General features: G+C 36.5%; 106 protein-coding genes and 2 tRNA genes (2 of these 108 running past the window's edge). 61 read left to right on the top strand and 47 right to left on the bottom strand.

All coding sequences use genetic code 11. The annotated features are described in order from the left end of the window. Positions 1-1,300 carry the 5' portion of an Lnb N-terminal periplasmic domain-containing protein gene (locus EHQ43_RS07170; protein ID WP_135770495.1) on the bottom strand. The gene continues 641 nt to the left of window position 1, outside the view, so the window shows 1,300 of its 1,941 coding nt (coding positions 1-1,300); the start codon lies at positions 1,298-1,300; its stop codon lies beyond the left edge, outside the window. A gap of 191 nt (positions 1,301-1,491) precedes the next feature. Here EHQ43_RS07170 and EHQ43_RS07175 point away from each other — a divergent pair, with 191 nt between their 5' ends. Genes EHQ43_RS07175 through EHQ43_RS07185 form a run of 3 tightly spaced genes read left to right on the top strand, consistent with a single transcriptional unit; the run spans position 1,492 to position 3,179 of the window. Continuing rightward, positions 1,492-2,253 (top strand): hypothetical protein, encoded by a 762-nt coding sequence (locus EHQ43_RS07175; protein WP_135770497.1) that lies wholly within the window; start codon positions 1,492-1,494, stop codon positions 2,251-2,253. A 59-nt stretch (positions 2,254-2,312) separates the two neighbouring features. Continuing rightward, positions 2,313-2,708 (top strand): hypothetical protein, encoded by a 396-nt coding sequence (locus tag EHQ43_RS07180; protein ID WP_135770499.1) that lies wholly within the window; start codon positions 2,313-2,315, stop codon positions 2,706-2,708. 12 nt (positions 2,709-2,720) lie between these two features. Continuing rightward, positions 2,721-3,179: an LEPBI_I0682 family protein gene (locus EHQ43_RS07185; protein WP_135770502.1), complete on the top strand. Its 459-nt coding sequence runs from the start codon at positions 2,721-2,723 to the stop codon at positions 3,177-3,179. A gap of 96 nt (positions 3,180-3,275) precedes the next feature. On the opposite strand, the gene EHQ43_RS07190 is transcribed toward EHQ43_RS07185, so the two are convergent. From EHQ43_RS07190 to EHQ43_RS07200, 3 genes are all read right to left on the bottom strand, one after another. After that, the gene (locus EHQ43_RS07190; RefSeq protein ID WP_135770504.1) at positions 3,276-5,174 is read right to left on the bottom strand and encodes a serine hydrolase domain-containing protein; all 1,899 of its coding nucleotides are present in this window, start codon (positions 5,172-5,174) and stop codon (positions 3,276-3,278) included. A gap of 167 nt (positions 5,175-5,341) precedes the next feature. Next, positions 5,342-7,468 (bottom strand): toprim domain-containing protein, encoded by a 2,127-nt coding sequence (locus tag EHQ43_RS07195; RefSeq protein WP_135754535.1) that lies wholly within the window; start codon positions 7,466-7,468, stop codon positions 5,342-5,344. Between the two features lie 6 nt (positions 7,469-7,474). Beyond that, positions 7,475-8,845 carry a DNA gyrase subunit A gene (locus tag EHQ43_RS07200; RefSeq protein ID WP_135754534.1) on the bottom strand — a complete coding sequence of 457 codons (1,371 nt, stop codon included), beginning with the start codon at positions 8,843-8,845 and terminating at the stop codon, positions 7,475-7,477. A gap of 80 nt (positions 8,846-8,925) precedes the next feature. On the opposite strand from EHQ43_RS07200, the gene EHQ43_RS07205 reads away from it, so the two are divergent. From EHQ43_RS07205 to EHQ43_RS07255, 11 genes are all read left to right on the top strand, one after another. Continuing rightward, positions 8,926-9,798, top strand: coding sequence for a hypothetical protein (locus EHQ43_RS07205; protein ID WP_135770506.1), 873 nt, complete (start codon positions 8,926-8,928; stop codon positions 9,796-9,798). Then, positions 9,795-11,348: a glutamate--tRNA ligase gene (gene gltX / locus EHQ43_RS07210; protein ID WP_135770508.1), complete on the top strand. Its 1,554-nt coding sequence runs from the start codon at positions 9,795-9,797 to the stop codon at positions 11,346-11,348. The genes EHQ43_RS07205 and gltX overlap by 4 nt, the downstream gene beginning before the upstream one ends. Positions 11,349-11,441: 93 nt before the next feature. Beyond that, positions 11,442-12,044 carry an ATP-binding protein gene (locus EHQ43_RS07215; protein ID WP_244242690.1) on the top strand — a complete coding sequence of 201 codons (603 nt, stop codon included), beginning with the start codon at positions 11,442-11,444 and terminating at the stop codon, positions 12,042-12,044. A 1-nt stretch (position 12,045) separates the two neighbouring features. Further along, the gene (locus tag EHQ43_RS07220; protein WP_135741089.1) at positions 12,046-13,152 is read left to right on the top strand and encodes a glycosyltransferase; all 1,107 of its coding nucleotides are present in this window, start codon (positions 12,046-12,048) and stop codon (positions 13,150-13,152) included. Next, positions 13,149-15,980, top strand: coding sequence for a DNA polymerase I (gene polA, locus EHQ43_RS07225; RefSeq protein ID WP_135770510.1), 2,832 nt, complete (start codon positions 13,149-13,151; stop codon positions 15,978-15,980). The genes EHQ43_RS07220 and polA overlap by 4 nt, the downstream gene beginning before the upstream one ends. Next, positions 15,967-17,664: a glycosyltransferase family protein gene (locus EHQ43_RS07230; protein WP_135770512.1), complete on the top strand. Its 1,698-nt coding sequence runs from the start codon at positions 15,967-15,969 to the stop codon at positions 17,662-17,664. Before polA ends, EHQ43_RS07230 begins: the two co-directional genes overlap by 14 nt. Before the next feature lie 134 nt (positions 17,665-17,798). After that, entirely contained in the window at positions 17,799-18,575 is a 777-nt protein-coding gene (locus tag EHQ43_RS07235) for a GNAT family N-acetyltransferase (RefSeq protein WP_135754530.1), read from the top strand. Then, a complete protein-coding gene (locus EHQ43_RS07240; RefSeq protein ID WP_135770514.1) occupies positions 18,572-19,702 on the top strand; it encodes a hypothetical protein in 1,131 nt (376 codons plus the stop codon). Before EHQ43_RS07235 ends, EHQ43_RS07240 begins: the two co-directional genes overlap by 4 nt. A gap of 80 nt (positions 19,703-19,782) precedes the next feature. After that, on the top strand, positions 19,783-20,463 hold the full coding sequence (locus EHQ43_RS07245; protein WP_135741084.1) for a biliverdin-producing heme oxygenase: 681 nt from the start codon (positions 19,783-19,785) through the stop codon (positions 20,461-20,463). A gap of 3 nt (positions 20,464-20,466) precedes the next feature. Beyond that, positions 20,467-21,720, top strand: a complete 1,254-nt coding sequence (locus EHQ43_RS07250; protein ID WP_135770515.1) for an MFS transporter — start codon at positions 20,467-20,469, stop codon at positions 21,718-21,720. Positions 21,721-21,751: 31 nt separating this feature from the next. Continuing rightward, a complete protein-coding gene (locus EHQ43_RS07255; RefSeq protein ID WP_135770517.1) occupies positions 21,752-22,114 on the top strand; it encodes an LIC13410 family lipoprotein in 363 nt (120 codons plus the stop codon). A gap of 2 nt (positions 22,115-22,116) precedes the next feature. Here EHQ43_RS07255 and EHQ43_RS07260 read toward each other — a convergent pair whose 3' ends face one another. Further along, a complete protein-coding gene (locus tag EHQ43_RS07260; RefSeq protein WP_135754526.1) occupies positions 22,117-22,893 on the bottom strand; it encodes an LIC13411 family adhesin in 777 nt (258 codons plus the stop codon). 63 nt (positions 22,894-22,956) lie between these two features. On the opposite strand from EHQ43_RS07260, the gene EHQ43_RS07265 reads away from it, so the two are divergent. The 4 genes from EHQ43_RS07265 to EHQ43_RS07280 all read left to right on the top strand — a co-directional run bounded on the left by EHQ43_RS07265 (position 22,957) and on the right by EHQ43_RS07280 (position 27,371). Further along, positions 22,957-23,949 carry a helix-turn-helix transcriptional regulator gene (locus tag EHQ43_RS07265; protein WP_135754525.1) on the top strand — a complete coding sequence of 331 codons (993 nt, stop codon included), beginning with the start codon at positions 22,957-22,959 and terminating at the stop codon, positions 23,947-23,949. A 7-nt stretch (positions 23,950-23,956) separates the two neighbouring features. Then, positions 23,957-25,447 (top strand): DUF2779 domain-containing protein, encoded by a 1,491-nt coding sequence (locus tag EHQ43_RS07270; protein ID WP_135770519.1) that lies wholly within the window; start codon positions 23,957-23,959, stop codon positions 25,445-25,447. Continuing rightward, entirely contained in the window at positions 25,447-26,493 is a 1,047-nt protein-coding gene (locus EHQ43_RS07275) for an alpha/beta hydrolase (protein WP_135754523.1), read from the top strand. The genes EHQ43_RS07270 and EHQ43_RS07275 overlap by 1 nt, the downstream gene beginning before the upstream one ends. A gap of 68 nt (positions 26,494-26,561) precedes the next feature. After that, positions 26,562-27,371 carry an LIC13212 family protein gene (locus EHQ43_RS07280; protein WP_135741077.1) on the top strand — a complete coding sequence of 270 codons (810 nt, stop codon included), beginning with the start codon at positions 26,562-26,564 and terminating at the stop codon, positions 27,369-27,371. Positions 27,372-27,381: 10 nt separating this feature from the next. Here EHQ43_RS07280 and EHQ43_RS07285 read toward each other — a convergent pair whose 3' ends face one another. Next, on the bottom strand, positions 27,382-27,609 hold the full coding sequence (locus EHQ43_RS07285; RefSeq protein WP_012387681.1) for a hypothetical protein: 228 nt from the start codon (positions 27,607-27,609) through the stop codon (positions 27,382-27,384). Then, complete coding sequence (locus EHQ43_RS07290; RefSeq protein WP_135754522.1) at positions 27,606-28,961, bottom strand: MFS transporter; 1,356 nt, start codon at positions 28,959-28,961, stop codon at positions 27,606-27,608. Before EHQ43_RS07290 ends, EHQ43_RS07285 begins: the two co-directional genes overlap by 4 nt. A 111-nt stretch (positions 28,962-29,072) precedes the next feature. Between EHQ43_RS07290 and EHQ43_RS07295 the strand changes: the two genes are divergently transcribed. The 4 genes from EHQ43_RS07295 (at position 29,073) to lpxD (ending at position 31,579) form a co-directional block, all read left to right on the top strand. After that, complete coding sequence (locus EHQ43_RS07295) at positions 29,073-29,270, top strand: (2Fe-2S)-binding protein (RefSeq protein WP_279631077.1); 198 nt, start codon at positions 29,073-29,075, stop codon at positions 29,268-29,270. Then, entirely contained in the window at positions 29,267-29,908 is a 642-nt protein-coding gene (locus EHQ43_RS07300; protein ID WP_135741074.1) for a RibD family protein, read from the top strand. Before EHQ43_RS07295 ends, EHQ43_RS07300 begins: the two co-directional genes overlap by 4 nt. A gap of 81 nt (positions 29,909-29,989) precedes the next feature. After that, entirely contained in the window at positions 29,990-30,427 is a 438-nt protein-coding gene (locus EHQ43_RS07305; protein WP_135741073.1) for a DoxX family protein, read from the top strand. Positions 30,428-30,520: 93 nt separating this feature from the next. Further along, the gene (gene lpxD / locus EHQ43_RS07310; protein WP_135770521.1) at positions 30,521-31,579 is read left to right on the top strand and encodes a UDP-3-O-(3-hydroxymyristoyl)glucosamine N-acyltransferase; all 1,059 of its coding nucleotides are present in this window, start codon (positions 30,521-30,523) and stop codon (positions 31,577-31,579) included. A gap of 34 nt (positions 31,580-31,613) precedes the next feature. Here the strand turns inward: lpxD and EHQ43_RS07315 are convergent, their stop codons facing one another. Next, positions 31,614-32,012: an LIC_13241 domain-containing protein gene (locus tag EHQ43_RS07315; RefSeq protein ID WP_135770522.1), complete on the bottom strand. Its 399-nt coding sequence runs from the start codon at positions 32,010-32,012 to the stop codon at positions 31,614-31,616. Between the two features lie 98 nt (positions 32,013-32,110). Next, on the bottom strand, positions 32,111-32,956 hold the full coding sequence (gene mazG, locus EHQ43_RS07320) for a nucleoside triphosphate pyrophosphohydrolase (protein WP_135754519.1): 846 nt from the start codon (positions 32,954-32,956) through the stop codon (positions 32,111-32,113). An 83-nt stretch (positions 32,957-33,039) separates the two neighbouring features. Here mazG and EHQ43_RS07325 point away from each other — a divergent pair, with 83 nt between their 5' ends. Continuing rightward, entirely contained in the window at positions 33,040-33,552 is a 513-nt protein-coding gene (locus tag EHQ43_RS07325) for a DUF6580 family putative transport protein (protein WP_135770524.1), read from the top strand. Positions 33,553-33,560: 8 nt separating this feature from the next. Here EHQ43_RS07325 and EHQ43_RS07330 read toward each other — a convergent pair whose 3' ends face one another. From EHQ43_RS07330 to EHQ43_RS07345, 4 genes are read right to left on the bottom strand one after another with little or no spacing between them, the layout of a single operon-like run. Then, positions 33,561-34,511: an alpha-L-glutamate ligase-like protein gene (locus tag EHQ43_RS07330; protein ID WP_135770526.1), complete on the bottom strand. Its 951-nt coding sequence runs from the start codon at positions 34,509-34,511 to the stop codon at positions 33,561-33,563. Beyond that, a complete protein-coding gene (locus EHQ43_RS07335) occupies positions 34,511-36,094 on the bottom strand; it encodes a 7TM domain-containing protein (RefSeq protein ID WP_135770528.1) in 1,584 nt (527 codons plus the stop codon). The genes EHQ43_RS07330 and EHQ43_RS07335 overlap by 1 nt, the downstream gene beginning before the upstream one ends. Position 36,095: 1 nt before the next feature. Beyond that, complete coding sequence (locus tag EHQ43_RS07340) at positions 36,096-36,677, bottom strand: ATP-dependent zinc protease family protein (RefSeq protein WP_135741066.1); 582 nt, start codon at positions 36,675-36,677, stop codon at positions 36,096-36,098. Next, the gene (locus EHQ43_RS07345; protein WP_135770531.1) at positions 36,674-38,488 is read right to left on the bottom strand and encodes a chloride channel protein; all 1,815 of its coding nucleotides are present in this window, start codon (positions 38,486-38,488) and stop codon (positions 36,674-36,676) included. Before EHQ43_RS07345 ends, EHQ43_RS07340 begins: the two co-directional genes overlap by 4 nt. Before the next feature lie 88 nt (positions 38,489-38,576). On the opposite strand from EHQ43_RS07345, the gene EHQ43_RS07350 reads away from it, so the two are divergent. Both EHQ43_RS07350 and EHQ43_RS07355 read left to right on the top strand, forming a co-directional pair. After that, positions 38,577-39,290 (top strand): LIC10920 family plasminogen-binding lipoprotein, encoded by a 714-nt coding sequence (locus EHQ43_RS07350; RefSeq protein WP_135754514.1) that lies wholly within the window; start codon positions 38,577-38,579, stop codon positions 39,288-39,290. A 22-nt stretch (positions 39,291-39,312) separates the two neighbouring features. Beyond that, the gene (locus EHQ43_RS07355) at positions 39,313-41,499 is read left to right on the top strand and encodes an ATP-binding protein (protein ID WP_135770533.1); all 2,187 of its coding nucleotides are present in this window, start codon (positions 39,313-39,315) and stop codon (positions 41,497-41,499) included. A gap of 13 nt (positions 41,500-41,512) precedes the next feature. Here EHQ43_RS07355 and EHQ43_RS07360 read toward each other — a convergent pair whose 3' ends face one another. From EHQ43_RS07360 to EHQ43_RS07375, 4 genes are read right to left on the bottom strand one after another with little or no spacing between them, the layout of a single operon-like run. Beyond that, complete coding sequence (locus tag EHQ43_RS07360; RefSeq protein WP_135741062.1) at positions 41,513-42,466, bottom strand: polyprenyl synthetase family protein; 954 nt, start codon at positions 42,464-42,466, stop codon at positions 41,513-41,515. Between the two features lie 3 nt (positions 42,467-42,469). Continuing rightward, positions 42,470-43,363 (bottom strand): transglutaminase-like domain-containing protein, encoded by an 894-nt coding sequence (locus tag EHQ43_RS07365; RefSeq protein ID WP_135754512.1) that lies wholly within the window; start codon positions 43,361-43,363, stop codon positions 42,470-42,472. A gap of 48 nt (positions 43,364-43,411) precedes the next feature. Then, positions 43,412-44,224, bottom strand: a complete 813-nt coding sequence (locus EHQ43_RS07370) for a transketolase (RefSeq protein WP_135741060.1) — start codon at positions 44,222-44,224, stop codon at positions 43,412-43,414. A 9-nt stretch (positions 44,225-44,233) separates the two neighbouring features. Then, positions 44,234-44,623 (bottom strand): hypothetical protein, encoded by a 390-nt coding sequence (locus EHQ43_RS07375; protein WP_135770534.1) that lies wholly within the window; start codon positions 44,621-44,623, stop codon positions 44,234-44,236. Between the two features lie 84 nt (positions 44,624-44,707). Here EHQ43_RS07375 and EHQ43_RS07380 point away from each other — a divergent pair. Together EHQ43_RS07380 and EHQ43_RS07385 are read left to right on the top strand one after the other, a co-directional pair. Continuing rightward, positions 44,708-44,782 (top strand) — tRNA-Thr (locus tag EHQ43_RS07380). Positions 44,783-44,794: 12 nt separating this feature from the next. Further along, positions 44,795-44,876, top strand: a tRNA-Tyr gene (locus tag EHQ43_RS07385). A 262-nt stretch (positions 44,877-45,138) separates the two neighbouring features. On the opposite strand, the gene rsgA is transcribed toward EHQ43_RS07385, so the two are convergent. The 6 genes from rsgA to EHQ43_RS07415 all read right to left on the bottom strand — a co-directional run bounded on the left by rsgA (position 45,139) and on the right by EHQ43_RS07415 (position 51,832). Beyond that, positions 45,139-46,221, bottom strand: coding sequence for a ribosome small subunit-dependent GTPase A (rsgA, locus tag EHQ43_RS07390; protein ID WP_244242691.1), 1,083 nt, complete (start codon positions 46,219-46,221; stop codon positions 45,139-45,141). A gap of 136 nt (positions 46,222-46,357) precedes the next feature. Then, positions 46,358-46,825: a hypothetical protein gene (locus EHQ43_RS07395; RefSeq protein ID WP_135770536.1), complete on the bottom strand. Its 468-nt coding sequence runs from the start codon at positions 46,823-46,825 to the stop codon at positions 46,358-46,360. Further along, positions 46,825-47,754, bottom strand: a complete 930-nt coding sequence (locus tag EHQ43_RS07400; protein WP_135770538.1) for a hypothetical protein — start codon at positions 47,752-47,754, stop codon at positions 46,825-46,827. The genes EHQ43_RS07395 and EHQ43_RS07400 overlap by 1 nt, the downstream gene beginning before the upstream one ends. A 57-nt stretch (positions 47,755-47,811) precedes the next feature. Then, positions 47,812-50,415, bottom strand: a complete 2,604-nt coding sequence (locus EHQ43_RS07405; protein ID WP_135770540.1) for a transglycosylase domain-containing protein — start codon at positions 50,413-50,415, stop codon at positions 47,812-47,814. 15 nt (positions 50,416-50,430) lie between these two features. Next, a complete protein-coding gene (locus tag EHQ43_RS07410; RefSeq protein WP_135770542.1) occupies positions 50,431-51,306 on the bottom strand; it encodes a ChaN family lipoprotein in 876 nt (291 codons plus the stop codon). Next, positions 51,290-51,832, bottom strand: coding sequence for a glutathione peroxidase (locus EHQ43_RS07415; RefSeq protein WP_135741054.1), 543 nt, complete (start codon positions 51,830-51,832; stop codon positions 51,290-51,292). The genes EHQ43_RS07410 and EHQ43_RS07415 overlap by 17 nt, the downstream gene beginning before the upstream one ends. A gap of 27 nt (positions 51,833-51,859) precedes the next feature. On the opposite strand from EHQ43_RS07415, the gene EHQ43_RS07420 reads away from it, so the two are divergent. The 4 genes from EHQ43_RS07420 to EHQ43_RS07435 are packed head-to-tail and all read left to right on the top strand — an operon-like array spanning position 51,860 to position 59,589. Next, positions 51,860-52,726, top strand: coding sequence for a phosphorylase family protein (locus EHQ43_RS07420; RefSeq protein ID WP_135770544.1), 867 nt, complete (start codon positions 51,860-51,862; stop codon positions 52,724-52,726). Next, complete coding sequence (locus EHQ43_RS07425; protein WP_135770546.1) at positions 52,719-53,717, top strand: SPL family radical SAM protein; 999 nt, start codon at positions 52,719-52,721, stop codon at positions 53,715-53,717. Before EHQ43_RS07420 ends, EHQ43_RS07425 begins: the two co-directional genes overlap by 8 nt. A gap of 50 nt (positions 53,718-53,767) precedes the next feature. Further along, positions 53,768-57,505 carry an adenylate/guanylate cyclase domain-containing protein gene (locus EHQ43_RS07430; protein ID WP_135770548.1) on the top strand — a complete coding sequence of 1,246 codons (3,738 nt, stop codon included), beginning with the start codon at positions 53,768-53,770 and terminating at the stop codon, positions 57,503-57,505. Further along, positions 57,502-59,589 (top strand): adenylate/guanylate cyclase domain-containing protein, encoded by a 2,088-nt coding sequence (locus EHQ43_RS07435; protein ID WP_135770549.1) that lies wholly within the window; start codon positions 57,502-57,504, stop codon positions 59,587-59,589. Before EHQ43_RS07430 ends, EHQ43_RS07435 begins: the two co-directional genes overlap by 4 nt. Before the next feature lie 16 nt (positions 59,590-59,605). Here EHQ43_RS07435 and EHQ43_RS07440 read toward each other — a convergent pair whose 3' ends face one another. Next, on the bottom strand, positions 59,606-59,950 hold the full coding sequence (locus EHQ43_RS07440) for a hypothetical protein (RefSeq protein ID WP_244242692.1): 345 nt from the start codon (positions 59,948-59,950) through the stop codon (positions 59,606-59,608). Positions 59,951-60,066: 116 nt separating this feature from the next. Between EHQ43_RS07440 and EHQ43_RS07445 the strand changes: the two genes are divergently transcribed. From EHQ43_RS07445 to EHQ43_RS07465, 5 genes are read left to right on the top strand one after another with little or no spacing between them, the layout of a single operon-like run. Then, complete coding sequence (locus EHQ43_RS07445) at positions 60,067-60,585, top strand: helix-turn-helix transcriptional regulator (RefSeq protein WP_135741048.1); 519 nt, start codon at positions 60,067-60,069, stop codon at positions 60,583-60,585. 51 nt (positions 60,586-60,636) lie between these two features. Continuing rightward, a complete protein-coding gene (locus EHQ43_RS07450) occupies positions 60,637-62,202 on the top strand; it encodes a peptidoglycan DD-metalloendopeptidase family protein (RefSeq protein WP_135754503.1) in 1,566 nt (521 codons plus the stop codon). After that, a complete protein-coding gene (locus tag EHQ43_RS07455; RefSeq protein WP_135770553.1) occupies positions 62,199-64,133 on the top strand; it encodes an ankyrin repeat domain-containing protein in 1,935 nt (644 codons plus the stop codon). Before EHQ43_RS07450 ends, EHQ43_RS07455 begins: the two co-directional genes overlap by 4 nt. Then, the gene (locus tag EHQ43_RS07460; RefSeq protein WP_012387646.1) at positions 64,133-64,567 is read left to right on the top strand and encodes a Crp/Fnr family transcriptional regulator; all 435 of its coding nucleotides are present in this window, start codon (positions 64,133-64,135) and stop codon (positions 64,565-64,567) included. The genes EHQ43_RS07455 and EHQ43_RS07460 overlap by 1 nt, the downstream gene beginning before the upstream one ends. Then, positions 64,557-65,078 (top strand): Crp/Fnr family transcriptional regulator, encoded by a 522-nt coding sequence (locus EHQ43_RS07465; RefSeq protein ID WP_135770555.1) that lies wholly within the window; start codon positions 64,557-64,559, stop codon positions 65,076-65,078. The genes EHQ43_RS07460 and EHQ43_RS07465 overlap by 11 nt, the downstream gene beginning before the upstream one ends. Before the next feature lies 1 nt (position 65,079). Here EHQ43_RS07465 and EHQ43_RS07470 read toward each other — a convergent pair whose 3' ends face one another. From EHQ43_RS07470 to EHQ43_RS07530, 13 genes are all read right to left on the bottom strand, one after another. Next, positions 65,080-65,811 carry an SDR family oxidoreductase gene (locus tag EHQ43_RS07470; protein ID WP_244242693.1) on the bottom strand — a complete coding sequence of 244 codons (732 nt, stop codon included), beginning with the start codon at positions 65,809-65,811 and terminating at the stop codon, positions 65,080-65,082. Further along, positions 65,784-66,707, bottom strand: a complete 924-nt coding sequence (locus EHQ43_RS07475) for a CE1 family esterase (RefSeq protein WP_135754500.1) — start codon at positions 66,705-66,707, stop codon at positions 65,784-65,786. Before EHQ43_RS07475 ends, EHQ43_RS07470 begins: the two co-directional genes overlap by 28 nt. Next, entirely contained in the window at positions 66,704-67,228 is a 525-nt protein-coding gene (locus EHQ43_RS07480; RefSeq protein ID WP_135770557.1) for a hypothetical protein, read from the bottom strand. Before EHQ43_RS07480 ends, EHQ43_RS07475 begins: the two co-directional genes overlap by 4 nt. Beyond that, a complete protein-coding gene (locus EHQ43_RS07485) occupies positions 67,218-67,832 on the bottom strand; it encodes a hypothetical protein (RefSeq protein WP_135770559.1) in 615 nt (204 codons plus the stop codon). The genes EHQ43_RS07480 and EHQ43_RS07485 overlap by 11 nt, the downstream gene beginning before the upstream one ends. Before the next feature lie 3 nt (positions 67,833-67,835). Then, on the bottom strand, positions 67,836-68,948 hold the full coding sequence (locus tag EHQ43_RS07490) for a DNA alkylation repair protein (protein ID WP_135741041.1): 1,113 nt from the start codon (positions 68,946-68,948) through the stop codon (positions 67,836-67,838). 51 nt (positions 68,949-68,999) lie between these two features. Then, positions 69,000-71,150 carry an ABC transporter substrate-binding protein gene (locus tag EHQ43_RS07495; protein WP_135770561.1) on the bottom strand — a complete coding sequence of 717 codons (2,151 nt, stop codon included), beginning with the start codon at positions 71,148-71,150 and terminating at the stop codon, positions 69,000-69,002. 63 nt (positions 71,151-71,213) lie between these two features. Further along, positions 71,214-71,762, bottom strand: a complete 549-nt coding sequence (locus EHQ43_RS07500) for a PadR family transcriptional regulator (RefSeq protein WP_135741039.1) — start codon at positions 71,760-71,762, stop codon at positions 71,214-71,216. Between the two features lies 1 nt (position 71,763). Continuing rightward, positions 71,764-72,660: an alpha/beta fold hydrolase gene (locus EHQ43_RS07505; protein WP_135770563.1), complete on the bottom strand. Its 897-nt coding sequence runs from the start codon at positions 72,658-72,660 to the stop codon at positions 71,764-71,766. Position 72,661: 1 nt separating this feature from the next. Beyond that, complete coding sequence (locus EHQ43_RS07510; protein WP_135741037.1) at positions 72,662-73,249, bottom strand: NAD(P)H-dependent oxidoreductase; 588 nt, start codon at positions 73,247-73,249, stop codon at positions 72,662-72,664. A 101-nt stretch (positions 73,250-73,350) separates the two neighbouring features. Next, positions 73,351-74,388 carry a DUF1554 domain-containing protein gene (locus EHQ43_RS07515; RefSeq protein ID WP_135770565.1) on the bottom strand — a complete coding sequence of 346 codons (1,038 nt, stop codon included), beginning with the start codon at positions 74,386-74,388 and terminating at the stop codon, positions 73,351-73,353. Positions 74,389-74,819: 431 nt separating this feature from the next. Then, entirely contained in the window at positions 74,820-75,380 is a 561-nt protein-coding gene (locus EHQ43_RS07520) for an NADPH-dependent FMN reductase (protein WP_135770567.1), read from the bottom strand. A gap of 3 nt (positions 75,381-75,383) precedes the next feature. Further along, entirely contained in the window at positions 75,384-77,801 is a 2,418-nt protein-coding gene (locus EHQ43_RS07525; RefSeq protein ID WP_135770569.1) for an LA_1737 family protein, read from the bottom strand. 15 nt (positions 77,802-77,816) lie between these two features. After that, entirely contained in the window at positions 77,817-78,560 is a 744-nt protein-coding gene (locus tag EHQ43_RS07530) for a hypothetical protein (RefSeq protein ID WP_244242694.1), read from the bottom strand. Between the two features lie 740 nt (positions 78,561-79,300). On the opposite strand from EHQ43_RS07530, the gene EHQ43_RS07535 reads away from it, so the two are divergent. From EHQ43_RS07535 to EHQ43_RS07545, 4 genes are all read left to right on the top strand, one after another. Then, positions 79,301-80,215 carry a tRNA dihydrouridine synthase gene (locus EHQ43_RS07535; RefSeq protein WP_135742402.1) on the top strand — a complete coding sequence of 305 codons (915 nt, stop codon included), beginning with the start codon at positions 79,301-79,303 and terminating at the stop codon, positions 80,213-80,215. A 74-nt stretch (positions 80,216-80,289) separates the two neighbouring features. Then, the gene (locus tag EHQ43_RS19710; protein WP_244242695.1) at positions 80,290-80,613 is read left to right on the top strand and encodes a response regulator; all 324 of its coding nucleotides are present in this window, start codon (positions 80,290-80,292) and stop codon (positions 80,611-80,613) included. Beyond that, a complete protein-coding gene (locus tag EHQ43_RS19715) occupies positions 80,550-80,942 on the top strand; it encodes a response regulator transcription factor (RefSeq protein WP_244242696.1) in 393 nt (130 codons plus the stop codon). The genes EHQ43_RS19710 and EHQ43_RS19715 overlap by 64 nt, the downstream gene beginning before the upstream one ends. 224 nt (positions 80,943-81,166) lie before the next feature. Further along, positions 81,167-81,613: a hypothetical protein gene (locus EHQ43_RS07545; protein WP_135770573.1), complete on the top strand. Its 447-nt coding sequence runs from the start codon at positions 81,167-81,169 to the stop codon at positions 81,611-81,613. Between the two features lie 99 nt (positions 81,614-81,712). Here the strand turns inward: EHQ43_RS07545 and EHQ43_RS07550 are convergent, their stop codons facing one another. The 3 genes from EHQ43_RS07550 to EHQ43_RS07560 all read right to left on the bottom strand — a co-directional run bounded on the left by EHQ43_RS07550 (position 81,713) and on the right by EHQ43_RS07560 (position 83,540). Continuing rightward, the gene (locus EHQ43_RS07550) at positions 81,713-82,171 is read right to left on the bottom strand and encodes an ATP-binding protein (protein WP_135770575.1); all 459 of its coding nucleotides are present in this window, start codon (positions 82,169-82,171) and stop codon (positions 81,713-81,715) included. Positions 82,172-82,284: 113 nt separating this feature from the next. Further along, complete coding sequence (locus EHQ43_RS07555; protein ID WP_135770577.1) at positions 82,285-82,524, bottom strand: hypothetical protein; 240 nt, start codon at positions 82,522-82,524, stop codon at positions 82,285-82,287. After that, positions 82,524-83,540: a 7TM-DISM domain-containing protein gene (locus EHQ43_RS07560; protein ID WP_135770579.1), complete on the bottom strand. Its 1,017-nt coding sequence runs from the start codon at positions 83,538-83,540 to the stop codon at positions 82,524-82,526. Before EHQ43_RS07560 ends, EHQ43_RS07555 begins: the two co-directional genes overlap by 1 nt. A gap of 488 nt (positions 83,541-84,028) precedes the next feature. On the opposite strand from EHQ43_RS07560, the gene EHQ43_RS07565 reads away from it, so the two are divergent. The 4 genes from EHQ43_RS07565 (at position 84,029) to EHQ43_RS07580 (ending at position 88,008) form a co-directional block, all read left to right on the top strand. Beyond that, positions 84,029-84,517, top strand: coding sequence for a DUF2721 domain-containing protein (locus EHQ43_RS07565; RefSeq protein WP_135741029.1), 489 nt, complete (start codon positions 84,029-84,031; stop codon positions 84,515-84,517). Between the two features lie 456 nt (positions 84,518-84,973). Next, positions 84,974-86,284: a 3-hydroxyacyl-CoA dehydrogenase NAD-binding domain-containing protein gene (locus EHQ43_RS07570; RefSeq protein WP_135634062.1), complete on the top strand. Its 1,311-nt coding sequence runs from the start codon at positions 84,974-84,976 to the stop codon at positions 86,282-86,284. A gap of 13 nt (positions 86,285-86,297) precedes the next feature. Beyond that, positions 86,298-87,563 (top strand): acetyl-CoA acetyltransferase, encoded by a 1,266-nt coding sequence (locus EHQ43_RS07575; RefSeq protein ID WP_015676506.1) that lies wholly within the window; start codon positions 86,298-86,300, stop codon positions 87,561-87,563. A gap of 4 nt (positions 87,564-87,567) precedes the next feature. Beyond that, on the top strand, positions 87,568-88,008 hold the full coding sequence (locus EHQ43_RS07580; RefSeq protein WP_135770581.1) for a hypothetical protein: 441 nt from the start codon (positions 87,568-87,570) through the stop codon (positions 88,006-88,008). Between the two features lie 136 nt (positions 88,009-88,144). Here EHQ43_RS07580 and EHQ43_RS07585 read toward each other — a convergent pair whose 3' ends face one another. Further along, a complete protein-coding gene (locus EHQ43_RS07585) occupies positions 88,145-88,570 on the bottom strand; it encodes an OsmC family protein (protein ID WP_135770583.1) in 426 nt (141 codons plus the stop codon). A gap of 30 nt (positions 88,571-88,600) precedes the next feature. After that, complete coding sequence (locus EHQ43_RS07590; protein ID WP_135770585.1) at positions 88,601-90,292, bottom strand: methyl-accepting chemotaxis protein; 1,692 nt, start codon at positions 90,290-90,292, stop codon at positions 88,601-88,603. A 156-nt stretch (positions 90,293-90,448) separates the two neighbouring features. On the opposite strand from EHQ43_RS07590, the gene EHQ43_RS07595 reads away from it, so the two are divergent. From EHQ43_RS07595 to EHQ43_RS07615, 5 genes are all read left to right on the top strand, one after another. After that, positions 90,449-92,740, top strand: a complete 2,292-nt coding sequence (locus tag EHQ43_RS07595; protein ID WP_135770587.1) for a SpoIIE family protein phosphatase — start codon at positions 90,449-90,451, stop codon at positions 92,738-92,740. Positions 92,741-92,789: 49 nt separating this feature from the next. Next, positions 92,790-94,580 carry a SpoIIE family protein phosphatase gene (locus EHQ43_RS07600; protein WP_135741023.1) on the top strand — a complete coding sequence of 597 codons (1,791 nt, stop codon included), beginning with the start codon at positions 92,790-92,792 and terminating at the stop codon, positions 94,578-94,580. A gap of 100 nt (positions 94,581-94,680) precedes the next feature. Further along, positions 94,681-96,066 carry an MFS transporter gene (locus EHQ43_RS07605; protein WP_135770589.1) on the top strand — a complete coding sequence of 462 codons (1,386 nt, stop codon included), beginning with the start codon at positions 94,681-94,683 and terminating at the stop codon, positions 96,064-96,066. A 16-nt stretch (positions 96,067-96,082) separates the two neighbouring features. Then, on the top strand, positions 96,083-97,648 hold the full coding sequence (locus EHQ43_RS07610) for an adenylate/guanylate cyclase domain-containing protein (protein ID WP_167481758.1): 1,566 nt from the start codon (positions 96,083-96,085) through the stop codon (positions 97,646-97,648). 26 nt (positions 97,649-97,674) lie between these two features. Further along, positions 97,675-97,989 (top strand): hypothetical protein, encoded by a 315-nt coding sequence (locus EHQ43_RS07615; RefSeq protein ID WP_135770593.1) that lies wholly within the window; start codon positions 97,675-97,677, stop codon positions 97,987-97,989. Between the two features lie 10 nt (positions 97,990-97,999). Here EHQ43_RS07615 and EHQ43_RS07620 read toward each other — a convergent pair whose 3' ends face one another. Next, positions 98,000-98,482, bottom strand: a complete 483-nt coding sequence (locus EHQ43_RS07620; protein WP_208730970.1) for a DUF4468 domain-containing protein — start codon at positions 98,480-98,482, stop codon at positions 98,000-98,002. Between the two features lie 264 nt (positions 98,483-98,746). On the opposite strand from EHQ43_RS07620, the gene EHQ43_RS07630 reads away from it, so the two are divergent. Together EHQ43_RS07630 and EHQ43_RS07635 are read left to right on the top strand one after the other, a co-directional pair. Further along, positions 98,747-99,037, top strand: a complete 291-nt coding sequence (locus EHQ43_RS07630) for a hypothetical protein (RefSeq protein ID WP_135742400.1) — start codon at positions 98,747-98,749, stop codon at positions 99,035-99,037. Position 99,038: 1 nt separating this feature from the next. Beyond that, positions 99,039-99,761, top strand: coding sequence for a lysophospholipid acyltransferase family protein (locus tag EHQ43_RS07635; RefSeq protein ID WP_135770595.1), 723 nt, complete (start codon positions 99,039-99,041; stop codon positions 99,759-99,761). Between the two features lie 36 nt (positions 99,762-99,797). On the opposite strand, the gene dapF is transcribed toward EHQ43_RS07635, so the two are convergent. Next, on the bottom strand, positions 99,798-100,640 hold the full coding sequence (gene dapF / locus EHQ43_RS07640) for a diaminopimelate epimerase (RefSeq protein WP_135754484.1): 843 nt from the start codon (positions 100,638-100,640) through the stop codon (positions 99,798-99,800). 109 nt (positions 100,641-100,749) lie between these two features. Here dapF and EHQ43_RS07645 point away from each other — a divergent pair, with 109 nt between their 5' ends. Continuing rightward, entirely contained in the window at positions 100,750-101,601 is an 852-nt protein-coding gene (locus EHQ43_RS07645; RefSeq protein ID WP_135770597.1) for a class I SAM-dependent methyltransferase, read from the top strand. Here the strand turns inward: EHQ43_RS07645 and EHQ43_RS07650 are convergent. Next, positions 101,575-102,438, bottom strand: coding sequence for an HAD family hydrolase (locus EHQ43_RS07650; RefSeq protein ID WP_135770599.1), 864 nt, complete (start codon positions 102,436-102,438; stop codon positions 101,575-101,577). The genes EHQ43_RS07645 and EHQ43_RS07650 overlap by 27 nt on opposite strands. A 19-nt stretch (positions 102,439-102,457) precedes the next feature. Here EHQ43_RS07650 and EHQ43_RS07655 point away from each other — a divergent pair, with 19 nt between their 5' ends. Then, entirely contained in the window at positions 102,458-102,748 is a 291-nt protein-coding gene (locus EHQ43_RS07655) for a hypothetical protein (RefSeq protein ID WP_244242697.1), read from the top strand. On the opposite strand, the gene EHQ43_RS07660 is transcribed toward EHQ43_RS07655, so the two are convergent. Together EHQ43_RS07660 and fliD are read right to left on the bottom strand one after the other, a co-directional pair. Then, positions 102,745-103,707, bottom strand: coding sequence for a hypothetical protein (locus tag EHQ43_RS07660; RefSeq protein WP_135754481.1), 963 nt, complete (start codon positions 103,705-103,707; stop codon positions 102,745-102,747). The two genes, EHQ43_RS07655 and EHQ43_RS07660, sit on opposite strands and share 4 nt — an antisense overlap. Further along, positions 103,704-105,626, bottom strand: coding sequence for a flagellar filament capping protein FliD (fliD, locus tag EHQ43_RS07665; RefSeq protein ID WP_135770601.1), 1,923 nt, complete (start codon positions 105,624-105,626; stop codon positions 103,704-103,706). The genes EHQ43_RS07660 and fliD overlap by 4 nt, the downstream gene beginning before the upstream one ends. A 25-nt stretch (positions 105,627-105,651) precedes the next feature. On the opposite strand from fliD, the gene ppk1 reads away from it, so the two are divergent. From ppk1 to EHQ43_RS07705, 8 genes are all read left to right on the top strand, one after another. Further along, positions 105,652-107,796 (top strand): polyphosphate kinase 1, encoded by a 2,145-nt coding sequence (gene ppk1 / locus EHQ43_RS07670; RefSeq protein WP_135741012.1) that lies wholly within the window; start codon positions 105,652-105,654, stop codon positions 107,794-107,796. Between the two features lie 10 nt (positions 107,797-107,806). Next, the gene (locus EHQ43_RS07675; protein WP_135770603.1) at positions 107,807-109,237 is read left to right on the top strand and encodes an FAD-binding oxidoreductase; all 1,431 of its coding nucleotides are present in this window, start codon (positions 107,807-107,809) and stop codon (positions 109,235-109,237) included. Between the two features lie 103 nt (positions 109,238-109,340). Beyond that, on the top strand, positions 109,341-109,670 hold the full coding sequence (locus EHQ43_RS07680) for a hypothetical protein (RefSeq protein ID WP_244242699.1): 330 nt from the start codon (positions 109,341-109,343) through the stop codon (positions 109,668-109,670). 260 nt (positions 109,671-109,930) lie between these two features. Further along, the gene (locus EHQ43_RS07685) at positions 109,931-110,317 is read left to right on the top strand and encodes a hypothetical protein (RefSeq protein ID WP_135770607.1); all 387 of its coding nucleotides are present in this window, start codon (positions 109,931-109,933) and stop codon (positions 110,315-110,317) included. A gap of 103 nt (positions 110,318-110,420) precedes the next feature. After that, positions 110,421-111,839: a TolC family protein gene (locus EHQ43_RS07690; RefSeq protein ID WP_135741008.1), complete on the top strand. Its 1,419-nt coding sequence runs from the start codon at positions 110,421-110,423 to the stop codon at positions 111,837-111,839. A 1-nt stretch (position 111,840) separates the two neighbouring features. Continuing rightward, entirely contained in the window at positions 111,841-112,848 is a 1,008-nt protein-coding gene (locus EHQ43_RS07695) for an efflux RND transporter periplasmic adaptor subunit (RefSeq protein ID WP_135770609.1), read from the top strand. 1 nt (position 112,849) lies between these two features. Then, positions 112,850-113,599 carry a hypothetical protein gene (locus tag EHQ43_RS07700; RefSeq protein WP_135770611.1) on the top strand — a complete coding sequence of 250 codons (750 nt, stop codon included), beginning with the start codon at positions 112,850-112,852 and terminating at the stop codon, positions 113,597-113,599. Then, on the top strand, positions 113,592-115,343 hold the 5' portion of the coding sequence (locus tag EHQ43_RS07705) for an efflux RND transporter permease subunit (RefSeq protein WP_135754478.1). The gene runs 1,560 nt beyond the window's last position; 1,752 of the gene's 3,312 nt are visible here — the first part of the coding sequence; it begins with the start codon at positions 113,592-113,594; its stop codon lies beyond the right edge, outside the window. Before EHQ43_RS07700 ends, EHQ43_RS07705 begins: the two co-directional genes overlap by 8 nt.

Consider the following 115,343-nt stretch of genomic DNA (forward strand, 5'->3'; position numbering starts at 1 on the left):
ACTTCCATTCCAAAAAATTACCAAAATTAGAACTGCCTCCACCGAGTGAAACCCTTGACTTTGGATGGGATAACTCTGGTGGTGTTTGATTATCCTTGATGAGAATTGGTTCAATGAGATTTGGAAATTGTGACCTAATTTCCAAGGCTTTTTTATAATTATTTGTATGAATTTCAGTTATGTTAGGTGATTTTGAACGTTGGTAACGGTATGTGAAAGTATATGCATCCAAAATAAGATGGCTTCTTAAGTTATTTCCGCCCTTCTCCAAAAAGGTAAAATTGAGCAATTGGTTTGGACTATCGTTTATGATTTTCCAAAAAATCTTTTTTTCTTCTGGTTCCATTTCTTGTATTAAAAGTTTTATTTCTGAATATAAGGACGGTCTATACTTTCTACTTTCAACGAGACCACCTGAATTTGAATAAATTTTGATGGTATCAACAGGACTTACTACACCACCTAACTTTGATTTTAATCCCAATTCTGGTTTTACAACATCCATCCATTCCACAAGGAATGTTCCGCAATTTGCGTTTAAAAAATAATAATCAAATTCAGCACGTGACAATTCCCATAAATGAGATACCAAAAGTTCAATTTCAATTTCTGAAAGTGCCAAACGGTATTCCCACAAGTCCCGACTTTCTAGATCATTGTATTCATTCACTTTGAGATAATAGGGAAATAAGGTAAACCTAGCTTTGTATCCTCCCAAAAGTCCATGGTAAGCGTACCGAAAGGGATCTGTTTCAGGCACATCAGCAGCGACATTCACAGTATAATCTAAAATTTCAGAATCATTTTCTGAATTGGATTTTTGATTGAATTTCACCATTGTATGACCAAACACAGAAGCAGGTGCCATTAAATAATAGGAAGCAAAAACAATGGATACAGAATCTACATCTAAAGACTTTTTCCACTGTTCAAAACGTTCACACCGAATCACATTATTCTCCAAGAAATTAACACCAAACATACGTTTCATGAAATTATATCTTGCAGGGAAGGAACAAATTGGATGCATTTGGCCTTCAGGGATTGTGTCTTTTAGAAAAAAACTACGTAAGGTTGCTTCCAGTTCCTTTGTAGGATTGTTTGCTCCTTCCTTAGAGAAAAAAAACAAAGAACCTTTCACCTGGCTTTGGTATGTATTGTTTTTTTTGTGTTTGTAATGGAGTAACTTAAGCCATTCTGGATGAAACGACAACTGCCTAATATTTGCTTCTTTAAGGTATGACTGTAATAAAATTTGGTCTGATTCATGACTCGGTTGCAGCTCGCCCCAAACTTTCATAGACTCCTTTTCCCATTCTACCGCAGAGTGTGGGTTTGCGATTATGGGAAAATAGGGAAGAATGAAAGATAATCCGAGAAAACCGATTCCTACGAATCTTATTTTTAACCAAGGCACAAGCCAGAATTCCCCTCCCGTTCAAAATGAAAAAATGCTTTTTGATTCCGTCTATTGGCTTAGAAATAGCAGAAATGCAAACTCTAAGACCCGTTTTTCTCATTATTTTTCTCTCGTTTTTTGGGACATGTAGTTCAGGGAGTACTGCCCTGTCTCGATTACCGGCACTCGGCGATAAAGAACTCTATATTTCCGAAGAAATATTCCTACTAAAAGACCTCATCCCGACCACAAACAAAAAGGAAATCTTCAACAAAAACCTGTTTGTGGGTGACTTGAATTTTTCAGGTGGCATCTCCCGAGAAAAGACCATTTGGGGAGAACAAGTAGTCACCAAACAAATCGAGTTCCTCAATGAAACAGGGGTTAAGGATGAGTCCGTAAACTATGTCCAATCCATCGTGACAAACAAGTTCAAGTCCTATCAGAAATTTAATATATTCCAACCTACCAAACTTTTCCAAGTCCAGTTCCAGAGGGACCTTACAAAAGTTGCTGACGAAGGAGTCGACAATATCAATATCCCAAACGAAATCCCACAACTGACAGTCTCTTCGAATGCTGATTTTAAAGGGAAAAAAGGGGTTTTACTGGTTCCGATCATCCAATATGCTTACTCGCATAATGCCGGTTGGTTCAATGGGCAAGACTGGGGTTGTATGGCAGGGGTCAGAGCAAAACTTTTGCTAGTGTGGGTCCAATTGGAAACAAAGACCGTTTTACACGTGGAAGGTTTAGAATCAAAACAAAAAGAACCTCAGAATAACCGCTACAATTACCTAGACCGCACAAGAAATTTCCAAAAAATTTGGAAAGAAATTGAAGCTCAAATCTAGATTTTGTTTGACTGATCTTCAATCGTATATCTAATCTTAGTCTCTCGGAGGAACATAACTTGAAAAAAAGTTTACTTTTTTTAATCGCCGCAGTAGCGTTCGTTGCTAACTGCTCATCAACAGTAAAAACTATCCCTGGCTTGACTACAGAAACAGTAGCTCTCGCTCCTGCAGACTACACAATCAGTGGTGACACTACTGGTAAATCCTGTGGTGGAAGATTCTTAATTTTCCCTACTGGCGTCACAAACAAAAATGGTTTTGTTTCCAATGCATTTACAACAGATTACATTGAAGCTCAAGCGATCTTTGATGCAATCTCGAAAGTAGAAGGTGCAAACTACCTTGTAAACCCAAGATTTGAGTACGAATCAACTAACTATTTCATTGGTTCTAGCACTTGTGTAACCGTTAAGGCAAAAGCAGTCACTTTAAAAACTGGCCCTGTGAAATAAGGGAGAGCGCACATGAAAAAAATCATTGTTGTTCTACTTTCAGTTACATTCATCATGATGAACTGTAAAACTTCTAGTTCCACTGGTTATATGGCTGGGGTGGCAAATTTGCCATTAGCTGCTGCTGCTTATGATGTTGGACAAGAAACATCTGCAAAAGCGTGTAACTATGAGTTAGGTTGGTTTAGTAACGAAGGACTCAGTTCCAATAGTCGTCCTCAACTAAATACACTTGAGTGGATTGTGACTGTTTATACAGCAGGTATTTACTACATCTATAAGGAAAATTCTGTTGATTATTCAGTCAAGGCTGCAGCAATTCACCGTGCTTTGAAGAAAACTGATGGGGATGTTTTGTTTGAAATGAAATCAACGACTCAAACTGACGGATTTTTCTTTCCAGATGTTTGTGTGACGGTTTCAGGAAAATCAGCAAACCTTACTGGACCTTCTGTTACAGCAAAAAAATAACGAATTGTATTCGTTAGTTGAAATAAAACTTAAGGTTATCACTTAGATTTTGGATCAATGAAAAAGCGGAGATCAAACTCTCCGCTTTTTTTATCTTTAATCTTTCTCATACTCTCCACCAGAATAAAGTAAAACTGGTTTTCCATCTTTTTCACCAAACAGTAAACGCTCTCCCAAATTCCTACCATACCCTAAAATACGAAGGGCATTGTTCGATTCCCATTGGCAAGGGACTTGGAATGTGTTTTCCATACCACCTAACATATAGTATATCGTAAGTAGAGGGAATCCTCTTTTGTCTTTTTCCAATTTGAGTTTGGGAACAATGGCATAGGTTTCCTTTGTGAGAAAGGTTCCAAAATATTTTTCATCTGGGAAACGATTGTCTGGTGTAAATTTGACTCCAATCCCTGCGGTTCCTTTTGGTAAACCTTTAGAATACATTGTAAAGATGGGATTTCCTTCCCAGGATTCAAATTCAATTCGAACTTCATTCAATTTAGGATCATTAATTTTGATGAGACCAAATAACATACGGATTTCAATACCAAATCGTTTCTCTTTTTCGACTAGATCCAAATCAAATCCCATGAGACTGAGTGTCGGTGGGTTTCCTTCTTTGTATTCATGGATTCCAAAGGGGGAAACATAAAAACCGTTCTCCCCTTTCACCAAATTTTTGTTTTGTGGACTTGGGATAGGGCTCGGTTCTGGACGAATGCCCATTTTTTCTTCCCATAACATTTCCATGATCTTAGTATTGATTTCTTTCAAACTTCTTGTTTGCAAACCAAGTGTGTTCCCAGCGACAAAGGATACTATTTCTGTTTGGGGATCATACATTAGGTCTGCAAAAAAAGGAGGTAATGATCCGGAATGCCCGTAAAACCAAATCGTTTTTCCATCTGCTTCGTAATCTGTTTTGAGAACGGGTAACCCAAGTTTCATTTCAAAATTAGTTAATGGTCCAGATTGTGTCCGATGAAATTCTTCAAAACTCTCAGGGGTTAACAGGCCTTTGTTTTCTTTGCTCCGAAAAAAAACCTTCATAAAACGACCCATATCATCAGCAGTCGTGGAAATGGAACCAGCAGTGAGATCTCGAATCACAGGCCGGATGGTCCTGGTTTTCCAAAAGATTCCGGAATACCCAACAATGAGTTCCGAATTGGGTAAAAATTCGAGTAAGGTGGTATGTTTCATCCCTGCCCTTTCAAAAATATGTTTTTGAAAGAAAACTTCGATAGATTCACCTGACACACGTTCAATGATATTACCAAGTAATCCAAAACTCAAATTAGAATAGGAATGAATTTTCCCTGGTTCATTTCGTTCCATCCCTTCCAGAGCTTTTGGCAATGAACGAAAGGAAGTTAAGATGGTTTCATCGTTTGCCTCTGGAGAAAGGAAAAAACCTTTTGTTAGATCAGAAGGAAGGCCTGATTGGTGGGTCAAAAGGTCTCGGATTGTGATCTCACGATAACCTTTCTGTTTTGGTTTAACCAATTTAATTTCTGGAAGATACATTGAAACTGGATCATCTAATTTCAATTTACCAGAATCTTGTAATTGTAAAATCGATATCCCAGTGAATAGTTTTGTGATACTTCCAATTTTGAATCGGTCCACTTTATCTTTGGAAACATCTCCCAATAGTCCCGAATGGACTTCACCATCACCTGTCATGTAAAGATAAGAAAGCGATTTGATTGAAGAAGGGGCTAGAGATTCCCACTTTGAAAGTATTTCCTTTTGGGTTTGGTTTTTCTTTTGTGTTGCGAGTGGAAGTGTGGAATCTCCGCTTGATTGGCACTGAACAAACAATGTGAAGAAAAAAACAAAGATAAGACGGAATGGAAATATAGGATCGATGTTTGCCTGTTTAGATTTACCTCTTCCCATCGAAGGTTCAATTTGAGGTGAGAAATTTTTTGGAAACGATTTGTTTTCCTGATACTTATGCGAATGAATCTTTTTATCTTTCTTCGATTTCATACCATAAGGAAAAAATTTTGGGCTTTCGCAACAAGTCTATAAAATACAAAACTCCCCAAACCTACGGATTGGGGAGTGATCGCTATGCCAAAGGGAAAGAACACCGAACAAGTTCTTTCGACTGGACTCTGTTTGATGTCATTTTCCTAAAAAATTGAAATCATTCTTTAGTCTTGGATCACACTCATTGAGTATTCGGAGATTGCTTCTCTACGTTTTTCTGCGAAATCTTTATGAAACCATAAGTCTTGTGTGGTTTTTGCCGTTTTTTTGTTACCAATCGTAATGGTTGTCATACAATGATCAACCGCATACTTCATGGCTTCTTTTCCTGTTTCCCCAAGACCTTTGTTCCGTTTTTTACGAGTGATTTCAGCACCTTGTTTATTGACTTTTGCAACTAACTTATCATAGTCGGCATCATCAATACAGAAAACAGTTTCCTTTTTTGCATCTTTCCATTTCACATCCACTTCATATAAAGGTGCAGCAGAGATATTGATAAACCCTAAATCAAAAAGTTCAGGCCAATACTCATAAAAGAAAGACAACATTAAGGACCGAATTGCATACCCATCAAAATCCGCATCTGTGATGATACTGATTTTGTCATAGTTGAGTTCGTCGATCGACTTTACCTTTTGGTCAAGAGGAAGGCCTACAATGGCTACAATGTTTTTCATCTCTTCGTTTTGTAATGCCTTTGCAAGTGACATTCCCTTACAGTTGAGTGGTTTCCCACGAAGAGGGAAAAGCCCATGTAATTTCGGGTTCCTTGCGGGGCGGAGTCCTGCAATTGCCGAGTCCCCTTCTGCCACGAATAAAATTCGGCCTGGATCGTTCGGTTTGCCAGTTGGAGGCATCAGCTTAGGGATGTTGTTCCGAGACGCCTTACGGAGGCCTTTCTGAGCATCCTCAAGCTGTTTCATCTGGGTTCTACGTTCCATCACCATCTTAATTTCTTCGATGAGGCCTGTTTTTTTCAAAAGTTTGTCCAAATGTTTGTCCACAGACTTTCGAATGTCCTCATTCAAATCATTGATAAGATAGGATTTATCTTGGGATTTAAAACGTGGGTTGAGGATGCGAAGGTTTACATACATGTGAAAACAACTTCTCACATCATTCCGTGTACATTGAGTGTTCAGTTTTTTCTCTAAGCTCACAATTTGAGATTTTTTACGGATCTCATCACAAAGCCTGTTTTCCAAATACTCAATTGCCGATCCACCTTGTGGGCAAAAGATCGAGTTCACCCATGTGAGAGTTTTATTTTGTCCCACAACAACATAGGTATCCATATGGATTTGTGATGCAGATGTTTTATCTGAATAATCTAATTTGTAGTAAACCATATCGGAGTTACTAAAAATTTCATCAAAACCTTTTTTAAATTTGTATTTTTCTTTTCCGGTTTTGTGGATAAACACAACTTCAAGTCCTGGATTCGACATTGCAATGTCTTGCAGGTATTGCTTCACCAAATTGATGTTAAAGGAAGTATCCAAGTTATTAAAATAAGTTGGATTGAGTTCAAACTCGACAGTTGTTCCGTGGTCTTCTTTTTTAGCAGTTTCTGTAACAGCAGTCATCCCTGTTTTGTCACAAGGTGCTTTTAATTGTTTGATTTGGTCAGCTGAGAGTAATGGGCAATCAACGAAAGTTCCATGTTCATCATAATATAAATGAACTCGCTCCGTATCTTCTTTTGAAAGTTTGAAACTACGAATGACTTTTTTTACATCATCGTGGATACTAAACATCTTTTTGTAAGCCTTACCACTGTTAATGGTTTTGACTCGAAAAAAAGATGACACCATCCGAACCAGTGAAATCCCCACACCATTTTGCCCTGCGACATGGTCTTCTTTCACTTTATCATCAAAGTTTTCTCCATACATCAAATGAAGGTAAACACCTTCTGCATTTTCTGCAGGAATCCCGCGTCCATTATCTTGGATCGTCACTCGTTTACGATCTGTAGACAATTGGATGATGAGTTTGTTCATCTTATCTTTTTCGGGAATGGATTTATCGTTTAAGTTCTTTCTATATTCATCCACACAGTTCATACATGCTTCGTCCAAACATTTTAGTTTGGCGGGGATGTCAGAAAGTTCTTCGTGGACAATATCATACTTACCAGCGTTATCTTTTGTAAAAAAATGTTGTTCAAATGTGGAAAGGGAGTTTTGCCCAAGCCACATCCCCGTCCGCATCCGAACGTGTTCTACGTTTGATAATTTCTTAAAATTTCGCGAATTTCCTGAGGTTTTTTCAGTTTTTTGAGCCATAATACTTTATTTCGGATCCCATTTTTTCTTCAGTTCATCTAACTCATCAGTCATAAAACCTGTGAGTTTTTTATCATCTTTTTGGAGAGCTGTATACTCTGTGTATTTGGTTTTTGCTTCTACAATGGCATCTTCACATTTACGAACTTCTTCCAAAGTCATACGGTAAACGGGAATGGAAGACAACCACTCAAAGTAAACGAACTTCGCTGCTTTTAGTTTGTCCTCAAAATCCTTTTTGGATTTAATGCCCGTTACTTTTTCATTCCATTTTTCTTTGATGAAACGAATGAGTTCTGAGTTACGATCAATTTTTTCTTTTTCTAAACCCGCAAGTCGTTTGAAACGACGGATGAGGTGGGTTTTGCGGAAGTCACAAAATCGTTTGATGATCTCTTCTGGAACAAAGTTACGAAGTTTCCCTTCATGAGTGATCACATTGATGGTAAGTACTTCGTTATTTTCTTTGGAAAAAAGTTCTTTGATTTCTTTCTCAGAAGGTTCTTCCCCTTTTTTGGCAACGAGTTCAATTTTAAACGTTTGGCTTGAATGGTCAATGTAGTCTTTTAACCAGTTGTCTTTTCGTTCAATCAAATCATCTAAGTAGTTTACTACTTTTTCGCGGTTCCAGTTCATCGGAGAATCTACTAAATACAATTTTCCGTCTTCTTTTTTGAACCCGAATGTTGTGGACATCACAGTGTTTCCATTGTCATTTTTAGACAATTTCACTTCACCACCGTACCCTTTGTACCATGGGGTGATTTTTTTTGGTTTCCCAGTTTTTAAATACGTTACTTGTGATTCGATGACATCACTTAATTTATGTGCAGGGATAAAACAACGAAATCCTGTTGCGATCCCTTGGATATTATTGAGAAGGACTACTGGAACTTTTCCAACAAAATGAATGGGTTCGTCTTCTGTTTCATCGTAGTTTTTAACATAATCAATGTCAGGTAAACTTTCAAAAAATCCTAAGTCTTTTGCGAAGTCGGAAAGTTTGACTTCTGTATAACGTGGCGAAGCAATCGCATTAGGATCCAGTACATCCCCAAATGTTCCTTCTCCATGCACTAAAGGATAATTATTAGCAAATGCAAAGTCTTGTGCCATTTGCGAAAGGGCATCTTGGATGGATCTATCTCCGTGTGGATGGTATCCCATCGCAAGTCCCGCGACTTTTACCGTTTTTGTATGACGGTTTCTCGCATCAGAGTTCCACATAGCCCAAAGAATTCGTCGTTGAACAGGCTTTAGGCCATCAATTTCTTGTGGAATCGCTCGCGAATCGCATACATAGCGGGAGTATTTCCTTTGGTCGTCGTTTACTTGGTCTTCAAAGGGGCGTTTCGGATACTGTTCTTCGTTCTTCATGGTTCCAAATGACACAGGGGTGCGATGAATTGACTTGTCAAGCGGTTTTCCCTTTTTAGACTGGCGATACGCACCTATCTATGTCCCCACAAACGCAAGAACACTCCCGTTTTCATTGGCTAATCTGGTTCTTGATTTTTTTTTCTGGATGGAGTTGCCAAAACCTAAATTCACTACTTTCAAGAGACCCAAAATCTGAAATCCCTGCATCAGTTCTCTTTCTCAAATCACCTAGAAAACTGAATGCAACTTTCTTTAGAGATGGCTCTTCACACTACCGTTGTATCCAATGGGAACCAGGAAAATCCACAGGGTTTGCCGAAAAAATCGAGTTTAGTTTCTTAGCTTATGACTCAAGTTTTATCTCAAAAATCAATTCTGAGTTTGGGAATGAATTAATCGATTCATACAAACTGATATGGAATCGAAAAGTTGGAAAATTCCAAAAAGATAAGTCTGATAAAAAAATAGTCTTCGTATACAAAGAATCTTTCTTTAAAGAAACAAAGGGAAATACACTCGAATCTCTTCTTGAAAATCAAATTGCTTACAAAGAAAACAAATCATCGATTGATGAATTTGAAATTTTTGAATTGAGTGGTGACACAGGTGTCCTTTTGGAAGAAGGGAATCGTTCTGAATTTGGTGGAGACAATCGTTGGTCACATAATCTTGGATCAAATCAATTTTTTACTTCCTCCAGTACATTTACAAAACTAAACAACCAAACAGTCATTACAGAACATACATCAACACATTACGATTATCACCAATTGAGTTATGAATGGAACGAAACAGAACCAGACAAACTCTATTTCAAACCGATCTTTAAAGAAAACAATCTACAATTATACTTTGTTCCTCCCTACACCAATGGCCTTACAACCAAAACCAAAGAACCATTCGGTTACAAAAGAATGGGAGATTTTTTACTCAAAGAGGAAATAAAATGACAGAAGTTCGTACCCGTTTTGCCCCATCCCCATCTGGTTTCCTTCACGTTGGTGGAGCAAGAACTGCCTTATTTAATTATTTATATGCGAAGGCAAAAAAAGGTAAATTTTTACTACGGATTGAAGACACAGACCAAGACAGATCCACAGAAGCATCATTCAAAATCATTTTAGAATCTCTTAAGTGGCTCGGAATGGAATGGGATGAGGGACCAGGTGTTGGTGGACCTAACGGACCCTATACACAATCAGAAAGAATTCATATTTATAAAGAATACACAGACAAACTACTAAAAGAAAAAAAGGCATACAGATGTTTTTGTACTGCAGAGGAATTGGATGGCAAAAAGAAACAAGCCGATGCCATGGGAATTCCTTATATCTATGATGGAAAATGTTCAGATTTATCCGATGAGGAAATAAATTCCCAATTAGAGAAAAAAACTCCTTTTACCGTAAGGTTTAAAACTCCTCACAAAATTGTTATCGTAGATGATATGATCCAAGGCAAAGTAAAATTTGAATCCAAACTCATTGGTGATTTTATCATTGTTAAATCAGATGGATTCCCTTCGTATAACTATGCTGTGGTGATTGACGATGCTCTGATGAACATCACCCATGTTATCCGTGGTGTTGGCCATCTCTCTAACACTCCTAGACAAATTTTAATCTTTGAAGCATTTGGATTCCCACTCCCAAGGTTTGCCCATGCGAGTGAAATTGTCGGAACGGATGGAAAAAAACTTTCGAAACGTGCTGGTGCTACCTCAGTACTTGCGTTCCGTGATTTAGGTTACTCCAGCGAAACCATGCGAAACTATATGGCACTCCTTGGATGGACTTCCCCCGATGGAAAAGAATATATGAGTGATGAAGAGTTGTGTTCTGTGTTTGATGTAGAACGATGCTCTAAGTCCCCTGCTACATTTGATGTCTTTAAAAAATTAAAAGAAGAAGAAAAGGAATCCGTTGATTTTAATAAACTAACAATTCTTGGTCTTGCAGAATATTTAAATCCGAAATCGAAACTCAATTGGATGTCGAACAAATACATCCGTGACACAAAGATCGAAACGCTTGGCAAAGCATTGGAACCATTTCTAGTAGACTGCCAAATCCCAGATGCCTATAAATCAGGAGAAAACGCCCAACTCCTCTCCATCTTAGATTCTGTTCGTGTGTATCTCGACCGGCTCATCCAAGCCCCGCCTTATATTGAAGAATTCTTCTTGGAAAACGTTACTTTTGAGAACGAGGAAGCAAAACAATTGGTACTCGAAGGCAAAGGGAAGGAAGTGGTCACAGAGTTTTACAAAATTGTAAAGGCTAGTTCTCTCACCACTCCTGATGCCTACAAAGAAACAATGGCAAAAGTAGGAGAAATCACGGGAGAGAAAGGAAGGACACTGTTTATGCCAATTCGATCCATTACCACGGGGAAATCCCATGGTTTGGAACTCCCAATCCTTTTTAGTCTCCTCGGACAAGAGAAGATGGTGAAGCGAATGGAACAGCTGGCAGGTCTTTTAGGCATTTCACTTAGGTAAATTTTTTACTGGTTCGTTCGGTTTTCCGGTATTTTTGACTTTTTTTCTCACTTCGCATCGTGTAATATGATGAGAGAGAGGAAAAGGCGGCCATTGACAGCACCATCAGAAGTGATTCCCTATCTGTTAAGCCCATCACCTGGGTCATACGCCATGTTTTTACCTCCCGATATGTCTTCTGTGAAACAATTCCGCCAGGAATTAAAACGGACGCTGGAAGACAATGGTTTCAGTAACGATAACATCATGCAAATCGAACTGGCTGCGGATGAAGCTCTCACCAATGCAGTGGCCGCAAATGTTTCTTGTGAATGTGATGAAACCATCATTTGCCGTTGGCGGATTGATTCCGCAAAGTTCACTTTGTACATTTTAGATTACGGATCAGGACTCTCAGGTGAATCTCCTGTCCCTGACAATGACAAAGAATTATTACGCGCAAACCAATCCCAATGTTTTTCCACCTTCCTTGACCATATCAAAAATCACCAAAGTAAAAAACCTGATACCCTTCCTTATAATGGTTCTGGCCAAAAACATAAGAACATGGGAAAAGGATTGAAAATAATCAATGCCATGATGGACTCCGTTAAAGTAATGTTTCACGGAGAAGGAATGGTAGACGAAGCTCCGGCGGGGTTCAAAGTAATGGGCTCCATCATCGCACTCGAATACGACCGTTCCAAACACTTATAATTTGATCCTACATATCAATACATCTCGCGAATGGCGTGGTGGAGAACAACAGCTTTATTATCTCGTTCAAGGTTTGGCCAATTATAAAATCCCACAAATGGTTGTGGGCCAACCAGGTTCCCCTTTGGAAATCAAGTGCAAGGAAAATGGATATACATTTTATCCAATTGAAATGAGAGGTGAGTGGGATAGAAAAGCATATAAGAATATTCGATCTCTCTGTTTATCAAAAAATATCAAACTTATCCATACACATACTGCCCATGCGCATACTTTGGCTCTTCTTGCAAAAAGAAAACACTTAAACATCCCTCTCATTGTATCCAGAAGGGTAGATTTTAAACCAAAAACTAGTTTTTTCTCAAAGTGGAAATACCAACATCCAGCAAACGACTATTATCTGCCAGTTTCTCAAAAAATCAAAGAAGTGATGATCAGTAGTAAAATTGATCCCGAAAGGATTATTACTGTATATTCTGGTATTGATTTGAAACGTTTTACAAAAATAACACCACACGAATATTTACGCGAAGAATTCCAAATTCCAAAAAAAGCTGTTGTGATTGGAAATGTGGCAGCCCTCGTTGATCATAAAGACCAAGAAACTTTAATCCATGCCATCTCAAAAATGAAAACCAATATCGATTTTCGTGTTTTGATTGTTGGCGAAGGGAAATTAGAAAAAAAACTAAAAAGCCAAGCAGACAGTTTAAATCTTAACGATAAAATTATTTTTACTGGATATAGAAAAGATATCCCCGCCTTACTTTCGCTATTTGATATATTTACCCTCACTTCCAAAGAAGAAGGACTTGGCACAGCTATACTCGATGCAATGGCATGTAGTTTACCCATAGTCGCAACAAATGGTGGTGGGATTGGAGAAATGTTAAACCATAACGAAGGTGCTTTTGTATGTCCAGTGGGTGATTCAGAATCCATAGCTCTAGGACTCGATAAACTTGTTTCTTCAGATGAACTTCGTATTCAATTTGGAAATTTCAACAAAACGTCCGTTAAACGTTTTTCGGTTACTAAAACAATCGACAAAACAAAACTAATCTATTATTCATTCTTGGGTGATTCTTTGTACGGAGAAGGGAAATGAGTGGAAGACTATTAATCATTGATGGACATGCACTTGCATTTCGAGCTTATTTTGCCTTTGCTGCTTCCAATTTAACAAATTCCAAAACAGGACTTCCAAGTGGTGCGATATTTGGATTTTGGAGGATGCTCTTCAAACTTTTACAAGATGAACATGTAACACATATTGCCTTCACTTTTGACCCAGGCACTCGGTTAGAAAGAAATGATCTTTATGAAGAATATAAAGCCCATCGAAAACCCATGCCTGAGGATTTAAAACCTCAAATCCAAAAGCTCTACGAAATGTTACAAGCCCTTGAGTTTCCAATGTATAAAATCAATGGTATCGAAGCAGATGATATCATTGGTTCCTTATGTAAAAAATTTGGAAAAGATTTTGAAGAAATTGTAATCCTTTCAAGTGACAAGGATTTATACCAAGTCCTAGACAAAAACATACACATGTTACGTGGCAAACGCGGAGTTTCCGAATTTGAGAAAATTGATCCCAAGTGGGTAAAAACAAATATTGGCATCACAAAAGAACAAGTGCCAGATTATATGGGACTTCTCGGTGATGCTTCAGATAATATTCCTGGTGTTAGAGGGATTGGTGAAAAAGGCGCAGCCAAACTTATCCAAGAATTCGGAGATTTGGAAACCATTTACAAAAAAATCGATAAGGTAAAAAATAAATCTCTGATTGATAAACTCATTGCCGAAAAGGAAAATGCATTTTTATCGAGGAAACTAGCAACCATTGTCACCAATTTAAAACTCGATATCAAAAAATCTGACTTAAAACTTCCAAACTACTATGATCCCAAAAAAGTACAATACTTCAAAGACGAAGGTTTTAATGTACTCCATCGTGATCTAGCAAAACAAGCTGGAATTCCTATTGTGAACGATGGAGAGACAAAAGAAGATACTCCTTCCGCCAAAAAATCATCAAAAGGAAAAAAAGAAACGAACACGGAAGGTTCTGTTGAAGTTTCCAAAAAAGGAAAAAATTCAGTTACGACTACTTCAGTTGTTGCGAAAAAATCTTATAAACGAATTCAATCCATCGATGAATTAAAAAAAATCGTATCTAAACTCGACTCCAAAAAACCAATCTCGATCGATACAGAAACAACCTCACAAGACCCAATGATGGCAGAGTTACTTGGGATTTCCTTTTCTGAAGAACCTGGAGTTGCCTATTATATCGCATTCTCACATTCCGAATCCATTTATAGCCACCTACTCCCATCCTGTGAAGAAACACTTGCCATCCTAAAACCAATGTTAGAAGACCCTAAATGGAAAAAATTAGGACAGAACATTAAATACGATTTACTCGTGTTTCGCAATCATGGAATCGAACTCAAAGGAATTTACTTTGATACGATGCTTGCCTCCTATCTTTTAAATCCTGGTGAAAGACGTCATAATATGGATGATATGGCGGTTGATTATCTTAACTATAAAACAATCACCTATGATGAGTTAGTAGGGACAGGAAAAAAGAAACAAAATCTTTATGATATAGATCCTGATAAAGTTTCAGAATATGCTTGTGAGGATGCTGACATCACCTTACAATTACACAATACATTGGCTCCAAAAATGGAGGAAAACATTCATAAAAAATTGTTTTATGAAATGGAAATGCCTGTATTACTCACTTTGGCAGATATGGAGTATGAAGGTATTGCTGTTGATAAAAAGTATTTTGAAGAATTATCTGTCACCTTTGAAACTAAAATCAAAGAACATGAGAAAAATATCCATTTTTATGCAGGAAGACAGTTCAATGTCAATTCTACAAAAGAATTACAAACTGTTTTATTTGAAGACTTACGACTCCCTGCGGAGAAAAAAACACAAACTGGATATTCCACAGACCATTCTGTTTTGGAATCCTTACAAGGCACTCATCCGATTATTGATGACTTGTTATCGATTCGAAAATTCTCAAAATTAAAATCTACATATACTGACACTTTGCCAACTCTTGTGAATCCAAAAACCAATCGGATCCATACAAGTTATAACCAAACTATTGCCGCAACGGGTCGACTTTCTTCTACCAATCCAAACTTACAAAACATACCCATCAAAGATGAGGAAGGAAGGTTACTCCGAAAAGGATTTATTGCTAAAAAGGGAACAGAAATTCTATCACTCGATTATAGCCAGATCGAACTTCGTATCATGGCCCATTTTTCCAATGACCCCAACATGATTGATGCGTATAAGTCTGGTGCAGATATTCACAAACGGACTGCAGCTGGGATTTTCGGAGTTCCCGAAGACCAAGTAACACCAGATATGCGCAACAAAGCAAAAGTTGTAAATTTTTCTGTGATTTATGGAGTTACTTCGTTTGGTCTTTCCAACAATTTAAGAATCAGCCGCAAAGAAGCAAAAGAGTTTATCGAAAAATACTTTGCCGCATACAAAGGTGTCGCCACCTATATGGAAGAAATTGTCGAATTCTGCAAACAGAATGGTTATGTTGAAACCTTACTTGGTCGCAGGCGTTACCTTCCTGATATCCATTCTTCACATAAAATGGTGAGCGAAGGTGCCAAACGTGTTGCCATCAATTCCCCGATCCAAGGTACTTCTGCCGATATGATCAAAATTGCAATGATTCGGATCCATGATAAAATCAAAAAGGAATCTTTTCGATCTAAACTTTTATTACAAGTTCACGATGAACTAGTATTTGAAGTGGAACCAAAAGAAAAAAAAGAATTTTACCAAATGGCAAAAGAGGAAATGGAAAAAGCCATGGAACTCAAGGTCCCAATTGTCGCACAAGGGAAGTTTGGTGGAAATTGGGATGAAGCACATTAGGCCAGTTATTGGTCTACTTTTCTTTTTTGTCCTTTATCTTTGGAACTTTCCAGTTGTATTTGAATCAAACTTACTACTTGGAAAATTTGATTGGGACTTATACACTTTCCATATCGAATTTTTACGAAAATCGTATTTAGAGTTTGGAAGTTTCCCGTTATGGAATCCATATTATGGTGCTGGTTTTCCCGTATGGGAAAACCCATCCAGTAAATTTGGAAGTTTTACCCATTTATTTGCACTTTTTGTTCCGAGCATCACAGCTCTTAAAATCAGTTTTGTTTTTTACTTTGTACTCGCTGGGTTATTAAATCTTCACTCATATCAAATTTACAACAAATCATCAAACCTAACATCCATTCTATTCGTTTGTTTGTTCCAATTCTCAGGGTATTTTTTTCAAAAATTTTATGCAGGCCATATGAACCAAATCCATGGTTTGTTTTTACCTGCTCTTATTTTTTATTTTCTCTACTCGATTCAAAATCAAAAAAAATTAATTGTGGGACTTATTATTTTTATCACCTATATATTGTTATCTGAAGGAGCAATTTATACCATCACACAGGCGACCTTTCTTATATTCTTTTTGAGTGGTCGGGAAATTTTCCTTTCGAATCAAAAAAAGAAATCGATCTTTCAATTTTTGCTCATCAGTTGTTTGGTCTTAGTGGTTCTTTCCTTCAAATGGTTGCCTATGGTGTTGTTTATATTCCAGGTTGGGAGGTATTTTGTACCAGATCAATTCCCCTTACAACTTTCCGATTTCTACCCAATCTTTTTTGGTTCCTCCCAACACCCACTACTTTCCCAATCTATTTCACAAATGCAATATCGCTATTGGGAATACGGAAACTACTTAGGGCAACTTCCCCTATACCTACTTCCAATACTTGTATTCACAAAACGTAAACTTTGGTTTGTACTGATTCTTTTCATTTTCACAATTTGGATCATGATCGGCAAAGGAAATTGGATAAACCCAGTGACTTTCTTAGAACAAATTCCTATCTATTCTTTAGAACGAGTGTATCCAAGATGGAGTTTGAGTGTTGTTTTTTTGTATGTTTGGTGTTTGGCGGAAGTGATACAAAAATTTTCAGAAGCATTTAAGGAAAAATACAAAATCTATTTTTTCGGTATGGTTCTCATTTTGCTTACTTATCATACGCTCGATGTGAGAAAAATGAACACAAAATTCTTACATGAAATATTTGTTTTAAAACCTCCTACGCTCGATATCCAAAACAAAGAAACTTATCCCATCACTGTGAATTCAGTTCCTGATTACGGTTCCGACTCACGAATGTTCCCTGCCATCACAGCAAACCTCTCCATCAACGACATATACGAAAATCTAACATTTTATTTTTCAAATCAACCTTTTGATTCGAAGGATTACCATGGTGAATTTTATTTATACCCTTCTTACCAAAGCATCCAACCAATCGAATGGAAACCAGACCAATTTACTTTTGGTCCTTTGCCAAAAAGTAAAATCCTTGTTTTCAACCAAAAATTTCACCCTGGATTTGTCACAAACCTTCCAGATGTCACGCTATGTTCGTGGAATGGGTATTTGGCGGTGGAACTAAAAAAAGAAACCAGCTCACTAGTGGTTGAATATTCAGTGATAAAGGCTGCTCGTTCGAATATAAAAAAGGAGAGTCGTTGCCTGTTTTGATTTTTTAGTTGTGTCACAGATTTGTAATGATACAAATTAGTCATTCTTTCTCGGAATTTCATTGGAATGTCACATAATCGTAACCGAGATCTTTTAGCTTACTTGAGTAGATAAAAACGAGGAAACAAAATCCTATGAAACCAAATACTATTAATAAAACAGAACGAATTTTAGAAGTTCGTTTAGCAGAAAATCAACTCGAAATTGAAAGAGCACTTGCATTACGTTATGAAGTGTTTAACTTAGAAATGGGAGAAGGCCTGCCACAATCTTCTGCAACTAGGAAAGATCGTGATGAGTACGATTTGTACTGCCATCATTTGATTGTAATCGATAAATCCACTGACGATAAAAAAATCGTTGGTACATACAGAATTCTCACTCGTCAAAATGCAAAGAACGGAATTGGTTTTTATAGTGAAAACGAATTTGATATCACTTCCATTTATAATCTACCAGATGAAATTGCTGAGGTAGGACGTTCTTGTGTTCACCCAGACTACAGAGATGGTTCAGTGATTTCTTTGTTATGGCAAGGCCTTGCAGAATTCATGAACAAACATAATGTTCGTTACCTTATGGGTTGTGGTTCAATCCACTCTACTGATGCATCCGTTGCTTCTCAATCTTATGGATTCTTAAAAGCAAAAGATGCGATTGCCCCTGAAGAATTCCGCGTGTATCCAAACCCAGATTATGTTCTCCCAGGATTTGATGCAAATTTCCATGTTGAAGATCCTAAGGTGATCTCCAAAAATATCCCACCACTTTTGAAAGGTTACCTTCGAGTGGGTGCTAAAATCTGTGGAATTCCTGCACTGGATTCTGTTTTTGGTACTACAGACGTGTTTATTCTTTTCGACCGCAAGGAAATTACGGAGAGATATGCGAAACACTATATGAATGCATGAGCCAAAACCAGGAAATTGATTACCAGCACCCCACAAAACAGGATCAAATTCGATTTTTCGCTTTTACCTTAGTTTTGGTGATCTTTATCACTGCTGGTTATTTCCTGGGCATTCCTCGGTATTATCTCGGATGGTTTTCATTTGCAATTGCATCATTTTCTGTGGCTGGAAATGATGCAGTTCAAACCATCGGAACTTTTATCGAAAGTAAAAAGTCAGTCCATTGGTTACAAAAGATCCTCGTATTTGGAGGTCTTTTATTTTTAGTCCACTTACTTGCCTGGTTTATCCACGGTGGTGAAATCCATTTTCATCGATTAGATTCCATTCCAGAAACTAAAGAATTCAATTTACTACAATTACTCGCACCTGTCTTACTCGTTGTCATCACAAGGTTACGCGCACCCGTATCCACAACATTTCTCGTCTTAGGTTTGTTTGGTGGGAAAAGCATCGACCAAATGTTAACCAAATCCTTTTTCGGGTATGGACTTGCTTTCCTTGTTGCCATCATTGTTTGGGCAGTACTTGTCAAAGTGGATCCACACGAATACCATGAAGTCCATACTCCTGATCCCGTATCGGAAAGGCGTTGGTCTCGCCTCCAATGGTTCTCAACAATGTATTTGTGGGTGGCATGGTTATTCCAAGACACAGCCAACATCGCAGTATTCCTTCCAAGGCAGCTAGGTTTATTTGAATTCCTTATGGCGGTCTTCATTCTTATCTTTGCCCTACTCATCATCATCCGCACAAACGGAGGTACGATCCAACAGGTAGTCTCTGAAAAATCGGACATCCAATGGGCAAAGGCTGCAACGATTGTTGATTTGGTGTATGGAAGTTTGTTATTTTTTTTCCAAGCCATCAGTAACATCCCGATGTCCACAACCTGGGCCTTCCTTGGTCTCCTTGCAGGTCGTGAGATCATTCTGAATGTGATCACTTACAAAGACCTTCCCTATTTGGACACCTTTCGTAAGGTCGGAAAGGATGTGGTCCTTGCCACACTGGGGATCGTTGTTTCGATCCTAATTTTTTTCCTTTCGTATTTCTTATATCCTGACCAAAGGCAATCCACCCCATTGGAATTCTGGAATCATTCAAATCAGGAAGACTCCTTATAATTCTCTTTGACAGTTCTCCCAATTGTCAGGGTAGTGTCATATATGAGATTGATTCTCACATACAGAGACAAGGAGCCATTATGTCAGTCGCAATGATGTTACGAGAGGGGACGGCACAAAAACACGAGGAAACTGAAAAAGTTCCTTATATCCGTGCTATTTTCCGTGGGGGACTCGATGCCCAAACTTATACTTACCAATTAGAAAGTTTACATGCCGTCTATAAGGTGATGGAAGACCTTTACCGCCAAAATAAAGATAATCCAATCCTTTCTAAATTATACTTTCCAAGTTTATTCCGTGAAAAGGCATTACAGGAAGACATTGTTACCTTCCAAAAAAAGTTTGGCACCAAACTGAGAGGGGAAGTTTCCAAAGCTACTCAAAACTATATCAATCATATCCAAACGACTGCAAAAACAAAACCGGAACTTTTGGTTGCACAAGCTTACGTGCGTTACTTGGGGGATTTATCAGGTGGCCAAGCAATCAAAAAAGTAGTGGCAAAAACCTTTGGACTAGAAGGAAATGATGGAACTGCATTTTATGAATTCCCTGAGATCGAAGATCTTATGGCATTTAAAGGGATATACCGTCAAAATTTGGACACATTACCTTTGGATGATTCACAAAAAGCAGAACTACTAGAAGAAGCCAAAACAACGTTTGATCTAAACAAATTTTTGTTCATCGAACTCGATTCCGATTTAAAAGAAAATATCGGAATGGAACGTTACCAAACTCTTCTACCAGCAGGTTAATTTTTGGGATTCCCGTATACACTAGTAACTTTAGTATTTTTATCGATGTTGCCGGTCACAATGATAGTGCCGGTAGTTAAGGACATCGTAAAGGATCGATTGCTCGGATCAAACTGGGAAGTAGCTTATTTTACAAGTATTCCCATGTTAGGATCTTTTTTATTCGCTCCTGTTGCGGGAATCATATCTGATCGTTTTAAAAACAGAAAATACTTCATCAGTTTTTTCTGTTTTTTGGACGCTGGACTTTTTTATCTCTTAACAATCGTTAGGGATATGGATTTATTTTTATTCATTCGTTTTTTAGAAGGTGCCGCTCATATTTTTATCATCGGTTTACTTTTAAGTTCTGCGGCCGACCAAGAAAATGATCCAAAAAACAAACGATATTATGGTAAAGGGATTCTTATGGGGATCACCGGGATGTTTTTATCACTTGGTGGTGCTTTTGGTATGCCACTCGGAATCCTTGGAAGGAGTAATCCATTATTACCTTTTTATGTTGGATCATGTATTCTAATCTTTGTTGGTCTCATGAGTTTTCTCATGTTAAAAGACAAGGGAATTCACAAGGTGAAAGATTTTAAATTGAGTGATTTAAAATTAGCAATTTTTGAAAATCCATTTCTATTTGTGCCATTTCTATTTAATTTTATCGATCGTTTTACTGTTGGTTTTATTATTTCATCCTTTAACATTCACTTAAGAGAAACCTTAGCATTCCATCCTGGAATGCTCGGAGTTTTTTTAGGCCTTGTTCTCTTTCCGATGAGTTTGTTATCGTACCCATCAGCCTTACTATCTCGCAAAACAGGCGTTCTTCCTTTAGTCCTTATTGGATCCACAATTTATGGAATCTTTTTGGGATTATCAGGCACAACGAATAACTATTGGTATTTATTTGTATTTTTGCTGATTTGTGGTATTGGTGCAGGAGTGATGTTTGTTCCATCCATGATGCTTGCAAGCAAGATGTCAAAACCTGGACTCACGGCTACCACTATGTCCGCATTTACGGGAGTGGGATCGCTTGGGTTTATGTTAGGTCCCATAGTTTCTGTGCAAATGCAGTCGGTTTTTAATTCCTTCTTACCCCAAGAATACAGTTTTTCTGCCCTTTCCTTCTTTTTTGGATTTTTAGAGATTGGACTTGTTTTTATGACAATTCCATTTTTTAAAAAGATTTTGAGTAAAATCAACCGAATCGATGAAGAAAGAGAAAAGATTACACTTGCCAATCCAGATCCAATCCTGTAGAATTTTTCCGAATCCATTTTAGGAAAGGTTTATGTTCAAAAGATTATTAATTCTTAGCACACTCGCTTCGGTTCTATTCCTTGTGTCTTGTTCTTCTGGGAACAAAGTACAAGCAGGTAGCACAAAGGTTCACCCACACACAGCACTCCGCAAACTTGAAATTGATATGATCAAGGTAGGAGATGGTTTGGTAAAAACAGAAGCGGTACTTGGCAAACCTACTGAAAAAACAATCGATCCAAGTGGAACCGTCATGACATGGTATTTTGCTGAAGATCGCGATGTTCCCGAGCAGTATTACACTCTCAAAGAAAAACCAGATGTTGTTGAAAAGTTTCTAAAACTTACGTTTGACCCAAAAAACAAAATCACCGCAAAAGATTTTAAACTATAATATCACGGCGTAACATCTGTCTCGGAATCTGATTCAGTTTCGAGATCAGTAGGCGCAGGGAATGGAAAACCAGGGAAACTTGGTTTTTCCTTTCCTTCTACATCATCATCTAACAAATCGATGGTGGTAAAACCTAACAAAAAGTCAAAGGCTTCTGCAATATTAAATCCAACTCTCGCTCCACCGTAGACTCCTCCCACAACTTCAACATTCCAAGAATATCCTGGTGGGTAACCAAATGGTTTTAAATCTTCTTTGGGTAGATAAATTAAGAATTCTTTTTGGCCCGTGCTTGCAACGATGTCTTTTGTGAGCTCCCTGCGAAAATATTCTTTTTTGCGAGCTTTTCTTTCTTTTACGGGATCATAAAAATAAGAATAATATCTCATTTTATAACTTTTAAGGTTAGCCCGTTCATCGTTTGTGAGAGGAATTCCTTTTTTGTCCACAAGCCAATTGCCTTTCGCATCGAGGACAGGAGAACCTGAATGAAAACTCTCACCACCTAAGATACCAAAGACGAGTTGTTGCGAATGATACCCACCAATCTCACCACCTCGGATTCCAACTCCACGACCCAAATCACGTTTCCCCATGGCCGATTCTCCACCTTGGAAAACAAATCCAATAGGAAGTGGTCCTACTTTAACAGCCGCTCCATACATGGGGGTTTCTGCTCCCACAGTTACGATATCTTTCAAATCATTTTTACGATTTTTCCAATAGGTGGCACAATTCAAAAAAAATAAAAGGCAAAGGATAAGACCGATAGAGCGCATTCTTTTCCAATTTTTTTCATTTTCTACTTTTCGGAATCAAAAAAACAAACTTTTTGGGAAGATATGGCTTCTTTTGAAGATTTTCCCATGATCGAAGTGAAAAAAATGAACGAAACGGAAGTTCGACTCTTCAGTTTATTGTTTAATCTTTTGAGAGAACCTAAAGGAATTAGTTTCCAAAAATTCAGAAACATCATGCCGAGGTTTTACAAAAACGAAGACATTGAATCTGATAGAAAAAAACTCTACCGCGATTTGAACCAATTAAAAAGCCTTGGGTTCAACATTAAAGTAGCTCAATATGGATACCAATCCGAAGATTTTTTTCCTTATTATATCCAAAGAGAATCTATCGATCGTTCACTAAAATTTACAAAAGAAGAATTGGAACATTTATCCAAAACTCTTTTTTCTTCTGAATTAACGAAAGAACTAATAAGTCTGTCTCAAAAACTATTCTCATTTCATTTGGATTTAATTCCAGATTTATCAAAACGTTCTGTAAATCTTGAAACTGAAGAAAACACAATCGACACAACCAATACGGAAAAAATTTTACAAGCCATTAAAGACAAACGCGCCATCACTATTGTTTATGGTTACGAAGAAAAAGAAAGGACCATCGAACCATACCGATTGATTCGAAAAAATACCACTGATTTTTATGTGTTAGCTTACGATCGAAATAAAAAATCATTACGTAGGTTCATCCTTCCCAAAATCGCTGTAAAAAAAGAAACCAAAGAAGAATTTTTTTCGAATTTAAAAATTTCAGATGATGATTTAAATTTTCATCCACTTTCTTTAAAGACCCATCCTGAAATTGAAATTTCTTTCCAAATCCACCCTGAATATGATGATCGTTGGAAATCTTTTTTAGAAGGTGCAAAATTTGAAAAAACAGGTTATGAATACAAAGTGTATACAACCAATCAAAATGCATTGTTTCAATTTTTTGTCATCCTACCTGAAGCTCTGGTGGAAAGTATTCCAACATGGAAAGAATCATTTGTCCGTTATGTAAAAGAATGGGAAAATTGTTACCAACTCATTTGATATCCCATTGACCCCAATCACCAAATCCTTATACTTACAATTTCTAAGATGCCAAAATGCATTCCATTTGATAAGAGATGGAGTCGTACAAAAACCTTCCACAGCATCCTTCGGCGGGTATTTGGAATGGGGTGATTTCCTTACTTTATGTAAGAGCCAATTCCCGAATACACCTACAGTTGAAAAATCACAAAACAGAGATGAAAGTTTTGAAGAATCGGCTTCTTATCTAAATCAAAACATTTCCCACTTTGGTGCTCAACTTCGTTACCAAAACTTTGTTTGTAGTGTAGAACTTTTAGAGTATGAGAAAGAACGAGATGGATGGATCCTTTGGGATTTTCGGCCCATTGGTTCGATCAAACAAGATATACTTCGATCTTTTTTCTTTTACAAAAAAATAGCCGAGGGCATGGGCCTTCGTGTGATTGGATTCAAACTCATTCGGATCCAGACAAAATTTGTCTACACGGGTGGTCCCATCCTTCCCGAAGAATACCTGCTAATCGAGGATATCACATCTCGGATGGAATCAGAATTTGGCACGAGAGAAGAAGAATGGAATTCATTTTTAGAAAATGAGAAAGAGACAAAAGACAAACCTGTTCCTTTTTCCTTTTTGGATCGGAAACCAAGTTGTCGTTCCCTAAAGTCTTGTTTGTCACCATCTCATTGTGCACCAGGCAGAGAAAATGCCAAAGAAATTTTTGAATATAGAGATAGTTCAGAACTTGCCAAACAATGGTTCGCATCTGGGTACAATTCGTACGAATCGGTACCGGATACGGAACTCACCCCCATCCAAAAAATTCAAAAGGAGGCACACCTCACTGGCAGGGTTCACTTCGACAATCTAAAGCTGAGTGAATACTTAGCTAATGTGACAAAATCTGTCGCATTTTTGGATTTTGAATCAATCAACCCATACCTTCCGATTTATCCCGAAACAAAACCCTTCCAACACATACCTTACTTGTATTCCCTTCATATTTGGAATCGTGAAACTGATACGTTAACGCACAAAACGTACTTACATGAAGACGTGGCGAGTGACCCAAGAAAGCATGTGTTATTCCATTTGCAAAATGACCTTCCAAGAGACATTACCATCTTTTCGTTTAACGATTTCTTTGAAAAATTGATCATCCAAGAAACGACAAACGTATTCCCTGAGTACTTAGAGTTTTGGGATTCAGTCAAATCGATGTTTATCGATCTTGCCCTTCCGTTTAAAAAACTTTGGATTTACCACCCTGGGCAGAACGGAAAGGCATCTTTAAAGGAAATCCTACCTTGTTTTAGCAATGAAAGCCATATTGGGCTCACCATCCGAGAAGGACAGGATGCAAATTACCAATATTTGAGATTAATAAAAAAGCAGGTGACAGCCGAAGAAAAAAAACGTGTTTTGGAGGATTTGATAGCTTACTGCAAATTAGATAGTTATGGTTTGTATTTAATCTATAGAATGTTACAAGAAAAATTATCGGTTATTTAATGTTAGGTATCAAAAAATCAGTCACACAACTTGTCTTTTCCTTACCTGAGAATTGGATTTCCGCGCTCGCACGAAGAAACAATTTGAACGAGCCGAATGCATTAGACCCACGTTGTGCACTTGCTTGTAACATCGCAAAGTACCTACCCAAAATGGAACAAATGAGTCCAGAAAAAGCGCGAAAACATTACCGCGATCAAATGAGACTCTTCGAAGAGGCGGAATTTCCGATTCCCCATATCGAAGACAAACTCATCCCAACTCCCAGTGCTTCTTTTATCCCTATCCGTGTCTACAATGCAAACCCTCAAAAAAGAAACCTTCCTACCATTCTCTTTTTCCATGGAGGAGGACTTAGCATTGGTAACTTGGACACACATGATTCCTTTTGTCGTAAATTGTCTCATTATACGAAAAGCATCGTGATTGCAGTGGATTACCGTTTGGCACCAGAGCACCCTTACCCAGCCGCTCATGAAGATGCATGGCTTGCCTACCAATATGTTCGCAATTCTGCCTATATCTTTGGCGGGTCTCCAAAGGCCATTGCCGTTTGCGGAGACAGTGCAGGGGCACTCCTTGCCACCACACTTTGTTTACGCGCCAAAAAAAGCAATGTGCAAGCTCCGATCTACCAAGCCTTACTTTACCCTATGCTTGATACTTCCAAAGAATCAGATACATACGATCTCTTCGGAGAAAATTATGTCTTAACAAAATCGCTCATGCGATGGTTCATCCAAAATTATCTCCCACAAACCAAAGATAGAAGTTTGGTTCAAAATTCGCCAGTTTTGGCAGACACCAAAGAACTAAAAGGCCTCCCGCCCACTTATATTGGCATCGCAGGGTTTGATCCACTCCGAGAAGAAGCAGAAACCTATGCCAAACACCTGCAAACAGCAGGCGTTAAGGTGGAAGAACGACATTTCCCTTCCCTTGTGCATGGGTACATCCAGTTGTCGGGGCTCATTCCGAAAGCAAAAGAAGCAGAAGAAGACCTTTTCCAGTCCCTCCTCCGTTTTTTTTCGCAAATAAAAATCTAATTCAGTTCCATTCAAGAATCGACACAGAAAGATTCGATACTATAAAGGACAACATCTAGAGGTATGTCATGATGCTACGATATTCCATTCTTCTCTGTTACCTACTGGGAATGACTGCTCTTTTTGCAGAAAAACCAGCCTCCGTTACCTTAAAGGAAAGGGACTCCCAAAAACAAATCGACTTACAAAGGAAAAATGGTTTTGGTGATAACGAAATTGATACCCTACACGCAAGCATCATTGGAAACCTGCGAAAGATTAAAAAACTCCAAGAATTGGGAGTCGACAAAACGGCAGCCCAATATCTTGCCCAAACCCCACAAGAACATAAAGAATTATACAAAAAAGATAAAGATGGAAAACCTTATATGGAAATCAAATTACCACAAGGACAATCTTACATTGATTGGCCTACGGTGTTTTTGTATGATGGAATTGCTTACATTTACCCAAAAGAAGATTTTAGCGACTTAGACAAAATCATCCTTTCATTTCGAAGGGTGAATGCAGATGGAACCATCCATGTAAAGGAAATGCGTAGGCTCATCAACCCATCACCAAGATCGGAAAGTCCTGACAAAGATGAAAAAGGGGAAGCTAAATTGGATACAAATTCTGACATTCGATTAGAATACTATCGTTCCTTGACATCAGATACCATTTGGCCAAATGATCCAGTGCAACCTGCAGAAGCAGACATTGCGATGGTGTTAAATGATGAGAAAGATCCTCTCCCTTATGACAAACAAAAACACATTATGAGGTCTTACAAAAAGATGTTACGTAAGATTGCAAAACATACTGCATTCAAATTACGTAGTGTAGAGTTGGATCAAAAACAAATGATCACAAAAATTTTGGATTATAATACAAACTAAAAATAATACCTCAAGTTTGTTGTTTTTCCCTTCGACTCATGAGGAGCTGCGAAATCGTCTGCTCCTCTGTCACATACTTCCTTTTCAAATAAGACAAAGCATTATTGATAAAACGAGGAACCTTTTTCTCGGCATCTAACAAATCCATTTTGGTTAACATCAATTCGTCGATGGTAGCGAGAGCCAAATTTCTTTGGCTCTGGTGTAATTCAAAATCGTCCTCGTCTTCTACAATCATGTTTTTTCTTGGAACCGATTTGCGGCTTCCACTCCTCTTTCTTCATCTACAAAAAAGTTAATCAGAAGTGATAAAAAGTAAAAGAATGCAACTACCAAAAAGGCATTCCGTAAACTCACCAAGGTTTGGATGTAACCGAATAAAAATAAACCAGCAGCTGCGGCAATTTTTCCTGAAAGACCCCACATCCCAAAAAACTCACCCGATTTTGATTCGGGACTAAAAATCCCAACGAGAGCACGGGAAGCAGATTGAGTGGAACCAAGTCCCATCCCTGCCAGTGAAGAAATAAATACAAATACCCATTGGACTGTCCAATTTTTACCCAGTATTTGATTCGCAAATGCCGTGATGTCATGTACATAATAAATTAATGCACATGTCGCAAGCCAAAGAACAAGCGTTAAGTTAAATGTTTTTTTAGCACCAATACTATCCTGTATCACACCAAATGCAAGGGCACCGATTGCAGCAGCAATTTGAATGAAGATAAACATTGCTTGTTTATGTTCCGCTTCAATATGAATCTCTTGTGATCCATAAATAAAGGCAAATGAGATTACGATTGCAAGCGCCGCCATCGTAAAAAACAATGATACCAAATAGATCATCAAATCTTTAAATTCTTTTGCATCTTTTAAAGTTTGGATAACTCTATCCTTTCCAATTTTAAAATAATTTACCTTATGAGAAACTCCAAGTGGCAAATGAGGTTCTTTCAAAAAGAGAAAGGTAGGAATTGCTGCGATTAAAAAGAAAATCGCAGTATAAGGACCAACTAACTTTAAGTTGGCAAAGTTGTCCAAGGTATAATCTCCAAGTGTTGTCGCAAGAGCAACAGAACCGATTCCACCGAAGTAACCAATCCCCCATGCATAACCCGAAATTTTCCCAAGATCTTCTTTTGAGCCGAGAAATGGCAAAAAGCTAGAGGCAAAGTTTTCACCAGAAGCAAAGAAAAAATTAGAGAAGGCAACAAGCACCATCCCCATCCAAATCATACCAGGCTCTACATAATAGAGTAAAAAAGTGGCAACCACACAGCCGATGTAACTGAGGAATAAGAATAATTTTTTCTTAGAACTGTAGTCTGTGATCGCTCCAAAGATGGGTCCAGTGATGACGACAAATAAATAAGATGCCGCTAGTGCCCAAGCCCATAGCGTATTTCCCATTCGGAACGGATTGTCCGAACCAACTTCAGAAGGAACGACGAGTCTTGTGAAAATCTCACAGTAAACGACACTGATAATGACGGTGGTGTAAGATGAGTTCGCAAAATCGAACATACACCATCCAAAAATTTCACGGTTTTTTTTCTTTTTGGCTTCCGGGTTTTTGTCTTTGGACATAGAGGGTTTCAGAATTTTCCTTGGTTGAAAGTAATTAAAGAGTTTCCCTCCCTTTCGTAAATCTGTCAAATGATTAGTTCAGGTATGGATCCTTTCGATTTAAATTCCCTCATGAGACCAAAACGGGTCTGTTTATGTCGAATGGTGACGGAAGAAGATTTAATCCGTGCCATCCATGCGGGTGCCGTAACCATGGAACAAATTAGAGAAACAACAAGAGCCTCTACCGGCTGCGGGACCTGCTCGATGCAGGTCTACCACATCCTCCAGCGCGAATTGCAGAATCTCTCCCGGAGGAAAATTTCATGAAATTATCGATTAATATGGCGATGACCTTGGATGGAAAGGTAGTTCGCCCTGATGGCCGTTGGTATGGCCTCACTTCATCAGAAGATAAAACCCAAATGGACGTCTACCGCTCCCAATCCGATGCAGTCCTCATTGGAAAAAATTCCATCTTAAATGACAATCCCATTGTCAAAATCCGTGCTGTTCCCAATGCCTTAAATCCAAGACCAGTCATCCTCGTACGCAAAGGAACCCTTCCTCCAGACAAACACGTTTTTGAAGAATCCGACCACATCCCTCTGATCATTTGCACCAAAACCAATTTAAAAGAGATCAAAACCAGTTTAGAGAATAAGGCTGAAATTTTTGCCTTGGATTCTGACGACATTGATCCCAAAAAAGTAACAGGGATCCTAAAACGAAAAGGTTATAAAAATGTTCTCCTTGAGGGTGGACCCAAACTCAATTTTTCCTTTTTAGAAGCGGACCTTGTGGACCGAATTTACCTCACCGTTGTCCCATATATCATCGGGAAAACGGGGCTTGCTGGGATTGCAGATCGGAATTCCGAACTGCCAGGTTTTGATAAACAAAACTGGATCTTAAAACAACATTTTACGAAAGGGAACGAGATCTTTCTCGTGTACGAAAAATCTTAAGAAAAATTCTAATTTTTGGATTGACCAGTTTCCGCACCATCAAATAGTTTGACATTAAACTATTTAGCAATAAGAGGTTCTATGTTTTACAAATTACTCGCAACCAATAAAGACATTACACTCACGATCCTTCGTGTGACACTCGGTCTCGTGATTTTCCCACACGGTGCACAAAAAGTTCTCGGAGCTTTCGGTGGATATGGATTTGAAGGAACGATGGGATTTTTCTCTAGCTTAGGGATCCCTTACATTTTTGGTGTTCTCGCAATTGTAGCCGAATTTTTTGGTGCGATCGGTCTGATCCTTGGACTCTTCACTCGCCTTGCAGCATTCGGAATTGCATCAACTATGGTTGTTGCGGCAGTACTTGTACACTTACCAAATGGTTTTTTTGTTAACAATAACGGATACGGATATGAATACCACATCCTCGCAGTTGGTATTGCGATTCCATTAATCATCAAAGGGGCTGGTTCGTTCTCTTTAGATGATATCATTGCCCATAAAATCGAAGGGTAATCACAACTTTGTTGGTTAAGACTAACTAATAGTGTTAGCCAAACTTTAACCTCTCTGATTCCTTGTCTTAAATCCATTGATAAGGAATCGGAGATGACTCAAATCAATCTAGCTACACTCCAACAACTTCTACCAGAAGCAAAATTTCAAAATTCAGAAACACTGAAGAATGTAAACTTCACTGGTCTTACTTCCTTAACTCTCGCTGGTCCTACTGATATATCCTTCGTTGCTTCCAAAACTTTTATTAATGAAGCTAAAGCATCCAAAGCATCTTTACTTGTTGTCTCCCAAGAAACGGCTGAATCACTCAGCGACAAACCCATCATTGTCGTTGCCAAAGTCGAACTTGCAACTGCCAAAATCATCCGATTATTTTTTCCAGAAAAACAACCTTCAGGAAAACGTAGCACACAAGTTGCCATTGACCCAAGTGCCAAAATCGGATCCAATACAGACATCGGTCATTTTGTAACCATTGGAAAAGATTCTATCATCGGGAATGATTGCATCATCGAAGATGGGGTCAAAATTGGAAACAGAGTGCACATTGGTGATGGAGCTCGCATTGGTCAAAACTGTGTTTTCTTTGATGATACGATCGTTGGGAAACGTTTCATTGTATTTGGAAATTCTACATTTGGTGGTGATGGTTTTGGATTTGTTTTTGCAGAAGGTAAACATAACAAAATCCCACAAGTGGGACGGGTGGTCATCGGTGATGATGTGGAAGTGGGAAGCAATTGTACGATTGACCGAGGTGCGCTTACTGACACAACCATAGGAAATGGGTGTAAATTTGATAACATGGTACATATTGCTCACAACTGTAAGGTGGGAGACCATGTCATCATTGCTGGCCAATCTGGTCTTGCTGGCAGTGTAACTCTTGGAAACAATGTCATTATTGGTGGTGCTTGTGCCATCAGTGACCACTTAACACTCGTAGATGGAACGATCATCGCAGGTGGATCGAGCCTTAGAACTTCCCCAAAAACAAAAGATGTTTATGTAGGTTGGGACTTAGGACTTACCTTCCCTGAATTCCAAAAGTACAGAGTGAATATCAAAAACATAGTCAACTTAAACAAATGGCTCAAACGCATTGAAAACATTGAAAAAAAAGTGGGAATCGAAACAAAAGAATCGTAAAACCTAGATTTAGTTTTAACAAATAATTCACAGCTTACGTTGTAGGCTGTGAATCCAAATACAATCGGACTCTCGATTTTACCTCTTCTAGAATGGAAAGATCGGGGAAAGATACAGAATTGCCGTCGGGATCGGCCCACTGAAACCCTACTCCTTCTTTTTTCAAAAGGCTCAAATAAAAAATGGGAGCTGGATTACGTCTGTTTCCCTCCAGTCCACCTAATCTCAATGTGATGGAACCCATATCAGAAACTACCCATTCAAAGATTTCACCTTCTATGATTGATTTCCATCGAATGGGGAATGAAAGATCGGAACTAGGATCAAAATTTGTTAGGTTATCAGACTTTGGAAAGTTTTTAGATAACCAGTTATAGGCGATGATCGAAAATTCTTTTAGAGTTGGTAAATCGTTTATATCAATGGTATTCATTCCACTCTCATATGATTCTGGGTTAGACAATACATTTAATTTTGAATCCTGACTGTCGTCGTGTCATTCTATATTTGCTAAATCCAAAATGATTTGGGTTAATGTTTTTCTCTTAATTGCACTTTAGCTTGGTTCCAAAACTCATCAAGTTCCTCTAAGGAATAATCCTTCAAAGTTTTTCCCGTTTTTGCCACGTACCCTTCCATCAAACGAAACCGGGTTTCAAATTTTTCATTGGCACGACGGAGGCAAGATTCGGGATCGATTGAAAGTTTACGCGATAAATTCACAAGTAAGAAAAAAAGATCACCTAACTCATCTTCAATCCTTTCGTCATATGGTATTTTTTTTGAAGTAAGAGAACCTTGGTTTTGGAGTTCAATGTCTAGCTCCTTGATTTCTTCCTGGAACTTTTGGAAAACTCCTGCTACATTAGGCCAATCGAACCCTTGTTTGGTGACCTTCGATTGGATTTTTTCAGAACGTTGGATTGCAGGAAGAGCTTTTGGAATGCCTGAAAGGATACTTGGATCAGAATTTTGGATTCCTTTTTTCTCTTTTTCCTTTTGTTTCAATTGATCCCATTGGGTAAGAACTTGTTCCCCAGTACCAATACCTTCTTTGTTGCCGTAAACATGTGGGTGGCGGAACACCAATTTTTGGAATACATCGTTTGCTACATCATCAAATGTAAATGCACCACGTTCTTCTGCAAGTTGGCTATGAAAGGTGATTTGGAAGAGTAAGTCTCCGAGTTCCTCTTTCAGATGGTTGTCATCTCCGCGTTCGATCGTATCAACCACTTCATAAGTTTCTTCTAATAGGTGGGGGATCACAGAAATATGTGTTTGTTCCTTGTCCCAGGGACATCCTTCGGGACTTCGTAAGTCGGAAGTGAGTTTCCGTAAGTTTTGGATGGGTGAATCAAAATTGGGTGGGTTCACTCGTTGTATTTTTCCCGATCCATGCGGGAAGCAAACGCAAATTTTATCTTGCGAAAGCCCCCCCCCTTTACGAGTCTATCCCTATGTTCCAATCTCGTGTTTCTGTTGCCATTCTGATGGTGATTGCTACTGTCCTAAGTCGTATTTTACCGCACCCTCCGAATTTTACGCCTGTTTTGGCCGTCTCTCTCTTTTCTGGTGCTTATTTGGCAGATAGAAGATTAGCGCTTGTGGTACCAATCGCAGCGATGTTTGTCTCAGATTTTTTCATTGGTTTCCATGACCTAATGCCAGTTGTGTATGGGTTTATGATTCTTTCCGTTCTTTTGGGAAAACAAATTGGAACGTCTGTTTCCAAATCCTTTGGCTACACGGTGGTTGGTTCGGTTGTTTTCTTTTTGGTCACAAACCTGGCTGTTTGGGCTACCAGTGGGATGTACAGTTTGGATCTAGCGGGGCTTGCAGAATGTTTTGTGTTGGCGATTCCTTTTTTCCAAAACTCAATCCTCGGTGATATAGTGTATTCTGGAATTTTATTTGGATCAATGGCATTCCTAAATCGCACAGTGTTCCAAACCGCAAAACAATCCGTTTAATTTTTCTACTATAACTCATTTAACATTCGGTGGACTCTGTCTTTTGGACCATCCGCCGAATTGCGAATATTCTCCACTCGTTTCAAACGACCCACAAGCCCCATTCGATTCGCAATTTGAATCCCTAGTCCAGGCCTTGCATTCATTTCTAACAAAAGTGGCCCCCTCGATTCATCGAGGACAATGTCGACTCCAAGGTAACCAAGTCCTGACATATCATAACAACGTGAAGACATTTCTAAAATTTCAAACCAGTTAGGTATCACTCTACCTTGTAATGTTTGTTTGGTGTCTGGATGGACATGGATGAGTTTGTCATTACAAACTGAATGTGTTAACGTGCCATTTTTTAAATCGACACCAACACCAAGCGCACCTTGGTGAAGGTTTGCTCTACCACCTGATTCCTTTGTGGGCAATCGTAACATTGCCATCACAGGGTATCCTAAATACACGATGACACGGATGTCCGGAATGCCTCTAAAGGAAATTTCTTGGAAGAATGGGTGGCATTCCAATCGTTCTTGTAAGATACAAGTGTCAGAGTTTCCATCTAGCGAATATAAACCTGATAATATACCAGATATATGATGGTTTAATTCTTTTTCACTGACAACCTTTCCATCCGATTTATGAAACAAAACCTTTCCATTCTCCAAAGTTTCACTATGGCTAATGACTAATATTCCATTCCCCATCCCACCATTGGCGGGTTTGACAACAAACCCAGGATGAGCTGTTACTAACTCCTTTGTTTTTTGGATCCCACCAAAGGTATCAATGACTCCATAATGTTTTGGCATAGGGACATGGAACTGCCTTGTGAGCTCAGCTGTTTTCCATTTATCATCGACGAGTGGATAATACTCTCTTGGGTTATTTGGTAAAATGAATTCTCCAATCCTACGATTGATGCCAAGGATTCCTTCTCTTTCAAATTGTTTGAATATAGAAATCACTATTTAAATATTTCCTTAAACCGAAAGAGCTCTGATACTCGATAACCTTTATACAATCCAAGTAATATTTGAATCGCAATCACAATGAGTAAAAGTTCTGGATGTGTGAAAAATAGGATTTGTAAAGAACCAAAGAAAAAGATCATATAACTGATGAGAGCAATCACAAGGGTTCCGAACAATGTGACCAATGTATGCATCACACCTTCTTCAATGATCATAATCGAAAATCGTTCTACAAATATTGTGGTAATGACAATGGGAAATAATGTCACACTCATTTGGTTAAAAATAGTTATCTCTTCATTCAAAATAGAAAACAAAATTAAGGTAAGAACTGTAATTGTGAGTAAAATCGAAAGCCTAGGTACAGCGAGTAAATAAAATTTGTCGAGAGCATACCTTTCGAAAAACCCAAGCCCAATCATCAAAAGGAAAAATCCAATTCCAAACCAAAGGTTGGTTTCATAAAAAAACATAGCGAGTAAGATCGGTGTAAAAATTCCAAAAGTTGGAATCCCAATCATGTTCCGAGCAACAGACAAAACCAGGGCTCCAATCGGAATCAAAATCACGAGACGAAACAAATTTTGTAAGGGAGTAGGCAAACTATATAGAGAATAATAACGCAAAAAACTATTACTAGATGCAATTTCCTCGCTATATTCTTTAAAATTATACCTGTTTACATTTGATTTTGTAATGTATGCCGTATAACGAAAGGTAGCTGGATCTTCTCCTAAACTTCTTTTTTCCTCTACGGACTTCCAAATCGGCAGGTATCCCGAAACAGAACTTGCAAAAACATTTTTATAAGTCGAAACAAAATACCACTTCCCATTGAATCTAATTTCGTTCCAAAACGTGATTTTGCTTTTGTTGTCTTTTTCTGTCTGTTTGTTTAAATCAAAACCAGCGACAGTCCGTGTTTGGATCCCTCGCATGCGACAAAGTAATGAAAAAAGGAGTGCTTGAGTATAAGCATTCCCACTATTCACCCGAATGGTATCAGATAAAGTGATATCCTTATGTGTATTAATGATCTCTTCTGAAATGAAATAATAAATTTGTTTCGCAGAGGAAACATTGTCCTTATCATAAGGGTGGATTTGTTCGTATAATTTTTTAGCAAGCGTCAACTCTTCTTGAGAAAATTGTTTAAGTGATAAATAATATGGTTCTTTTGTTACTTTTTTTTTCGAAGGTGTGGGAATTTCTGGTTCTGGATTTATGTTCTCATAAGGTAACATTTTGATTTTTGCATAGTAACCAATGGGAGAATTCCAGTCTTCTCCTTCCCAAATTCCTAAATGGCCATATTGTTTTTTGAGTACTCGAAATTCTAGGTCCTCTGTTTTAGTATTTGATTTTAAAACTTTTGATTGGATGAATTGTTTCGGAATTGGAAAACTCACCTCTGATATCGCTACATTTTCTTTGGGAGAAATCACAACCTGGACATTTACTGTATCATCCACAGATACTGGTAAAATTGATAATTCAGCGACATTCAGTTTATACAGAATCGAAAGTATTGGCAATATGATTAGGATAACAACGGTAATATATGTTTTTCGATCCAAATTAATCTCCCAGTTGGTGTGACAAAGACACATCGACTAAAAATTTTCCGCGTAAAAAATTCCTTCCGATCAAAATGGGATAATTGAGATTGGTTCGATCATTTAAGTTGATCATAGTTTCTTCTTTATATTTTCCAATCTTAATGACTTCGCTAATCATTATTCTTTTTTCAGACACACCAGAAGTACTTGTGACTTTTGCTTCTTTTACAAATTTGCTTTTCAAACGGACAGGTTTCTCATTCACAAATGTATCAAACAAAATAAATGTTTCTCCGTTTTCGGTGACTCTTTCAATATTCACTGCATTGATTGAACACGACAATGCACCTGTATCAATCCTTGCTCTCAGTTTTAATTTCCAATTAGGGAATTCCACCCACTCTACTCGTCCAACAATTGGTTTTAAATATTGGGGTGGGATGGTGATCGGTTTTATGTGTTGGTCTGGTTTTTTTTCGACCACCTGGCCTGTTCCAAAACAATTGAAAAACAAAATCACCAAAACAATTGGAAAATATTTAAAATATAATTTGAATGAGAATTTATGAATTTTATAATATAACATTTTGCATCGAATCATATAGCTTTTCTTAATTTATTTTTGTTTTTCACTTCATTTTGGTATGCGTTAAATAAATCAATATATCGTAAATATCCTAGACACCTATTATCTTCAACAATAGCAAGTTTGTCGACATCATATTCTAATAAAATGCGCAGAGCTTTCCCCAATGTATCCGATTGACACACAGGTGGCACATCTTGTACAATTTCTCCGCAAGTGATTAAATTTTTTAGCTCTTGTTCATATTCTGGAAGGATTCTATTTTTCCTTAGAGATACAATTCCTTTGTACTCGTCATTAGATCCAATCAAAATGAAATCACTTGCTTGGATACCTGGCGCATTAGTTTGTAATTGTGTAAGTGATAAATGTTCTGAGACCATTGCATATTTTCGGAACTCTGTAAAATGATCCAATATCCGAATCCGATCCATAATATCTTGGTTCATATCCCAATGGTGAGAAGGTGATAAAAATCTGTTTTTGATTTGGTTTCTGTAGATCGAAATCTTATGAGATAAAACCACTGCGATCATAGCAACAATCATTAGCGCAGGTAGTAATGCATAACTTCCGATCATGTCACATACCATGATCATCCCAGCGATCGGAGCTCTTGCCACACCTGCAAAGAATGAACCCATACCCACGAGCAAAAATGGAAACACGATGATATTGAGTTCAGGGAACAAAACATTTGCCATCGTTCCCACAAAAGCACCTAACATCCCTCCGATGGCAAACGAAGGACCAAGGAGTCCTCCAGAACTGCCTGATCCAACAGTGAGTGATGTGGAAAACACTTTAAAGATTGCTACAGCAAGTAAAAAGAAAGGTCCGGAAAAACCAAAACTAGTCGAAGTTAAGACTTCGCCATTAATCATCCTCTGGATGAGTCCAAAACCAGAACCTAAAACTTCGGGAAAAAGTAATGCGATACATCCAACTATCAAACCACCAAACGCTGGTTTTAAAAAGTTTGGCAAAGGGAGTTTAGAAAAGATATCTTGAACGAAGTGATATACTTTTACAAAAAAATAACCGACCACATAACACAGAAGTCCAAGTAATATATAAAGTGGAATATGACGATAATCGTTTAAACTATATTCCTGTACGGAAAAAATAGAACCACTACCTGCAATACTTGTATAAGTGAGATAAGCAGTTACGGAAGATAAAATACAAGGGACAAGCGAATCACTTTCGATGTCTTCTTGGTACACCATCTCCACTGCTGTGATAGCACCACCGAGTGGTGCTCGGAATATCGCACCGAGTCCACCAGCAGTTCCTGCAAGCATCAGTGTACGTCTTGCCCTCGCTCCTGCCCCTAAAAAATTAGCAAGACTGGATCCGAATCCTGCACCTATTTGTGCAGTAGGTCCTTCCTTCCCTCCTGAACCTCCAGAACCTAATGTCAGTATGGTGGCAATTGCTTTGTAAAAAGGAACCTTGGTATGAATTTTTCCTTCATTAAAATGGAAGGCATGAATGAGCGAATCTGTCCCTCCTCCTTGAGCTTCTGGGCAGAAAAAACTAGTGATGATTCCAACTAGTAAACCACCAATGGCTGGTAAAAATAAAATCCAAAGAGGCGATAATACTCCCACACTTCCCACAGAATGGAAATGTAAATCACCGGCAGGTGTACCTGGATCATATCCGATGAGATTGCCAAATGTGAACGATTCCGTCCAAGTGAGGGCCCAATTAAAGCCATAGGCCCCAAAACCAGAAAGTAAGCCAATGAAAAGGGAATAGACATAAATCGACCTAGGTCCCTGGATCGAAAACACAGCATTTAGACCGAATGGAAGCCGCATTTGTCAAGATTTGAATTTCCATCAAATTTCCCAAGGAAATTCTGAATCCTCTTGACCCAATAGGGATTTCCTGCAACGATTGAATGGTATGCTTCGATTGGTATCCGTATTTATGGTCTTTTCTTCTATTTTTTGGGGCTGTGGTCTCAAAAATGAAAACAAAGCAGAAGTCTCTATTTTTCCCGATGGAGAACCCTCTCTCTATTTCTTAGGAGAAGTCGATAGCGATATCACAACAAGTTGTGGCCAAGCAACACCTGCGACAACAACAACCGGAACAACAGGTGGGACAACTGGAACTACTGGTGGAACATCAGGTTCTACAACAAATAACACTCGTTTCACAGTGATCTCTCAGCTTATTTTCAAAACCAAAGAAACTCTGAATTTACGTTTCACATATGACAGCACTCAAATCCAAGGTAAAATTGATCCACAACAAGGGTTTGTCCTAGCTGGTGGTCTATTTGGAAAAACGGTCCAAGGTACACAAGGAACTGTTGAATGGTTCAACCAAGGGATCAATATTGACACAGCATTACAAAGTGCCCAACAAATATCCTTCTTCAATTTAGAGATTACTCTCAATGGAACTTATAGCACTACAGCAACATCTACTACGAATATCTTGAATTCTTGTAATACGTTAGATGGAGTGAACTGTACTTCAGGAACTTCAACTACTCAGTGTTTTACGAGCGATAACAGAACTTGTTTAGTTCAAAATACAACAAGCGATGCGAAATCGGTGATCATTCGCGGAACTTTGAAGTGTAATGCTCCAAACATTGTCCCTCAATAATTAGTTTATTTGAACTATAGATTTGCTTCGTTTTGTTGTAAGTCTAATCTGTGTTCCCTTTCTCTTATGGGCAGAAGGGGAACAAAAATTAATCCATTTGGGAACCCAAACAAATGGAGTGATTGCAGAGAATACACCTCCTCAATCCATATACTACTTCGGTTTTACCAAAGAAAGCCACTACTACCAAATCGAATTAGACGAAGACCCCAATAGATATTTCCATTTTGAAAATGGAATGTTTTCAGAACTTGATTGTGATCTCTACCAAGAGGGGAAATTAAAAAAACAAATTAAAACTGGACTACTGAGGAGCAAACACCCTGAAGTTTCGTATACGGGCGGATTTTTATTCCCTGCAAAAGATAAAGGAATCTATCGTTTCCGAATCAAATCTGATGATACACATCGAATCAATTTTCGTATTCGAAAAGAATCTGAATTATTCCAATACTCAAAATCTATATCCATATGGCAAGGTCTCTACTTAGGTTTATGTATCCTATTGTGTTTGTTTACAGCTGCCCAATATGTTTTGCTCAGGGAAAAAATTTCTCTACTATTAACATTTGCTACTTCAACAGTTCTATTTACAAACGTTCTTCGATCTGGTCTTTTTTATGAATACGGATACAGTGATTTAAATTGGTTTTACCGTTACGTTCCAGGCCTTCTATCTCTTAGTCCAATTGGTTTTGTTTTATTCATTCGAGAATTTTTACAAATCAAAAAAGAGCACCCTAACTTTGATCGATATATAAAGATATACCTTTATATACTGTTTCTTTCTATAGTTTTAGTATTCTTCGATTTACAATTATATTTCAGATTTATTTATACAAATAGTTTGATGTTATCAACATCTACGTTTGGTTATTCTATTTATGCACTCATCAAAAAGAAGGAACATGCAAATGTTTTATTTTTTGCTTTTTTGGTTAGACAATTTAGTACAACATTACTCATTTTCACAAACACGGGATACTTACCTTCATTTCCATTTTTAAGTTCTGCCAATGAAATTGGTACAGCAATCCAAATGACAATTTTTACAATTGTAATTTCAAAATTCCAAATCCAGGAGCGAATTTTCAATGAACAAACAGTAACAAAAGTAAATGAAGAATTGGAATTTATGGTTTCAGAAAGAACGAAAGAATTACAACTTCAAAAAGAAAAATTAGAAAATGCGATTTTACAATTAAGCCAAACAGAAAATCAATTGGCTCTTTCCGAAAAAATGACCGAGTTAGGGAAACTTGTTGCTGGTGTTGCACATGAAATTAACAACCCACTCAGTGCTATCAAAGCATCGATTGAGACTTTGATGGAATCCAAACAAAATGAAACTACAGAGTTAGGTTCTAAAGAAAATATTTATGATACACTGGAAAATTCTGAAATTCTTACGTTAAAACGATTATTCCAATACCAATCTGATTTTGGACTTGTAGCAAGTTATACTGAACGAAAAGAAAAAAAAGCCAATCTAAAAAAAATCCTCAAAGATAATGGTTTAAATTACGATGAAGCAATACTAGAAAAATTCTTAGATGTAGGGATCACAAGATTAGAAGATAATGAAATTTCTTTATTGCAAAAAGGGAAAGAAAAACTTACCGACTTAATTTTGGATGAAAAAAACTTTCGACTTCATCTTTCCATCATACAAATTGCGGTAGATCGTTCTTCAAAGATTATACTTGCACTCAAAAACTTTTCGAGAGCCACTCATTCAGAACATAGAAAAATATTCACATTACTAGAAAATATTGAAACGGTCATTACGATATACCAATATAAAATGCGTAGCAAAGTTTCATTAAAGAAAACTTTTATAACCGATGCCACATTACTTGGATGGCCAGAAGACCTAATGCGCGTTTGGACAAACCTAATTTTAAACGCATTAGAAGCTATGAAGACTAAAGGAAATCTTACGATCACCACAGAAAAAAATGGAAGATATGTCGAAGTGAAAGTGATAGACAATGGGCCAGGTATTCCCATCGAAATCCAAAAAAAGATTTTCGAACCATTTTTTACGACGAAACAACAAGGAGAAGGAACAGGAATGGGTCTTGGGATTACAAAATCCATCATTGAAAAACACAATGGATCCATTTCAGTCGAATCGGAATCGGGTCGAACTTGTTTCTCTATATTACTCCCAGCAATCGAACTCATAGATCCGAATGCTACGGAATAAAACCAATCAATCATTAAGTAAGACGGTTTAATTGTTCGATAAAAAGTTCTCTTTCATCTGTTTTGGGGAATTGATTTAAAAAGAGTAATAAATCGTTTTTTTCTGATTCCAATTCTTTGTGAAGAATGATTGGTATTTTTTTGGATTCCATAAGATTCAGAATTGTATCTTCATCTTTGGCATCACGAATTTCCTTTTGGAATAATTGATTCAGCTTACGTTTTTCCAAAAGATTGAGTTTTGAGCGTAATAACAAAACTGGATAGGTATAAAGTCCGTTTTTAAAATCCTTTAAAAATTCTTTTCCACTTGTTTTAGAATCTTCAAAATAATCTAAACAATCGTCTTTTTTTTGGAATAATTTTCCTAACCTAACTCCAAATTGGCGAAACTGTTTTCTCTCCGCTTTTGATTTGTTCGCTAAGATGGCTGCTGATTCTGTACAAACGCCAAACAATGAGGCTGTTTTTCCATAGATGATTTGGTCATATATTTTGAGTGTGATATTTGGATTTTTTTCCCATTCCATCTGTAATAGTTCGCTTACAGAAAGATCTCTTAACACTTGGGAAAAAATTTCCATGAGTTCTGGATTTCCGAGGGAGTTGAGCCTACTGATACCACATGCCAACAAATAATCACCTGCAAGGATGGCAGTTTTGTTTCCGAAACTTGCACCAATCGTTGGTTTTCCGCGTCTGATGGGAGCATTGTCCACTACATCATCATGGAGTAAACTAGCAGCATGTATAAGTTCTGCAACACTCCCTACGTCTAACCAACTAACGCCCTTTACATTCAAAAATTGACAAAAAAGATAATGTGCAAAAGGACGAATCCTTTTGCCTCCAGATGTGATGACTTGTTTTTTGATTTTTTTGAGGATAGGAATGTCCTCGTGAATAATACTATCTAGGTTTTTATCAAATTTAGATAGGATAGTTTGGATCTTAAATTTTGAATTCATCCTTTATTCCACATGTGTGGATCGGCTTTCGAGAATCTGAAGATGATCCTTTATCATATTTTCCATTTCTTTGGACTGGTTGTCTCGATAGATATGGAGTAAATTACGACACATTCGTTTGATCATAGAAAGTGTGGATGCTTTTGTGAAATACTTTGGAGAATTGGAATAACCATTCGCCTCTAAAAATTTTTCACAGGTGAATTTGTCTAATAGAACTCCACCGTGGAATGGATCGATGTAAGTAAAATACCCTTCGGATTCATATTGTAAAAGGAAATGTAAAGGAAGATTGGTTCCATACAATGGAAGTCCAAGCCTTTGTGCCACAAGAAGGTAAATCACTGATAACGAAATAGGAATGCCGAGCCGACTTTTGATTACTTGGAATAAATACGAATTACCAGGATCATTATAATTTTGGATATTTCCAACAAAACCTTCTTCTTGGAACATCACTTGGCAAAGGATTTGAACTTTGAGTTCGTCTGTCAGATACCCAGAATGATCATCGTATAACTCAGAAATACGAAGTGCGATTCTATCCAACTCATGTTTGATTTCTGAATAATTTTGATCGGGAAAACCAATGCTAGAAAGTTGCACAACCATCTCTTCCAAATCTTTATAATGATTTGTATTCCCACGTAACGTGAGTTTGAAGAATGAATGCCTTAACCGATGGCGTAAAATTTCTGATTTTAGATTCCTTGCTTGGACTCGTAAATAAGGATCTTTCACTTCATCCAAGGCAGATTCCAATTGGATCTGCCATGGAATACGAGAAGCAATGAGTTTTAATAGAAAACGTTTTTTTTCTGCAGGAGCAACTTCCCAATCATACAATAAACGAGTGATATCATCCGGGTAAAAATCAGGAAAGGAGTTTTGTCCCATGCAATTACTATCGTAATTAAATTGAAAAAGTCAATCGAAACAAAAACTTTATGCTAATTCTGCAAGTGCTTGCGCTTCTTGTTCTTTATTTGGTGGAGTTCCATGCCATTTAGGATTGTTTTCCATATAAGAAACTCCTTTGCCTAAAATAGTTCTAAATACGATGAGTGTTGGTCCACCTGTATGTTGTTTAGCTTTAGCAAAGGCAGAAAAAATTTCTTCCATATTATGTCCGTCTGCATTGATAACATTCCAGCCGAACATTTCGAACTTTTTATCCAATGGCTCTAACTTCATTACTTCTTCCGTATTACCATCGATTTGAATGTAGTTACGATCCATAAATGCAATGAGATTGTCTGTTTTAAAATGCACTGCAGACTGTGCTGCTTCCCAAGTCATTCCTTCTCCGCATTCACCGTCTGATATGCATGTATAAATTTTATATGTCTCTTTTTTTAATTTTGCACCAAGTGCCAATCCAACAGATACAGATAATCCTTGACCGAGAGATCCAGAACTTGACTCAATCCCTTTCATATAACGAGTAGAAGGGTGGCCTTGTAAGTAAGAATTGATATTTCTGAACGTAAGAAGATCTTCTACGGGGAAGTAACCGGAAAGAGCCATAGCAGCATATCGAACCGCACAGACGTGACCATTGGAAAGGATCAAACGATCTCTTTCTGGCAACTCTGGGTTTTTCGGATCATGATTTAAAATGGAAGTATAAAGTGCTGCGTAGATATCAGCAAGTCCAAGTGGTCCGCCAGGGTGGCCAGAATTGGCAGCTGTAACCATTTTGATTACTTGGATTCGGATATCATTTGCAAATTTCTTCGCGACTTCAATTTTTTCCATGAACATTCCTTAAAGCGGTTTTGACTGAAATAAAAACAGACCAGAGATATAAACAATCGTGTACAATGGCAAAAAGATGTAATGCAATTTTACATGAAGATTACGATTTCTTTTCCAACCGGTATAACCCATGACGAGCATCATCACAAGGGCGATAGCCGCAAAAAAACGATGCGTATGGATGACAATTTCAGGTGCCGTTGGATAAATCTGAAACTCCGAAACCCCACCTAACAGATATTTTATGCAAAGTAAATAAACAGCTGCCGTTAAATTTGATAAAATTCCAATCAAATTTAAGAGACGGTGTTTTTTTAAATCAATCTTTCGAAAAAAATAACCTGTGTAAAATCCAAAAATCGATAGGGTCATTAGAGAATTTACAAAAAACAGTGCCATCTAGGGTCATTCTGGAAGAATCGACCACCACTCAAAGAATTTTTATTTGACCTTAACGGCTTTTCACAAAAATTGGATATGCATGCCGCCTTAGCTCAGTGGTAGAGCAGCTGTTTTGTAAACAGCCGGTCGGAGGTTCAAATCCCTCAGGCGGCTCCATGCAACTTCTTCGGGTAGGTACTCAAGTGGCCAACGAGGGCAGACTGTAAATCTGCTGGTTTTACCTTCGAAGGTTCGAATCCTTCCCTGCCCAAACTAAGTTTCGATTCAACGAAAGAAAACTCCCAACTAACAACAAACTGAAGGATTCGAATAGAGGAGATCGTCTGCGACCCCGCGAAGCTTTCATAAAAAGCTGAGGCGATGTTGGTTGCCGAAGGCAATCAAGGGGGGATGGAGCAGTTTCCGCATGGATGCGGAAAAGAGCGACGACGGGCCCGCGCGAATGTAGCGGGGATGGCGGAGCGAAGGGTGGGCGAAGTGTTGCGGTGGGCTTAACCTACTCTTTCAAAAAATCAATCTGATTCCGCTTGATTCTTTTTTATACTCTTTGCAAGTTTACTAATTCTTTTCCAATTTGCCTTTTCGATTGCGCTTGCCTTCATGGTTTGTCTGTCTTGTAAATATTCAAACTCTCTTTTCATTTTTAAAAAACTCTCTAATCGTTTCGGATCTAGTGTTCCTTCGCTAATCGCGATTTGTACCGCACAGTCTGGCTCGTTTTGATGACTACAATTGCGGTATCGACAGCTTAAACTCAATTTTTCAATATCATCAAAAACATGCTTCAATCCTTCATCCTCACCCCAAACTTGTAATTCGCGCATTCCAGGTGTATCGATGATCATTCCTCCATTGGAAAGTATGAATAATTCACGATACGTTGTTGTATGTCGTCCGCGACTTCCTAATTCACTAACATCATTCACCTTAAGTTGTTCTTTCCCTAGGAGAGAATTAATGATCGTAGATTTTCCAACTCCTGACGAACCGAGAAAAGCAATGGTTTTACCTTTTTGAATGTATTGTTTCAGAATATCGATTCCAACATTTTGAGTTGCGCTGACTGTATACACATCAACACCGATGGCAACCGACTCTACTTCAATTTTGCGTAATTCAGCTTCAGGACAAAGGTCTGCTTTATTTAACAAAATCACTGGCAAAGCTTTACTTTCCCAAGCGATTGATAAAAAGCGTTCGATGCGTCTTAAATTATAATTTAAATCTAATCCGGTAATGATAAATACAATATCTATGTTTGCAGCAATTACTTGTTCTTCGGTTATATGGCCTGCCACTTTCCTACTAAAGCCACTCTTTCTAGGTAATACAGCTTGTATGATTGCTTTCCTTTCATTTGTAATTACGGAAGTGACTACCCAATCACCGACGGCTGGAAATTGACTTTTGGATTTAGCATGAAACCGAAATGTTCCTGAAACCTCGCAGCTAAATTCTCCAAGTTCACCGCAAGCTATATATTTTTCTCTGTTCTCTCGGATGATACGCATCGCAAGGAAACCTTCGTTTTTGTATTTCTCAAAATTCAGTTCAAAAAAGGAACTCCAACCTAAATCAGACAATTGCATGATCATACTCCATCTCTAGGTATGTATAGAAATTCACATGTCGTAAAGGCGAATTCCCGTTGAACCAAGCACATCAGTTTGAGTTATTTTAGCTGCGAGTCTGACACTAACTTACTTGATACTTTAGGAAAAAGACAACCATTTATATCACCCAATTCGAAAGTTTCGTCCGATAAAAAAAATAGGCACCGTCTTTTTTCCTTTGTAACTGCACACCAAACTGACCACGTTTAGAACGCACAAGAGAAACAAACACCATAGGCTCACTTCCCTCCCAACTAACTAAAGGAAAGATTTGTTTTCCAAGGGGATCATAAAAAGACCATTGGGTTTCAGATGTTTCTTCCATTTCCTCTGTAAAGAAAGATTCCATTATCACTTCCCCTTCCAATACGGTAACACAGATGTTTTGTGAACCGATTGGATTCCTACCATAAACTTGAATGGGGTTTTGTTTGCAAAAACGGAGTTGGCTTCTCAAATTTGATGGGATTTCTAAACATAGAGTTACTTCAGGTGTGACTAGAAAATTTGCAAACAAGGGATAGGTGGAAATATTCAAAACACCAAATAAAATTAGTAACCATCGAACACTGCGCAATAAATCCATTAATTTTCCTTAGGGAACAAAACTTGTAAAAACTCATTCCCCTCCCTTTCTGATAGGATGCGAATGCTCGGTAAAATAGGTCTCAGATTTTGGGAACCAGTTGGGGAACAATGGTGATACAAAATGGTTTCGATTTCATCAAATGGAGAAGAACCAAATTTAAACGTGGAACACATTTCTTTCTGTTTCCCTTGCAAAATTAATGATTTACTGGCTTCCAAATCTGCCCTTGGTTTTGCCAAAAAACTCCCACTCATTCGAAAATACCGAGCAGATAACTCGTGTTCATTGGATTGTCTGTAATGGACTCCCATCAAATACAAAATATCAGATTTTTCCTGTTCGGTTCTTTCTTTCTCAGAATCTGCCAATACTTTTTTTAAAAACTCTTTTCCTTGTTCAGTTCCTAATTTGAATTCTGAGATTCCCACAAACAATGGTGAAAGAAACATATTAGGAGATTCTTCGTAAAGAGAAAGAATCACTTTATATTGTTTACGTTTTAAAAGAAGGATGGATGCAAATTCATACAACTTGGGAAGATTTAAATGTTTCAAGTGGTCCGAAAGATCTTTTATGTTTTCCATATTGGCCTTACTCGCCAACACATACGTGGAAGATAAATCGGATACAGAGATTGGTTTATATATTTCAGAGAGTTGGTTCCAAATCCAAGTTCTGTCTTTTGAGGGAATATGAGAGGGGTATCGACTTCCTAAAAACAAGGCATCTAATAATTTAGAATGTTTTTTATATAAAAAAAATAATCGAGACACAACTGCCTTTTGTAATTTACCCGTTGGTTTTTGGCTCAATGCCTTTTCGTACAGCGGAATGGCAAACAAAGTATTTGTTTGTTCCATCTCATAGGCTTCTTCGTAAAATCCACTCGCTTTGATTGGTTGTAAACTTCCAATCAGTACCAGCATACCAACAAACTTCAAAAAGTTGGTAAAGTAAGGAAAATTACTTCTTGTGGAATTCAATTAATACAAACCTTTCATTAAATCTTTAGGATCCGAGGTTGTCGATTTGTGATCTTCATTACAAGGTCCTTCAGGTGGATAATCAGATAAATACAATTCTTGTGTACTCGGACAAGTTGGGGAAGCTTGTTTACCAGTTAAGGTACAAATTTTGTAAGGTTTGGCATACACCGGTAAACTAAATTGGGTTTTGGGAAGGATACTCTTTTTATCAATTGTTGCAAGGATTTCACCCCAAAGTGGAGCTGCGACTGCACCACCTAATCCACTTGGACCCATACCAAATTTTGGATTATCATATCCTACCCAAACGGCAAGGGAAAGGTCAGGTCTTGCACCCACAAACCATGCATCTTTGTAATCATTGGTTGTACCTGTTTTACCAATTAAGTCACCCATATAACCACCGTTTCGTACACCACTCGCCCGTCCACTATCGCGAAGTAAAGACACCATCACCTCGGCCGTGTCTGGCCGAATCACTTGGCGTTCTTCTGGTAATTTTAATTTAAATTCATCACTGGCACCAACTTCATATAGAATCGTACCCTTTGCATTTTTGATCCTCTGGATGAGATAAGGACGTTTGATCGTACCTTGGTTCACAAAACTTGTAAAAGCCGAAGCCATCTCGAGCGGAGAGATTTCAAGTGTCCCCAATGCTAAAGATAAATCACCTCGGTATCGATTTTTTTTCTCTGCATCATTTGGAAAAAAAAACTTAGTGAAATACTTTTCAATACCAACACTTCCAAGTCGTTCCGCAACCTGTACTGCAGCCGTATTTTTTGATTTCACAAGGGCCGTGCGAAGGGAAATCTCGCCATCAAAACTTCCTCCTAAATTTTCAGGAGCCCATTCCTTTCCACCACCACCTCGGTAATACAACGGAGCATCTAGGATTTTCATGCCAGCGTGAATGGATCCATTATCAATTGCAGATGCATATAACACTGCTTTAATGGAACTTCCCGTTTGCCTACGCATCTGAGTCGCACGATTAAACTGGTTTGATGAATTAAATTCATCTCCACCATGTAAGAACAAAACCTGACCTGTGTTTGGTTGGATGCCAACAATGGCCGCTTGGACAATACTTTGGTCTTTATCACCTTCCAACTGGTCCGGGTTCCATACCATTTCATTTAATAGGGAAACTTCTTCCATTCGTTGGCGGAAAGCAAGGTCCAAAGCAGATTCCTGTTTCATGCGGACTCGTTTTTTTTGGATTTTTCCAGAACGTTTATTTTTGGATAAATATTCTCGAACAATCGGCCCAATCACTTCTTGAGCATTTCGATCCAAAGTGGTTTCCACTGTATAACCACCACTTTCATAGATGTTTTTTTCACCTTCCAAGGAGGAAAGAACTGCACGAACGTGTTCCGTCACATAAGGTGCGATGTCATGACGAGAGCCAAATACAGTTTCATTCGGTGAACGCGTCGATAAATTATGATACAAACTGATAAACTTATCACGATCTAAATTTGGATAAATTCCACGATTGCGAAACATATTCAATATCGCGCGAACACGAGTATAAGAATCTTCAGGGTTTTTTAACGGTGAATACTTGTTAGGAGCGGAAGGTAAAGAAGCGAGTAACACCATCTCTTCTTTGGATAACTCCATTGGATTTTTCTGAAAATAAAACTTTATCCCTTCTCCAAATCCAAAGGCTCCATGCCCCAAATACACATGATTCATGTAGGTCTCAAGGATTTGTTCTTTTGTAAGAACTGATTCGAGAGCAAAAGCAAGTTGTGCTTCTCTCCATTTTCGATTCAAACTTTTACGTCGGTCATCTAAAATGATTCTTGCTAATTGTTGTGTGATTGTGGAGGCACCTTGTTTATAACTTAGATTCACAACGTTTTTAAAAAACGCACGGAAAATAGCAGAATAATCGATCCCACCATGAAAGAAAAACTTTTGATCTTCAATGTTAAGTAAAATTGAAATCATATCTTCAGGATAGTCTTGCAAACGTAAGGTGGAGGTTCGCTTCTGAAAAATCTCACTAACCACTTGTCCATTTCGATCGAGAATCTTTGTAGGAATATTTTTTGCTAGAGATTCCAAATAAACTGGAACTTCTTTTTTTGTACTCAGCACACCGGCAACAAAATAGGAAAAACTAACAATGAATAAAAAAAGCACAATAGATGTGATGGTGAATGCCACTCTGAGATAAGAATAACGGGAGGAATTCTTTTTGGGGATTGGATTTCGTTTTGGAAATCTAAATGGATTTCGATTGGTATTCGAGAATTCTTTTTTTGGCTCTTTTTCCCAAACAACCTTTTTTTCAAAAAACGGTTTTACCTTTGTTTGGAAAGTTTTCTTTGGTTGAGAATCATGGATCGATTCAGAAATACTCGGAACTGGAATTTTAAAATTTTGGTAAGTTTGTTTGGATTCTTCGTTAGCGCTCGGTAAAACTTGGACAATCTCAAATCGATAGTCGATAAATTGTAAAACTACCTTTTCTGAACAGTGAGCACATGTTAGCTGAAACTTTCCCTCTTTTGGGGTTGGCTCTGGCAAACGGGATGCTTTTTGGCAATGTGGACAAAGGTATTTGAGAGATGGTACCGACATAGGTTCTCCCTATTCTTATCGGTCGTTTGTTAAAATTACAAAATCAGCGATTTTCACAAAATCGCCTTCCTCTTCCCTTCCTTTTTGGAAACCGGAGAGAACAAGGACCGAATGGCCCATTTCCCGTAGACGAGTCACCACTCCTCCGTTCCGATCGGAATGAAACCTTCCATTTAAATGGACTACTTTTTTGCCTGTTTTGAAGATTTCAGCAGAGATTGCCTCTGCCATCCCTTGGTCCCAAGTTGCCTGTCCAAGGATCATAAACTCGGTATTAATTTTATGATGAGCATTTTGTTCTGACCCCGAAAAAAGTTCAACTAATCTTTGTTTGTATTCTTTCGTCAGGTATTTTTCAATCGTGTATGGTTGTGGTAAAAATGATATCGCTTCCTTTGAAAGTTCTTTGTAAGCAGAAATGCCTTTTTTAGAAATTTGGCTTACATACCTTCTTGGCGGGTTAGCTGCGACAACATTACCTTGTTTTTCTTTTAGTAGATTGACCAAGGGCAAATAATCTGTTTTGAAATTTTTCCAATGTACGATAGAAGTTAAAAATTGAGATTCAGATATTGTTCCCTTTAGATACTCATCGACAACAAGTTGTTGGTCTTTTTCTAACATTTCCAAAGATAAACTAATTGTCTGGCGAGATAGGATTTCTCTTACAAAACCTTCATAAAACCGATGTAAATCGGCGTTGTCATGTTCTTCGCCTAAAACGATAACATCATATTGATGAGCCACTTTCAATATTTCTTCCAAATCTACGATCTCTAAAGTTTTCGTACGTACGATTTGTACCTTGTTTGGACTAACTTGTCCAAACAATCCAAATACCGAAACAATAACAATCAGGAAAGGAAGTATTCGATTATAAAATACTTTCAATGGCTTGTTTGAGTTCGGCGCTCTCAGGTTTTGTTGAAGAAGGATATCGATTTACGATATTTCCATTTTTATCAATGAGAAACTTTTCGAAGTTCCATTTTACATCACCTTTGTCTTTCGCATTCTCAGTCAAAAATTGGTAAATTGGATCCTTGTCATTTCCAAGAACTTTGGTTTTTTTCATTAGATCAAAACTCACGCCAAAATTTAACTTACAAAATTCTGCAATTTGAGCTTCCGTACCTGGTTCTTGGCCACCAAAGTCATTTGAAGGAAAACCAATCACTTTTAATCCCTTGTCCTTGTATGCCAAATGTAGTTTTTCGAGTCCTTCATATTGAGGCGTATAACCACATTTAGATGCAACATTGACAACAAGCACTGGATGGCCTTTGTATTCTTTTAGAGAAATTTCCTTCCCTTGGATGGTGACGGTCTTTAAATCATGAAATGTCATTTTTTTTCCTCCAGCATTAAGATTAAAACTTACAAATAGAAAAATAGCAAACAAAACTTTTCTTTGCATTAGGACCCCCTCCGCAAACCTTAGACTATGCCATCACTGTTTTTTGCTGTTCTTTCAGAAGCAAAACCATGGATTCAAAAAACAAACGCAAAACCACTCCATCATTCTGGGAAATTTCGTATCTACCAGAATGAATCGATGTACATCGTCGTCACAGGCACTGGCAAAGTATCAATGGCACTTGCCGTATCAGAGTTTGCACATTTATTATCAAAAGAAGACAGAAACCATATGAAAGTTTGGAACATAGGCATCGTGGGCTCGAAGAATCCAAACAGTAAAATCGGAGATTTTTTTTGGATCCATAAAATCACCGACTATTGCTCTAAGAAAGACTATTACCCCGAGAGGATTTTAACTTCAAATATCAAGTTTGAAACAAGTCTTACAACTTTTGATCGGCCTGTCGCAAAAGTTAAAAATTCAAATCAATTTCTGGAATTGAGTGAGAAGGAGTTACATTCAATCTCACTTGTGGATATGGAAGCTTCTGGTTTTTTTGAAGCAACCTCCCTTTATTTTCCATTAGAAAATATTTCGATTGGGAAAGTGATTTCCGATCATTTAGATGGAAATTTTTGTAAACAAGAAACAGTGGAAACACTGATCCAAATCCACTTAGATACGTTATACGCAGAATGGATTCTACCACTCCCTTGGTCAAAAGAAGACAAATTTGAAACAATCATTTGGCCAGAGATTTACGGCAAAATAAATGATCTTCGCCTAACGGAAACAATGAGACATGATTTAAAAAAATCACTTCGATTTTACCATCTCCGATACCCAAATTCTCAAATCCCATTACCAAATTTAGACATGATCACTTCGCTCAAATCTAAAACTGATTTGAAATCATTTATCGATAGCTGGAAAGAAAAACTTCATGTTTAAATCGTTTTCACATATTTATATCGAAGAAGGAATTTGGGATCATTTTCGAACCAAAGAAATTTTATCACGTTTTCCAAACATAACAATGGTTCCAATTCGGCACTATAAAGATAGTTTCAATCGAAATGCACAAAATTTTAGAATCCAAAAACAATCTCCAAAATTAATTTTGGCTGAAAAAAAAGATCAATTTTTATACAAAGGGAGCGATTTTTCCCCAAATTTTTCACATCCTCATTTTTATTATAATACACTTGCTCTCAATTGTATTTATGATTGTGAATACTGTTATTTACAAGGTATGTTCCCTTCCGCCAATCTTGTGTTATTTGTGAATTGGGAAGATTTTTTTTCTGAAACAAAAAGATTTTTGGACACAAATGGATCTTTATACCTTGCGCTATCGTATGACACAGATTTGCTGGCCCTTGAATCATTTTTCCCAGCGACAGAAAGTTGGATTCAATTTGCAAAAAACGAACCAAATTTGACACTTGAAATTCGAACAAAATCTACCAATTTCCAATCGATCTCTCACCTAACACCCAATCCAAATGTTTATCTTGCTTGGACGGTTAGCCCACAATCTGTGATTGAATCCATCGAACATGGGACACCTTCATTACAAGCAAGGATCAAATCCATACAAAAGACTATTCAAGCAGGTTGGAAAGTAAGAATCTGTATCGATCCTATCCTAAGAGTTCCCAATTGGAAAAACCATTACCAGTCGTTAGCCGAAACATTAGGGAAAGAACTAAACCCAATGGGAATCAGTGAGTTGAGTGTTGGTGGATTTCGAATGAATATCGATTTTCTAAAACAAATCATCGACATAAGAAAGGACTCTTCGATTTTATTTCATGCTTTTGAAAAAAAAGATAAAATAGTTTCCTATTCAAAAGAAGAAACAGAAGAGATTTTAGAGGTGATGATCACCGCATTGCAAAAACATTTCCCACCATCGCAAATAAAAGTGAGTTATTCTTAAATTTTTCCTTTCCATTTCTCTCTCATCCTCATAGTCTGTGTAGCCTAACTATGAAGAAATCTTTCTATTTGCTTGTATTGTTAAGTCTTCTTTTTCCATTTTTATCATGTGGAGAAGTCAATCGAAACAAACCAATCGCAGAGAAAGGAAAAATCGACTTATCTTCATGGGACTTCCATCGTGATGGTAACATCAACTTAGATGGTGAATGGGAATTTTATTGGAAGGAAACTCTGAGTGGTATCCAAATCGAAACGGAATTGGGAAAAGAACCTAAATTCATTTACCAAGTTGTCCCTTCGAATTGGAAAGGAGTCGATTGGTTCGGAGAGTCCTTAGATGGATTTGGTTATGCGACATATAAACTCAAAGCTATTTTCCCCCAAAATACACCCATTTTAGCCTTTCATAATCTAGATTTATCTTCCGCATACAGGCTTTATATCAATGGCAAATTGGTTGTCGAACAGGGAAGTTTTGGAATCAATCCAAATTATTTTGAACCTTCATACAAATCAATCTTAGTTGATTTAGAGCCAGTTTCTGGTGAAACAGAAATTGTATATGAAATCTCTAATTTCCATTACTCCAAAGGTGGGTTTTGGGAAAGTATGGAAATTGGCGAAAGACGCAAGTTATATGACAAAGTTAATCGAAGTTATCAAATTACTTCTTTTTTAGCTGGGAGTATTTTCCTGTGGGCGCTTTACCACTTAGGATTGTTCCTAATGAGAAGGCAAGATAAAGCAAGTTTGTTCATTGCTTTATTTAGTTTACTGATTGTTATGCGCCTTTTAACGATCGGAGAGAGGAATATTTTGGATATCATTCCTTCTCTACCAATGGATGGTCTGATCCGATTAGAATTTGCAACTATCTACATCGCCACAATAGTATTTGCTTATTTCTATCGTCTGGTGTTCCCAAACACTGTGGGCCAAAAGACAATGTATGTTTTGTATGTTTTGATCACCCCATTTCTAATATCTTTGTTTTTACCAGTTTCAATATTCACAGCGCAAATCCATTATTTCCAAATCTTTTTAATATTGGTGTGTGTTAGGATTACTATCGCTATTATCATGGCATACCGTTCTGATACTGTAGGAGCTGGGCTATCTCTCATTGGATTTAGTTTTGTATTTGGAACCGTTGTTCATGATATTTTATACCAAAACAATATCATCAATACAATGAACATAACTCCATTTGGATTTTTAGGATTTATCCTATTCCAAGGTTATATCTTGTCTTATGGATTCACAAGAGCTTACTCATCCATAGAAAAACTTAAAGAGAGTTTAGAAATTTCAAATAAAGAACTCAATATTCTAAAAGATGGTTTAGAGGATATCGTAGTTGAGAGGACACAAGAATTAGAAATTTCAAAAGCAAACATAGAAAGACTCAACGAGTTTGCAAAAACTCTAAACACTTCACTCGAATTGGATAGTATCTTAAACAAAGCTTTCGACTACTTAAAAGAAGAAGTATTTTGTGATTCCATGATTTTGTTGTTAGTTGACTCAGAAAACGGAAAACTCCAATACCACAAATCAGTTGTTTCCTCCCAATCCAACTTACAATTAGAAAACAAATTCAGAGGTATGAACTTTCCTTTAGATACAAGTGCCGGATTATTTTACCATGTGTACAAACGAAATCGACCCTTTCGATTTGCAAAAGTTTGGGAATCGCGACTAAATGAATCCAACCAAAAATTCATCCAACTTATCGGCAAACACCCTGGAATGATCATTCCCTTAAGTTCCCAAGGAAAAGTCATTGCGATGTTGGCTATTTTTAGCGAACAAAAAGGAACTAGTTTTTCAAAAGCTCAATTACAATTGGTCGAAAATACAGCAGAAAATATAGCAACTGCTGTTACCAATTCAATATTAGTCGAAGAAATGAATCGTGAAAAATTCATTGCTGATAACGCCCGTTTGCAAATGGAAAACGCAAAAAATGAAGTAGTTAAACTCAACGAGTTCACCAAAAAAATTAATTCAGAATCAAGTTTATCCCAAATCATCGATGAAATGTTTGATTATATTGTTAAAAGTTTTGAAATAGAAGCAACTATCATCCAACTCATTGATCCTAAAAAAAGAGAACTTTATACTTACAAAACAACGATACCAACCTATGCGACTGAAGAACAATTAAACTTTGCAAAGTCATTTCGTGTTCCTTTAAATGAAAGAGGAGGAATTATATACAAAACGTATTTAAGAAAAAAAGCCCTATACGTTCCAAGGCCACCAAAGAATTACGAATCAGAGTTAGACGAACAAATTTTCACAAAACTGAAATTAACTTCTTTTATTGCCGTTCCGCTTGTTGTCCAAAATGAAGTCATTGGAATTGCATATTTCACTTCTTACCAAAAACCAATGGATGTCAACAGAGAAGTATTAAGACGAATTGCAGGTTTTTGTGATCAAATTGCTGGTGCAATCCAAAACTCATTATTATTGCAACTAACAGAAGAAGAAAGGAAAAAATCTGAAAAAGCAAAAGCTGAAATTCAGAAAATGAACGAATTTGCAAAAACCATCAACTCACAGAATAATTTAGAGAATATACTTGCCGAAATTTTTGGTTTCATACGAAAAAACTATAAAATTGAAAACTGTGTATTGTACTTTTTAGATAAAGAATTTAATGAATTTAGATATCTTAATCATTCAGGATTTGATTTATTAAATGATGAGAATGTTAATTTCTTCAAAACATTACGTTTTCCATTAAAGGAAGAAAGTGGCTTTGTTTATAAATGTTACCAAAGAAAAAAACATTTTTATTTGAAACATATTCCTAAAACAATGCCTTACGTTATAGACAAACAAATCACTGAAAAATCAGGGATGAAAGGTTTTTTAATTTCACCATTAGTAAATAACGATGAAGTGGTTGCGATGGCGATGTATGGAATTAACGACGAAACCATTCATTTTTCCAGTGAAGAAGTAAAATCAATTGTAGGTGTTTCCGAACACATTGCAAGTGCGATCAATAACCACTTTTTACTCAAAAAAATCGAAGAAGAAAAACAAAGGTCTGATTCACTCTTACTCAACATTTTACCCAAAAACGTTGCAGAAGAGTTACAAAAAAAAGGAAGGGTCAACCCAGTTGAATTTGAAAATGTAACCCTACTTATGACAAGTTTCCCTGGTTTTTCTCAAATCACAGGTTTACTCACTCCAGAAGAATTAATCGAAGGACTTGATTTATATTTTTCGAGATTTGATGAAATCATCAAAACTAAGGGAATGGAAAAGTTAAGGATGACAGGTGATATGTATCTAGCAGCAGGAGGATTACCTGTTGGAAATTTTACACATGCTGTTGATGCTTGCCTTGCTGCTTTACAAATCAAAAACGAAGTCAATCGTATGATGGAAGATTTCAAGGACATTCCATTCAAACCAAATGGCATTACAATTGCGATTCACTCAGGTCCAGTCGTTGCAGGAGTGATCGGAAAATCAAAATTCAATTATGATGTCTGGGGTAAAACGGTCACCCAAACGCAGGCAATCAGAAGGGGTGGTGTAGGAGTAGCAATTAATATCTCACAAGAAACGATGGATAAAGTAAAACGATTATTCCATATAGACAACCAACGAATGATCAATACATACGAAGGAGAACAATTCCCCATCTATGAGTTATTAGCTTTAAAATCCGACTTAGCTGATGATACAGGCATTCTACCTAATGATAAATTCGAAAGATTGTACACCCAACAAAAACGTGGTGCCAAGATTTTAATCAAATGATTTATACATTATATTTGATTGGTTTTTTATTTTTAGGAATCTTATATTGGATTTCAAAATTATATAAAACGAATGAAGAAAACGTAAATAAAATCACAATTCTAAAATCTGAAATTCAAATCTTAAATGAAGAATTAGAAAAAAAGGAAAAAGATCTACAAACAACAAAAAAGATTTCAGAAGAATTTTCTGATAAGTTGGTAGATTCTTATAGCCAACTTTCTGACTTAGATGGTCTCCTTAGAGAAATTAATTCAGCAAATGATTTAAAAGAAATACTTCGAATTTTAGGATTTTATATTCGTGAAAAATTTAAAGTACCTCATTATCTTTTATATGTTTACAAAACAGAATTAGATGAATTGGAATTTTTCCATAGTAATTTTCCAGAAGAACTTACTGATCAATTGAAATCAGAAATTATGAGTAGGAACATTCCTGTTTCTGATTCTTATGTTACAGTATATGCACATGCATACGTAAGAAAAAGAAAACGAAGTTTTTATATCCAAGATTTTGAATCATACAAAACTGAAGGTGTAGAGCTCGAGAATAAAAAATCAGCGAATCTTAAATCATTACTTATTGTTCCTTTATATCTCAGGAACAAATTTATTGGAACACTTGATCTTTTAGATTATTCTGGAATATTTGAACTAAACGAACAACAGTTAAACCAAATTAAAATCATTGCCGACTATATTGCAGGAACGATTGAAACTGGATACCTTTTGGATGAATTAAAAACTGTAAACAACACAATCCAACAAGAAAAAGAAAATATTGAGTCAAACCGATTGAAACTTGAAAACCTTCACAAGTTCAATCGCAAAATTAATTCATTTTCTGAAATAGAAGATATAACAAGGGAAGTGTTTATATACTTAAAGGTAAATCATAGAGTTGAACTTGGATTTATTTTACTAGTCGACCCAAAATCAAATTCTCTCGTTCCACTCATGGAAGGGGCTGAAGTTTTTAACAAAGGACTACTTGTTACAAATTTTTTAAGGACCTTCCGACCTAAATTAATCCCAACAATTGGTTCACTTTATCGATCCTACTCAAAACAAAAGCCTATTTACTTAAAAAAATCTTCACGATGGAAAGAACTCACTGAAATTGATACTTCAATCGTTGAAAGTTTCAAACTAGAAATTTTTGGCCATATTCCACTTGTTGTGCAAGGTCAAACCATTGGAATCGTTTGTGTCACTCGCCTAACAAAAGAAAATCCATGGTCACAAGCTGAATTTCAAGAAATTATTTCATTTTGTGAACAAGTAGCTGGCGCCATTCATAATGCAAATTTAAGAAGAGATTTAGAAAAAGAACGTGAAAAAACGCTACATTTCATTCGAAACATTTTACCTGGCGATTTAGCTGATGAGCTCATTGAAAAGGGTGAAGTGGTTCCAATGGAATATGAATCTGTAAGTATTTTATTTACTGATTTTAAAAATTTTACGATCGCTGCCGAGTCTTTATCTCCTGAAGATTTAATTGAACAATTAGATGGATGTTTTTCACAATTTGATGACATCGCTGTCAGACATAATTTCGAAAAACTAAAGACCATAGGTGATTCATATATGGCGGCAGGAGGAATTCCACAAGGGAATTTTACTCACCCAGTAGATGCATGTTTATTTGCGATGGAAATCAAATCATTTATGACTCAAATTCGCTCCTTTAAACAAATGTTAGGTCAAGAATTCTGGGAAATTCGTATTGGAATCCATACTGGACCAGTTGTAGCTGGTGTTGTGGGAAAATCAAAATTTGCTTATGATGTTTGGGGTGATGCTGTCAATACAGCAAGTCGAATGGAAAGTTCTAGTGATGCAGGAGAGATTAATTTGTCTGAAACTACTTATGATAAAGTGAAACGATTTTTTGAATGTGATTATAGAGGCAAAGTTAAAGCAAAAAACAAAGGTGAAATGGGAATGTATTTTTTAAAACGCCTTCGTCCAGAATTTTCCCGTGATCCGGAAGGAATGGTACCCAACCAAATCTTTTTGGATTTATATAAAAACTTACAAATTGGAGCCAAAATCATTTACCGCCAGACGGGATCATAAAGAGCAACCCATTTCATTAACCACCAGTTGCTGAACTGGAGCTTGCACTTGAACTAGACGATCCTCCACCTCTATTTCCTGAACTCGAACTGGATGAACTACTCCTACTTCTGGTTGTTGTGGTAGTGCTCGTGGAAGCAACAGGGCATTTTTCATAACAAATTACATACAAGGAAACACATGCAGTTGTAGTCGCAACCGGGTTATCCAACTGTGGTGCTAGTGCAATCGCACAAACGAATTGTTCCTTCATACAACGGTCCATACACTGTAATCGAGTTTCCGAATTTTTTGAATTGGTACATTGGCTAAAAATGAGACCAAGACTTAAGAAAACCATCGCAAAGAACCAACGTTTCATGCTGTAAGATTCGCATATTTTTAACCTATTTCCAATAGAGGAAATCCGCAAATGTGGAAATCACCTATGAAACATACTTGCTTCTACATTCAAGAAGTGTGAAATTGAATCAGAAGATGGAAACTCGCAACGTCCGTATCCTTTTTTTGGTATTTTATGTATTGTCCTTACTTGTTTGGATTGTCGAAGAAGTTTACACTTTGACAAAACCTCCAGAATACTTCGACAGATTTCGTGTCATCATCGCAACCATCGAATCATTCATTGCTCTTTCTTCTTTCTTAGTTGTTTTTATCTTGTATAAAGAATTAAAAAAAGAAGCTGTTGAAAACAAACAGGCAAAAACACAAATCCATGACTTAAAACGAACCAATCGTATTCTAATCAATCCAGAAAAAGGATTTTGGGCAGAAGCCAAAGCACAGATGATGGAATGGAATCTGACAGATGCAGAAACTGAAATAGCTATTCTTTTGTTAAGAGGTTTTTCCCAAAAACAAATCGCGGCAGTTAGGAAAAAAAGCCTACGAACCATCGAAAATCAAACTGCTTCGATCTATGAAAAATCTTCCATGCGAGGGAAACTCGAGTTCATATCTTTTTTTCTAACACCACTTTTGCCCGAAGAAGACTAAACAAAAAACCTTGACCAAAGCAAAATGATTTGGTTATTTTAAGTTTGTTTTATGAAAAGTCCACACATCGTATTTTTCGCAATCATTCTAACATTATGTAACATTTCGATTTGGTCTCAAACGAGTCTAGAAGATAGAGATAAACAAAGACAAACTGGTCTTATCAAAACAAATCAAAAGAAACAAGAAGAGATCTTACAAAAATACAATGACTTTGTCTCAAAGGCACAAAGTCGTTTTCCTGGTTTAAAAATATCATCATCCCCTATCGACTTAAAAATAGCTGAAGGCATTTCAGATCATAACAATGCTCCAGGTGCTTCCGAAAAAAAATCCAAATCTATCTCGGCGATTGCATCTGATAATTTCTATCTACAACTTGAGCCTTCCAATCAACCAAATGTCCGTTCCCAATTTAAGGTAAAAAAGGGAGATACCTTGGAAGTAGTAATGGTTTTAAAACAAGATGTTACTGACAAAAAAGAAGGTTCTCACTGGGTTCTCGTGCGAACAAAATCTAAAAAAGAAGGATATACCAAACAAGATTTATTACAGCCAACAAAACTTGCTGTGAAATCCAGAGATACAGAAGGACTATCCTTAGATCTAACCTCTTTACCTTCACGGGTAACACCAGAACCATCAATCACAAGTTATACGGATTCTAAAAAAGGTAAGGATATGTGGGTCAATGCCAGCTCATTAAATATGCGCGGAGAGCCAGATGTCAATGGTTATGTAATTGCGAGAATACCGAAAGGCATAAAAGTCTCTATTTTAAGTTCTACCACAACTGAAGAAACAATTGATGGAATCTCTTCAAATTGGCACCAAGTTTCATCCGTTTATGGAAATGGATGGGTTTTCGGTGGATATTTGAGTTCTTCCGAAGTTGTTTCATATGACGTTCAACCTGGAGAATTATCTTTCCCACAAGAAAATCCTGATGAGTTAAAAGTTGGAGAAAAACGTTTTGTTCGATCTTTAAACTTAAGAATGAGAGACGAACCGAATGATTATGGTTCTGTCATCACATCAATCCCTGGTGACGAGAAACTTAAGATTATCGATACGAAAAAAGAAATCGAAACAATTTCCGGAGTACGTTCTAAGTGGATTTATGTAAATTGGAACGACGAATGGGAAGGATGGGTCTTCGGTGGATTTGTATCAAAAGAACGTGGTCCCTTAATAGACAGTGACGATATATCAAAATATTTCCAAATACCAGTAGATAACGATCGTTATGTGTCTTCTAGCTTTGGAACTCGAGTTGATCCAGTCACTGGAAAAATGGGAACTTTCCATTCAGGTATCGACTTACCTGCACCAGTGGGAACTCCAATCAAAGCTGTCAGTGATGGAAAAGTTTGGCGAACAATCACAACTAGCGGTGGTTATGGGGTATTGACAATCATTAGCCATAAAAATAATATTTTTACCTACTATGCACATCAAAGTGAACGTCAAGTAAAAGAGGGTGACACAGTGCGCTCTGGTGATATCATTGGTCAGGTAGGAAACACTGGTAAATCTACTGGTCCTCATTTACATTTTGAAGTAAGGAAAGGCCCTGACCAACAAGCATTGGATCCTGGAGCATATCTACCCAAATGAAATTTAAAACTATCTACATAAGTATTTTTTTCTCTTTTCTTTTTTGTACACATCTCTACTCAGAAGAAACAATCACACCTGTTTCTGAAGTACCACCGCCAATCGATTTGGTAAAAATCCTAATAAAAGGGAATCAGAAAGAATTTGAAGCAGCAATCGCAAATGGTGGTGATATCAACTCCACTGATGAATCCGGAAAATCACTTCTCATCCTTTCTGTTGAAAAAAATAAACCTAAACAATTTGAATTCCTACTCAACCAAGGTGCTGATTTAAACAAAAGGGATCTTTCTGGTAAAACATTATTACATTATGTTGTGACATCTCGTTTTACGAACCAAATTAAATCATTAGTCGAGAAAGGTGCAGATTTAAATGCATATGATGCAGATGGAAATACAGCTCTTCATGTTGCGATCTTAAAATCAAACTTAGCCGTGCAAAAGTTATTAGTAGAAAGCAAAGCAGATGTTAACTTACGTAACAATCCAAGGAAATCACCTATCTATTTGGCCTTTGAAAAAGGCAAAATAGATTCGATCAATTACCTTCTGCAAAATGGTGCCGATATCAATTTACCAGACCTAACAGGTAGAACTCCAGTTTTTGTTTCAATTGATCAAAAAAATACAAAATTATTAAACTTGGCTCTCGATGCAAAAGCGAATCCAAATACAGAAGATACAAAGTCAATTTTACCAATTGTATTTGCGATAGAGAAAGGGCACACTGCTGGTGTAGAAATATTACTCAATCGAGGTGCAGATGTTAATGCTAAAACGCCAGAAGGTGAATCTTTATTATTTTATTCTGTAGAAAAAAGAAATCTAACGGTTACAAACTTATTGATTAAAAAAGGACTTAATGTTGATTCCAAAAATTTAACTGGTAAATCATTATTTGAAATCGCTCTTGCTAAAAATGATACAAACTTATTAAAATTAGTTTTGGATGCAGGTGCAAACCCAAACCAAACACTTACTTCACAAAAAAATCCGCTTGAAGATTCGATTGAGTCTTCCAAGTGGACAATCGCAGAACTATTGATTCAAAAAAATGCAGACATACAATCACCAAACCTTTCTGGATACTTACCGATTCATCTTGCAGCGAGGAAACCAGGATTAAAGATTGTAGATCTATTACTTAAAAAAGGTATCCCGGTAGACATAGAAAATACCAAAACAAACGAAACCGCTTTATCATTGGCAATAGATAATAAACAAATTACAATCGCCAAACTTCTATTATCAAAAAAAGCAAATCCAAATCATAAACTTAAAGATGGAGTTCCTTTAATTTTCTCCACAATTGAAAGAAAAGATGCAGAGGCATTTAAACTTTTAGTTTCTAGCGGTGCGAATCTTTTGTCCTTAAATGAAGAGGAAGAAAATTTAATCACAACGGTTTGTAAATTGGAAGTTGAAAAAAAGGATCAGAAGTTTGTTGATGAAACGATCAAATTATTGATCAGTAAAGGTGTAAATCCTAATGCAAAAAACAAACGGGGATTAAGTGCTCTACATATATCACTGAATCGAAATCGGACTGAAACTCTATCAACATTACTAACATTAGGTGCCGATCCAAACCTAACAGATAATAATGGCTTTACGGTTTTACATAAGGCGATTCAAAAGTTTTTAACTTCAAAAGAAAATAACCAAACGGAATCCTATAAAAAACTAGTACTTTTCCTAGTGGAAAGACGAGCGAACTTAAACCAACAGGATAAATTAGGGAAAACTATACTTTCCGAACTAGCGATTCAGTTTGATCCTGGTAAAAGTGAAGCCATTCTAGAATTAGCAAAAGTTTTCCTTCTAAATGGTGGAGATACAAAGCTAAAAGATAAAAATGGAAAATCTGCGTTGGATTATGCAGAAGAAAAAAGAATTCCTGAACTCATAGAAATTTATCGCGGTCTTTAATGTCCATTCCCAAAAAAGATAATCGTATCAACATATTCGACTTCGTTAATACAGTCCCAACAAAGACTTTCAAACGAGGTGAAATTATTGTACGTGAAGGAGATCCTTCTAATGAAAAAATGTATTTCATCTTAAGTGGAACTTTATCGGTTGGAATGGGTGCTCCTGACCAAGGGAACTTCCACGAGGTAAGAAAACTTTCAACAGGTGAATTTTTCGGTGAAATTGCGCTAATCTCTTCACATGCGAGAGCAATGACCGTCTTTATCGAATCAGACCGAGCTCAACTTGGTATCTTGGACAAACAAAACTTAATCCGAATTGCAAATTCAAATCCAATGTTTGTTTACGCTCTATTACAAACTTATGTAGAACGGTTGATTGAAGCAGAACAAAAACTTAAAGATCTAACGGAGGTAAGTGATGGGACTTAAAGAATCTCTAGCCAAACTTAGTATGATCAATATCAAACGAGGGGAAGTTCTTTTTAAAGAAGGCGTTCCATCCAATGGTGCAATGTTTTTTTTATTTGAAGGACAGTTGGACATTTACAAACAAATCGAAGGAAAACATACAAAACTACGGAGTATTCTCCCAGGTGAATTTTTTGGTGAAATGGCAATCATCAATAACAGTCCAAGAGCTGCTTCAATTGTTGTAGTTTCAGAATCAGCAAAACTTGGAATCATTAATCGAACTACTTTCGTACAAATGAGTCAAGAAAGTCCAGAATTCCTATTTTTATTATTAAAAAAGGTAATTGAACGATTATATGAAACTGATGGTAAAATTCGTGCAATCAAACGAAAACAAGATGAAGATTCCATGATTTCAAAATCAATTCCGATTAGCTCAAAAGACCCATCTTCAGATTCAGAGAACGATAACCAAAGTCAAGTATCCTTACAAACTTTTACAGATGATGCCCAAACAATCGGTGAATGATTTATTTCTCAAACTTCTTTCTTTTGATTTTAAAAACTTCTGGTCTAACTAAAATTTCTGGGATAACTTGTCCTGCCGAATCAGTTAATATAAATTTAATTACATTAGCTATTTGCTCTGGTAAAAGATACGATTTTGGATCGGCATCTGGTTCTATATTTAATTGTTCATAAAATTCTGTTTTTGTAATATCGGGTATCACCAAATGAACTTTTACCGAATATTTACGAAGTTCATCAAATAATAATCTAGCAAATTGATGAAGCCCTGCCTTTAGGGATGCATAAACATTTCCCCAAGGAGAAATTTCAATTCCAGAGATAGATCCAATAAAAAAAATCCTTCCTTCATTTTTTTTTAAAATTCGAGTTAATGAATTGGTCAGTAACATTGGCGATGTTAGTAAAACTTGAGTCATTTCTGTAATTTTATTAGGAGAGAATTCTTCAATCGGAGCAAAATGAGAAAACCCAGCATTATTCACTAGAATCGAAATGTTATCTATGTTAGGTATCTGATTCAAAAAATTTGGAATCGTATTTGGATTAGATAAATCACCTTTTAATAAGTGAAATTCAGGATGATGGTAATTACAATTTTCTGGGTTTCTGCATACACCAAACACTACATAATTTAGAGAAAGTAAGATTTGTGATATTGCTAATCCTATCCCCCTAGATGCACCAGTGACGATAGCAATATGTTTCATTTTAAACTTTCCATAAATTCCCAAACTAACATCGAACCATCGATTACTTTTGTTGTTTTACCTTGGTTTATAAATGGTAACACCGGCGTTTCCCCAGGCCAACTATGTCCAAGCCCATTTAACCGAATTAATTCGACAACTTTCTCATCAGAACAAGTTTGATAACGTTCAAAATCAATTTTGATAATTGATTCCTCTTCCATATATTCCATTGTTTTTTTAATAGATGATTCTTTACAGGAATTCCACTCTTTCCATCGTAGAATACTGTCAGCTACAGACAAAATTTCTTTCCCGTCTCTCACATAACCACCACTATATGGAACCAATGGATCTTCAGTTCCCGCGATAATCCCCATCGAAACTGGTATTGATTTAAATTTTTGTTTTGATTTTAATAAAAAAACCGAAAGTTGTGATGCAACACTGATTACACCTTTCCATAACTCTGGTTTTTCGATCGCAAGTCTTTGCGCCATAAAACCACCATTCGAGTGACCTACTAAAAATACAGATTTTTGATCAACAGAACCTTCTGCGATCAGCCGTTTAACAATTGATTCGATAAATACAACATCATTGATCGATTTTTCATCTGCTGGTGAATTCCCTCTCCCATCCGCCCAACTCCTTTTATAACCATCTGGAAAAATTACTATAAAACCTTTTGCATCAGCCAATTCATTTAATTTAGTTTGTTTCATCATAGAGACTCCTGTTCCGAATCTACCATGTAGGGCAACTAACATTGGTATAGGCATCCCGTCCCAATTTTTTGGATAATGTACAAGATATGTGCGTTTTTCGCCATTTAAAATAAAGTAATCTTTTTTTTCATTTTGCGATAGTTTATAAAAATACCCCATACAAGAAAAAAAACTAAAAGAACAAAAACAAAATATGAATGATAATCTTTTCATTCAACAAACTCCAATTTTGTAGTTTCCACTAATTGTTCTTTATAGATGCGATTGGGCCAATGTGTGATCATCAGAAGTATCACAGGTATTCCGCGCCACTGATCCATCCCTACTGAATATTCATTCTCAAATAAAATAGAATCTGATTTTGAATAACGAAAAGTAAGTGATTGTTCTGATCTTATATGAGAAGGGAATATTCCTCCAGTAAAAAAAGTGAGTAAAAATTGAATTTTATGTAAAAGTGGAAATTGGTATTTTGGATCTTTTTTTTGTAAAATTATTTCTAATACCAAAGGAGAAGATGGATCTTCGACTATCCCTTGTTTTTTGATGTTTTCTAATATAATGTCCTTTTCTTGCTCGTATCGATAAAATCCAGTAAAAAGAATTTTAAATTTTTTTTCATTGGTTAATTTCAAATTTCGATATTTGGAAGTTACTGGATCTGGAAATGCAGCACAATGCAATGAAAATAGCAGAATACCATATATGAAAAAGTTTATCCATTTAGAGTTCATCTTTTACATCACCTAAAAATTCAGAAACTTTCTCAGCAAGTATTGTGTTCCATTCATTACGATCATCTACCCACATCATTAACAAGGATACCCAGCCAAACACTCGATACGATTCAATCGGATACCTAAATTCCTTTTCTAAATTTCCACTCTTTTTTAATCGAAAAAGTATGTAATCATCGTCTCGGTCTATATCTGGAATGATAAAAAATGTACTAATTGCCAAAAATCGATTTGTTAAATAGATCAAAAATCGATTCTGATTCCGTTCGGCAAGATAGGAGACCGGTTCTGTTGATTCCCCTAGAAAAAATTTAAACTTTGGACTAGATTCTAAAATAATTTGTAAATGGTAATCAGCTGTCGTTTGATTGAAGTGTCGTACTGAGGAAAACTTTCCTGATTTTTCTAATGCAGAAAGAATATAAGTCACCCGTCTTCTATCCAATTCTTCATCCCAACCGATCAATTCATAACTTAATGATCGATTATAATTTTCTTTTCCAAAATCGATTTTACGACGCTCACTTGAATAAAACACCGAACAAGCAAATTGGAAGGAGCAGAAAAAAACAAACAAAACAATGGTAATATTTTTTTTCATAAATTATTTTGATACAATTACCAATTCAAAATTGGTGGTCGGATACTCTTGTCCATTGATCGCGATTGAAATTTTTTGGATTCCTGGATAATATACGCGTGTCGTGATGGGTTTAAAAGAATGAGATTTATCAATAATAACCTCTTCCTTAGGCATAACAACTTTTTCACCTAACTGAAATACTTTTATTCCATACTTCCCATTTGCCAATAAAAATGCCAACTTATACTCTATTCTTAATTTGGTTTTTGTTTGTGATGGATTTACAAATCTTACATTAAATTCCAACGATTCGCCAATTTTAATCTTTTTCTTCTTTAATTGTAATTTTAGGTTTGTCGCCTTCCATTTAGGATTGTAATCAAAAAATGACAAGGCTGTTTGATTACCTTTTTTTAATAAACCTCTCAGAGCATGTTTTAAATTTTTATCCAATTCTTCGGATATCCCAAATTTATTTTTACAAAAGTCGACAACGATTTCTGGCTGAATTTTAGATATATCATTTAAATGGTTTGAAACACTTCTACGAACAATCTCATTTTCATCATTCCACAAGTTTTCCAAGATTCTTAAATGAATATTTGGATTTTTTTTGATAGATGGGATTCCGATTCCCCAAGGTAACATGGGACGGCTCCCTTCACTAGCCAAACGCCTAACAAAAGCTTCCTTATGTTTTGACCATTTCTCCATTTGTTTGATAGTTTTATCAAAATAAGTTTGATAATAATATCGAATCGCAAATTCAGCACTCGAAAAAACAGTCGTCTGTTCTAAAACTCTCATCGAAGTCTCAAAGTCGTCTAAACCAGATTTAGTGACAATATCATTAACAAAAATATATGGGAAATTAAAATCACTAACACCGTTTCCCCTTAGAGATTCGATCAAATGCAAAAGTTTCGGTTCAATCTCCAATAAAGGAGCATCCCAAAAATACAAAAAAACTTCGGCTATTCGATTGATTCTTTCTTTCAGCTCAAATTTTTTCCAAGACACATCCAATATTTTTTTTTGGAAAACTTCCGGTTTGATTTTTGGATCAACTTGTGTAACAATATAACTTAAATTTTTGATCCAATCGGGAGAATATATTTCTTTTAGCGGTTCCATATGTTTTTCAGTATTCTGTAATAATTTTAAATATCTTTACATTACGATAACTCAAAAATTTGCTTTAGGTAACCAAACAGAAAAACAAGCTCCGATTGTTCTTGGCTCGAGTTCAATTTTTCCACCCATCTGAACGATCATTTTTTTACAAATATCCAACCCTAATCCCATTCCTTCTCCATTTGGTTTTGTCGTAAAAAAAGGTTCAAATATTTTATCTTTTATTGTATCTGGGACACCAACTCCGGAATCAATAATTGAAACTTTGATCCATTGTTCAAGCGTTTGTAATTTTATTTCTAAAGTTCCTGAATATGACATCGCATGTAGTCCATTATTTATCAAATTGATCCAAACTTGATTGAGTTTATCTCTATTCCCTATACATTTTCTATCTGGGCCAAAATTCTTTACCACTGTAACTTTGCTTAAATTATAATGATAAAGAGATAAAATAGTTTCAATTTCAGTTTCTAAATCAATAACCGAATCATTACTGGCAGCTTCCTTTTCTGAAACAAGATAATTTTTTAATGCTCTTATCACATGAGTCGCCTTTTCCGATGCAACGGAAATAATTTGATTACATCGATAAGCTGCATTGATATTAGAGACAACTTGCAGAATTTCTAGAGACCTATCACTTTCTAATATATATTCAATTTGATCGGGTCGACGAAACAAACCCGTTTCAATAACCATCTGCATATGATCTCCATACAAATCCATTTTATCTAAATACGAAAATTTTGAGTGTAATTCTTTTTTCAAAATTCTTTCAGATTTGCCTTCCATATAATTTTGATTGGTTAAACTTTCAGCAAGAACCAATTTGTATCGTTTCGAATCTTCATCATTAAAATTGATAATGGTTGAGATTACTGATTGTAATTTATTTTTTAAAAAATCTAAAAGAGACAAATTGGATGAAACGATAGCACCCAAAGGTGTATTTAATTCATGAGCCATTCCCGCTGCCAATTGACCGAGTACAGCCAATTTTTCAGATGCCAACAAGCGATCTTGAGCTTCCGTAAGTTCTTCAAGTGTATTCACCAAACTTTGATTCAATATTTGTAGACTTTCGTTAGATTGTCTTAATTCCTCGGTTCTTTGTTTTACTTGATTCTTTAAATTTTCTGAATACTGTTTATTGAGTCTTCTCCATTGAATTAACCATATGATTCCTACGGCAGACAGTGTTATAAAAAAGGTATAATAAAGCCAATCGTAATTAGTAGGAGGGTTAGGATCATATAAAAACCCTTTTAAACATATGTTTTTTGGTAACATACCAAGCTCAAAGTAAATGTCATTTATATGTTTCCATCTGCCTGGATTCATATAACCCATCTCAACTAACACAGGTTGAATGAGAGGTGTCATTTGTTGCCCTTCAAACAATAATCTCTCTATCGGATGTTTTTTGGAATATTTATTGTAAATTAGTTCAGCAATCTCCTCTTGGTGGCTCATTGCATATTGCCAACCTCGCAAAGTTGCTTCCCGAAAAGCCTTTACTCGATTTGGGTATTTTTTTATTTCCTCTTCGCTAGTAAAAAAATTGTCTCCATAAAAATCTATTCCAGCTAGACGAGGTGAATACGCTACAAATTGAAAACCAGCTTTATTAAAATCATAAGCTTGGGTAGTAGCATAACCAGAATAAGCATCAACCTTTCCTTCTATAAGATCTCTTGGATTAAATCGATGTTCTAATAACTGAAGATCGGAAGGATTGATTCCTTCTTTTTTTAGATAAGCTACGATCTCTTCCATCCACGGAGTTAACATTACTTTTTTTCCAACTAAATCATGGATACTTTGAACGTTTGATGATTTCTTAAAAAATAAAACTGATGGTGAGTGTTGAAAGATAACACCCAAAACAACAACTGGTTTCCCCATGTGCCTTTGGATTAGTAACTCATTACTTCCAACGCCATATTGTCCTGTGGTGCTGACAACTTTTTCGTGAATGCCTTTTATACCAACCGTACTTTCTAGTAGTTCAACATCTAAACCTACATCTTTGTAGAATCCTTTTTCGTAGGCTGCATAGTATCCAGCAAATTGAAATTGATGGAACCACTTGAGATGAAGGGTTACTTTTTCATCTGAAAATATTGACTGGAATGGTATTGTTAATAACAAAAACGATAAGACATAGTTCAAGTGTCGACGAATCAAATCCGTTTTCATCCTATCATTTTTATAAAGATTTGTCTGAGCAAATCAATGAAATAAAGCTTGGCTTTGGGTTTTTTATAGTTTTTCCTGGATTTTCCCTTTTACTTTCTGAATCCATTCCAAATTCAAATGAGTTTGTTTTTCTGCATATTCTAAGGTCATATTCCAATATTCATTATCAGGGTGTTTACCCCATTCAGTTTTTAGTTCTTTTTGGAATACTTTAAGAGACTTTAAATCTTCCTTTTGTTTTTTGATTTCAAGGTCAAGTTGTTCAACAAGTAACTTTGAATTCATATGCCTTCCGAAAAAAACTTTAAACAAAAGTTCATTTCTTTTGTTCGTCTGAATTGGAGATTGGTCCATCCAACGCCTAAATTCTTCAAGACCAGATCGAGTAACTTTAAATACTTTTTTTTTCTTCCCGTTCGAATCCGATTTTTCCCACTCTTTTATAAAGCCATCTTTTTCTAACTTCGTTAATGTAGGATAAATCTGACCAAAACTTTCGCTCCAGAAAAAACTAATTGTGGATTCGATGTACTTACGAATCTCATATCCATTCATTTCACATTGTGCGAGAATCCCTAATAGTGCATATTGTGTTTTGCTTTCTCTTTTCATCTTATTTTGGATATAATTTTATATCGTTCTGAAATTGATGGTATGTTGCAACCACTTCTTTTGGAGATTCAATTTGTGGCCAATGACCGATGAAAGCAGACAGATAGTATACGTTTGCAAATGGATATTCTTTATTAAAGCGAACTGCCATATGAGTTCCAGAATTTGGATCAAATGGCCCACAAATATAACAGAATGGAACTTTGGTTTCTTTCAGGGCTTTAATCCATCGAGTTTGGTAATTTACTTTATCAAATACCAATCGACCAATTAAATAGGCGATATTTTTTCCATTATTGTAATTTAGTATATTCCAATATTCATTTAAAACTTCTAAATTTGGTCGTGTATGCGGACCAAAAACCTTCAGGAGTGAACTTTCCACCGATTTACGTGTCATATTTCTGCTAATAAAACTTCCTAAAAAATTGGGAGATTGTGAAAGTAATCTTTGGATTAACCTAGGTTTGTAAACATCAGTAAACAAACCTCCATTCATAAAAGCAATAGATGAAATTTCGAAATTCAAGTTATGACTTGTCGCCAACATTTCTTGAACGACACTTACTGCCAAATCATGAGCCAATATTCTAACTTTTTTAATGTTAAGTTTTAAGATAAGAATTTGAATCAAATCAACATATTCTTCAAATGAATATTTATGATTTTCTGGTTTATCGGAAAAACCCATACCTAATAAATCAAGAAAAACAACTTGGTATGAATTTGAGAATTCTTCAATTACCCAATTCCAATCGAAACTATTAAATGGATAGCCATGTAACAAAAGCAAGGTTTCACCTTTTCCAATTGATCCATAAAAAATTGAATTTCCTTTATAATCAAAATAACTTCCGAATTCTTTTAAGGAATTTGCATTTGAAAACTTTCCGCTCATATCATTGCCCTTTAGAACCCAATCTTTCAGTTTTTTTAATCCACTGATTTAATGTTTTTGAATCTCGAAATCTTATTTTGTCAAAATAAGTAACTTTCACTGGTTTAATCCCACAAAACTCCAATGTACCATGTTTTAATAATTGTACTCCTGGACTTCGATTGAACCATTTGTAATACCAAGTGGGTGCATCCATCGTGATGATAATTCTCGCAGTTTTTCCTTTCAGTAACTGCTTAGGAAATGGAGAATGTTTTTGATAAGAAAAAGCAAAACCTGGCAAAAAAACTCTATCAATCCATGCTTTTAAAATAGCAGGCATACTTGCCCACCAACTTGGGTATACAAAAACCAAATGAGTTGCGTTTTGAATCAAAGTTTGACTCAAAATTAAATCTGGTTCTAATTCTTGCTTTTTGTTTTTGTCATACCCAAAGTTTAAATTATAATCAAACTTTAAGTCTCTAAGTTTTAATAACGTGACATTCAAACCTGTTTTTTTTGCAGCTTCATAATATGTTTCTGCCAATTTTGCGCAGTATGAATTTGGATTAGGGTGTCCTAAAATGACTAAAATGTTTTGATTCAACTTTTCCCACCATTGTATCTAAAAGATATATTTATCAGCTATATCTTTTAGATACAAATTGTCAATCTATATTTATTGGTTTTTTTATAAAAGGGAATACATTATTGTTCGACACAATATAATTGGAGGGAACTATTACAAGTGAATGTATTAAATCCTATTGAGGAAGACGTTACGGAACCCGTATCACCACCGTAACCAGAAGATCCAGATGCAGTCCATCCAGAACAATCATTTCCATTATTAGTCCAATTTGGATTCAGACCAGTCCAAGCAGTAGCACTTGTGCCAGATACGGCAAAATTAAGATTAAATGTAAATAAAGACACATTATTAGATGTCGCTACAAGGTCGGTTCGATTTGTCCTATAATAACTTGCGTTAGGCTTGATTACCCAATCAATTTGACCATCACCAACGTTTGCTGTCACTGATGCTCTTCGTAAAGAACTGAAGTTGTCTCCCACCATAGCTTTACATACTTTACCACTTGGACAATTTGCATTTGTTTGGCAAACGTTGTCGACACCTGAGACACCGCCGAAAGTTCCAGGTTGGCCAACACTTGTTACAAATATAATTTTATCATTGTCTTCAATATCTACCTGAAGCACTTTTTCATCAATTCGAAAAGAAGTATCATTGGAAGTGGGTACAAATCGAATCAAAGTGGAATGTGTGCCATTGATTACGACATCATTAACTGCAGTGATATTGATATTCCGAATTTGATTCCAATTTGATTTATTAAATACAAAACTTGTTTGTGAAACAAAAACATAGGAAGGATTATTAACAATTACTTGGACGTTCACATCTTCTTTGGGCTCTGTTCCCAAAAACATTCCGACTACGAAAGAAGATCCATTTGATGAAGTCCCACCGGCTTCAGTCAAAGACAAGAAGTTATGGCTTAAGTTGATTCCTGGTTGGTTAACAATCTGGAACCCGGTATAACAAGGATGTATCTTTTGCCCCGTAACATTTAAAATGATAGAGGTTTCAAAATAGGACTTTGATTCAATATCGCAAGTATTGTTGAATGATTCGTTTTTGCATAAAACTAACCCAAACAAAGAAAAAAAAACTATGAATCGCCTAACCCGTAAAAAGAACGAAAAATAATTATGTTCATCCATTATCAATTCGATTTTAAACAATAATTTTTAACTAAGGATGGATTGAAATCCAAATATTAAATTCAAGATTTTCACAAATTAAATTCTATATAAATTAATGCTGAATTTCCAAATTCCTTGCTAAAATCAATTTTTAAAAACTTAAGGTGCTCTATTTTATATATTGATAAAGTATCGAATCGTTATTAGTAAAATTGTTTTTGTAATGTTTTTAATGACGCTAGTTTTCTAACTAAGTTGCGAAATTGTTTAACAAGAAAATAAATCGAACCATAATGTATTCGTTACGAACATATGGAATTACATATAAAACATCAGGTGCGATCGAAAATGCAAATACATTAGAAATAATGCATATTTCAATGTATATACAAACATACATTATTTAAAAAAGATGGAATAAGATTTTAAATAGAAAATTCGAATTTCAATCAAAATGATGATTGATTGTTCGTCGTGAGAGAATTTAAAAAAACTTTCATTAGGTTATTAATGGCAAGTTTTGTTGTCTCGTCATGAATTTTACCATCTGCAGATACTTTGGCTTTGACTCCCGAGATCAAAAGATTTGTCTCGTCCGATAGTTTTGCACCTATCGTTTTTAGAACCAATAGCAAAGATTCATGCGCTTTTTCTCCAACCGAAGCCGCTGTAATCAATGCAACTGGTTTATCCGTAAACACTACGGACGATACTGCCCACTCTATTGCATTCTTTAATACTCCAGGAATACTAAAGACATATTCTGGAGAACAGATGAGGATACCATCGGCCGCGTCTACTTCTTTTAAGAATTCTTTGACGATGGTTGGAATTTCTTCATCTGTTAACCCAGATGAGAAAAAAGGAAACTTGTCGATGATATCATAAATGATGATATCACAGTGCATAGAAAATTCAAATTTTAAGTTTTGAAGTATTTTTTTATTATAGGAAGTGGGACTTATTCCACCAGACAAAGCTAAAAGTTTTGGTTTTGGATTTAATTTCATGGATTAAATACTGATCCCTAAAATTTTTTTAGTTCCATCTGGTTCCTTAGAATAAGAGAATAATTTTAATATCGAAAATTTTTCATACCCATTCTCTTCTGTTTGGTATTCCCAAAGCCAACCCCAAAGACTACCACGTTTGACAAAACCTCTTTCTAATTCTGTTTTCTCTTGGTACAAAATTCCTAATAATACATAAGTTGAATATTGTTTATCCGATTTAGTTTCATTATGATAATAACCTATACCTAAAAGAGCTAACTCGGTCATCTCCTCATTGGATTTTGAATGATAATATAAAAATGGACCAATCATCTTTGAAGATTCATCTGTTGTTGTCATAATCCTGAAAAGTGGGAAAAAATTAACTGTTTTTTTATAAGTTGTATAATCGTACCCTAACCATAAAACAGTGAACCGGCTTAATTCTTTTGGTGTTTTCTCTATACTCCACAGTAAATTTCCCAAACTTTTGAACTTATATTTTAATTCAGTATTTTCAGATTCGAGTAAGTATAAAAAATTATAATAATGACCATCTTTTTTCCAATGGTAATAGTTTAACAAAGTGAAAGTTCTAAATTCATTCTGATTCCAGAAATTGAAAGAAAGTGGTATAATGGAAAAACTAGAATCAGAAAAATAAAATGGAAAAACAAGTATATGAGAAAGTTTTTCTTTCGATGTTTCATTTTGGTTATTATTTTGAAGGGAATGATCATTAGATTGTCTCCACTCCCAATCGATGAACCATAACAAGTTTGTTCGCTTCTGAGTATTCGTTTGATTTCGATAATAAAATGGAGTGATCCAAATTGTTGTTTCTGATTCCTTTTTATAATTTCGAATCTTGTCATAAGAAATCCACAATGGCCAGATTAAAAATTCTTTTCGTTCAAAGTTTTTCCATATTGTTTCTTCATAAATAGAGAATAATGTATAATTTTTATAAGTGGATTTTGATTCATTGGTTTCATTCTTTTGGATATAAAAAGGTAAAACTCGATGCCCAGAATATATATCTGAACGATATACATTGACAAATGGCCAAAAATATGATCTTTCACTTAGATTGTTTTCTTTATATTCTTCCTTTATGTAAAAATTTAATAAATACGAAACTAATTCAGAATTTTTTTCTTTTTGTTTTCCATACAAAGGAAATAAAATTTTGTATTCTAAATCATCTGCAACATAACTAAACCAAATCGGGAAAAATGGAGGCAATAAAACCACTTCATCTTCTGAAGAGTCATCCCAAGTGAACCAGGCAAGAGGCAATAGTCTAATATGTTTTTTAGTATCAGCTTTTTCATAAGAGAAAATACCAAACAAAAGCTGATAACCTATAAATTGATCACTATTTTCTCGATTAAACTCTCTTTTACGTTTTAATTCTGGTTTTTCAGAATTTGAATCGTTTCTTTTTAAAATGTTACCTTTTAAGATTTTAGTGCGCTGAGAAATTCCAACTAGATTATAAAACAAACCAAAATCATAGTCTAAATAAACATTGCCGTCATTGGTTGCTAAATCTGCATTTACATCATGTACTTTGGTGTACCAAAATAAATTGATATGATAATCTTCTTCGTTATCTTTCATATTTAGGTAAATAGGAAAAATAAAATCAATTTCCTTTTTGGGAGACACATAACTTCCAATAAAGGGAAAAAATACAAATAATCTCTCTTCTTTTGTTTGGTCTTTCGAATAATATACTGGCCCCAACCAATATTCATTTAAACTGGAACGAAAATTTTGATAGTACAATAATAATGGCAAAAATAAATAATTATCTTTTGAATAATAGAATATGGGAGTTAGGGATAACTCATGTAATCCTTTATGGTTTGTCGTCTCGTAATGAAGTATGGTGAATAGGCGAATGTATCGATTTTGATTTTCATTTAAATTTTCTTTGTTGTGATAATATAAAATTGGTAAAATGGGAAAACCTAAGATGTTTTGATTTGAACTTTGTTTTTGATAAAACAATGGAATTGCAGTGATATAGGAACTATTTGTATCATATCCCCAAAATACGAATGGAAATACTGATTTTTGAATGGAATCATTTTCTTTTGTGATATTGACATTGATTATTCTTTTATATTCTCTTTTGTCTTTTTTACTTTGAATGTGATGGTAAAAGGGAAAAACTGTTTTGGATTTCGAAAGTGGATAATCATAATAACGGTAAAAACCTAATGCATGAATAGAATAATGATCTTTCCAATCTTCTATGTCATAGAATATATTACTTGCTTTGTATTTTGCACTCCTCTCGCTACCGTAAATTTTTGTTTCTTTTTCACTTTCTAAATCTGACCAAGTTTTTGCAGAAACAGTGTCTGTAAAAAACAAAAAATAAATCAATGAAACTCGTAGTAAAGAATTCTGAAGAAACTTTGGTCTCATTTTTTCCTGATCTATTTAGTCTCGAATTGGTAAAGAAATTATCTTTTTGTTTTTTTGCGGCAAAAATTCATACATGATCACGGATTTAGGATTCGGATTAGATTTTGTATAATTGAAATCCATTTGTGATAATAAAATTGGTTTTGAAGAAGGATACATTTGGCCAATTTGTTTTTTACCTTCACGATCATACAAAGGAATCACCGATTTTGAAATGGAACGGTAAGGTAAAAATGTTGTGATTGATTTTAATCTACCTATTTCATCGTAAATATAATCATTATAAGCCAATACAATTTCTTCTTTCGAGATGATGACTCCTTCAAGTATGTCTTCTGTAAATTCGTATGTACCTTTCCCTAACCCAACGATAAAAGCAGTCCCTGTGGATGCAACATAGGCAATCCCAAATGCTGCCAAAGTCACTACATTTGCTGAAGCATATACTGGCATATAAATAGGAGAGTTATCTGCTGCTCGCCGTATATCATATTCAGAATTATAATGATGCCAAAAACGAAATCGTTTCGACATACTATTTGCATAGTAAATAGGATAGTTGATGTATTCTTCCGGTTTTAAATTCATCGATTTGTCATCAACTAAAATGGCGATACTCCGAAGAATTTTCTGAGTTTCCTTATCTTTTAAAATAGCATAATAGATTTTCCCAGGTTTGCTTTGCCGATCTTTTTCCTTAAAAATAGGCAATAGAAATTCGTTAAAATCCAAGATTTCGGCATACACTGGCGCCGACATAGATTGCTTTAGATTTTCTTTCGGGATTATGACTTCCTTCGTAGAACACCCATTCAATGATAGTATACTAACAAATATCAAAATTTGTTTTTTCATAGGTAATTTGGAAATGATTCAAATTCCTAAACAAAGAACAATCAAATTTTTATTGAATCTAATGGCAAAAAAGTAGAGACTTTAGAAATCTATCAATCTAATCAATGATAATATTTTATAGCAATCCCCCCATTTACGTAGAACATAATGAGTGACCAATATCGGTCGTCTAACATTAAAAAGCAAATTTGATTTTTAAGAATAAAAATCAATATAAATAACGAATATGATTCTTGCGATAAAAGAAAATTAGGAAGTAATTTGCGTTTATATAATGTAATGCAGTATATATATTATGTTTTTCACATGATGCGAATTAGTCGAATGGACTTGGGAATCATAGATAAACAAAAAAACTCAAATTTTGGAATGCTCATTTGAATTTCACAGTCAATTTACAACCTTTCGTAAAACAAATGAAGATTTAAACCTGAAAAGATCAGAAACATTTCACTTGGCAATGGAAGGGAAACCTGCCAACATGGATGTGAACATCGATTAGAACGAAAAACCCAGCGTTTCAAAAGGTATAGCGAGGATCAATCGATCACCTTTACCATTCGGTAGAAAAGTTAGGATGTTAGCAGAGTTTTAGTCTGGAAAATGACAGAATAGTGGAATCTTTTAGAATCTTATTGGCACCGATGGAAGGTCTCTTAGACTTTCGATTACGTGAAATTTTAACTGAAATTGGTGGTTATGACGAATGCGTGAGTGAATTCATTCGAGTCAATGATACACTTTTACCTCCTCATCGGATTTACCGATATGTGCCAGAATTACATCACAATAGCCGTACTTTAAGCGGCATTCCTGTCAAAGTACAGTTGTTAGGTTCAGATATCAATTGTATGGCCGAAAATGCGAGTATGGTCGCAACCCTCGGCGCTTACGGCATTGATTTAAATTTTGGGTGCCCAGCTCCAACAGTGAACCGTAATCGTGGTGGTGCCGCCCTTTTAAAAGAACCAGATCTTATGTTTTCGATTGTGAAGGCAGTGAGGAAAGCAGTTCCTTCCCATATCCCTGTGACCGGGAAAATGCGATTAGGATTTGATTCCACCGAACAAGCGCTTGATTGTGCAAAAGCATTAGAAGATGGTGGTGCAGAAGAAATCGTTGTACATGCGAGAACCAAAACTGACGGCTACAAACCTCCAGCTTATTGGGAATGGATCCAAAAGATTATCGAAACAGTAAAAGTACCTGTAGTCGCCAATGGAGAAATTTGGACAGTAGAAGATGCTACTCGATGTAAGGAAATGTCTGGTTGCAAAGACATCATGATTGGACGAGGTGCTGTTGCTAACCCTTCACTAGCTCGGATGATCCGGGGAATACAAATGGAACCAATGACTTGGAACGATACCAAAGGAATTTTACACAAATATTGGAAGAAGTTGGAATTGAATATGGATACCACAAGTCGTGGTGGCCGCATTAAACAATGGTTACATTATTTATCGAGACAATATTTAGAAGCCGAAAAAGACTTTGAAATTGTAAAACGATTTAGAAATATCGATGAATTTGAAACTTATTGGAAGGATCATAAATAAAAAGAAATTTCTTTTCATATTTTCTACTTGTTAATATTTCAAAATTGGAAAAGGCAATCCATTATGGTATCAAATTGTCTTCCAAATCTCAAATTTCAGTTTTTGTCATCGATGACCACCCGATTTTAAGAAAAGGACTCCAAGCTGAAATCGAATCTGACTCTGGATTTAAATTTGTTGGATCAAGTGATTCCATTCACGATGGTTTGAACCGAATGAAATTTAAAACCGTAGATGTATTGATTATGGACATCTCACTTAAAGAAGAAAATGGGATTAATGAGTTAACAAATGTAAAACAAAAATTTCCCACTTTGAAAATTATTTTTTTACCATGCATCGCGATTGGGAATATCTACAAAAAGCAGCCAATTTTGGAGCAGATGCATACATTCTAAAAACGGAAACTTCGATTAATATTCTGAATACAATCAAAAGTGTATACCAAGGTAAAAAAATTTTTCCACACAAAATTAACAACTTACAAATTGAATTCACAGAAACCGATGAACTATTAAAGAAACTAAATACTTTGTCAAAACGCGAATTAGATGTTTTACATGAGCTGAAATCTGGAAAACTAAATAGAGAAATTGCTGATGAACTCCAAATAAGTATCCGTACAGTTGAAACACATCGTTCTTCGATCATGCAAAAATTAGAAATCCGTTCCACTTTTGCATTTGCAAAAATGCTCAACCTCCTCCAATCAAAGAATTTATTTTAATCAATTTAAGACTTTATCCGTACGAATACGGATTGGACATAACAAACTACGTAAAAACCGATATAGTATCTTTTTTGTATTTTGGATAAACTCAAAGTTAGATTCGAAACCAAATCGATAAGGACTTCATTGAACTCAATTGTTTTTGAATTTTAAACGAAATAGGTGAAAAAAAATTGAAAGGCCTATTTTCAAAATTCTTCATATTGATTTTGGCATTCTTAATGTTTGAATGTCAAGAAAGCAATAACAATGATTCATCTGATTTAATTTTTGGACTGCTTCCTTCATTTATTAACCAATCTTCCAACTATACGATTGGTGGCACAATTTCAGGGCTTGTAAAATCAGAATTAGTTCTTCGAAATGATTCAGGCGAAGAATTACAGGTCGCATCAGGTGCTAGAAGTTTTACTTTTACAACGAAAGTAGCAGGTGCTTACAATATTACAATATCAACACAACCGAATGGGCTTCCTTGTACAGTGAGCAATGGAAGAGGAACTGCAACAGCAAAAATCTCGAATGTAACCATCACTTGTGGTTCAGACGGTTCTTTGTGGACTAGCAGAACTTTACCAACTTCTGTTAATTGGCGATCAGTAGCTTTTGGTAATGGAGTTTTTATTGCCGTTGCGTTCGGTAGTAATATTGCGACAACTTCACCGTAAAGTAAGTTTCAGAATTGGAAATCCCACAACTATCAAATATAGTGGTTCCCTTGGGATTTGCCAATAATCAATTGCAAACGACAGTTACTATGAAAACGATTACTTCTGTTCAATGAATGGAAGTAATATCGTAAATCTGATTCCACCTGAAGGCTTATCAGTTAACAGAAGCTCACCTCCATGTGCTAACACAATTTTTCGCACAATGGATAGTCCTAATCCCGCACCAAAAGGTTTTTTGGATTCGATTTTTGAATTCAATACTCTACGTTTCATTTCTTCACTCATACCTGGCCCATCATCTTCAAATATCATATAGAGTGTTGAATTTTCTGAATGAATGGAAAACATAAATTCGGAGACATTTGACCCTAAGTCTAAACTATTTTTTGCAATGTTAATGCAAAGTCTTCTCATCCTAAGTGTATCAATTTCTATGAGAATATTTGTGGAGGTATTAGTATGTCGAAATTGAATTTTACTATTTTGAAATAAAATAGAAAGATCATCAACTATACTCAAATAAAATGTTTTTACATCTGTTAGTTTTAAATCCAAAACAATATTTTTTTAGAATACTCTAGAATATCAAACGAGAGATTTGATAAAATATCGATTTCATGTTTAGTTTGTTTTAATACAATCTCTTGGCGTTTTGAATGTACATCCAATCACTCTAAATTTTTTCGGATCAACATCACATGATTTCCAATATCGTGAGCAATTTCTGAAGAAAGCTCACCAATGACTGCGTACTTCTCAAGATCATGTCTGTTTAAATTTTGAACTGAAAGTACCAATGCGTAGGTAATCGATTTTGCCCAATCCAAATCAGATTCACCCATAGAAAACTGATTTGTAGGGAAATCAAGCACCATCTGCAATATTCCATTATGAATGAGAGGAATCATCACTCTGCTATCTCGATAGATTGGTTCGTTACATAAATATAAATAGTTTCTCCTTTTCCAATTTTAGATGTTAAAATTTCCAAGGCAGACTTTGCAGCATCTACATCATCTTTTGATGACATAATTTTTTGTGAAGAAACAACTAACTGTTTCATTTGAATGGATAATTCTTCGGAAGCTAATAATGAGTTTGAATATCGTTTCGAAATAATGATTGAGTGAGAAAAAATTAAAAAAATCTGACTATATGGAACCAGATAAAATCCATCTACCATTCCGAAAGTAACCAAAGTATCATTGATGTTTGCAATCATGATCACCACATAAGTTACAAAAAGACCAACTGCATCTTTTTCTTTTTTTATCACTGCCAATAACAATAGGAAGAACCAACATGGCACAACAGTTAAATAAATATATAATAAGATATAGTTTAAAAAAAACGCATATACTGAATTAGGTGCTACCAAAGTCAAATAACACATAATATAGAGTGGAGTATTAAAATATTTCCCAAATCGTTTCCAAAATAAACTTGGAATCATTCTGTATAAAAAGGCGTATAAAACTGGTTCAGTAGAGAATGCAGAAAAATATTCGATCCGATTCAACAAATCCCAGGAAAGATCATCTGTAAATAAATGGCCTAATCTCTCTCCAGTCGTCAAAGCCCTCAATAAAATCATAAGACAATGGATCGAAAACAAAAGAGGAGTAATATCTGTTTTGCGACAGTAAAAAAAGATGATGTTGTAACATGCCATCAGTGCGGCGGCAATACAAACAGCTACAGTAAAATTAATTCGTCTTTGTTTTTTCTGAAAAACGATTTCTGCATTCCCAATTAAAATGGGATACCTATACCCACCCCATCGATTGTGAAAGTTGGAAACATGGAGTTTAAATTGATAATTTTTGTTCGCAGGCAATAAGATTATTTGTGGTTTGTATTTTGGATGTACTTCGTTCTTTGTGATTCCGATCTTTCCCACTGATGTGAGAATTTGATCATTCACGTTAAGTTGATAAGATGTCCCAATATCTGGTATAAAAATAGCAAGGTCTGATCGAATATTTTTTTGATGAACCTCTAATTCATATGTAGCATATCCATAACTCTCAATTAGTTCGTTACCAAATCGAGTTTCGTTTCAAACTGAAGGAGATAATTTCCATATTAAGGTTTCTGTTTCTTTCTTTCGACTCCCTTCGGCTCCAATGAATTGTTTCCAATAAAATTTCCATTCCCCTGAAAGTGGATAAATGGTTTCATCATCAAAAGAAACATCACTGAAATCAAGAACACCTTCTTTAGCGTCAATTCTGTTATGAATTGACTTGGGGTGTTCGCAACCAATCCAATAAGCAAAGACGGAATGATAATTTTCGATTTCAATGTTTGTTAGGTGTAGCTTTCAAATTAAGAGAGTCAATATTTTTTCATCTTCCATTCTTCGTTAGTTTTTTTCCTTTCAAATCCTAGGATCTGTCTGAATTTATTCCTATGTTCGATTCCTTTACAAGTTCCGAAATCCTTTCTGGCATGATCACTCCTGCCGTCCTTGTTTCTGCCTGCGCTAGTTTGATTTTTTCTACCGCTAACCGACTTGGGCGAATATTTGACCGAGTAAATCTCTTAAAATCAGAAGTGGAACTTTTGTTAGATGGAAAAAGAAATTATCAAAAAGAAAGATTGGTTTATTTGCGCCACCAACTTTCAGTTCAAAAAAAGAGAGCTGTCCTTATCCAACGATCGATGGCATTTTTATATTTAGCGACTTCTTTATTTATTATTTCCAGTTTAACCTTGGCGTTTACACTTGCATTTGCAAAAAACCAAACTTGGTTCGCAACCATTGTCGCCATCCTAGGTGGAGTTTGTTTATTTGTTGCAAGTGCCTTACTTTTTTATGAAAGTAGGTATAACCTAACTTTCATCAATCGACAAATTGAGTTCGTAGAATTTTTGGAGCGAGAACTCCAAGAAAAATAAAATTTCACATTCTGAAACAAAGCCCAAATCAGAGATTTTTATTTTCCATTTGGGCAGCTTGTATTGATTCAAATTCAAATGGGTTTTGTTCTAAATTTGGATCCGCACCAGGGATCCGTAGGGCTTGGTCTTCGGCGGTCATAGGCTAGCCGAAGACGGGAGCGTGAGCGGACCCCGAAGAGAGCCCGCCCGGGTGCCCTAAGGCATAACTATGAACTTATCGGAAAGAAAATCTTGGGTTTTCGGAATGGGCGTGCCAAAAAAAGTAAGTTGTGGTAAAGGGAACCTATTGGGCGGTGGGTCTAGTTCCCCACCCTCAAATCGGGCGGGGAAAGTGTACCCGCGTGCCTACGCCCTTCGACCCTCTTTTGTAACAAATCTGACAAAAAAAAACGATTTTCCTGTCACCTCGGCTTTCTAGAACGGTAAGTAAAAATTAGATTCGGAAATTCCTTCATGAGAGAAATCAAAACTGTCACGATTTTAGGTGCCAACGGAGCCATGGGTTCTGGAAGTGCAGGCGTCATTGCTGCCTTCGGTGGTGCTAAAGTCCATATGCTCGCTAGAGATGTTGAAAAAGCAAAACAGGGTATCGAAGCCGCTGTCGCATCCGTCAAAACGGATACAATTCGCGCTAGAATGATCCCTGGTTCCTACGATGCGGATCTGGAAAAAGCTGTCGCAGAGTCAGATTGGGTATTCGAACTCGTGGCGGAAAGTTACGAAGTCAAAGAACCGATTAATACTCGTATTGCAAAGGCTCGCCGTCCGGGAACCATCGTTTCCACTGTGTCTTCTGGACTTTCGATCGGTCGTTTGGCAAAAGCTTACGACGAAGATGGCCAAAAACATTACTACGGAACCCATTTTTTTAACCCTCCTTATAAAATGATCCTTTGTGAACTCGTCACTCACTCAGGGAATGATAAAAAAGTTACACAAGCGTTAGGTGAATACTTAGAAAAAGTACTCGGTCGTGCTGTTGTGTATACAAACGACACTCCTGCTTTTGCTGGAAACCGTATTGGATTTCAGTTGATGAATGAAGTGGCTCACTTTGCAGAAAAGTATGCTGATAAAGGTGGAATCGCCCTTATGGACGAAATCATGTCAGGTTACACTGGACGTGCGATGGGACCACTGGCAACGGCAGACTTTGTGGGACTAGATGTCCATAAAGCGATCGTAGACAATATCTATGACAATACAAAAGACGAAGCTCACGAAACATTCAAACTTCCTGGTTACTTCCAAAAGTTAATCGATGCCGGTAAACTTGGTATGAAATCTGGTGGTGGTCTCACAAAAGTTGTGAAACATCCTGACGGAAAACGTGAGAAGTTTGTTTACAATATCAAAACAGGTGAGTACGATCCGTATCCAAAATTTGATATTCCATTCATCAAAGAAGCTCGCCAAAAAATCAAAGACTCTGACTACAAAGGTGCAATGGACGTTGTGAAAAACGCATCTGGTTTTGAAGCAGAAATCGCACGTTACTTCATTTCACGTTACATCAGTTATTCGCTCTCTCTCGTGGGAGAAGTTGTGGATACAAAAGAAAACACGGACGGAGCGATGGGTTTTGGTTTTAACTGGGTTCCTGCGTCTGCGTTTGTTGATTTCCTTGGTGGACCAAAAGAAACAATTAAGTTAATGGAAGCGTCTAAAATTCCAGTTCCAAAACTTTTAAAAGATGCAAAAGAAGGCAAAAAGTTCTACGAACTCGGCGACAAACTTGATGCAAGGTCTCTCTTCAAAGGTTAATTAGGAGTATCATATGAGTGAAAAAGTATTCGTATTAGGCGGAGAACAAACCGACTTCCAAAGGAACTGGACAAAGGAAGGAAAAACCTTTATGTCCATGATGCGTGAAGTATTAGATGATGCTCTTGAAAAAGTTGGCATTAGTTATGATGAAATCAAACGATTGAACAAAGAGAACCGTGTTGCTGTCTTTGTTGGTAACTTTGATGCAGAACAATATGCGAACCAAGGACATTTAGGTGCTTTTTTAACAGAAGTAAACCCTGCCCTTTTTGGTGTGCCTGGTGCTCGTTACGAGGCAGCTTGTGCTTCTGGTTCCGTTGCCCTTGATGCAGCCATCACACATATCCGCGCAGAAGATTACGATCTAGCGATTGTTCTTGGTGTGGAAGTGATGAAAACTGTTTCTTCTTCTGTAGGTGGTGACTTCCTTGGAACTGCTGCATATTATGATAAAGAAGCGAAAGGAGTGCAATTTCCTTTCCCTAAACTTTTCGGAAAACTTGCAGATGTAATCTTAGAAAGATACGAACTCAAAGAAGAACGATTTATGGATGCACTAGCTGAAATTTCTCGTATCAACTACGCAAACGCAAAACGTAACCCAAAAGCACAAACTCGCACATGGTTCATGAACAAAGAACATGCGATGGCTCGTGGTGGTGCAAACAATATGGCTGTAGGTGGAAGGCTTTGTATCACTGACTGTTCACAAGTAACAGACGGTGCTGCCGTAACCATCCTTGCATCTAAAGACTACACGAAAGAATACGCTAAAAAAACTGGCCGTAAAATCGATGACATCCCTCGAGTAAAAGGATGGGGTCACCGAGTAGCACCAATTACTTTTGAAGCAAAAAAACAAGAATCCGTTGGAGATAAATACATCCTTCCATGGACTCGCCAAACGGTAAAAGATGCTTACAAACGTGCTGACCTAGACGTGAAAAACATTGATGTGTTTGAGACACATGACTGTTTTACTTCTTCTGAGTATGCTGCGATTTCTGCTTTTGGAATCTCAGAACCTGGAAAAGAACACATCGCAATTGAAGAAGGAACGATTGACTTCGGTGGTAAAAAACCAATCAATCCATCCGGAGGGCTTATTGGAGTGGGTCACCCTGTGGGAGCATCTGGCGTTCGTATGATGCTCGACCTTTACAAACAAGTCACAAATACTGCAGGTGATTACCAAGTGAAAGGAGCAAAGAACGGTCTTATGCTCAATATTGGTGGATCAGCTACGACGAACTTTGTGTTCATCTTAGGAAAGTAATCCAGTGAGCTCGCTGAATACAGAAAAATGGAATCGGATTTTAGTCCGGTTCCTTCTTGCCTTTTCGTTTTGGGAAGCAGTATCCATCCCTCTTCGTATGTTGTTTTTTGCAAAGTTTTACTTTGATCCAACATTGAAATTGATGTTTGTTCCCATAACAGATGTTTTTTGGTTAGGACCTGTATTCAGCGACTTAACATTCACTCTCGCTTTTGGATTTCTTTACGCACTGATGAAAGAATCCTTACCACAAGGTCTTGTAGGTGGTTTTCTTATGGGTATCTTAGTTTCCATTCTTGGATTCGTATCACCCATGTTATGGACATTATCTCTTACAAACTTTGCACCAACAGTTCTTGTATGGGTTTGGGTTGCTTATTATTCACTGTTTACCATTTCTACTGCTGTGATTTATTCAGTAGGTTGGAAAGAGGATGAAGAATAAGGATTTGATTTTATATTTTCGCTGAGAGGGTATCGAACGATCCACTTGTAAAGCTTTCAAAAGGAACTCCTAATTAAAAGCCGATCCTTTTACCGTTAATACTTTCCTGAAAACCTACCACCAAACATCAGGTATTTTATTTCCTGCAAATTTCTCCAGACAAATCAGTCCCTGGAGCAATTGTATTAAAGACAGTCCCATATTTTTTTATATTTTCATGTAAAAGATGCAAACGGTCATCCGACTCGTCCGTATCGACAATAATCTTGTAACGTATTGATTCCATTTTTGGAGGAACATCTTGTCTGATTCCATCCACAATGACTTGGATTCCCTTGAGTTGGAAATGAAGGATTGGTGTGACCCGTTCCACACCTTTGATGATACAAGCGGATAAAGCGGAAAGTAATAACTCTGCTGGATTAAATGCATTGGGATTTCCCTGCATATCTGTATCTAAAATAATTTCAGCAGACTTACACCGAGAAAAACTAGAATGCGCATCTGCTCTGGAAGTCTCTACATGAAAATTCATTTTTGGTTTTAAATCTGATGTTGCCATAACAAAATCCTTTTTGTGATATCTCGATAGCTAAAATTGAAACCGAAAAGCAACAGAATCGAGCCTATCTGCTACCTTCTCCAAATTGGAAATCGATTCCTCTATCGCTGCAACCGTTTGTTGTTGTTCGTTTGCCGCAGCGGACAATTCTTCGACGATTGAAGATGTATGCGTCATTTGATTTTGAATTTTTTCCATATTGGATAACACATTTGATGACTTCTCTTGTGTTCCTTCGGTTGAACTACTGATCTTTTCCGAACTTTCTTTTGTGACCACAGAATTTGTCAGAATTCTTTCCATTTCAGTTTGAACGGTTTCAAATTCATTTGATCCTAGTTCCACTTCTGTTAATCCTTCTTCAATGTCTGAAACGGTTTGTAATATCTTTGTTGTAAGATCATTGATGAAAACAGAAATCTCTTTTGCAGATTTTTTCGATTGTTCTGCAAGCAGACCTACTTCACCTGCAACCACTGCAAATCCTTTCCCTGCATCGCCTGCCCTCGCAGATTCAATCGAAGCGTTTAACGAAAGCAAGTTGGTTTTTTCAGAAATGGCAGCGATGGTTTCTGTAATTTTACGAATTGCTTTGGTTTTTTCTCCTAAATCTTTGATCGATTCAGAAGTTTTGAAGATCTGATTTTTTGCCTTAAAGAATTGTGCCATTGCTTTGTCGGAACGATTCTTCCCTTCCATTGCAATCTGATGGGCGGTAGTAGATTCTAGTTTTACCGCTTTTGATTCAGAACGTATACTTTGGATATGATGGTTGAGTGCATCCATTTGGTGGAGTATACTTTCTGAACTTTCTCTTGTTACATTACTAGAATCAGCAAGTGAATGCATCGCAAGGGATAACTCTTGGAAAGCAACATGGATATGTTCGACTGCTTTTGTAAGTCCTTTGATTTGTGTTTTAACAATTTCAGCATTACCGATGAGTTGGGATATCATTCCGCGAAACTCATATTGAGTTTTTTTAAGGAGTTGAAGGACTTCCGCATAATCACCACCATTCTCCAACTCGACATCAAATTTCAATTGACCTTTGTACAAATTTTTTAAGTATTCAATGACTCTCAAAAAGGAATGTCTATTTTTTGTGATTTTCCAATACCCTAAAGATGAGATAAGAAAAAAAATAACAAATCCAATTCCAGTTAATAATGGTTTTTGATTATCAGGAATGCTAAGAACATTCATCAAAGAAAATACTATCAATAAAAGCAAACTAACGATAGTTTGAATTAAATAAATTGATTTAGAAGAAAGACCAGACAATAACCCAATTCGCAAATCCTCTTTCCACTTCCCAGAATTCATCTTTGCATAAAGAATTTCTGCTTTTTCAATTTGTGATTTGGTCGCTTTTGTGCGAACTGACATGTACCCGATATGTTTTCCGTCTTCATAGATAGGAGATACATTGGCATCTACCCAATAATAATCTCCATTTTTGCATCGATTTTTAACGAGACCAACCCATGAATTCTGAGCTTTGATAGTGTCCCAAAGGTCACGGAATGCTTCCACAGGCATCTCTGGGTGGCGGATGAGATTATGAGGTTGTCCAATGAGTTCTTCTTGCTTATAACCACTAATTTTTAGGAAGTCTTCATTTACATAAGTAATGATGCCTTTTAAATCAGTTTTGGATGTAATCTTTGTTCCTTCTTGGAACGTAACTTCGTGGTTTGTGATAGGTAGATTCTTACGCATACACTTTTGGTTCCATTTTTGGAGACATGGTTGAAAGTATTTAGGCAAAGCCCGTAACAGGCAAGCAAAATAGAATCATACTAAGAATGATTCTTTTGCAATGGCTTGACATTCTGAAATTTTTCATAAAATCACCTACGATATTCCATAATTTTCATGTTCAAAACTATCTTTTTACCTCTCACCATTCGTTTAGAAGCATTTACTCATTTAGTTCCAGTCCCCTTCGCGATCTATATGGCTTCGATTACACAAGTTTATAGTATCAGCGAATGGTTGTTATTTTTAGTTTTATGTGTAACGAGTGGAACATTAATGGTTCTCGGTGGTTGCCTTTGGCGTTATATCATTCTAAAAAAAATCTCAACCCAATTTGAAAACCTTCAAATTGAAAAAAACAAGGATACTTACACAATTGGATCCAATGCAAAATCCAAAGAACTCAAACTATTTTTATATCGATATCCATTTTACGAAGGATTCATTATCATATTACGTTGGTTTGTTGGGGTAGGTTTAATTTTTGCTGCCACTCCATTTTTCAATTTATACAGACCTACCTTATGGACAACATTTCTACTTTACATGGTAATGATCCCACCTATTTCATTTGTGGCTTATTATTTCATAACTGAAAATGCATTTCGCAATTTATTCAAAATCCCTTTGATTCGACCCATTACAATCGAACCAAATGAAATTCCAAAATTCGATTATTTCAAAAGGATCTTGATTTCCTTTTTTGCACTCGCCGCTTTACCAGTTACCGTTCTTGGATATATGTTAATATCGAGTGCCAACGGAAACTTACATGTAAAAAATCCGTCCTTACAAGTTTTGATCATTGGAATTATTTTTATATTTCCATTGGTATTTGTTGCCTATTTGGTCGCAAAAGCCGTTAGACAAGGATTAAGTGATACAAGCCATATCTTAGATGAATTATCAAAAGGAAACTTTTCAGTAGTTTCTATGCCTTCTTCTGGGGATGATTTTGGACAACAATCTTTTCATCTGAATCGAGTTATCCAACAGCTAAATACAATGTATACAGAAATTTTTACTTTAAACGTGGGATTAGAAACTAAGGTAAAAGAACGAACATTAGAATTGGAAAATTCACTTGAAGAAGTGAAAAAATTAAAATTCCAACAAGATGGTGATTATTTTTTAACCCATTTACTTCTCAAACCTCTTGGAAAAAACCAGGTGAGTAGTGAATTTGTTTCAATTGATTTTTTTCTGAAACAAAAAAAGAGATTTGAGTTTAAAGGAAAAGAATACGAAATCGGTGGAGACTTGAACATCGCACATAATGTGATCTTACAAGGAAAAAAATTTTCCGTTTTTGTAAACTCTGACGCTATGGGGAAATCCATGCAAGGTGCTGGTGGAGCATTAGTGTTAGGAGCAGTATTTCAATCCATCATTGAAAGAACCTACTTATCTTCAAACACATACAATCAATCCCCAGAACGATGGCTAAAAAATGCTTTTATCGAAATGCACAAAATCTTTGAAGGATTTGATGGAAGTATGCTTGTCTCTCTTGTAATCGGGCTTATCGAAGAAGATACTGGTTTTTTATACTTTATCAATGCAGAACACCCATGGTTAATTTTATACAGAGATGAAAAAGCAAGTTTTTTAGAAAACGAATTGAGTTATCGAAAACTTGGAACCAAAGGATTAAATTCGGGAATATTTATTAAAACCTTTCGTTTGTTACCTGGTGATACGATCATTAGTGGATCGGATGGTAGGGATGATTTATTACTCTTCAGTGAACAAATTGAATCAAATCAAAGACAAATCAATCAAGATGAAAATTTAATCCTTTCTTACGTTGAACAAGGTAAAGGTGAATTAGATTCGATTTTCAATATACTGAGCAAAAACGGAGAAATCACTGATGATTTATCTCTGATTCGAGTTCATTATAAAGGAAATAGTGAATTACTTCCCAATCCTGGTTTTTCAAAATCATACCAAACTGCTAAAAAACTAGTAGAAGTTGGAAACATAGATGCAGCAATTGATTCACTTCAAAAACAAATTTTAGCGCAACCTATCACAAACAAAAGGTTTCATAAATTATTGGCAAAACTTCATTTCAAACGGAAGGAATATACTGAAGCAACAGAACATGCCCAAGTGTATTTAGAAAGCCACCCTTTTGATCTTAATTTTATGGAACTTAGCTCTATTTTACTTCACAAAGCAGGCAAAATCGACCAGGCCATTGAAATCTCTGAACGTATCCGTTTGAGAGAACCAAAAACATCAAAAAATACCTTCCATTTGATTCGATTGTATTTGGTGAAAGAGAATACCCAAAGAGCAAAAGAAATTTTAAATGAATGGGAACAACAATTCCCGATCGATCATGAACGGATAAAAAAATGGAAACAAATCCTGAGATTAAAATTTCCAAATGTCTTGATTTAAATTTTGTGATATAGTATCGTTTTTGGTGATCGTTTCCACCAATTCAGTTATGAACAGGAAAACCTTATTTTGGGACCTAACTTTTAAACTTGAGGCGTTTACACATACCGTTCCTGTACCCTTCGCAGTATATTATGCCATCATCACCCAAAAGATGGAGGCAAACCATTGGAAAATTTTTATTGCCTTATGTCTCGTATTTGCCACTGGCATCGGATTATTAGGTACTTTTGTACGACATCTTCTTCTCAAATTCCTTTATGCCAAAATTGAGAAAATGAGACTTCCATCTAACACGTCTCCGCTTTCGATAGAAGAAAAGGAATATGCGAAGTCTGTAAAAATTCTACTTTTCCGCTATCCATTGATTGAAGCAATCATCATCGTAATACGTTGGTTATCTGGCGTTATCCCAATCAGTTTACTCTTTTTTTATTTGGTCGAATATACACCATCAGTCGCCAGGTCAGCAATTTTCACATTTGTAATGATTGCACCCATTTCTTTTGTTACGTATTATTTTATTACTGAAAGTTCGATTCGTAACCTTTTTGATTTACCTCAATTTAAAAACGTCGAATTACAAGAAAAGGACATTCCTAAGTTTAATTATTTTACAAGAATTTTAGTTGCATTTTTTAGTTTAGCCGCATTACCTTTTGTTATTTTTTCATATATCTTATATTCACTTGCAACTGGTGAAATCGCAGTTGAGGATCCAATGATCCCAATTGTAACAGTTTCCTTTATCTTCATCATTCCTCTCATTGTGTGTTCCTATGTTGTTGCTAAATCTGTTAACGAAGGATTGAATGAAACCAGTCGTTCTCTTGGGGAACTAGCAAAAGGAAATTTTGATGTTCTTGTTACAGCTAAATCAAGTGATGATTTCGCAAGACAAGCATTTTATCTTAACTCCGTGATCGGAACTTTGAAGAACATGTATGCGGAAATCCGGAACTTAAATGAAGGATTAGAAGAAAAGGTTACATTAAGAACCGATGAGTTAAACCAGAGTCTCAACGATATCAGTAAACTTAAAGTCCAACAAGATGGAGATTATTATTTAATTTATCAATTACTCAATCCGTTTGCCATTAAAGATATCAATAGCAAAACCTTTCATGTTGAACACTTCCTGCGCCAAAAGAAAGCCTTTGAATTTAAAAATCAAAAGTATGAAATAGGCGGAGACATTAATATCTCTCACACCATCCAACTTCAGGATCGTAAATATATTTTGTTTGTTAATGCAGATGCTATGGGGAAATCGATGCAAGGCGCTGGTGGTGCACTCGTGTTTGGATCTGTCTTCCAATCAATTGTCCAACGAACCAAAACTGATCCAGGATTTAAAAATTTATCACCCGTAGAATGGTTACGATCTAATTTACAAGAGTTACAATTGATTTTTGAAACTTTCGATGGGACGATGTTAGTTTCTCTGACTATGGGTCTTATTGAAGAAGGAACTGGCAAACTCCACTTTCTCAATGCGGAGCATCCAATGATTGTTCTCTATCGAAACGATAGAGCTAATTTTTTGTTTCCGATCATCTCCTATCGTAAATTGGGAACATTGGGAGCAACTCCAATCAGCAAAGTGAATGAGTTCCAACTCCAACCCAATGACGTACTTCTCATCGGCTCTGACGGCAAGGACGACCTTCTCTTTAAAAATGAGGAAGGGGAATGGGAAGTGTTATCAGAAGATGAAATTTTTCTAGAAATTGTCGAAAAGACAAAAGGAAATTTGGAATCGATCATCAAGGAAGTGGATGCACTTGGCCAAGTCATCGACGATTTTTCGATCATTCGGATCGCCTATGAAAGTGATTGAACAAGTTAAAAAAAGATTCAATTCTTTGGATCGTTTTGGACTAATTCTCAATTTATTTCACAAAATCTCAGTTCATACCGTCCAATAACTGGAACATTGAATGAGCCATTCTAAACTAAAACTTCCCGTCAAAATGGGATACGGATTTGCCGAAACTGGTATAACAGCCGTTCAACTCTTTACTCAAATTTATCTTCTCAAGTTTTATACTGAAATCATAGGTTTAAATTCAAGTTTAGCCGGAATTGCTTTGTCCATTTCTGTCATTTGGGATGCGATTAGTGATCCACTTATGGGAAGGATCTCGGACCATACAAAAACTCGGTTCGGACGCAGAAGACCTTATATTTTCATTGGTGGCATATTATTATCAATTGCAGTATTGTTACTTTTCTCTCCGCCGCAAATCTCCTCTCAACTTGGTAAATTTTCTTATTTGTTAAGTGTTTATCTTTTGGTGAACACTGCCATGACAATCATCTCCGTTCCACATATTGCTCTCGGAGGAGAACTTAGTTTTGAGCGTAATGAACGTACTTCGGTATTTGGTTGGCGTTTGTTTTTTAGTAACATAGGTATGCTTATCGGAATGATCGTTCCCGCGGCCATATTACAGTCTCTAGGTGATGAGACTTCGAAAGAAAATATCATCACATCGAGAACAATTGCAGGTGAAATTGTATCTCTTGTAATTTTAGTTTCTTCGATCATCACTTTTTGGGTCACAAAAGGAAAAGATAATATTGAAGTGGAAAAGGAAAATAAACTCCCCTTCTTTTTATCTTTTGGTTCCGTTTTAAAAAACAAAATGTTTCTTGTTTTGTTGTTTGCATTTGTCATCGCAACCATCGGCAGAACCTTTAACTCAGCGATTGCATTGTATTATTATGAATACAGATTGGGACTAAAAGAATCGCAAGTGGTCATCAATATCTTATTGCCTTTTTTTCTCGTCCTTATGTTATCCATTGCTTTTTGGGTATGGATTTCAAAACAGATTGGAAAAAAAATACCAGCATTCTTTGGTGTATTTGGATTAGGACTCCTTACTGTCATCGTTTATCCTTTGTTTCCTTATGGAGAACTGAGACCTCCACTCATCGCTGCATTTTTTGGCGGTATCTTTGCTGGTTCCATATTGATTATGGATTCCATACTTACAGATGTAGTCGACTATGATGAATACAAAACAGGTGAAAAGCGCGAAGGGTTATATTTTGGTATTTGGAAAATGGGTGTCAAATTCTCTCAAGCATTTGGTATCGCCATCACTGGTTTTTTACTCGATGCCATTGGATTCCAAAACGGTTTGAGTACACAATCTTCTGAAGTTGGATTTCGGCTTGCATTGATTTTTGGACCTGGGGTTGGATTTTTCTTTATCTTAGGTTCCATCATATTTCTGTTTTTCCCTTTAACAGATGCAAAACACATCCAAGTGCAACGAATCTTAACAAAAAGAGCATTGAAAAAGGAAACCAGGTAAGTTACATTTGAAACCCATGGCACCAAAGCAAAAATTCCAGTTCCTTGCATTTTTACTGATTTATTTTATTGTTCCTTTCTCTGCTTGTTTGTTCACATTAATCTTTGCCAACTATACTTCCACAGCCTTTCTTCCTGAAAAATTTTTAGTATTGTTTGAAGCAACAAGAGTTACTCAAGATTTTACACTATTCGCATTGACTTGGGCACCATTTCCCATCATCACAATCATTCTATTTTTTTATAGTTTACCAGTAGCTGATTACTTATTCAAAAAAGAAAAATGTAGTTACCTCTCCGAAGAAAAAGCACGCCATAGAATCGTTCATTCTCCCATTATCATTAGTTTATATGGATTTGTCGGTTGGGAATTATCCACGTTTCTTTCTGTATTCCGGATTGACACTCTTTACCCGGAAGCCCCACCCCAAAGTATATTGACTGTTACGATCTTATTTGCTTTTTGGGGACTATTTGCATTTGCCTTTTCATACGCTACTACGAATTATCTGAACAAAACATTGATTATACCATGTGTATTTCCAGAGGGTGGACTTGGTAAATATGCAAAAGGAAAACAGTTTTCTATTGTCACAAAACAAATTATTTTTTGGACAGCCTCTACATTATTTCCAATCGTACTTTTGATATTTGGTTTATTACTAAGGACAAATCAAAATCTATTCGATTTACACCTATTGATTCACACAGATGTTTTATTTGAAGTGATTGCCATTATGTTATTCTTCTCTTTTGTTTTTTCTGTAACTTTTGCAATTAGTATACAACATCCTCTCAATAAAATTGAAGAAGCAACAGAACTCATCAAAGAACAAAAGTTTGATACTAGAGTCACAATCTTTAGTTCAGATGAATTAGGACTTCTCGGAGATGCAGTAAACGAAATGGCAGAAGGACTTGCAGAAAGAGAAAGGATCAAAGATACGTTTGGGAGAATCGTAGATCCAAGAGTGAGAGATTATCTCCTATCCAATGAACATAGCTTAGGTGGAAAAGTAGTTGATGCCACCATTCTTTTTTCAGACTTAAGAGATTTTACTAAACTTTCAGAAAAAAGAACTCCAGAAGAAGTTTTATACATCTTAAATCGATACTTCCAAGAAATGAGTAATGCCATCGAAATCCATGGTGGATTTATCAATAAATTCATTGGAGATGCGATTTTAGCGGTTTTTGGAACACCAATGCCAATGTTAGACCATGCGGATCGCGCTTTCCAAACCGCACTCCAAATGCAAAAGAATTTAGACCTTCTCAACAAACAATTTTTAGGAGAAGGATTAACAGAGCTGAAGATGGGGATTGGGATCCACACGGGGAGTTTACTTGTAGGAAACATTGGATCTGCCAATCGAATGGAATTTACAGTCATTGGAGATACAGTGAACACAGCATCTCGTGTGGAAGGATTGTGTAAAGGGTTACAAAAAAACCTTCTCATCACAGAAAACACGGCAAACCTTTTGGCCGATTCCATCCGAGACCGGTTACAATCAGAAGGTGAATATGAACTCAAAGGCAGGGAATCGAAAGAAAAAATATACTCCTACCCTATATCATAAGTACGTAAAAAAAAGGGAATAAAGGGTTGAATCCATTTTTAAATCAAGTCAAAATGGTGATTATGAGATTTGTTTTTGTTTTACTCATTTTGTGTATCTTGTCTACTTCATGTAACGAGATCAAGTTGGTAAACTCACAAGATATTTTAGATCTACTTAAAGATGATGGATCTTCCAATGTAAACTCATCATCAAATTCTTCTCAATCCTCTTCGACAAATTCATCTATCCAAAATGGAAACTCACAAAACCTAAACTACTATGGACTGACAGACTCACCTACGGGAACCAATACGTATGGTTCCACCGGAAGTACGGTCGGCAATCCACTCGGTTACTAACCAAAAACGGTTATTTGATAAACTCGAAAAAATCGTCGAGGAGTGGCCGAAAACAAGACCTGATCGTCACTTTCGCAACTTTCTCATTTTTTGGGCCGTAATTTAAAATGATATCATTTGGATCGCGGATAAATGAAAAGATTTTGTTAATTTGCATCTCTGCATGGCCATCCCGCACCTTTACTATGTATTCAAATTCATGTTCATTGGCGTCAACTTCTCCAATTCCATAGGGAACGTAACATTTGATGAGGCCGATCCCTCTGAGTTCCCCTGTTTCTTGGTTCTCAAATTCGATCTTCGAAAGTTCCGGGTCTAGTTTGTATTCCAACCATTGTTTTGCTTTGAGATAACTTCTGGTTTTTTGGTACGTTTTATGGTCTCTGGCATCTTCTGTGGTTCGCATTTTTGAAGAAACAATCCAAAGTTTCAAACACATGGAGTTTTGGAATAACAGGAAAAAGAATAATAATAGCAATACTCGTTTCTGCATCTTCTCTAAGCTTCCTTTCCCTCGTTCGGTTCGCAAAACAAATCTTCACATAAATGGAAAATTTTCTCCTTATTCGGCTGGACCGGAAATGGAATTACGTTTTTTGGCAATGGGGATGTGTTCTGGTTTGTTTTTTTGATCTTATGTCTCTTGGACTCGATTCTATCTCTCACTTTATTATTTTCGGAATTGGCTCCCCTCATTCTAGAGTGCCCAAATAAAAATTGGATTGAATTTGTTCGGGCATCACTTTCAATCTTGAACATGCCCGATTTTGATCGTATTGATCTTATGAATTATGCCATGTATGGAAATGATTTTGATCCCCAATGGGATGAAATCCGCGCCTTTATTAAGTCCAGTGCTTCTGCTCAAAAAGAATTGGAGGAGATCAAACGCACCGTTCCAAGCCCTCACGTTGGGAAGAGACGGATGTCCAATGCTCCTTCTGGTGATGCAAGAGACATGAGTGGAGAAAACTCGAATTCGGAACCGAGAAAACCAAACACTGGAAATGACACCAAAACTTGGTGGCAAAAAATCTTAGGAGATTGAAATGGAAAATACCGTAGACCAAGTCAAAAAAAACGTTGAGAACATCAAAAAGTTTGTGACTCCGTTTTTTAATTTGGCTGTGAACACAACTGTCTACGGTTACCATAACATCGTACCGACTGGCAAACTCATCCTTACTTGTAACCATCGAAGTGATATGGATCCTTTTGTGATTGGTTCTCTATTTCCCAGATTCATCTCTTGGATAGCAGCAGAATACACAACAAGGATCCCTCTCTTCAAAGACTTAGTGGAAAAAACTGGAACCATTCCTATGGCAATTGATGGAAATATTTCAATGGCTAGTATCAAAAAAGTACAACAAGTCTTTAAAAATGGGGATGTGCTTGGAATATTTCCAGAAGGGCATGATTATATGGTGAAAAATGATTTCTCTGCACCTCTTGCCAATTTCCATACTGGATTTGCTGCCTTTAGTTTACGAAACAAAGTAGACATCTTACCTTCTGTCATCATCCCAGAAGAAGAAACCATCACAGATTACCCAATCCCACCACTTGTGCGCGCCTTTATGGGAATGCCCAAAGAAGTGTGTGATATCAAACGTCGAGTGGTGTATAAAAAAATCAATGTGGTGTTTGGTGAAGTGATCAAATATGAAAATTATGCTCACCTACCGCTTGACAAAGGTATGGTGGCCGTTTCTGATGAAACGAAACGGCGAATGGGTGAATTACAAAAAGTAGATTATCTAAAAAAGTAAACGAACTTTGCTGAAATTCAGTCGTTTGACTTTTACCTAGATCTCCACTTCTCCAGAAAAAACTTCTTTGGCAGGTCCTGTCATCATCACTGAGCCATTTTCTTTCCATTCAATGTGGAGTGTTCCTCCGCGTAAATCGATCCGTACGGATCGTCCGGTTTTGCCATTCAAAATGGAAGCGACTGTCACGGCACATGCCCCAGTACCACAAGCTAATGTTTCACCTGTCCCTCTTTCCCATGTCCTTTGGTAGAGATGGTCTTTGCCTTTGATGGATACAAATTCGACATTCACTCGTCTTGGAAATAATGGGTGGTTTTCAATGATGGGACCAATTTCTCTCACTGGGAAATCATCTGCATCATCTACGTAAATCACACAATGTGGATTGCCCATACTAACAGCAGTAAAATGATATTTTTTTCCTTGGACTTCGATCTCTTGGTTGATGACTGGGTCTTGCCCAGGCCATACGATAGGCACAAGAGATGGTTTGAGGATAGGTTCACCCATATCGACTGTTACCATTTCCACTTTGCCATTTGTATCAGTTTTAAGATCTAGAGTGAGAACTCCTTTTCCCGTTTCGATGGTAGGTTTTTGGTTTTTGGTAAGACCATGGTCATAAACAAATTTTCCAACACAACGAACTCCATTCCCACACATTTCGGAAGAACTTCCATCAGAGTTGTACATATCCATTTGGAATTCACCAGATTTTGAATTGCGTATGAAAATCACACCATCTCCACCGATTCCAAAATTGCGGTCGGATAGTTTTTGGATTTGTTCTGGAGTGAGTCGGATATCGTTTTTCGTTGCATCAATGTACACGTAGTCGTTTCCAATTCCTTCCATTTTGGTGAAGTTGATTTTCATCGGTCCCTCTCTTTCACTCTATGATTTTTTTGCCCATGCTCTTGGCAAGCCGTATCAAGGATTTTTAGTTTGACCCTTGTTCCCATCAATTAGACTGACAGTATCAAACATGAAATCTTGTATCCTTTGCCAATCAACTGAGTCCAAAACTGTTTTTAATGAAAATGGAATTCCCATATTGGAATGCCAAAATTGTGGCCATGTTTATTCCTCATATGAACAAGAAGAACACTACGAAGGATACTGGGACGGCGCAGAACAAACATATGACTTGGAATGGTGGGACAACGCACACAGGGCAGTGTATTCCGATTTTATCAAAACCTATTTAAAAGAACCCAAAGGGAATCTTTTGGATGTTGGGTGTGGACTTGGTTTTTTTGTGAAAGCAGTCCTCCAAAACAAACCAGGTTGGACTGCCGTTGGGTATGAGATTTCCAAACAAGCAGTAAAATTTGCCAATGAACAAAATGGGATGAAAACGGTGTATGCTGGTCTTGTACAAGATTCAAAATTACCAAAAGAAAGTTTTGATACCATCACCCTTTGGGATGTTATCGAACACATCCCGAAACCACATTCCCTTCTTACATACTTACATAGCCTTTTGAAACCAGGTGGTGTATTATTTTTGCAAACACCAAACTTTCCAATCCAATTAGCAAAAGCCAATCTAAAGGTGAAGTTAAAAGGAATGAAGGAAGGTGTTCATTATTTAGAAGCCAAAGACCATGTGAACAATTACAAAATGGCAACCCTAGCAGAACTCGGGAAACAATGTGGATTTACGAATCCAGAATACAAAGTTCTTATGCCTATTTTATCAGTATCAGGTAGCAAAAGTAAACTCGCAGTGTATATAAAGTTAGCTTATTATTATTTCACCAAACTCGTGTTTACTCTCAGTTTCAAAACGATCAATTGGAACAACACTTTATTTTTGACATTGAAAAAGCCATAACTTAGCGTAGTCTAGTCCAGAAACGATATTGGAAGCCCGCCAAATATTCTTTAGAGGAGGTTTGTCACTACGACGACTTCCACCAGTCATCTCTTCCGGTACAATGAGCTCATTTACCGATTCTCCTTCGCCCCACATAGAAGGGATGTGGATGCAAGAAATACCATGGGAACTTGCACCTAAAATATCATCTTCCCAATTGTCACCGAGTAAAATACAATCTTTTGGATCTACATTCGTTTTCATAATTACATACTGGAAAAATTCCTTCGAAGGTTTTTCAAATCCAACTTCTTCTGAAGTGATCAGTGTAAATCTAAATTGATCCGGTAAAAATCCTTGGACTTTCAATAGTTGGGTGCGAAGGGTTTCATTTGTCGTGAGAAAAATTGGAAACTCATGTGAAAGGGATACTAACTTAGGGAATAATATTTTATGGTATTCATCCTTATTTTTTTCTACTGAGTAATAATAGAGAAAATGAAAAAAATACCGTTCTTCCAACCAAAAAATCTCTTTAATGTCCTTAGTTTGGAAACCAGGACGAGTCATCAAGTCTTGTGGATTTCCTAAAGAATTGGGCATGGTTTGAGAATTTTGGCCACTCTCGTTCGCTCGTAACATCTCCCATACCAGTTTAAAACACAATAATCGCAATCGATTGGAACTATGGTGTTTCAATTGGGATTTGACTTGTTTTCTTGCCAAATCATATAAAACAAGAAAATTTTCACCTAACCCTCGTTCTTCCCAATCCAAGGCACAGTGTTTGATCGCATAATCGTATGCTCCTTTGGAGGGTAAAATTGTATTATCTAAATCTAAAAATAACGGCATATCTGAAAGTTAAAACGAAGTGATTCCATTCTGTCAATGGTTTGGTTGTGATTTATGGCTTGTCATCATACAAAATGTTGATAGGATTTTTGTTATGATTTCTTTGGCTTCCATTTTATCCGCTTTGTTTCTCATTTTAGGTTCCATCCTCTTGGGGTATGGATTGGTAACTAACGGAGACTCAATGTATACCAAATCACTTGGATGGAATCTCAATACAATTTGGGGGAGTGTGGTTTTGATTGTGGGAGTTTTATTTGGATTGGGGAATTGGCTTTCCAACCAAATCCCCAAAAAGGAAAATCTTTAAACGGTTACTTTTTCCAATACAAGAGACAAAAATGGAACAAGTGACTCAAGTAACTCTGGTAACTCGTATTCCAAAATATCCCCTGCATATACAATGTCATTTTTTTCCATCGCGGAAGCAATGTTAGATAGTGTTCCATTTAACTGCCCGATTAACTCAGATAGTTTTTTGTCCTCAAAAGACAATTCTTGCCAATTTAGTTCTGAGTGACGAGTTTGAATAGAAACAAGAGCTGACATAAGGCCCGTTAAACGACCTACCGCATCATTCAAAATCTCTGATGCCAAGTGATCCTTACCTGATTGAAAATTTTCGTTCACAAGCATAAAGTCTTTGATCACTTTATCCTTTTCGTTCACGAAACGTGAAATAATTTCTATTAGTTCAGATTCATCTAGCCGCATCACGGCAAGCCTTGTACTCAAATCCATTAAAAACAATTTTACATCGCGAAGATCTTCTAAAAAAGTTTCGATTGTTTTTGTAGAATCCAAAACTAAGGATCCGTTTTGCAAAGAATCAAGTATCTCTTCTACGTTTTTTCCCTTTCCCATTGGTTGTATGAGATTTAAGTTGAGGTTTAAGAGTTTTGTTGTGGTGCGAATCATAGAAATGATCCAAGGGATTCCCTCTTTCAAATCTTCTGCTTCTTTTTCAGTCAAAGAATCACGGCCAACAAGAGTAGAACCAACTTTGTCTACATAGTTGTCAACTTCTACTAAACTATCTTCGATGACATCCAGTTCCTCTCCAACAAATAAATCCAATCTTTCTGTTTCATCGATTCCAACATGGTCGAGTTCTGACCTGTTAAGTTCCTTTCCATTTACAGTAAAATGTCGTAAGTACTTTCCGTTGGATTCGATCCATTTTTGAATTTGATCGAACACTTCGCCGAGGTTTGTTTCGCCATCTAATTTAGTATCTAATTGTTGTTCATTGATAAATATATTCATCATTCCCCACCGTTTCCTCTAAACATATTATTCTGTAAGTAGTTTCCAACTGATTTGTTTTTCCCGACACCTTGTTCCATGTAGAGAAATCGTTGTTTTAGTTTTGCTTCAAAACTGATGAGATGTGACTCATGTTCTTTGATTTTTTTATTGTTACCAGCAACACTTTCTTCTAAAAGTTTTACCTTACTTGTGACTATCCCTGATGCGTATTGGTTATACGGTCTAAGAATTTCTAATAACCGAATTCCAACACCTTCTTCCATCTTAGCATCATTATTCGGATCCGAAGCAAAAAGATCTCGGACTCCATCTGGATTTTCTGATAAAACGGCGATGAGTTTTTCCTGGTCTATTTGTAATAATCCATCTTGGATTTTTTCCCAATTCGAACCAACCGCTCCAGTCGAAATTCCAATGTCTGTGAGTACCCGAAATCCATTTTCCTTTGTAGCAGGGTAATAGGAATTGGCGGTAGTTTTTAAGGAAGCAATAAGCCTTAGGATCGCATTTTCACCGGCCAAAAGTCCCGATTTCGATTTGTTATCCCAAAAATCCCTTGAGATGTCAGCAGCTTTGGAATCATCACTTTCTTTTTTATCAGAAATTTTTCCATTTTTTTCAACAGAAGTGACTTCTTTTGAAAACTTCATGAGTTCGTTATAAGCATCTACCCATTCTTTGATTAATGCGGAACCTTTTGCATGGTCCACATGGATTTTTAAAGTAACTGGCTCTTCTGTCACCTTATGAACATTAAATGAGATACCTTCCATTACGTCGGCAATCCCTTCATTTGTGTCACGAGTGATTTCAACACCATCAATTTTGATTTTGAGATCTTTTGCTTCTTGTAATATCTTTAAAGGTTCTGCAGTTCCCGGAGCTTGTGGTGTAATTAATGTTACTGATTTGATCTGGATCGGAGTGGTTGCCGCATTGGAAACAATGATCCCTGTAAGATTTTTATCACTGGCAAAGTCACCAGCCTGGAATATATATTTGGATTCTGTTTTTGTGATCGGAAGGAATTTATTTCGAACACTTCCTTCTTTTTCAAAACTCATTCCAAGTTCCATTACCGCAGGTGCTTCACCAACGACTTCCACTTCAAAATAAGCTCTTTCTTTGATTTCTGTAACAGCAATGGGGAGTGTGAAGGCTGTATCTGGTTTTAAAAAGATTCCTTCTTCAGTTTGTGTGACCTTTTCAGTTTCTAATTCTGATTTTTTGAATTTAGTTGGTTCCCAAGCTTTTGCTTTGGTTCCATCAATCGAAAGTAATTGTTTTGTATCTTCCTGTGAAGTTTTGTTTTCGCCTACAAGGCCTGCGAGTTTTAAAATTCCATTTGGATCTGAAAATTGGAGTTCGTTTTTTTTCCCTGTTTTAACGGATGTTAAAGTAATAATAGAAGAATCTTTGTCAATTTTGATGATGGATGATTCTAGAATATTTCCTGCCATATTTTTGATGGCACTCGATAATTCAGAAAGCCCCCCTCCAGGAAAAGTGACCGTCTCTTTGGACTTTCCAGAATAAACAGTAAAACTTCCTTCTGGCAAACGAATGTCGGTATCAATTTCTACACCAGATAACTGGTGTTTACTTGCCATTTGAATGATTTCTAATGATTTGTTTCCTGATTTGGCAGCTCGAGATGCTTCCCCTGTGATCACTCCTTCGACGGAAGAAGATACCGATTTTGTGGCAAAGGGAGCGGTAAAGGAAACAAGGGCCCTAGTTTTGGTTTGTAAGTTGGTTGAGAGATTTTTTACCTCTCCCCAAATCTGAATCTGCATTTTGGCATATTCATTTTCAGTTTCCCAACGTTTGATCGGCCGACGTTCCAATTCGACCAGTTTTTTAACGATATCGTTTGTGTTTTGCCCGGTCATAAGACCCGGCATTGTGTATGCTGGCATATCGTCCTAAATCCCTCTGAATCTAATGTCGTCGAATTCTACAAAAGGATTAGGAATTTACAGAATTTTTTCCTTCCCAAATCCTAGAATTATGACTGCTAGCCCTACAGAAAAAATAGAACTGGGGAACCAAAATATCTTCTTCGACCGCGAACTTTCCTGGGTCGACTTCAATTACCGTGTACTCGAAGAATCCTTTGATAAAGAAAATCCACTCCTCGAACGCCTTAAATTTTTATGCATCACCGAGTCCAATTTGGATGAGTTTTTTATGGTGCGAGTAGCGGGACTTCTCAACTTAAAAAATGCTGGGATCGAAGAAAAAAGCCTAAATGGCAAACGAACCTCTGAAACCATTGCTGAACTTTATTCTAAAGTGAATCAATTTGTGAAAAAACAATATGAATCATTGGATGAGATCTTAATCGAGCTAAAAGAGAACAAAATTGTAGTGGTGCAAGACCCTAGTGAACTTGCAGGTGAAGACATTCAGTTTGTGAAAAATTATTACAAACGTGAAGTATCATCGATACTCACTCCACTTGCAATTGATCCTTCACATCCTTTTCCACATATTTTAAATCGTACACTCAATTTAGGAATCACTTTATATTCAGATGATGATAAAAGTAAAGTAAAGGAATTATTTGCAATCGTACAAGTGCCAAGTGTATTACCAAGATTTTTGCAATTACCTCCAAACAAAGAGAGCGACAAAAGAAGATACTTTCCACTCGAAGAAATCATTAAACTACACTTAGGTGATTTGTTCTATGGAATGAATGTAAAACAAATTCATACGTTCAAAATTGTTAGGGATGCAGATATCTCGATCAACGAAGAACAAAATATCGGCGATCTTCTCACCACGATGAAAAATGAATTAAAAAACAGAATGTGGGGAGATGCAGTTCGTTTAGATGTTCATGCAGGTGCTGGCCACATTAAAGAACTATTGAGAGACTTGTTGGAATTGGAAGAATATCAGGTAATGGAGATTCCCACCTTACTCAGCTTAAACGATATGATGTTTTTTCAAAGTTTAGAAAAAACAAGCCACCTAAAATATTCTTATCCAGTTCCAAAGTCTGGATTTGCAGCAAAAAAAAGTGAGTCCATATTTTCTGAAATACGAAAAAACGATCACCTGCTCCATCATCCATACGAAAGTTTTAAATCCATAGAAGATATGTTAAAGATTGCAAGCCAAGACCCAAAAGTCCTTGCGATTAAAATGACTTTGTATCGAACTTCAGGTGATTCACCCATCATACAATACTTAGGTGAAGCGGCCGAGAATGGAAAACAAGTTACGGTTCTTGTGGAACTCAAAGCAAGATTTGATGAAGAAAGGAACATCCGCTGGGCGAAAAAATTAGAAGATAGCGGAGTACACGTAGTGTATGGAGTGGTGGGTCTCAAAATCCATTGTAAAATGTTACTGATTGTCAGACGAGAAGATGACAAACTCAATCGTTACGTACATCTTGGGACAGGAAATTACAACTCAACAACAGCAAGATTTTACACTGATATCAGTTTGTTTACAGCAAACCCAGAAATCACAGAAGATGTTGCGATACTCTTCAATACAATTACAAGTTCAGGAAAAATGCCTAGATTATCCAAAATTTATGCAGCTCCTACATTCCTAAAAGAAGAGTTTTTAAGGCTCATCCAAAGAGAAACAGATAATGCAAAATCAGGAAAACAAGCACGAGTGATTTTTAAAATGAACTCACTCGTTGACCCTGACGTCATCTTAAAACTTTATGAAGCCTCCCAAGCGGGAGTTAAAATTGACTTAATCATTCGAGGAATATGTTGTTTGCGCCCTGGAATTCCAGGTGTTTCGGATCGAATCAATGTTCGTTCGATAGTTGGTAGGTACTTAGAACATTCTAGAATTTATAGCTTCGAAAATGGCGGAAAACCAGAAGTATTTCTCGCTTCTGCTGACTGTATGCCGAGGAACTTCCTTCGTCGAATTGAAGTTATGTTTCCTATCTTACAAGATAAACATAAAAAACGAATCGCAAAAATATTGGAACTACTGCTTCGCGACAATACACAAGCTCGCATATTGGAATCAGACGGAACCTACACAAGACTCACGCCAGGTGATGATGATCCTGCTGTGAATTCACAAATTGATATGGTTGATATCTAAAGGATAAAAAATGGATTTTACAAAAACAAAAACAGAACTAGGTCAACTCATCGGAGAAAAAAAAGTCATCCAAAAGAAAGATGGAACCATGGATGATGCTTTATTCGATTCTTATGGTACTGATAGAACAAAAGTTTACGCTCCCAATTACCAAATTTTAGTATTCCCTGAAAATACTGAAGATGTGGCATCCATTGTAACATATGCCTATAAAAATGGAATTTCTATAGTTCCTTCTGGAGGAAGGACTGGTTATGCTGGAGGCGCTGTTGCTAAAAATGATGAAATTGTAATTTCATTAAACAAAATGAACCAAGTTTTAGATTTTGATCCTTTCCTTGGCACCTTACACATCCAAGCTGGTATGATCACAAAAAACTTACACAAAGAAGCAGAAGAAAGAGGTTTTTATTTCCCTGTTGATTTTGCAGCAACTGGATCAAGTCATATCGGTGGAAATATTGCTACCAATGCGGGAGGAGTCCGAGTGGTTCGTTATGGACTCATTCGAGACTGGGTTCTTGGTCTGACAGTTGTGAACGGTAAAGGAGAGGTGTTTCGATTTAATGGTGAAATATTAAAAAACAATACTGGTTATGATTTAAAACATTTATTTATAGGTTCAGAAGGAACTCTAGGGATCATCACAGAAGCAGTAGTAAAACTCACAAAACCACCAAAAGATATTAGGGTAATATTTTTAGCAGTCCCCGAATACAAAAACATATTAGAAATCTTTCGTGAAACACATAACTTTGATTTACCATTACTTGCCTTTGAATTTTTAACAGATTATTGTTTGGATAAAGTGAAAGAACATTTAGGTGTTCCAGATCCATTTTCAACACCTAGCAAATATTATGTGCTAATGGAATTTGAAGTGAGTGGAGATTCTGACGAAGAAAAACTATATTCTATATTAGAATCCATCACCGAAAAAGAATTGATCACAGATGGATCCATTGCACAAAACTCAAGACAAAACGAAACCTTCTGGAAATACAGAGAAGGGATTTCCGAATCTCTATCTCTTGCCTATACAGTGCATAAAAATGATATCTCACTACCACTCCGAAACATGGAGGCATTTTTAGGTGAGATGACAGCGCTCCTTACGAAAAAATACCAAGGATTTTCCATTGCTCTATTTGGTCATATTGGCGATGGAAATCTTCACTTGAACATTGTGAAACCCAAGGACCTAACAGATGCAGATTTTTTCGCACAATGCAAACAAGTAGACCCTGAAATGTTCCAACTCATCCAAAAATTCAAAGGGTCCATTTCTGCTGAACATGGAATTGGGTTACTAAAAAAAGACTACTTGGGATTTTCTCGTTCAACGAGCGAACTTGATACGATGCGGGCGATCAAATTGGCATTTGACCCAAAAGGGATTTTGAACCCAGGCAAAGTGCTCTCCTCCGAGACTCAGCATTAATTTTGTTATTTTTTTTGGTCGATCTGCTTAATCTGTAAGCATTGGCCAAAAAAATGCTAGATTTTAATCAGAGATCGTCTAAACTATAACTATGTTCAGGAAAATGTTTAAAATCGCAGGGGTCACACTCCTCACATTCTCTCTGGGCAGTGCTTTCCTTTCGGAAGAAAATGTTCTCATTCGCACTCGCGGGGCAAAATCCAGCCGAGTGTCGGGCAAATCACAACTTTCTGGTTCCCATTTGCTTTCTTCTCAGAATTCCGCTTCGGAAGAAGGGACTGGCACAAAAGATTTAGAAGACATCGTCACATGGGACGGCAAAGGATTAACAGGGGTTTGGGTATCTTCCCTCACTTCTAACTGTAAAAATTCCACTCAATGGAATTCGTTTCTCCTTTCCCACCAATATTTAAATCTACCTCCACCCGTATAACTCCTCTCTACCGCTTTAACCTGTGTCCCGTTAGGGGCACAGGGTGTTTTTATATTTATTTCCAATAGAATTGTTTCTCATTTGCCAAAACTTTCCAGACTGTACCAGAGTGTTTTCTCTCTCTGGGCAGTCTTTTTTTTAGCAACTGCTTCGTCTCAATTCCTAGGAACTGTACAATTCGCTGATTTTATTGGTACATACGAAGAATTTATCGTGATTTTAAGATTGAGTACAGACTTTGATAAGGATTTGTGGACAATATGACGGGAAACTGGTCGAACAAACTCATTGCACTACTACTTGTAGCAACTGTAGGTTTCCCATTTGATTGTACATCAGATGCAGTTTCTGAATACTTTGAAGCCAATCTCCAACAGATCAAAAAGTCATATGGAAAATCTTTAGAAGTTAATGAGATAACTGAGGATACGACAATTGATGTCCCTCAGATCACATCTATCGATGAAAATGCAACACTCGGTCGTTCTAGAGCTGATTTTCTAGATTTCTTCAATGATTATAAAAGTCATGATTTATCTGAAGATCTAATTGTATCGTATATCGATTTACTTTCTATCGGGATCTATCTTCCCAACCTTCTATCTTCTCTTTTACTCAACATTCCCCCTCCTTTCTCTTTCGTTTAAACCTTTTTCGGCATTTACGAATCCGGAAGTATACCTTCGCCTAACCTTGCAATAGTATACCCATATTCGTTGCACTCTAGAAATTTTTAAAAATTGGTAACTTATGAACGTTTATTACAAAATGGGTATCTACCTATCGCTTCTTTTTGTGACTTCGATCCTATCTGAAGAAACAAAAGTAGCACAAGCAAGTGAAGCTCTTAGGAGACAATTAACGGATGAAAATCCAAGGACATCTCTCGGGTCCAGTTTGTATCCAGAAGATCAAAAGTATGCAAGAGAGATTGATCTTGAAACCGCAGAATCCTTGTTATGGAAGAATAATTTACTTCTGATTGCATCTCGATTTCAAATTGATGTTAAAAAAGCAGGAATCTTACAAGCAGGTTTATATGCGAACCCAAACATTGCAATTGACCAAAGTATTTTTGCTGAACCTACCCAAAGGTATTTTGATACCACTCGCTCTGGCCAATCAGTAGTACAAGTCCAACAAGTTTTTTTATTGGGAGGTAAAATTGATAAACGAGTGAAAGTTGCCGAACTGAACGCAAAAATCTCTGAACAAGAATTTTATGACTTAACTCGAGCCCTTATCACAAAACTAAGAAGAACTTTTTATACAATTTATTTTTATAAAAAAGCAGTGGTCTTTTATGACCAAAGTATTGCATCCATTGAAAAAACTGTCGATTCATCTGAGCTTGCTTATAAGCGAAGAGCATTATTACAAGCAGAACACCTTCGTCTTAAAGCATTACTTTTCTTTCTCAAAAAAGAAAGGGAGGATCTTGCGATTAAAGTTTATGAAAAAGAAGCGGAATTAAAAATTTTATTAAACGATGATGCATATCGTGATGCACGTGTTGAATTTGTTCCAAAAATCAATGAAAAACAATTAGATTCCATTGTACCAAATAATGTAAAACTCGAGGATTTAGTTGAAATCGCACGAGAAAACAGGCCGGATTTAAAAAAAGCATTACAAACATTACGATATGAAGAAGCAAATCTAGAGCTTCAATATGCAAATGCAATCCCTGATTTATCATTTGGACCTGTATACAACCGAGGTGGTACTGCATTTCAAAATTATTGGGGTGTTACAGCACAATTAACCGTTCCACTCTTTGATAGAAACCAAGGGAATATACAAGCAGCTGAAAAAGCAATTTTAGTCCGCAAACAAGAACTAAAAAACAATATTTTGGAAGTTGAAAATGAAGTAGCTGTTGCCTACCAATCCGCTCGTATCAAAGACGCATTGTACAAACGATTCATTGATGCCTATATCAAAGATTACGGAAGTTTATCTTTAGATATGATTATGAGTTATGAAAAGAAATACATCACAATCTTAGAGTTTGCCGACTTCTTTGAGACTTATCGTTCGAGTGTTGTGGAGATGTTAAAGCTTCAAACGGATCGAATGGAAGCAATCGAAAATGTGAACTATGCAGTGGGAAAAGGAATCTTTATCCCCAAATCTGAAAATCAAACGTATCCAAAAACTGAGGAATAAAATGTTAATTACCTTAAAATCATTAAACCAAAAAGCAAAAATCCTCCTTCTCTCTGGAGTTGTGTTGATCGTAGTGGCTGTTTTGTTTTTGGTATTTTCAAAAAGTGCAAAACCAGCTCACAAACATCCTGAAAAAGCAGAAGTATTCGATGATGGGTTAAGGATCGTATTCAAACCAAATAGCCCAGGACTTGAAATTGTAAAATCCACAGTGATTGGTGGCGGGGGAGAATTTGTAAGCTTAGAAGCTCCAGCAAGACTCATCGCATCGACTTCGCCATCCGTCAGCAATGGTTCAAGGATCATACTCTTTGAATCTGCAGAATTAAACGATCTATATGTAGGTTATATTCACGCAAAAAACAAACTACATCGATCAAATAAAAACTTAAGTCGTATCAAAGATATGTTCGTTCATCGTGTTGCTACCGAAAAAGATTTGGTGGAATCAGAAACAGATTCCGGTAATGATGCGGCAGAACTTGCTGAATTTGAAGGTAAACTTCGAGCACAAGGTTTAAACCCAAGTGAACTCAGTACAGCAGGAAGTTTAAAGGCATGGATTATCACAGACGTTCCTGAATCACAAATTTCAACTTTAAAGAAAGGAAAAAAAGTAAAGGTAGTTTTTGCTTCCTTCCCCGATGAAGAATTTATTGGAACTGCAGAAGCAATTGGTGATAACGTCGACCCTCTCACTAGAACAGCAAAAATGAGAATCATTGTTGTGAATGATAAATATCGTTTAAAACCAGGTATGTTTGGTGTTGTGAAATTTCCAGAACAGACTGGAGGAGATAGTGTCGTTTTACCTTATACAGCGATTGTCACTGTTGAAGGGAAAAATTATGTATTCGTGGAAGAAAAACCTTTAACTTTCAAAAGGCGAGAAGTCGTACTTGGAATCTCAACAAAAGAAAGAGTAAACATTATCGAAGGTCTCACTCCTGGTGAGAAAGTGGCAATCCAAGGATCGATCTTGTTAAAAGGATTAAGTTTTGGTTTTTAAAATGAAAAATTTAATCTTTAGCATTATAGTCATTTCTTTGCTAGGAACCAGTTTATATTCACAAACCTCTCCTTATCCTAAGGATAAGAATGGTAACGAGATTAAACCTGACTGGTCACCAAGTAAATCCACAGAATCTGCGTTTGGTGATAATGAGACTTTAAACCAAAATAGCTTAGACGAAAAACGATTACCCAAATCTACAAATTTTTGGGTATATGGAGCAAGTATAGGTTCCCCTGCCAGTATCAATTTTAATTTAGGGTATTACTGGAAGGATATCGTATTACGTGGATCAGGTGGAGTTTGGGGACCACAATGGAAAGGTGGCCAAATCGACTTAGGTTATACCTTTTGGAAAACTCCGGTCATTTCTCATAGCATTTCAGTCGTTGGTGGTTATTTTGAAGTGAATCCGTTTGCTCCTGAAGTGGGCCGCGGAGGGCAATCTTCTTATCCAACAGGTTTAAACATTCCTGGATATAATCGCAGAGATCCAAGCCAAGAAGACCTATTGATACGTTCGTACATCAACTCGATCGATTCTAATGTCGCTACTTATTTAGAATACGAAAGTAGAGAAAGACAAAAGGTTCATTTAACTCAAAGATATATTGGACTTACTTACGACTTTCTACTTGGCAACTTCTTTCTCCAGTTAGGTGGTGGAGTTGGACAAGGAGATTATAGAAACCCACAATTATTACTCCAAATGGGTTACCTCTTCAATACGAGGAAATATCATGATTAAAGATTTTATCGAAACCGCTCTTAAAAACAGAATTACAACAATCATTGCCGCTATCGTTGCCGTATTATTCGGAATATGGGCATGGATTGACATTCGTAAAGAAGCATATTCAGACATTGCCGATACACAAGTTCGGCTTATTGCCAAATTCCCTGGAAAGGCGGCAGTAGAAGTTGAAGAAAGAGTCACACTTCCCATTGAACGCGTATTAAATGCGATTCCAAAAGTTGCCGTTAGAAGATCGAGAACCATCAATGGATTAGTTGTATTTCAATTTGTTTTTGAAGACGGAACAGATGACTATTTTGCACGTATGCGACTGATGGAACGTGTAGCAGATGCTGATATACCCGAAGACGTTCATCCTGCACTTGGCCCGATGAGTTCACCAGTTGGCGAGATTTATCGATATGTATTGGAATCATCAGAAAATCATACCCCTATGGAATTACGAACCATTCAAGATTGGATTGTGATGCCAAAGATGTTACAGATTCCAGGGATTGCTGATGTTGTTACCTTTGGTGGTCTTCCAAAACAATACCACGTTGTGACTTCACCAGATAAACTCATTCGTTACAAATTAACGATTGGTGATGTCATTAAAGCAATTCAAGAGAACAATTTAAATACTGGTGGAAATTTACTCTTACAAGGGGAACAAGGATTTCCGATTCGATCACTTGGTGCCATCAGAGATCCAAAACACATCGAAAATATTGTAGTAAAAACAGTGAATGGAGTTCCAGTTTTCATTCGCGACTTAGGTTCCGTTGAAATTTCACATCCGATTCCAAGTGGGGTTTTGGGGTATACGGTCCAAAACGATGAAGAAGGATTAATTGATGTCGACTCATCTGTCCAAGGTTTGGTGGCGATGAGACGATGGGGTGATCCAAATGAGATGGGAGAAAGAATTCGTGAGAAAGTAAAAGAAATCAACGAAAACTATCTTCCAAAAGGTGTTCAACTACGAAATACATATGATCGTACAGATCTAGTCAATTATACCTTAAGAACCATCGGGAAAACTTTGGTGGAAGGTGTCGTTGTTGTAAGTTTAGTTTTAATCTTTTTTATTGGAAGTGTTAGAGCATCACTTGTCGTCGTTGCAACCATCCCTTTTGCCATGTTATTTGCCTTTTTACTCATGAACATGACAGGGATACCGGCGAGTTTACTGTCGCTAGGAGCGATAGACTTTGGTATCATTGTTGATGGTGCAGTCATTATGGTTGAAAATATCATGAGACGATACCGGGATGCAACTCCAGAAGAAAAAGCACACGGAATTCTCGCGTTCACAAGAGATGCTGCATCTGAGGTGGGAACAGAAATTTTGTTCTCAATTCTTATCATCATCTTAGCATACTTACCAATTTTTTCATTCGAAAGGATTGAAGGTCGATTGTTCAAACCAATGGCATTTACAATCTCCTTTGCCATATTAGGTGCACTTATTTTTGCAATGGCAGTGATCCCTGTCATCATGTCGATCATTTACAAACATTACTTTGAATCGGCAAATCCAGGACCAATTGAATGGCACAATCCATTTTATGATTGGATTGAAGTCAGATACAAACGACTGATTGAGTTCATCGTCGACAGGTCAAAAAAAGCAGTAAGGTATACCTTTAGTGTTGTGACAATCTTTCTAGCCATTGGAATGTTTTCTTTAGGAACTGAATTTCTCCCAGAAATGGATGAAGGTGGATTTAACATTCGTATCTTTTTTCCTGTA

The sequence above is a fragment of the Leptospira bouyouniensis genome (genome assembly GCF_004769525.1).
GTDB classification, from domain to species: Bacteria; Spirochaetota; Leptospiria; order Leptospirales; family Leptospiraceae; genus Leptospira_A; species Leptospira_A bouyouniensis.

Excerpts from the sequence above, each read along its gene's own strand:
- EHQ43_RS07360 (WP_135741062.1), bottom strand. The coding sequence starts at position 42,466 with ATGAATTCAAAATTTAAGATCCAAACTATCCTATCTAAATTTGATAAA.
- EHQ43_RS07395 (WP_135770536.1), bottom strand. The coding sequence starts at position 46,825 with ATGGATTTATTGCGCAGTGTTCGATGGTTACTAATTTTATTTGGTGTT.
- EHQ43_RS07275 (WP_135754523.1), top strand. The coding sequence starts at position 25,447 with ATGTTAGGTATCAAAAAATCAGTCACACAACTTGTCTTTTCCTTACCT.
- EHQ43_RS07200 (WP_135754534.1), bottom strand. The coding sequence starts at position 8,845 with ATGAAGAACGAAGAACAGTATCCGAAACGCCCCTTTGAAGACCAAGTA.
- EHQ43_RS07205 (WP_135770506.1), top strand. The coding sequence starts at position 8,926 with ATGTCCCCACAAACGCAAGAACACTCCCGTTTTCATTGGCTAATCTGG.
- EHQ43_RS07480 (WP_135770557.1), bottom strand. The coding sequence starts at position 67,228 with ATGAACTCTAAATGGATAAACTTTTTCATATATGGTATTCTGCTATTT.
- EHQ43_RS07375 (WP_135770534.1), bottom strand. The coding sequence starts at position 44,623 with ATGGCACTGTTTTTTGTAAATTCTCTAATGACCCTATCGATTTTTGGA.
- EHQ43_RS07325 (WP_135770524.1), top strand. The coding sequence starts at position 33,040 with ATGTTCCAATCTCGTGTTTCTGTTGCCATTCTGATGGTGATTGCTACT.
- EHQ43_RS19715 (WP_244242696.1), top strand. The coding sequence starts at position 80,550 with ATGCATCGCGATTGGGAATATCTACAAAAAGCAGCCAATTTTGGAGCA.
- EHQ43_RS07255 (WP_135770517.1), top strand. The coding sequence starts at position 21,752 with ATGTTCAAAAGATTATTAATTCTTAGCACACTCGCTTCGGTTCTATTC.
- EHQ43_RS07485 (WP_135770559.1), bottom strand. The coding sequence starts at position 67,832 with ATGAAAAAAAATATTACCATTGTTTTGTTTGTTTTTTTCTGCTCCTTC.
- EHQ43_RS07455 (WP_135770553.1), top strand. The coding sequence starts at position 62,199 with ATGAAATTTAAAACTATCTACATAAGTATTTTTTTCTCTTTTCTTTTT.
- EHQ43_RS07660 (WP_135754481.1), bottom strand. The coding sequence starts at position 103,707 with ATGATGAATATATTTATCAATGAACAACAATTAGATACTAAATTAGAT.
- EHQ43_RS07190 (WP_135770504.1), bottom strand. The coding sequence starts at position 5,174 with ATGAAATCGAAGAAAGATAAAAAGATTCATTCGCATAAGTATCAGGAA.
- fliD (WP_135770601.1), bottom strand. The coding sequence starts at position 105,626 with ATGCCAGCATACACAATGCCGGGTCTTATGACCGGGCAAAACACAAAC.
- EHQ43_RS07505 (WP_135770563.1), bottom strand. The coding sequence starts at position 72,660 with ATGAGCGGAAAGTTTTCAAATGCAAATTCCTTAAAAGAATTCGGAAGT.
- EHQ43_RS07590 (WP_135770585.1), bottom strand. The coding sequence starts at position 90,292 with ATGCGTAAGAATCTACCTATCACAAACCACGAAGTTACGTTCCAAGAA.
- EHQ43_RS07435 (WP_135770549.1), top strand. The coding sequence starts at position 57,502 with ATGATTTATACATTATATTTGATTGGTTTTTTATTTTTAGGAATCTTA.
- EHQ43_RS07570 (WP_135634062.1), top strand. The coding sequence starts at position 84,974 with ATGAGAGAAATCAAAACTGTCACGATTTTAGGTGCCAACGGAGCCATG.
- EHQ43_RS07340 (WP_135741066.1), bottom strand. The coding sequence starts at position 36,677 with ATGATTCGATGCAAAATGTTATATTATAAAATTCATAAATTCTCATTC.
- polA (WP_135770510.1), top strand. The coding sequence starts at position 13,149 with ATGAGTGGAAGACTATTAATCATTGATGGACATGCACTTGCATTTCGA.
- EHQ43_RS07605 (WP_135770589.1), top strand. The coding sequence starts at position 94,681 with ATGAGCCATTCTAAACTAAAACTTCCCGTCAAAATGGGATACGGATTT.
- EHQ43_RS07405 (WP_135770540.1), bottom strand. The coding sequence starts at position 50,415 with ATGTCGGTACCATCTCTCAAATACCTTTGTCCACATTGCCAAAAAGCA.
- EHQ43_RS07675 (WP_135770603.1), top strand. The coding sequence starts at position 107,807 with ATGGATTTTACAAAAACAAAAACAGAACTAGGTCAACTCATCGGAGAA.
- EHQ43_RS07235 (WP_135754530.1), top strand. The coding sequence starts at position 17,799 with ATGAAACCAAATACTATTAATAAAACAGAACGAATTTTAGAAGTTCGT.
- EHQ43_RS07280 (WP_135741077.1), top strand. The coding sequence starts at position 26,562 with ATGATGCTACGATATTCCATTCTTCTCTGTTACCTACTGGGAATGACT.
- lpxD (WP_135770521.1), top strand. The coding sequence starts at position 30,521 with ATGACTCAAATCAATCTAGCTACACTCCAACAACTTCTACCAGAAGCA.
- EHQ43_RS07695 (WP_135770609.1), top strand. The coding sequence starts at position 111,841 with ATGTTAATTACCTTAAAATCATTAAACCAAAAAGCAAAAATCCTCCTT.
- EHQ43_RS07260 (WP_135754526.1), bottom strand. The coding sequence starts at position 22,893 with ATGCGCTCTATCGGTCTTATCCTTTGCCTTTTATTTTTTTTGAATTGT.
- EHQ43_RS07575 (WP_015676506.1), top strand. The coding sequence starts at position 86,298 with ATGAGTGAAAAAGTATTCGTATTAGGCGGAGAACAAACCGACTTCCAA.
- EHQ43_RS07460 (WP_012387646.1), top strand. The coding sequence starts at position 64,133 with ATGTCCATTCCCAAAAAAGATAATCGTATCAACATATTCGACTTCGTT.
- EHQ43_RS07400 (WP_135770538.1), bottom strand. The coding sequence starts at position 47,754 with ATGCTGGTACTGATTGGAAGTTTACAACCAATCAAAGCGAGTGGATTT.
- EHQ43_RS07495 (WP_135770561.1), bottom strand. The coding sequence starts at position 71,150 with ATGAAAACGGATTTGATTCGTCGACACTTGAACTATGTCTTATCGTTT.
- EHQ43_RS07490 (WP_135741041.1), bottom strand. The coding sequence starts at position 68,948 with ATGGAACCGCTAAAAGAAATATATTCTCCCGATTGGATCAAAAATTTA.
- EHQ43_RS07600 (WP_135741023.1), top strand. The coding sequence starts at position 92,790 with ATGAACAGGAAAACCTTATTTTGGGACCTAACTTTTAAACTTGAGGCG.
- EHQ43_RS07525 (WP_135770569.1), bottom strand. The coding sequence starts at position 77,801 with ATGAGACCAAAGTTTCTTCAGAATTCTTTACTACGAGTTTCATTGATT.
- EHQ43_RS07535 (WP_135742402.1), top strand. The coding sequence starts at position 79,301 with ATGGAAGGTCTCTTAGACTTTCGATTACGTGAAATTTTAACTGAAATT.
- EHQ43_RS07520 (WP_135770567.1), bottom strand. The coding sequence starts at position 75,380 with ATGAAATTAAATCCAAAACCAAAACTTTTAGCTTTGTCTGGTGGAATA.
- EHQ43_RS07685 (WP_135770607.1), top strand. The coding sequence starts at position 109,931 with ATGACGGGAAACTGGTCGAACAAACTCATTGCACTACTACTTGTAGCA.
- EHQ43_RS07545 (WP_135770573.1), top strand. The coding sequence starts at position 81,167 with ATGTTTGAATGTCAAGAAAGCAATAACAATGATTCATCTGATTTAATT.
- EHQ43_RS07415 (WP_135741054.1), bottom strand. The coding sequence starts at position 51,832 with ATGCAAAGAAAAGTTTTGTTTGCTATTTTTCTATTTGTAAGTTTTAAT.
- ppk1 (WP_135741012.1), top strand. The coding sequence starts at position 105,652 with ATGTCGTCGAATTCTACAAAAGGATTAGGAATTTACAGAATTTTTTCC.
- EHQ43_RS07610 (WP_167481758.1), top strand. The coding sequence starts at position 96,083 with ATGGCACCAAAGCAAAAATTCCAGTTCCTTGCATTTTTACTGATTTAT.
- EHQ43_RS07475 (WP_135754500.1), bottom strand. The coding sequence starts at position 66,707 with ATGAAAAGATTATCATTCATATTTTGTTTTTGTTCTTTTAGTTTTTTT.
- EHQ43_RS07445 (WP_135741048.1), top strand. The coding sequence starts at position 60,067 with ATGGAAACTCGCAACGTCCGTATCCTTTTTTTGGTATTTTATGTATTG.
- gltX (WP_135770508.1), top strand. The coding sequence starts at position 9,795 with ATGACAGAAGTTCGTACCCGTTTTGCCCCATCCCCATCTGGTTTCCTT.
- EHQ43_RS07290 (WP_135754522.1), bottom strand. The coding sequence starts at position 28,961 with ATGTCCAAAGACAAAAACCCGGAAGCCAAAAAGAAAAAAAACCGTGAA.
- rsgA (WP_244242691.1), bottom strand. The coding sequence starts at position 46,221 with ATGATCATGCAATTGTCTGATTTAGGTTGGAGTTCCTTTTTTGAACTG.
- EHQ43_RS07420 (WP_135770544.1), top strand. The coding sequence starts at position 51,860 with ATGCCATCACTGTTTTTTGCTGTTCTTTCAGAAGCAAAACCATGGATT.
- EHQ43_RS07565 (WP_135741029.1), top strand. The coding sequence starts at position 84,029 with ATGTTCGATTCCTTTACAAGTTCCGAAATCCTTTCTGGCATGATCACT.
- EHQ43_RS07370 (WP_135741060.1), bottom strand. The coding sequence starts at position 44,224 with ATGGAAAAAATTGAAGTCGCGAAGAAATTTGCAAATGATATCCGAATC.
- EHQ43_RS07365 (WP_135754512.1), bottom strand. The coding sequence starts at position 43,363 with ATGGGACAAAACTCCTTTCCTGATTTTTACCCGGATGATATCACTCGT.
- EHQ43_RS07195 (WP_135754535.1), bottom strand. The coding sequence starts at position 7,468 with ATGGCTCAAAAAACTGAAAAAACCTCAGGAAATTCGCGAAATTTTAAG.
- EHQ43_RS07245 (WP_135741084.1), top strand. The coding sequence starts at position 19,783 with ATGTCAGTCGCAATGATGTTACGAGAGGGGACGGCACAAAAACACGAG.
- EHQ43_RS07285 (WP_012387681.1), bottom strand. The coding sequence starts at position 27,609 with ATGATTGTAGAAGACGAGGACGATTTTGAATTACACCAGAGCCAAAGA.
- EHQ43_RS07295 (WP_279631077.1), top strand. The coding sequence starts at position 29,073 with ATGAGACCAAAACGGGTCTGTTTATGTCGAATGGTGACGGAAGAAGAT.
- EHQ43_RS07500 (WP_135741039.1), bottom strand. The coding sequence starts at position 71,762 with ATGAAAAGAGAAAGCAAAACACAATATGCACTATTAGGGATTCTCGCA.
- EHQ43_RS07585 (WP_135770583.1), bottom strand. The coding sequence starts at position 88,570 with ATGGCAACATCAGATTTAAAACCAAAAATGAATTTTCATGTAGAGACT.
- EHQ43_RS07530 (WP_244242694.1), bottom strand. The coding sequence starts at position 78,560 with ATGTCGGCGCCAGTGTATGCCGAAATCTTGGATTTTAACGAATTTCTA.
- dapF (WP_135754484.1), bottom strand. The coding sequence starts at position 100,640 with ATGAAAATCAACTTCACCAAAATGGAAGGAATTGGAAACGACTACGTG.
- EHQ43_RS07595 (WP_135770587.1), top strand. The coding sequence starts at position 90,449 with ATGTTCAAAACTATCTTTTTACCTCTCACCATTCGTTTAGAAGCATTT.
- EHQ43_RS07230 (WP_135770512.1), top strand. The coding sequence starts at position 15,967 with ATGAAGCACATTAGGCCAGTTATTGGTCTACTTTTCTTTTTTGTCCTT.
- EHQ43_RS07345 (WP_135770531.1), bottom strand. The coding sequence starts at position 38,488 with ATGCGGCTTCCATTCGGTCTAAATGCTGTGTTTTCGATCCAGGGACCT.
- EHQ43_RS07650 (WP_135770599.1), bottom strand. The coding sequence starts at position 102,438 with ATGCCGTTATTTTTAGATTTAGATAATACAATTTTACCCTCCAAAGGA.
- EHQ43_RS07555 (WP_135770577.1), bottom strand. The coding sequence starts at position 82,524 with ATGATTCCTCTCATTCATAATGGAATATTGCAGATGGTGCTTGATTTC.
- EHQ43_RS07300 (WP_135741074.1), top strand. The coding sequence starts at position 29,267 with ATGAAATTATCGATTAATATGGCGATGACCTTGGATGGAAAGGTAGTT.
- EHQ43_RS07265 (WP_135754525.1), top strand. The coding sequence starts at position 22,957 with ATGGCTTCTTTTGAAGATTTTCCCATGATCGAAGTGAAAAAAATGAAC.
- EHQ43_RS07680 (WP_244242699.1), top strand. The coding sequence starts at position 109,341 with ATGTTTAAAATCGCAGGGGTCACACTCCTCACATTCTCTCTGGGCAGT.
- EHQ43_RS07305 (WP_135741073.1), top strand. The coding sequence starts at position 29,990 with ATGTTTTACAAATTACTCGCAACCAATAAAGACATTACACTCACGATC.
- EHQ43_RS07465 (WP_135770555.1), top strand. The coding sequence starts at position 64,557 with ATGGGACTTAAAGAATCTCTAGCCAAACTTAGTATGATCAATATCAAA.
- EHQ43_RS07240 (WP_135770514.1), top strand. The coding sequence starts at position 18,572 with ATGAGCCAAAACCAGGAAATTGATTACCAGCACCCCACAAAACAGGAT.
- EHQ43_RS07620 (WP_208730970.1), bottom strand. The coding sequence starts at position 98,482 with ATGCAGAAACGAGTATTGCTATTATTATTCTTTTTCCTGTTATTCCAA.
- EHQ43_RS07645 (WP_135770597.1), top strand. The coding sequence starts at position 100,750 with ATGAAATCTTGTATCCTTTGCCAATCAACTGAGTCCAAAACTGTTTTT.
- EHQ43_RS07430 (WP_135770548.1), top strand. The coding sequence starts at position 53,768 with ATGAAGAAATCTTTCTATTTGCTTGTATTGTTAAGTCTTCTTTTTCCA.
- EHQ43_RS07425 (WP_135770546.1), top strand. The coding sequence starts at position 52,719 with ATGTTTAAATCGTTTTCACATATTTATATCGAAGAAGGAATTTGGGAT.
- EHQ43_RS07630 (WP_135742400.1), top strand. The coding sequence starts at position 98,747 with ATGCCCGATTTTGATCGTATTGATCTTATGAATTATGCCATGTATGGA.
- EHQ43_RS07635 (WP_135770595.1), top strand. The coding sequence starts at position 99,039 with ATGGAAAATACCGTAGACCAAGTCAAAAAAAACGTTGAGAACATCAAA.
- EHQ43_RS07700 (WP_135770611.1), top strand. The coding sequence starts at position 112,850 with ATGAAAAATTTAATCTTTAGCATTATAGTCATTTCTTTGCTAGGAACC.
- EHQ43_RS07515 (WP_135770565.1), bottom strand. The coding sequence starts at position 74,388 with ATGGATGAACATAATTATTTTTCGTTCTTTTTACGGGTTAGGCGATTC.
- EHQ43_RS07315 (WP_135770522.1), bottom strand. The coding sequence starts at position 32,012 with ATGAATACCATTGATATAAACGATTTACCAACTCTAAAAGAATTTTCG.
- EHQ43_RS07185 (WP_135770502.1), top strand. The coding sequence starts at position 2,721 with ATGAAAAAAATCATTGTTGTTCTACTTTCAGTTACATTCATCATGATG.
- EHQ43_RS07690 (WP_135741008.1), top strand. The coding sequence starts at position 110,421 with ATGAACGTTTATTACAAAATGGGTATCTACCTATCGCTTCTTTTTGTG.
- EHQ43_RS07440 (WP_244242692.1), bottom strand. The coding sequence starts at position 59,950 with ATGAAACGTTGGTTCTTTGCGATGGTTTTCTTAAGTCTTGGTCTCATT.
- EHQ43_RS07450 (WP_135754503.1), top strand. The coding sequence starts at position 60,637 with ATGAAAAGTCCACACATCGTATTTTTCGCAATCATTCTAACATTATGT.
- EHQ43_RS07175 (WP_135770497.1), top strand. The coding sequence starts at position 1,492 with ATGCAAACTCTAAGACCCGTTTTTCTCATTATTTTTCTCTCGTTTTTT.
- EHQ43_RS07350 (WP_135754514.1), top strand. The coding sequence starts at position 38,577 with ATGCTTCGATTGGTATCCGTATTTATGGTCTTTTCTTCTATTTTTTGG.